We start from the raw sequence: 115,343 nt of genomic DNA, 5'->3' as shown, positions 1-115,343 counted from the left end.
CTGTTCGGCTCCGTGCAGAGCATGGGCAGCACCTACCCCGGCGACATCGTGCCGCTGCTGCTGGTGGCCACCGCCTGGTACCTGATTCTCACCAGCGTCGTGTCCGTCATCCAGTTCTACGTCGAGCGGCACTACTCACGGGGCGCGCTGCGCACCCTGCCGCCGACCCCGTTGCAGAAGCTGCGGACCGGCCTCGGTGATCTGCGGGCCCGGGTCCGGAAGGAGACGGCGATATGAGCGCCGAGGCGACCGAGCAGACCGAGGCGGCCAACGGGGTGCTCGCGGTACGTCCCGCCGCGGTCGAGGTGCACGACGTGCACAAGTGGTACGGATCCCAACGCGTCCTGGAAGGCGTGACGCTGACCGTGCGACCCGGCGAGGTCACGGTTGTCCTGGGGCCGTCCGGCTCCGGCAAATCCACGCTCCTGCGGGTGATCAACCACCTGGAGAAGCCCGAGATCGGCCATGTCAGCCTGAACGGCGAGCTGATCGGCGTACGCAGGCACCGCGGTCGCCTCAAGGAGCTGAGCGAGCGGGCCATCCTGGCGCAGCGCGGCCGGATCGGGTTCGTCTTCCAGAACTTCAATCTCTTCCCGCACCTGACCGTGCTGGACAACGTGGCCGCGGCTCCGGTGGCGACCGGAAAGCTCACCAGGCCCGAGGCGCGGGAACTGGCCCGCGGCCTCCTCGCCCGCGTGGGGCTCGCGGACCGGACCGCCGCCTACCCCCGGCAGCTGTCCGGCGGGCAGCAACAGCGCGTGGCCATCGCCCGCGCCCTCGCCCTGCGGCCCGGGGTCATCCTCTTCGACGAGCCGACGTCCGCGCTCGACCCCGAGCTGGTCGGCGAGGTGCTGGCCGTGATCAAGGACCTGGCCGGCAGCGGAACGACCCTCCTGGTCGTCACGCACGAGATCGGGTTCGCCCGTGAGGTCGCCGACCGGGTCGTCTTCATGGACGCGGGCCAAATCGTCGAACAGGGCCCGCCCGAGCAGCTGCTGGACCACCCGCAGCACGCGCGGACCAGGGACTTCCTGAGCAAGGTGCTCTGATCCCGTCACCTCTGATCCCGTCACCTCTGACCCCATCACCTCTGACCCCATCACTCCTTATCCCGGCACCCACTCCACGGCGCGCCCCCGCCCGTACGCCCTCACCGCACCCGACAAGGACAGCCACCATGCGCACCCTCACCCCCTCCATCGGCCTCCGCAGCAGATTCCTCCGCGGCGTCACCGCCTCCGCGGCCGTCGCCTCTCTCGCCGCCGGGCTCGCCGCGTGCGGCGGTGCGGGTGACGCCGCGACCAGGACCGACAGCGCGCCGGCCGGAACGGTCACCGTCGGCGCACTCTCCAACGGCGCCGCCGAGGAGACCGAGCTCAAGGTGCCCGAGGTGAAGTCGATCAGCGCCGGGCTTCCCAAGTCGGTTGCGGAGAAAGGCACGTTGGTGCTCGGCGTGGGCGCGCTGCCGGCCGGGTTCCCTCCTCTGGCCTACGTGGGTGAGGACCAGAAGACCCTCACCGGCGCGGAACCCGACCTCGGCCGGCTGGTCGCCGCGGTCCTCGGGCTCAAGCCGGAGCTGAAGAACTCGACTTGGGAGAACATGTTCGTCGGCATCGACAGCGGCAAGGTCGACGTGGCCCTGTCGAATGTCACCGACACCGAGGAGCGCAAGAAGAAGTACGAGTTCGCCTCCTACCGTGAGGACAACCTCGCCTTCGAGGCACTGAAGAAGAGCACCTGGAACTTCGACGGTGACTACCGCAGCCTGGCCGGCAGGACCGTCGCCGTCAGCGCCGGAACCAACCAGGAGCGGATCCTGCTGGAGTGGAAGGCGAAGCTGGCGAAGGAGGGCAAGCAGCTCACCGTCAAGTACTACCAGGACAACAACGCCACCGCCCTGGCGCTGTCCAGCGGGAAGATCGACATCTCCTTCGGCCCCAATCCGGGTATCGCGTACCACATCACCCAGACCGCGAAGACCCCCACACCGACGCGTAACGCGGGCCAGTTCTCCGGCGCCGGTGCGACGCTCCAGGGGCTCATCGCCGCTACGGCGAAGAAGGGCAGCGGACTGGCGAAGCCCATCGCCGCCGCGATCAACCACCTGATCAAGAACGGGCAGTACGCCAAGTGGCTCGCCGCCTGGAACCTCTCCAACGAGGCCGTCCCCGCCTCCCTGGTCGATCCGCCCGGACTGCCGCTCGACAACGCCTGACCCGCATACGCATCCACGTCCGCATCCACGCCCGCGCCCGCGCCCGTATCAACATCAACGTCCACCTCCACGCCCGCCCATCTGCCGACGGACCGCGCTGTCATGAGCCGGCGCCGTCCCGGCCACCTCCCGGATACGGAGACTCCGCACCGCCATGTCCACCAGCGTCCATCACGCCCCGCCCCCGGTCCCGACGGAACCGCACATCCTGGACAACGCCGCCTGGGCGGCGCTGACCGGTCCGCACGCCGGCTTCGCCGAGCGTGTGGGCCGGGCCGCCCGCTACCCCACGGACATCTCGCCGTTCAGCGCCCTCGCCGACCCCGCCGACCCCCGGGCCTGGGCCGATCTGGCCACACTGGCCGGACCCGGCACCGCCGCCCCGGTCTCCGGAGCCGTGTCGGTGCCCGACGGCTGGACGATCGAGCGCGGCGGCGACGGCGTTCAGCTCGTCGCCACCGCGCTGTACGCCGAACCAGCCCCCGAAGCGGAACGGCTCGGACCCGCCGACGTACCCGAGATCCTCGACCTGGTCGCTCTCACCCGGCCGGGCCCCTTCCTGCCCCGCACCATCGAACTGGGCAGCTACCTGGGCATCCGGGACCGCGGACGGCTGATCGCCCTGGCCGGCGAACGCCTGCGCCCGCCGGGCTGGACGGAGATCAGCGCCGTCTGCACCCACCCGGACCACCGCGGCCATGGCCTGGCCACCCGGCTGGTCCGCGCGGTCGCGGCGGGCATACGGGAACGCGGGGACACCCCCTTCCTCCACGCGGCCGCGAGCAACACCTCCGCGATCCGGCTCTACGAATCGATCGGCTTCACCGTGCGCCGACGCACACGATTCCTGCTCGTGCGCACGCCGGACGGGCAGCCGGAAGCACGGGGACCCGGAGAACGGGGAGCCGGGCACCCGGAAGTACGGGAACCGCAGGAACAAGTAGCCGCACAGCCGGAAGAAACGGCATAGCCGTGCGGTTGTGCATGAGAACGACCGAGCGGCGCCCCGACGGGGACCGCGAGCACCAGGGCGGCGCGGACCCCGGGGTCCGCCGCGCCGGATGGGTGGAGGTGGAGCACATGCGTATGTCTGCCGTGACCCACCGCCGCGCCACGAGCAGCGCCATGCCCAGCCGCCCGCGCCTGTACTCCCGGCAGCACATCGATCTGTTGCGCGTCGCCGGCGCGCTCTGTTGCTCCTGACCCGTTGCCCTCGCAGCCGCTCCCCGCGTCCGGGGGCCGGCTTCTTCGTACGGTCGATCAGGAAGGCACCCCTCTCGTGTCGTCGTCACCCTCCCCTCTGCATCTCGCCGTGGCTCTGGACGGAGCGGGCTGGCACCCGGCCGCCTGGCGCGAACCCGTCGCCCGCCCCCGTGAACTGCTCACCGCCGCCTACTGGACCGACCTGGTCACCGAGGCCGAACGCGGACTGCTCGACTTCGTGACCATCGAGGACGGGCTCGGCCTCCAGTCCTCGTCCCACACCGAGCCGGATGGGCGCACCGACCAGGTCCGCGGACGACTCGACGCCGTCCTCATCGCCGCTCGGGTCGCCCCGCTGACCCGGCACATAGGTGTGGTGCCGACCGTGGTGGCCACCCACACGGAGCCGTTCCACATATCCAAGGCCATCGCCACCCTCGACTACGTGAGCACCGGTCGCGCGGGCCTGCGCCTTCAGGTCACGGCCCGCCGGCACGAGGCCGCGCACTTCGGCCGCCGTACGTTCCCGCCGCTGCGCATCGAGGACTACGAAAGCCCCGTCGTGCAGGAGCTGGTGACGGGCCTGTTCGACGAGGCCGCCGACTACGCCGAGGTCGTGCGGCGGCTCTGGGACAGCTGGGAGGACGACGCCGAGATCCGGGACGTCGCCACCGGACGCTTCATCGACCGGGCGAAACTGCACTACATCGATTTCGAGGGCACACACTTCCGTGTGAAGGGCCCCTCGATCACCCCCCGGCCGCCCCAGGGCCAGCCGATCGTCAGCGCCCTCGCCCACGCGACCGCTTCGTACCGGCTGGTGGCCCGCTCCGCCGACATCGGCTACGTCACCCCGCACGACACCGACCAGGCCCGCGCGATCGTCGAGGAGGTCCGCGCCGAACAGGCGGCGGCCGGCCGCGCCGACGAGACCCTGCACATCTTCGGCGACCTGGTGGTCTTCCTGGACGACGACCCCGCCGCGGCCCAGGCCCGCAGGGAGCGGCTGGACGACCTCGCCGGCCACCCGTACACCAGCGACGCCCGGATCTTCACCGGAACGCCCAGCGGGCTCGCCGATCTGCTCCAGGAGCTGGCGGCGGCCGGACTGACCGGCTTCCGGCTGCGTCCCGCCGTGGCCGGCCACGACCTCCCGGCGGTCACCCGGCACCTGGTTCCCGAACTCCAGCGCCGCAACGCCTTCCGCCGGGCGTACGAGGCCGACACCCTGCGCGGGCTGCTCGGTCTCGCCCGCCCCGCCAACCGCTACGCCGCCGCCACGACCGTCTGAGCCGGAAGGACCCCCGATCATGAGCAAGCCGCTCAAGCAGATCCATCTCGCGGCCCACTTCCCCGGAGTCAACAACACCACCGTGTGGAGCGACCCCGAGGCCGGCAGCCACATCGAGTTCAGCTCCTTCGCACACTTCGCCCGGACCTCCGAGCGCGCGAAGTTCGACTTCCTGTTCCTGGCCGAGGGGCTGCGCCTGCGGGAACAGGGCGGCCAGATCTACGACTTGGACGTCGTGGGCCGCCCCGACACCTTCACCGTCCTCACCGCGCTCGCCGCCGTCACCGAGCACCTGGGCCTGACCGGCACCATCAACTCGACCTTCAACGAGCCCTACGAGGTGGCCCGCCAGTTCGCCAGCCTGGACCACCTCTCGGGCGGACGCGCCGCCTGGAACGTGGTCACCTCCTGGGACGCCTTCACCGGCGAGAACTTCCGCCGCGGCGGATTCCTCCCACAGGACGAGCGCTACTCCAGGGCCAAGGAGTTCCTGTCCACCACGAACGAACTCTTCGACTCCTGGTACGGGGACGAGATCGTCGCCGACCGGCAGACGGGCACCTTCCTGAGCGACGCGAAGGCCGGGGCCTTTGTGCACACGGGACAGCACTTCGACATCGAGGGGCAGTTCAACGTCCCGCGCTCCCCGCAGGGAAGGCCGGTGATCTTCCAGGCGGGCGACTCCGAAGAGGGCCGTGAGTTCGCCGCGTCGAGCGCGGACGCGATCTTCAGCCGGTACGCCACCCTCAAGGACGGGCAGGCGTTCTACACGGACGTCAAGAGCCGCCTCGGCCGCTACGGCCGCCGGCCCGACCAGCTGCTGATCCTGCCGGCGGCCACCTTCGTCCTCGGCGACACCGACGCCGATGCGGAGGAACGGGCCCGCGAGGTGCGCCGCCGTCAGGTCAGCGGCGCCACCGCGATCAAGCACCTCGAGTTCGTCTGGAACCGGGACCTGTCCGGGTACGACCCGGACGGCCCGCTCCCCGGCATCGACCCCGACCCCGGCGAGCACACCATCGCCCGCGGCCGCGCCCAGGTGCGGATGTACCGTGACCCGCTGGCCACCGCCCGCGAGTGGCGGGAGCGGGCCGCCGCCAACAAGTGGTCCATCCGCGACCTGGTCATCGAGACCGGGAACCGCCAGTCCTTCGTCGGCTCCCCGGCCACCGTCGCCGCCACGATCAACGACTTCGTCCAGGCCGATGCCAGTGACGGCTTCATCCTTGCCCCGCACATCACGCCGGGCGGCCTCGACGACTTCACCGACAGGGTCGTCCCGCTGCTCCAGGAACGGGGCGTGTACCGCACGGAGTACGAGGGCACCACCCTGCGCGACCACCTCGGCCTGGCCCACCCCGACGATGTGCGCGAAGAGCGTGAGGCGTCATGAAGTTCCTCGCCATCACCCTGATCGTGCACGGCCCGGACCCCGTGACGGGTGTGCGGAAGCCGACCGGCGACCGCTTCCGCGAAGTCGTCGACAACGCGCTCCTCGCCGAGGAGCTGGGATTCGACGGCTTCGGCGTGGGGGAGCGGCACGAGCGGCCCTTCATCTCCTCCTCGCCGCCGGTCGTACTCAGCCACATCGCCGCCCTCACCTCCCGGATCCGGCTGTTCACGGCCGTCACCACGCTCAGCCTCCTCGACCCGGTGCGCGCGTACGAGGACTACGCGACCCTCGACCATCTCTCCGGCGGACGGCTCGAACTCATCATCGGCAAGGGGAACGGGGCCGCCCAGCGGGACCTGTTCCAGGTGACACCCGATGACCAGTGGGACCGCAACGCCGAGAGCTACGAGGTGTTCCGGCGGATCTGGCGCGAGGACAAGGTCACCGCCGCGACCCGCTTCCGTCCTGAACTCAAGGACGCGGAGGTGTGGCCCCGTCCCCTCCAGCAGCCGATCCGGGTCTGGCACGGCAGCGCGACCAGCAGGGAGTCCGTCGACCTGGCCGCCCGCTACGGCGACCCGCTCTTCTCCGCCAACGTCACCAACCCCATCGAGCCCTACGCCGAGTTGATCCGGTACTACCGCGAGCGATGGGAGCACCACGGCCACGATCCGGCCGGTATCGCGGTGGGGGCGGGAACGGCCGGCCTCTACGCGGCCCGGACCTCACAGGAGGCGCTCGCCGCCTACCGGCCCGTGTTCGAGGGCAACCTCGCCTTCCAGGAACGGCTGGGCCTGGACCCGGTGTTCACCACGCTTGAGGACTTCGTGGAGCGCAGCTCGGCGCTGATCGGCAGTCCCCAGCAGATCATCGAGAAGGTTCACCGCTACCACGAGCAGTTCGGGCACACCGTCCTCCATCTGCACGCGGACGCGGGCGGGCTGACGGACCGCCGGCACTGGGACTCGCTCGCACTCTTCCAGTCGGACGTCGCGCCCGTGCTGCGCCGGGAGATCCCCGATCCGCCGTTCGCCTGGGGCCCCGTCCTCGCTGAGCCCGTACCCACGCCCGTATCCGTTCCCGCCGACCGCTGAGGAGACCTCCCGTCATGTCCGACATCCCCCTCGGGGTCCTCGACCTGGTCCCGGTCGCCTCCGGCTCCACCGCCTCCGAGGCGTTGCGCAATTCCATATGAACGCCTGGATGCGTCACATCAGCGCGTGCTCCTGGATCTCCGGGGGCAGGTGGGCGGCCTTCGGTCAGGTGCCCTGGTTCCCTCGCAGCTCCTCCACGGCGACCCGGGCCGCGGCCCCGATCACGGCGTCGGCGCGCGGCAGTCTGCTGTCGGCGCGGGCGGCCTGGGTGAAGACCACCGCGGTGTAGGTGCTGCCGTCCGCGAGTTCGACGACGCCGGCTTCGTGGCGCAGTGAGCCGAAGGTGCCGGTCTTGCCGTAGACGGTGACGTCGTCGTAGGGAAAACCTGAGGCGAGCCGGTGCGTCCACGGCTGTCTGCGCATGACGTCGCGCATGAAGGCGCAGCGGTCCTCGGACGCGGCCTCGCCGGTCCAGACGGCCCGCAGGAGCCGTGCCATGTCCGCCGGTGTGCTGGACGCCTTGAAGGCCGGGTCGTACACGCCGGCCGGCACGACGGTGTCGTTGTCCGCCACGCGTGCCAGGGCGGCGTCCAGCGATTGCGCCCCCGTCTCGGCGACCAGCCGGCTGAACGTGCTGACGACGCCGCCGTGGATACGGGTGTCCGGCATGCCCAGGTCACGGCAGACGGCATCGACGACGTCGGGGCCGACCGCTCGGAGGACGGCGGCGGCGGCGGTGTTGTCGGAGACGGTCATCATCAGCGTCACCAGGTCGCGCAGTGACATGGTGACGGGGTCGTGGAGGATGGAGACGCCGGTCGGACCGGGAACCCGGTCGGCGGCCTCCAGGGTCAGCCTGTGGCACGGGTCGACCAGCCCCGCGTCCGCGAGCCGGCAGAAGGCGACCATGAGCGGCACCTTGTAGACGGAACCCAGGGGCAGCTGTTCGTCCGGATCGATGACCACCCGGGCCGACGGGCGGTGCAGTTCCGCCACGTGGAGCCAGCCGCGGACGCCCGCGTCGTCGAACATGTCGCGGATGGTGCGCTGCACACCGGTGCCGCGCCGCTGCTCTCTCACGGTGCCACCTTCCGGGCCAGGGCGTCCTCAAGCAACCGCGCGGTCTCGGCGGTCTCCTCCGCTCCGGGACGCCGCGGGTTCCAGGCCACCCGCAACCGCAGGGGAAGCGGTGGGTCCGTGGCCGTACGGCGCTCGACGCCGGAGGCCATCAGCGAGTGGTCCGCCGTGACGAGTACCGCCTGACCCGCCGCCACCAGGGCGAGGCCGGCGCGCTCGTCGCAGACCACCACGGTCTCCATGCGGCGGCCGCGGCTGGCCAGGGTGTCGATGAACAGGTCATGGGCCGCGGGAGCCTCGGCGCGCGGGCGCACCGCGACGGGCAGACGTGACGGCATCGTGTCACCTGCCCCCTGGAGGCCGGCTGGGGCGAGGACCCAGGTCGGCAGGAGGATCACCCGGCCCGCGGAGAGGCCGTGCAGCACGGAGGGGTGCCGGATCACCGCGATGTCGATCCGCCCGGCCGCAACGTCACCGAGCAAAGTGGCGGTTGACGCCGTCACCATGCCGATCCGGGCCCGCTCACCGGCCCGGACCGGCGCGGCCGCTACCTCGGCCGCTAGGGGCGCCGGCACCTCCGGGGCCAGTCCGAGCCGCAGCCGGCGCCCATCGGCCTGCTCGCGCGCACCGGTCTCGCGGAGCTCCGAGAGCGCGGCCAGGGCGCGGCGTGCGTGCGGCAGCAGCAGAGCCCCCTCCTCGGTGAGGGACACTCCGCGCTCACGGTCGAACAGGCGAACACCGACCAGGGCCTCCAGCCTGCGCAGCCCCTGTGACAGAGGCGGCTGGGTCATGCCCACACGCTGGGCGGCGGCCCCGAAGTGTTCCTCCTCCGCCAGCGCGACGAAGATTTCCAGGTGCCGTTCGGTCAGCACTCCGTACCTCCTGGCGTGCGGTGATATGGCTTGTGAATGAGGTTGATGCCGAGATCGTATTCGACATGGGGCCGGGTGGCGGACTTGACTCCCGACAGGGGCAGGCCGCACCGCTCGGCAGGCCGGACCGGTCGCAGCGCGGTTCCTGCGTAATCCGGCCGGCCGAGCGGACGGCGCCGCACGGGTCCGCCCCGCCGCAACCGTCCAGTCCAGTCCGGTTCCTTGCCGGCCCGCTGCATGCCGGCAGCGCGCCGCATCCGTCATCAGGCGCTTCACCCCCGGCGGTGGAGACGCGTCCCCTCGGAACAGAAAGCACGCATGCCATGCGCTCTCGAACTCCCGTTTCCCGCCGTGCCGTACTGGCCGGACTCGCCGTCCTGCCCCTCACCGGATGCACGACCGGCCCGGACGCCGCCGCACCCGCCTCGTCCGACCCGGCCCCCTCCACCTCCAAGTCCTCCGCGTCGCCCCCAGCCGATCCCCGTACCGAACAGGCATTCCGCGAACTGGAGCGGAAGTTCGACGCCCGGCTCGGGGTCCACGCGCTCGACACGGGCAGCGGCCGGACCGTCACCCACCGGCCCGACGAGCGCTTCGCCTACGCCTCCACCTGCAAGGCACTGCTCGCCGGAGCCGTACTGGACAAGAACACGCTCCGGCAGATGGACCGGCTCGTGCGCTACGGCCGCGACGACCTCGTCAGCGCCTCGCCGATCACCGAGAAGCACCTCGCCACCGGACTGACCCTCCGTGAGCTGTGCGACGCCGCCATCCGCTACAGCGACAACACCGCGGCCAACCTCCTCTTCCACGAACTCGGTTCCCCCAGGGCCTTGCAGGACGCCCTCCGCGCGCTCGGTGACAACGTCACCCGCTGCGACCGCTACGAGACCGCGCTCAGCGATGCCACCCCCGGCGACCTCCGCGACACCAGCACACCCCGCGCCATGGCCACCGGCCTGCGCGCGTACGTCCTCGGCAGCACGCTCCCCGCGGACAAGCGCGCCGTGCTGACCGACTGGCTCAGGCGCAACACCACGGGCGACCACACCATCCGCGCGGGCGCTCCCGACAACTGGCAGGTCGGGGACAAGACCGGCACGGGCGGCTACGGCACACGGAACGACATCGCCGTCATCTGGCCTCCCGGCGCCGCCCCGATCACCCTGGCCGTCCTCTCCCGCCGCGACACCAAGGACGCCGAACGCGACGACGCCCTCATCGCCCGAGCCGCGAAAGTCGCCCTCGGCGCAATCGCGTAGCCGAGCCCGAGGACCGGTGATCCTCCGGCGACCGGCCGAGGCGGTCGTGCGGTGTGTGCCGGCCGGTGTCCGTCACGGCGAGGCCGGCTCGGGCACTAACATCAGCTTCTTTCGCCGACTGCTGGAGCAAGCCACCATGCCACTGCCGCGCCTCGGAGTTGTCATCGTCACGATGGGCACTCGCCCGAGGGAGCTGGACGCCCTGCTCGCCTCGGTGGAGAAGCAGGACGTGCCGGCGGCGAGAGTGGTCCTGGTCGGCAACGCGACGCCCCTCACCGACATCACGGCGGACGTCACCAAGATCCCGCTGGGGGAGAACCTGGGCTGTCCCGGTGGCCGCAACGCCGGGCTGGAGCTGCTGAGCGAGTCGGGCGAGGTGGATGTCGTCATCGAACTGGACGACGACGGCCTGCTCATCGCCGACGACGTGTTCCGCCGGGTTCAGCGCCTGTTCGCGAACGACCCCGGGCTCGGCGTCGTCGGGTTCCGGGTCGCGGACGAGAACGGGCTGACCGAGCGTCGCTGGGTGCCCCGGCTGCGCGCCGGCGATCCGATGCGGCGTGGTCCGGTGACCGCCTTCCTCGGGGGCGGACACGCTTTCTCGATGCCCATGCTCAACGGGATCGGCCTGTGGCCGGCGGAGTTCTTCTTCGGACACGAGGAGTCCGACCTCGCCTGGCGTGCCCTCGACGCGGGCTGGAAGATCCTTTACGAACCCGAACTCGTCCTCCAGCACCCGAGGACGTCGCCGGCCCGGCACGCGGCCCATTACCGGTTCACCGCCCGCAACCGGGTGTGGCTGGCCCGACGCCGTCTCCCGATGCCGCTGATCCCGGTCTATCTCGGCGTGTGGATCTCCCTCGCCATGGTGCGGATGCGCTCGTCGGCCGGTCTGAAGGCCTGGTGGGGCGGTTTCGCCGAGGGGCTGCGGACGCCGTGCGGCCCGCGCGAACCGATGAAGTGGCGCACCGTGTGGCGTATGACCCGGCTGGGACGCCCTCCGATCCTCTGACGGCCACCGCGGCGGCAGTGGGCCGGGGCGAGCGCCCCGCCCACACGGGAGGCCGCGCCGCCTGCGGAAACGGGCAGTGGTTCCCTCTGCGGAGGGGAGACTGCCGACCGCCGCGGGCGCCGTTCGGGCGCGAGCTGGGCCTCATTCGGGCAGCGGTCCGGGCGAGGGCAACCGCTTCATGCGGCCTGACCAGCTGATACGCCCTCGGTGAAACGGGCGCGAACGGGCACAGGCGAAGCTGTGAAGAGCCTGGTCGCCGTGGGTGCCTTGCTTGTACAAACGACTCATGAGCCCGAACGGGGCCTGGTTCGCAGCAAACGCAGGGAAGTGTGTCGTGGACACCGACGAGCGCCGACGAGAGATCCTCAAGATTGCCCGACGCGACGGGTCGGTGGAAGTGACCGCACTGGCCGGGACGCTTCAGGTGGCCAAGGAGACCGTCCGGCGCGATCTGCACATCCTGGAGGAGCACGGTCTCGTACGCCGTACCCACGGCGGCGCCTACCCGGTGGAGAGCGCGGGCTTCGAGACGACGCTGGCCACACGCGCCAGCCGGCTCGTACCCCAGAAGTCCAGGATCGCGGCGGCCGCGGCCGACCTCCTCGGTGACGCGGAGACGGTGTTCATCGACGAGGGCCACACGCCCATGCTCGTCGCCGAGGTACTGCCCAGGGGCCGGCCCCTGACCGTGGTCACCGCGTCCCTCGCCGTGGCGACCGTTCTCGCCGACGCGGAGAAGATCACCGTGCTGCTCCTCGGGGGCAGGCTGCGCGGCTCCACGATGGCCACGGTCGACCACTGGACGACCCGGATGCTCGCCGGATTCGTCATCGACCTGGCGTACGTCGGGGCGAACGGGATCTCCCGCGAATTCGGCCTGACCACGCCCGACCCGGCCGTGAGCGAGGTGAAGGCCCAGGCCATGCGCAGCGCCCGCCGCCGTGTCTTCGCCGGAATCCACACCAAGTTCGGCGCCGTGAGCTTCTGCCGCTTCGCCGAGGTAGGTGACTTCGAGTCCATCGTCACCGATACGGGTCTTCCCTCGGCCGAGGCACAGCGCTACTCGCGGCTCGGCCCGCAGGTCATCCGCGCCTGACGCACTCCGCAGCCGGCCCCACAGTCCGTCCCGCAGCCGGCCCCCACCGCGGCCCCTGCCCCCGCAGCCCCCGTACCCCCGGTCTTCGTCCCCAGTAGTCGGAAGCCCCGCCCGTCAGCCGGGATGGCTGACATGCCCCTTACAGGAAATCCCTCGATGATGAGCGATCAGGAGAACCACATGCTCCACCACCAGGAACGTCGAAGCAGGCTGAGTGTCCGTCTGGGTACGGGCGTCGCCCTTACGGCCCTGCTCGCCGGGTGCAGCGGCGCGGGCGGCGGCGCCTCGTCCAGCGGCAACGACGAGATCAACGTGCTCATGGTGAACAACCCGCAGATGGTCGAGTTGCAGAAGCTCACCGCGGACAACTTCACGAAAGAGACCGGCATCAAGGTCCACTTCACGGTCCTGCCGGAGAACGACGTCCGTGACAAGATCACCCAGGACTTCTCCAACCAGGCGGGTCAGTACGACGTCGCCACCATCAGCAACTTCGAGGTGCCGTTCTACGCGAAGAACGGCTGGCTGCACCCGCTCGACGAGTACACGGCCAAGGACAAGGCCTTCGACCAGAAGGACATCCTGAAGCCGCTGCAGGAATCCCTCACCGCCGAGGACGGCAAGCTCTACGCCGAGCCGTTCTACGGCGAGTCGTCCTTCCTCATGTACCGCAAGGACATCTTCGCCGAGAAGAACCTGAAGATGCCGGCGAAGCCCACCTGGCAGCAGGTCGCCGACCTGGCGGCCAAGGCGGATGGCGCCAAGAGGGGTATGAAGGGCATCTGCCTGCGCGGGCTGCCCGGCTGGGGCGAGGTCATCGCCCCGCTGACCACCGTCGTCAACACCATGGGCGGCACCTGGTTCGACAAGGACTGGAACGCGAAGCTCGACTCCCCGGAGTTCAAGAAGGCCGTCCAGTTCTACGTCGACCTGGTGAAGAAGCACGGCGAGGCGGGTGCGCCCCAGTCCGGATACGCCGAGTGCCTCAACAACATGACGCAGGGCAAGACCGCCATGTGGTACGACGCCACCGCGGGCGCCGGATCGCTGGAGGCCTCCGGCTCCCCGGTCAAGGGCAAGGTCGGATACGTGGCCGCGCCCGTCGAGAAGACCGAAAGCTCCGGCTGGCTCTACACCTGGGCCTGGGGCATGCAGAAGGCCTCCAAGAAGACCGACAGTGCCTGGAAGTTCATCTCCTGGGCCTCCGGCAAGGAGTACGAGAACCTCGTCGGCAAGACGGTCGGCTGGCCCAACGTGCCCGCCGGCAAGCGCGCGTCGACGTACTCCAACCCGGACTACCTGAAGGACGCCGCCGCGTTCGCGAGCGTCACCCAGCAGGCCATCTCCAGCGCGAACCCCCGTGACCCCGGCACCCAGCCGCGGCCGACCGTCGGCATCCAGTTCGTCGACATCCCGGAGTTCACCGACCTCGGCACCAAGGTCTCGCAGGAGATCAGCTCCGCCATCGCCGGCCGCCAGTCGGTGTCCGACGCCCTGAAGGCCTCGCAGGCGCTCGCCGAAAAGGTCGGCAAGGAGCAGAAGTGAGTGCCCCAGTCTCCACACCGGAACTCGTCCCGGCCGGCGCGCCAGGCGTCTCCGCGCCCCGCAGAACCGGAAAGGCGCCCGGCCGGGCCCGCGCCTGGGCCACCCGCGCCCCGCTGCTGCCCGCCCTGATCTTCCTGATAGCCGTGACCCAACTGCCGTTCGTGGCGACGGTGGTGGTCTCGTTCTTCGACTGGAACTCGCTCTCGCCCGACGCACGCAGCTTCAGCGCGTTCGCCAACTACGGGGAGGTGTTCAGCGACCCGAGTCTGCGGGACTCGGTGTTCACCACGGTCCTGCTCACGGCGGGCGTCGTGATCGTGAGCGTGGTGCTCGGGCTCCTTCTCGCCCTGCTGCTCGACCGCAAGTTCATCGGCCGGGGGTTCGTCCGCACGCTGCTGATCACGCCCTTCCTGCTGGTGCCCGTCTCGGCGGCACTGATGTGGAAGCACCTGCTGTTCAACCCCGAGTACGGCCTGCTGAACGGGGGCTGGGCATGGTTCGCCGGACTGTTCGGTGCCGACAGCCCCGGACAGCCCGACTGGATCTCCGACATGCCGCTGGTCGCGGTCGCGACCGCCCTCGTCTGGCAGTGGACCCCGTTCATGATGCTCATCCTGCTCGCCGGGCTGCAGAGCCGGTCCACCGAACAGATGGAGGCCGCGCGGCTGGACGGCGCGAACGCCTGGCAGATGTTCTGCTACCTGACGCTGCCGCATCTGCGCCGCTACCTGGAGCTCGGCGTACTGCTCGGCTCGATCTACATCGTGCAGAACTTCGACGCGGTGTTCACCATCACCGCCGGCGGCCTCGGCACGGCCAACCTCCCCTACACGATCTATCAGACCTTCTACCAAGCTCACGAATACGGACTGGCGTCCGCCGCGGGCGTGGTCGTGGTGATCGGCACCATCGTCGTCGCGACCTTCGCCCTGCGTGTGGTCTCGTCCCTCTTCAGTGAGGAGGCGGGCCGCGCATGAGTACCCTGACCGCTCCGCACACCCCCGAGGCGGGCCGCGGCGACCACGCCCGTGTGGCACGCAGGGGCAGGCGACGCTCCACCGCTCTCGGCCTGATCGCCTGGGTCGTCGGCATCGTCTTCTGCGCACCCGCCCTCTGGATGCTGCTCACCTCCTTCCACTCGGAGGCCGACGCGGCGACCAACCCGCCGTCGCTCGGCGCGTCCCTCACCCTCGACGGATACCGGGTGTTCTTCGGCGCCGACGGAGGGGCGAGCCCCTGGCCGCCGCTGATCAACTCCCTGACGGCATCCGTGTTCTCCACGCTCTTCGTGCTCGTACTGGCGCTCCCCGCCGCGTACGCGCTCTCGATCAAGCGAGTGGAGAAGTGGACGGACGTGATGTTCTTCTTCCTGTCCACGAAGATGCTGCCGGTCGTCGCGGGGCTGCTGCCCGTGTACCTGTTCGCCAAGAACACCGGGATGCTGGACAACATCTGGTTCCTCGTCATCCTCTACACCTCGATGAACCTGCCGATCGCGGTATGGATGATGCAGTCGTTCCTGGCGGACGTGCCGGTCTCCATCATCGAAGCCGCACAGGTCGACGGCGCCCGGCTGCCCACGGTGCTGGTCAGGGTGGTGGCGCCGGTGGCCGCTCCCGGTATCGCGGCCACCTCGCTGATCTGCTTCATCTTCAGCTGGAACGAGCTGCTCTTCGCCCGGGTGCTCACCGGGGTGGCGGCCGAGACCGCACCGGTCTTCCTGACGAGCGTCGTCACCAGCCAGGGGCTCTTCCTCGCCCAGCTGTGTGCCGCGTCCGTCGTCGTGTCCCTGCCGGTGCTCGCCGCCGGCTTCGCCGCTCAGGACAAACTCGTCCAGGGCCTTTCTCTTGGAGCTGTCAAATGAGGGCTGCGATCATCGAGTCCATCGGCAAGGTGTCGGTCGAGACCGTCCCCGACCCCACCCCGGGCCCCCGCGACGTGGTCGTCGCCGTCAAGGCCTGCGGACTCTGTGGCACCGATCTCCACATCCTCCAGGGCGAGTTCGCACCCGCGCTGCCGATCATCCCCGGCCACGAGTTCGCGGGCGAGATCGTGGAGACCGGCTCCGAGGTGACCGAGCTGGCCGTCGGAGACAACGTCGCCGTCGATCCGTCGCTGCACTGCCACGAATGCCACTACTGCCGCAGCGGGCGCGGGAACCTCTGCGACAACTGGAACGCGATCGGGGTCAGCAAGCCCGGCGGGGCCGCCGAGTTCGCCGTCGCCCCGGTGGCGAACTGTGTGAAGCTCCCCGACCATGTCGACGTACGTACCGCGGCGCTGATCGAACCGCTGTCCTGCGCGGTGCGCGGCTACGACGTGCTCAGTTCCACGCTCGGAGCCAAGGTGCTCATCTACGGCTCCGGCACCATGGGGCTGATGATGCTGGAGCTCGCCAAGCGCACCGGAGCCGCCTCCGTGGATGTGCTGGACGTCAACCCCGACCGGCTCACCACCGCGGCCAAGCTCGGCGTCTCGCGCTCCGCCGCCTCGGCCGATGAGCTGGAGACGGTACGGGGCTGGGACGTCGTCGTCGACGCCACCGGCAACGCGGGCGCCATCCAGGACGGGCTCGGCCGGGTCGCCAAGGGAGGCACGTTCCTCCAGTTCGGGGTCGCCGACTACGCGACGACAGCCGTCATCGAGCCGTACCGGATCTACAACCAGGAGATCACGATCACCGGCTCGATGGCGGTGCTGCACAGCTACGAGCGGGCCGCCGCACTGTTCGCCGGGGGAGTGATCGACCCCGCGGTCTTCATCAGCGACCGGCTGCCGCTGGAGCAGTACCCCGCTGCCCTGGAGCGGTTCAAGGCGGGGCAGGGCCGCAAGATCGTGGTCGAGCCGTGACCGGTGGCCCCGATGCCGTACTGGTGATGGGCGAGGCGCTCATCGACCTGGTGCCCGCCACGGACGATCCGCGGACGCACCGGGCCCAGCCGGGCGGGGCTCCCGCCAACGTCGCCGCCGGACTGGCCCGGCTGGGCACGCCCAGCTGGTTCGCGGGGGCGCTCGGCGGCGACGGATTCGCCCGGCTGATCGAGGAGCGGCTGGTCTGCGCCGGTACGGAACTGGGCCTGTGCGCACGCTCGGAGCTGCCCACCGCGCTCGCGGTGGCCGACCCGGGCCCCGACGGCACCGGCTACCACTTCCATCTGCAGGACACCGCCACCTTCCGGCTGCCCGATCGCACGGCCGAGGTGGGCCGCTTCGGCGCGGTGTACGCGGGCGGGCTCGCCGCGGTCGTCCCGCCCGCTGCCGAGGCGGTGGCCGCGACCGCGCGCGCCGGGGCCGGGCGCTCCGTGCTGGTGGTCGACCCCAACGTGCGCGAGGACCGCACGCTCGACAACCGGTCCGCCGTGCTCCGGCTGCGGGAACTGTGCGAACTGGCACAGGTCCTCAAGGTCAGCGACGAGGACATGGCAGCGCTCTGGCCGGGCGCGGCCCCCGAGGAGACCTGCGCACAACTGGCCGCGGGGAACCGTTTGGTGGTGCTCACCCGTGGTCCCGCGGGCAGCACGGCTTTCACCCGGGACGGGGGAGAGGTCTCCGTCCCCGCGGTCCGGGTCGACGTGGTCAACACGATCGGCGCGGGCGACGCGTTCATGGCAGGGGTGCTCAACTGGCTGGGCGACGCCGGAGAGTTCCGCGACGGCGCCGCCGCACGCCTGTCGAGCGAACGGGCGGCCGAGATGCTGACGTTCGCCTCGCAGGTGGCGGCGTCCGTGGTCGCACAGTCGGGGACCGAGCCCTCGCGGCCGCGGCGCGACAGCGCACCGACGTCGGCCGGTGTGAGTCAGCGGTGACACGGCCTCCCGTCAGGGCACGTCCGACAACGTGTCCTGACGGGCGCTGACGATGGTGACCTTGAGGTGCTTCATGATCGGCTGGTCGCTCTGGGTGCTGTAGTCGCTGAGCGCGCACAGCACGTTCATCTCCGGCATGTAGCCGGCGGCGCAGCCACGGGGGATGTCGTGGGGGATGGCGAGGTAGCCGTTGAGAGAGCGCTGACTGCCGTCCTTCGCGGTGCTGGTGATGTCCACCGGCCCCATGTCGGCGATCGCGCGTTCGCGCATGTCGGCGCGGTTCATGAAGACGAGCGTGCGCAGGTTCTTGATGCCGCGGTAGCGGTCGTTGTCGGAGTAGATGGTGGTGTTCCACTGGTCGTGGGACCGCATCGTGCCGAGCGCCAGGGTGCCGGGGGCGGGGACGACATCGGGCAGAACGGCGCTGGAGAACTCGGCGCGTCCGGACGGGGTGAGGAAGACCAGCTCGCGGGCGGGCTGCTTGATCCGGAAGCCGAGGGGCAGCCGCACCCGGCGGTTGAAGTCCTCGAAGCCGTCGAGCACCTTGGCCATGGTGTCCCGGATCCGGTCGTAGTCCTCGATGTACCACTCCCAGGGCGTGGCGCTGTCGGGCAGGGCCGCGCGGGCCATCCCGGCGACGATCGCCGGCTCGGACAGCAGATGCGATGAGGCGGGGCGCTTCATGCCGATCGACAGGTGGACCATGCTCATGGAGTCCTCGACGGATGTGCTCTGGACGCCCTTGCGCTGATGGTCCTTCTCGGTACGGCCGAGACACGGGAGGATGAGGGCTCGGCGGCCGTGGACGATGTGGCTGCGGTTCAGCTTGGTGCTCACCTGGACGGTGAGGTCGCACGACCGCAGCGCCGCGTAGGTGTACGGGGTGTCGGGCGCGGCGAGGGCGAAGTTCCCGCCCATGCCGACGAACACCTTCACCTCGCCGCTGTGCATCGCCGGGATGGTGCGGACGGTGTCCAGGCCGTGCTCACGGGGCGGGTCGATCCCGCAGACCTCGGCGAGGCGGTCGAGGAACTCGTCGGAGGGGCGGTGATCGATGCCGCAGGTCCGATTGCCCTGGACGTTGCTGTGCCCCCGCACGGGGGAGGGGCCCGCCCCCTCACGTCCCAGATTGCCGCGCAGCAGGAGCAGATTGACGATCTCCCGGACGGTGTCGACGCCGTGTTCGTGCTGGGTGAGCCCGAGACACCAGCTGACGATGCTGCGGTCGGCCTCGCCGTACACGCGCGCGGCCTTGAGGACGTCCGCGCGGGTCAGCCCGGACTGGTTCTCGATCTCCTCCCACGACGTGGCCTCGCACAGTGCGCGGTATTCCTCGAAGCCGGTGGTGTGGCGGTCGATGAACTCCCGGTCCAGCGCCTTGGGGTCGGTCGCGGACTGCTCCAGGACCGCCTTGGCCATGCCCCGCAGGAGAGCCATGTCGCCGCCGATGCGGGGCTGCAGGTTCAGTGTGCTGGTCCGGGTCGTCCGGAAGAGAGCCATGTCCACGAAGTCGTGGGGGACGATGGTACGGGTGGCAGCGGCCTCGACCATCGGGTTGACGTGGACGATCCGGGCACCGCGGCGGTAGGCCTCGGCCAGGGCGGTGAGCATCCGGGGCGCGTTGGAGGCGGCGTTGACCCCCAGGATGAACAGCGCGTCGGCGCTCTCCCAGTCCTTGAGGTCGACGGTCCCCTTGCCCGTGCCCAGGGAGGCGTGCAGAGCTCGGCCGCTGGCCTCGTGGCACATGTTGGAGCAGTCCGGCAGGTTGTTCGTACCGAGTTCACGGGCCATCAGCTGGTAGAGGAACGTGGCCTCGTTGCCGAGGCGGCCCGAGGTGTAGAACGCTGCCTGGCCGGGGTCGTCCAGCCCGCGCAGCGCACCGCCGACCACCTCGAACGCGTCCTTCCAGCTGATCGGGACGTAGTGGTCGCTGCCGGGGTCGTAGACCATCGGTTCGGTCAGCCGGCCCTGGTTCTCCAGGTCGTAGTCGCTCCACCCGGACAGCTCGGTCACCGAGTGGGCGGCGAAGAACTCGCGTCCGACCCGCTTACGGGTCATTTCCCAGGTGACGTGCTTGATCCCGTTCTCGCAGATGTCCAGATGCAGCCCCTTGGTGTCGTCGGGCCAGGCGCATCCGGGGCAGTCGAATCCGGAGTTCTCGTGGTTCATCCGCATGATCGCCCGTGGACCCTCCACCGGCGCGCCCTCCCGTACCAGGAAACGGCCCACACTCCTGGCCGCGCCCCAGCCCGCGGCGGGGTGGCGGTACGGGCGGAACTCCGGGTCTCCTGCGGGAGTGGGCCCCAATTCGGGCTCCAGGCCTTTCGGGTCGTCGCTGTCGGCGCTCACTGCTCTCGACCTTCCGGTATGCGGGCAAAGAGGGGCAGAACGTTGCTTCTCGGCAACGTATGTCCACCCGTCAGTGCACGCCACCCCGAATGCCCGTCCCGGCGGGCGGCGCACTTTCGCGCGCCCTATTCTCGCGATAAGTACATGATCGTGTGCTTTCTGTGAGCGCTTCGCCGTGCGGTGCCTGGCGGAAGGTGCTTGCCGTCGGTGCGAGATCCCGTACCTGCGGGACCGAAGGAGAGCCTTGAAGAAGATGGCCGCGTCGACGCCGGCCGCCCTGTGCGCACTGGCCGGGGCGCTCGCCGTGGGCGTGGCCGTCCACCAGCGGGCCGGGCCACCGCCCCGACCGCGGACCGTGGTGCACGTATCGCCGCCGCCCGCGGCCGGCCGGGCGACGGTACCGCCGCCGCCCGGCATGGCCACATCAGTGCCGACCGTGGTTCGCATCCCAGCCGTGGGGCTGAAGGCCGCACGAGTTCCCGAGTGACGTTCCGCATGGGGGCCGGGCCCGGGGTGCGGATCAGTGTCTGTGTGACCTGCCGGGCCCCCAGCCATTGCCGATCCCGGCCACGTGCAACGCCAGGACCGTCAGACCGAGCAGCATCACGTTCGCTGAGGAGAAGACATCGTTGGTCGTGATGTCGGCGGCGTTGATCAGGAAAGAGATGAAGAAGAGGACGGCTGCGACTATTGCGAGCATGGGGGAACTCCTGTTCTCAAGTGGGTGAACCCCGTGTGCCCGCGTTCCTCCCGCTCATACGTCAACGCGGCTGCCCCCGCTACGCCGACCGTGCTCGTAACCCAGCGTGCTGACCGTCCCCGGACGCGGGTGCCCGAACTGCCGCGCGGCCGACGCGTCGAGCCCGAGCCGGCGCACCGCGAGGACGCGTGACAGGTGGCCGTGCGCAACGACGGCCACGTCGCCGTTGTCCGGCAGCGGCCGGACCCGGCCGAGGAAGGCATCGACCCGCACCTTCACGTGCCCGAGATCCTGGAATCTCTCATCCGGAGGAGACCGCCGCCACCGCGCCGACTGCGGCCAGATGGCGGCCGGCCGTCCGGAGGAAGCGGCGGCGGGGAGGACGGCCACGATCGGCAACGGCGTGTACGCCAGGTGCCCGGCCCCGGACGCTCGCGCCGGCGCGGCGAAAGTCGGCCACTTTGTGATCCACACAGGGCGTCGCGGCTACGGCGTACCGAGGCGTCCGGCGCCGTCCGTCGCGGGTTTGATCACGCGGGGCGGCGCGAGGGCGGTGACGGATCACCGCTGGATCCGCCTCTCCGCGCTGCCGCTCCTGCCTCCGGACCGGCTCGCGGTCCGTTCCTGGACGCGGTGTCGATTTTCAGACGAAACGATAAATCTCCCGTTTCGGACGGCGCCGTACTGGCCGATATTGTCCCGGAAGGCCTGGTTCATTGCTTGATGGGGCTGAGCACACCGCTCACGTTCAGGACTTCGTGGCACGCCTGCGCCCGACGCCCGGTGGCCGGTGTGCCCGGCTTCGCACAGGTCACGTTGATGGTCACGGTGTCGTTCTCAGTGATCTTGATAGGGGTGACCCAGTGATAGTCCTGGTTACGGAAGGTCTCCAGCGCGATCGTGGTGATCTTGCGGGCGCCGAACTTGATCGTCAGCACCCCTTCGTCGCCCTGGAAGTTGGCGACGACGATGTCCGTGATTCCGAAGTTCTGGTTCTCGGGCACCGGGTACGTACCGGTCCTGGTCGCCCCGCCGGAGGTCTTCAGGTCGATGGTCCCCGAATTCTGCTGGCCTGTGCCGGCAGAGGTGCCGCCGCCCGTTCCTGCCGTGGCCCCTGGGCTCGCTCCCGGCTGCGCACCCGTGTCCCCGCCGGGCTGGCCGCCCTTGTCGCCGCCGGAAGCGGTGCCCGGCGACTGTCCGTCCTGCGCCCCGCCCGGATTGGGGCGCGCCTGGACCTCCTTGGTGGCGGCCTCCTTCGCCGCGCTGCGCACCGCCGGACGGACCAGGGTGAACCAGGCGAGCAGCAGCGCGAGCAGCGCCGCGAGTACCACGAGCAGCCACTTCGGGAAGACCGGAATCTGGACGAACTCGGCGTTGAGGGGCGGCCGGACGGCGGCGGTCTCGTCCCGCCGCGGCTCCTCCTGGTCACCGGACTCGGTGGTGTCCACGGTGAACGGCCACACCACGGGGGAACCGAACCACACCGGCTTGCCCGTGCGGACCCGCAGCCGGACCTCCGCCGACTCGCCGGGCTCCAGCTTCGGCTTCGCCGGGCTGAAGGCGAACCGCAGCTCCTCGCCCGCCTGGCCGGGCGTGAAGCCCACCTGCGCCGAGGAGTTGCCCAGGTTGCGCACCGCGAGCCGGTAGCGGCCGCGCAGCCATCCTCGCCGACGGCGCGGCGCCAGCTCGGTGTGCAGCTCGTGGAACTCCTCGACGTGCACCGTGGTTTCGGGGACCCGCACCGACTCGGGGTGCTCGACCGGCAGCACCCGCACGCCGAGGGGTATCTCGCCGGGCCGGGTCTCATGCGAACGCGGTGGCTCCAGGCGGATCGTCACCGTCTCGGACGTGCCGGGATAGAGGGAGACCCGCGGGGGCTCCACGGTGGCCCAGGGGGCGCAGTCCCCGACGACCTCCAGGCTGTACGCCTCGACGATGTCGCTGTCGTTGCGGACGGTCAGGCTGGTCGTGGCAGTGCTGCCCGGCGCCACCGTCACCGCCGGGATGTCGAGGCCGGGCGCGCTGGGGCCGGAAGAGGCTGCAGAAGGCGTCACACCGCCACGGTAGGACCGCACCACGGCCGCCACGAGGCGCGCAAGGGCAAGACCCGGGCAGTTGCGGTGCCCGGGAAGTCCAGACCAACTCCACTACATAGATGAGCTGTTGATCCAGACGTCCCTCCTGCGCGCACACCACCCGTGCTCGCACCGGCCGTCGACCCGTTCTCATGTCCTTCCGCCCGCGAACTCATGAAACAGGAACTCCGCCCATGACCTGCTCAGAGCAGTACCGCCCGGCCGTCTCCGCCACCACGCCACGTCTGTCCGTACAGTCACCGGCCGCACACCGGACCTCCCACCCCGACCGCCCGGACCAGGTCACCGTGGCCGTGTACGCCGCCGATCCGGTCCTGCACGTCGGCGTCGTCCAGCAGTTACGCCGACGCCCCGAGGTCAGTCTGCTCGACGACACCGAGGCGGAGCACGCCCAGGCGTCGCTGGTGGTCGTCGACAGCGTCGACGACGACGTGGCGGCCCTGCTGCACCGCCTGCGGCACAACACAGCGACCCGCACCGGCCTCGTGGTCGGCACCCTCGGCGCGGGCGCGCTGCAACGCGTCATCGAGTGCGGTGTCTCGGCGGTACTGCGCCGCGCCGAGGCCGACCAGGACCAGCTTCTCCATCTGGTCCTGGCGATAGCCAACGGCGAGGGCGTGCTCCCCGGCGATCTCCTCGGCAAGCTGCTCACCCACGTGGGCAGCCTCCAGCGTTCGGCGCTCGACCACCGGAGCCTGTCGCTGTCCACGCTGACCACCCGCGAGGCGGACATGCTGCGCCTGGTGTCCGAGGGCCTGGACACCGTGGAGATAGCCCGCAAGACCGCGTACTCCGAACGGACCGTCAAGAACGTCCTGCACGAGATCATCACGCGCCTGCAACTGCGCAACCGGGCCCACGCGGTCGGCTACGCACTGCGCAACGGGCTGATCTGACGTCGTCCGGGCCGTAACGGGTTGATCTGACGTCGTCCGGGCACCCCGGCACTGCCCGAAAGCGCACCGCACGTTTCCCCCGGGTACGGCCCCGCCGCCCTGCCGCGCCGCCGAGCGGCCGTCGCAGGGTGGCGGGGGACAGCCAGATACCGCACCAGACAGCGAGGTGGACCGTGATGCGCACCGCAGGCCCCGGTGGGCGGTTCCGCCCGGGAAGACTCGGGGCGTCGTTGCTGCTCCTGATCCCCCTGCTCGCGGTGACAACGGCTGCCGGCGAGGGCAGCGCCGAGTCCCGGCCGCAGGCGGCCGACGCCGCGGCCACCCGGATCGCCTACGCCGGTACCCGGCACCGCAGCCTCGGCCAGGTGGGCGCCGACACCGACACCTACAGCGCACCGCTCTTCGGCGCGGGCCCGGCCCACTTCGACCTCCAGCCGTCCGTCCTCGGGGACGCGATGGTCTTCGTCAGCCGCCGCGACGAGAAGGCCCCGCAGGTCTACCTGCGGACCGCCGACGGTTCGGTACGCCGTCTCACCAGCGGCCGGTACGCCGGGCACCCCCAGCTGACACCGGACGGCCTGTCCGTCGTGTTCGACTCGGCCGAACCCGGTGGTCCGGACGGCCGGAAGCAGCGCGACCTGTGGATGGTGCGCACCGACGGCACCGGCCTCACGCGGCTCACCGACACACCCTGGGACGAGGACTGCCCGACGGTGTCCCCGGACGGGCAGCGCCTGGCGTACTCCGGCGGCAGCGACCCGGCCGCCGGCATGCAGATCTACGTACGGCCCCTGGGAGGCGGCGCCGCCACCCGCGTCACCGACCCCGGGAACGGCGAGGCCACCGAGCCGGCGTGGAACCCGGTCGACGACCCCGCGCACCGGGACCTGATCGCGTACACCGCCGCCGGGCCGCCGGGACCCCGGCTGCGGGTGACGGACGGGCGCACCGACGAGCCGCTGCTCACGGGCACACCGGCAGAGTGGCGCACCCACGGGGCAGCGTGGCTGCCCGACGGGGGCGACGTGCTGTTCCTGAGCCGCGACCGCACCTGTGACTGTGAGGGCGACTGGAACCATGTGTACCGGGTGGCCCCGAACTCCGGCAACACACCGGAGCTGAAGCTCAGTGAGGACCGGGAGGTCGAGTCGCCCACCTGGATCGGCACGGCCGCCGACGGCGGTGTCGTGGTCGAGCGCACCTCCGCCTCCGGGCCGCACGTGGTGACGCTCCAGGACGCCAGGTCGGACGGGTCCGACCCACGCGATCTCGGGCTGACGATCCTCAACGAGGACCCGGCCGCCGACACCGACGCCGATACGTCCCACGACCCGCTCTTCCGGCCCGCGGACGGGTTCGACCCGTGGACCGAACGGCAGAACTACACGCCCGACGGACGCCGGATCGTACTGACCCGCTTCGAGGGCACCTCCGACAACCGGGTCGAACGGATCTGGCGGGCGGACGCCGACGGCACCAATGAGGCGCCCATGACACTCGACGGACGCGGACCGAAGGACTGGGACACCGATCCGACGTTCTCCCCCGACGGCAAGTACCTGGCCTTCACCCGCATGTCGCCGGCCGGCGTCGGCGACGCGGCGCGACCCAGCAGCATCCTGATCGCGGACGCCGAGACCGGCGAGATCCGCGACCGGATCACCGCGCCGGCCGGGCAGCCCCAGGGCGGCGACGCCCAGCCCACCTGGTCCTCCGACGGCACCACCCTGGCTTTCACCCGCAACCAGACGATCGACGGGGGCGGCGGGAACAAGCACATCTGGACCGCGCCGGTGAACGACCTGGGCGCGCAGCGCGACCTGAGCGCCACGATCTGCCCGGGAAACTGCGAAGTCATCGACGACAGCCCGGCGTTCTCGCCGGACGGGCTCAGCATCGCCTTCAACCGCAAGAACGGCGGCGGCCTGATCGACGAGCACAACGGCATCCTGCTGACGTCCCTGGCCGACGGAGCCTGCCAGGTGCTGCTGCCGGAGGCCGCCCACAACGTCCCCGACGGCTGCCGCCAGGAGCTGCCGGACACCTCCGCCACCGGCCCGTTCCAGCCGCGTGACGCCGCCTGGACGGCCGACGGCACGGGCCTGGTGATCAGTTCCCGCCAAGCCCTCCCGGCCAACAGCCCCGAGAAGCTGTACCTCCTGGACATCGCGACCTGCGCCCTCCGCCCGCTCACCACCGGTCTCCCGGGCCGGCAGAAGGAACCCAGCGTCCAGCAGTCCGTGGACCTCGCGGTGCAGGCGCCCGGCAACGTCCCGGCGGTCGCCGTCGGTCACTCCACGACGGTCCGCGTCGACGTGGTGAACAACGGCCCCGCCGCCTCCCCGGGCACCACGCTGACCGTCGTGCCGCCGCCGGGTGCCCGGATCAGCCGGCTGACCTGGCCCGGAGGCACCTGCGATGCCGCCTCCCTCCAGTGCGATGTCGGTGTGGTGCCGCCCGGCGCGACCGTCCCGGTGACCGTCACCGTCGTCGGGGTCACCCCCGGCGACGCGCCGTTCGACTGGTCGGTGACGGGCGCCGTGGTGGACCCACAGCCCAGCGACAACGCCGGGCGGACCGTGGTGCCGGTGCGCGAGGACACCCCGCCCCCGACGACGACACCGTCGCCGCCGACACCGACCCGCGCACCGCCCACCACCGCGCCTCCCACCACCGCGCCTCCCGCCACCGCCCCGCCCACCGTGCCCCCGGAGCCGGATGAGCCCGAGGCCGGGCCCGGAGTGCGCGTCACGGCGCAGCCGAACCCCGGCTACGTCGGCGGACGCGTCGTGGTGACGTACACCGTGCGCAACGGCCGCGAGGCACTGGCGACCGGGCTGCGGCTGAAGGTCGGTCTGCCCCGGAGCATCCCGAACAGCGGGCCGCCCGCAGGCTGCGACCGCTCCTGGGTGTGCGCGCTGCCGGACCTGGCTCCGGGCGCGAGCACCGTCGTCCGTGTCGTCCTCAGCCCCGACAAGGCGCTGACCGGCAACGTCACCGGCCGGCTCACCACCACCGGCACGGACGCCGACCCGCGCGACAACACCGCCCGGCAGCGGCTGCGCATCCTCCAGCCGCGCATCGTCGCGGTGCCGCCGATCGGCAAGCCCGGCTTCGTCACCTCGGTCCGCGGCAAGGACTTCCCGCCAGGAGCGCCTGTCCGGTTCACCTGGAAGCCGGGAATCACCGCGGCAGCGGCACCGACCGTGCCGCAGCCGGACGGCACATTCATCGGCCAGCTGCTCATTCTCGCCAAGGACGAGACCGGACCGCGCGTCATCACGGCCAGAGGCCCCGGGTTCTCACCGGTGAAGACCGACTTCCTGGTGGTCATCGGCAACTGGCAGCCGCCCGGCGAGATGACCCGCCGATGATCCACGAGGTCGACGAAGGACTGCGCCGCCTGCTCGCCGGGTCCGGCCTGGAGGCATCGGGCGTCGAAGTGGTCTTCGACGCCCCCACCAAGGACTGGGCGGCACGCCGCAACGCCCCGACGGTCTGCGTCTTCCTGTACGACATCCGCGAGGACGTCACCCGGCGCGGCAGCGGCGCCGGGGAGGTGTACGACGCGGACGGGCACGTGGTGGCGCGGCGCACCCCGCCGCGCTGGTTCGAGCTGACGTACCTGGTCACGGCGTGGGCGAGCCGCCCGCAGGACGAGCACCGGCTGCTCTCGCAGGTGCTCGCCTGCCTGGTGGCCACGGACACGCTGCCCGCCCGGCTGCTCACCGGTACGCTCGCCGAACTCGGCCTGACCGTGAGTCTGGACACCGCCGGGGGCAACCTCGACGCACCGGCCGCGTCCGATGTGTGGTCGGCGCTCGGCGGGGAGCTGAAGGCGTCCCTCGGGGTAGTGGTGCGGGCTCCGCTCGCCGGGGTGAGCACGCCCGTCGCGTCGCCGGTCACCGAAGGGCTCGTCGTGCGCTCCGCCGCCCGGAGCGAGGGCGGGGAAGCGGTGCCGGGACGGCGGCTGCGCTATACGGGGACGAGCGAGGCGGGCCCGGACGGCTTCGCCGGCCCGCGCGAGCGGCGGCCCGCCCCCGCCCGGCGAAGCCGAGGGGACCGCCAGCCGTGACCCACACCGCCGAACCCCCCGTCCTCGCCGAGCCCGAGCCCGAGCCCGAGCCCGAGCCCGAGCCCGACGCCGAGCCCGAGCCCGAGCCCGAGCCCGAGCCCGAGCCCGACGCCGAGCCCGAGCCCGAGCCCGACGCCGAGCCCGAGCCCGAGCCCGAGCCCGAGCCCGAGCCCGAGCCCGAGCCCGAGCCCGAGCCCGAGCCCGAGCCCGAGCCCGAGCCCGAATTCGAGCCCGACGCCGAGCGAGAGGTCCAGCCCGGCCCCGCGCCCGCCCCCGAGCCCGAGCCCGATGCCGTCTCCGCCGACGTGGAGCACCTCTGGGCGCGGCTCCGCCTGATCGAGGAGCGGGTGCGGCAGGCGGTGGCGGTCCGCCGCGCCGCCGACCCCGACCCCGACGACCCGTACCGGGGCCAGTACTTCACCCCCGAGGCGATCACCCGGATCCTGGACGATCCGGGCGGCCTCGACGTACCCGCCCACGAGCCCCGGCAGCCGCCTCCCGGTTCCGTTCTCGAAGGCCTCGCCGTGCGGTTCGGCCTGTCCCCGCTGGACCTGGACCTGCTCCTGATCGCGGTGGCGCCCGATCTGGACGCCCGGTTCGAACGGTTCTACGGCTATCTCAACGACGACCTGACGCGCCGTCGCCCCACGGTCGGCCTCGCCCTGGAGCTGTGCGGGCTGGCCGGTGCGGCAGCCGCCCGATTCCGGCTCGCTCCCGGAGCGCCGCTGGTGGACGGAGGCCTGGTGGAGGTCACCGAGCCGGAACGGCCACCGCTCTCCCGCGTCCTGGCGGTCCCCGACCGGGTGTCCGGGCACCTCCTGGGGAACGCGCGGCCCGACGCCCGGCTCGCCGGGGTGCTCGGCGAGGTCTGCGAGGACCCGACCGCCGAGACGGCAGAGGTCCACCGGGCCGCGGCCGCGGCCGGTACGGGCACCGGCCTCGTCCACCTGCGCAGCCGGGGCGGCGACGCCGAGGGCCTGGCCACCGCGGCCCTGCGCGCGGCCGGGCTGCGTCCGCTCGTCCTGGACGCGGCGGCGCTGGCCCGGCGCTCCGGCGAGGTGCCGGAACTCGCCCGGCTGGCCGCCCGCGAAGCCCGCCTGACCGGCGCCGGGGCCGTCCTCGGACCGGTGGAGGCGCTGCCCGCGGAACCCGTCGAACGGGCCCGTACGCTCGGGGCGTTGTGCGCGGCGCTGCGGGGAATCCCGCTGTTCACGCACGGCACCACCGGCTGGGACCCGGCGTGGGCGGCCGACGCCCCCGTCGTGCTGACCGTGGCGTCGCCGTCTCCCGGCCGGCAGGCCGCGCGCTGGCGGCACGCCCTCGACCGGGCCGCCGGTGACGGCTCATTCACCGGCGACGCCGAGGCGCTCGCCAGGGCGGTCGCCGCGCACCGCCTGGACTCCGGGCAGTTGCGCCGCGCCGCCGACGCGGCGGTCCGCACGGCCGGCCTCGCGGGCGGTCCGGTCCGCCCCGACGACCTGCAGAGCGCCGTACGCGCCCAGAACGGCGCGGGCCTCGACCGGCTCGCCCGCCGGGTGGAGCCGGGTGTCGACTGGGACGACCTGGTTCTCCCGCCGCTCACCCGCCGGCGGCTGCGCGAACTCGCGCTGCGCGCCCGCCACCGCGAGCAGGTGCTCGGACAGTGGGGGATGCGCCCCGGCGGCGGACGGGGGCGTGGCGTGATCGCGCTGTTCGCGGGCGAGTCGGGTACCGGCAAGACCATGTCCGCCGAGGTCGTCGCCGCGGACCTGGGCATGGACCTTTACGTGGTGGACCTGTCCACGGTCGTCGACAAGTACATCGGGGAGACCGAGAAGAACCTGGAGCGGATCTTCACCGAGGCGTCGGCGGTCAACGCGGTCCTGCTCTTCGACGAGGCCGACGCGATCTTCGGCAAGCGCTCGGAGGTGAGGGGCGCGCACGACCGGCACGCCAACATCGAGTCGGCGTATCTGCTCCAGCGCATGGAGTCGTTCGACGGGATCGCGGTGCTGACCACCAACCTCCGGGCCAACCTGGACGAGGCGTTCACACGCCGCCTGGACGTGGTGGCGGACTTCCCGATGCCGGAAGCCGGCCAGCGCCTCGCCCTCTGGGACCGGTGCCTCGGTGACCGGCTGCCCAGGGCCGGCGACCTGGACCTCGGCTTCTGCGCGGACCGCTTCGAGCTGGCCGGCGGTTCGATCCGGGCCTGTGCGGTGACCGCGGCGTACCTCGCGGCGGAGTCCGGCAGCCCGCTCACCATGCGGCAGGTGGTGACCGCGGTCGTGCAGGAGTACCGCAAGCTCGGACGGCTGGTCCTGGAGGGCGAGTTCGGCCCGTATATGGCGGAGGCCACCGGAGCCTGAGGGACGGGGGCCGGGGTGCCGGTCGCGCACAGGGATATTGACCAAGGTGTCGCTTCCCTGCAAGCCCTTAACCTGGTTTCGTTGGTAGTCCGGGGGAGGCGGGCCCATTGTGAAGGGCCGTCGTCGGAGGGAGTGGGCGGATGATCTCGGAGTCGCTGTTGGCCTTGGCCTCGGCCGGGGGCGCATCCATGGCGCAGGCGGTCGGCACGGATGGGTGGAACGCGATCCGGGATCGCGCCGCGCGCCTGATGGCTCGGGGGAGCCACGAGAGTGACGAATCGGAGAGGCGACGTCTGGACCGGACCGCGGCAGCACTCACGGACAGCCCCGACGGAGGAACGGCGGGCAGCCGGGCCGCTGCCTGGCAGGCTGGGTTCGTGGTTCTGCTGACCCGGCTGGAAGGTGCTGAGCTACACGCCGCGGTCGCGGAACTCCGTGCGCTGATCGACAGTGGGCCTAACGCGGCGAGCGACGACTCAGCCCCCTTCGCGGGCAGTACCTTCCACGGTCCGACCGCGATCCAGACGGGCGACAACAATCATCAGGACAATCACTTCGGCCACAGCGGATGACCGCACCGCAGCACGATGACCACGGCGGCGGTAGTCCCAAGCGCGGTGAATTCCACGGTCCGGCTGCCGTGCAGGACGGAAACCACGGCGTCCAGAACAACCACTTCCACACTCCGGGCAAGCGCACGGTGGTCTTCCCGTGGGGCGCTGCTGTCACGTCGGTGAGGAATGGGCTCGTCACTCTGATCGTGCTGGGAATCCTCGGCGGTGGAGGATGGTGGACCTACGACCACGTCCAGAAGAGGAACCAGAAGACCAACGCGAAACATGCGGGCTGCGACCAAGCACTGCACGCCTTCTATCAAGGCGGAGCTCCCGTGATGCTGTTGCTCCCCGATGACGTGTCGACAACGAGGTACGTCGAACAACTGGAAGAGGCGGCCCGGACCGTGGGCGATGCCAAGATCGTCAGGTCGATTCGGCACACGGTCCAGGATGTCGAGGCGCTCCGGCAGGCCTATGACCGAGGCGATCAGGACGCCATGTCGGACGCAAGACGGAGAGCAGGCCAGGACCGGGAGGAGTGGTGGTCTCCCTGCTGGGAAGTCGCAGGATGGTGACCTGTGCGTAACCCGGCGGCCGTCCAGGCTCCAAAGCGACTGCACTGGGCCGGGTAGCCCCAGGGTCCCGGCCCACGCGGTGCGTTGCCCGAATGCCCGTGCCTGCTGCCTCTTCGCCGCCCTCCTCACCGGCCCCTCATCGGCGCCCTCCTGCCGCGCCCCCGGCGGACCGCGCGGGCCGGCGGCGCGTCAGAGGGCGGCGGGCGCGGCACGAGGACGGCGGCGTGCGACGCCCGGACGGTCAGTGCGGGGAGTCCGGAAAGGCAGCGGTCCTGCCCCCGGCCAGGTCCGCGAGTCCCTGTCGCTGTGGCGGACCAGCGGCGAAGACTCGGCCTGGACACAGGTGACCCGTAAGGACGCGAAGGAGCGAGTATGCCGACGTACCTCACCCCGGGTGTGTACGTGGAGGAGGTGCAGTCCGGTGCCCGACCGATCGAAGGGGTCGGCACCGCCGTCGCCGCGTTCGTGGGGTTTGCCCGGAACGGACCGTTCCACGCACCGACACTGGTCACCTCCTGGGACCAGTACACCCAGCTGTTCGGCGGTTTCACCGAGGGCACCTATCTGGCCCACGCGGTCTACGGGTACTTCGCCAACGGCGGAGGCGCCGCGTACGTGGTGCGGATCGGCGGCCCCGCCGACGGAGCCCCCGCGGCCGACGGCGCCCAGCGGCCGGAGACCAGGGCGGCGGAGCCGGTGGAGCTCGGCGGCTTCCTGCTCGTGGCCCGGCCGGGCGTCTCCGGGGTGTCGGTGGAGATCGCCGCCGCGGACGGCGAGAACCCGCCGGAGGACCGCTTCAAGGTCCTGGTCCGCCAGGGCGACAAGGTCATGGAGACGTACGAGGCCTCGATCCGGAAGAACGTCAAGGGCTACCTCGTCAACCAGGCGCGCGCCTCCAGCCTGATCGAGGTCACCGAGCAGCGCAACGCCCCCCAGAGCAGGCCCGCCGGCCAGACCGTGGCACTGCCCGACGCCCCGGCCGCGCCCGCCGCGCCCGGCTCCGGCGAGGTGGCGCGCCTCGACGCGTCCGAGTACGTCGGCGACGTCGCGGCCCGTACGGGGTTCGGCGGCCTGGAGGCCATCGACGAGATCACCATGGTCGCGGTGCCGGACCTGATGAGCGCCCACCAGCGCGGCGACATCGACGCGGAGGGCGTGCGCACGGTGCAGCTCGCCGCGATCGCGCACTGCGAGCAGATGGGCGACCGGGTGGCCATCCTGGACAGCCCGCCGGGACTCACCGCCCAGCAGGTGCGCACCTGGCGCAACGACGAAGCCGGTTACGACTCCCGGTACGCCACCCTCTACTACCCGTGGGTGCGGGTCTTCGACCCGGCCGCCGGACGCAACACCACTGTCCCGCCCAGCGGTCACATCGCCGGGGTGTGGGCGCGCAGCGACGCCGAGCGCGGCGTGCACAAGGCGCCCGCCAACGAGGTGATCCGGGGCGCCGTGGACCTGGAGCTCCGGCTCAGCAAGGGCGAGCAGGACCTGCTGAACCCGATCGGCGTGAACTGCGTACGGGCCTTCTCCGGCCGGGGCGTCCGGGTGTGGGGCGCCCGCACCCTCTCCTCCGACCCGGCCTGGCGCTACCTGAACGTGCGCCGGCTGTTCAACTACCTTGAGGAATCAATCCTCCTGGGCACCCAGTGGGTGGTCTTCGAGCCGAACGACGACCGGCTGTGGTCGAGCATCCGGCGCAACGTCACCGCGTTCCTCACCGAGGAGTGGCGCAGGGGCGCGCTGTTCGGCCGCACCGCCGAAGAGGCGTTCTACGTGCGGTGCGACCGCGACAACAACCCGCAGGAGTCCATCGACCAGGGCCGGGTCATCTGTGAGATCGGTGTCTCGCCGGTCAAGCCCGCGGAGTTCGTGGTGTTCCGGCTGGCTCAGTTCTCCGACAGCACCAGCCTCATCGACGAGTGACCCGCGGGTCCACAAAGAAAGGTGACAGACAGTCATGGCAGAGGGCGATGCTCTTTCCACCCACGTCTTCGGCGTGCAGCTCGGCGGCTACCTGGTCGAGTCGATTCAGGAGATCAGCGGGCTGACCGTCGAGGAGGAGGTCGTCGAGATCCGCCAGGTCAGCGCGGAGGGCAAGCAGATCATCCGCAAGCAGCCCGGCGCCCGGCAGGCCGGTGAGGTCACGATCACCCGGGGACTCGACAAGAGCAGCGAGTTCACCACGTGGATCAAGGAGACCCTGAACAAGGGTGCCGTGGACACCGCGCGGCAGAACCTCACCATCGAGATCAAGGACTCCGAGGGCAGTACGGTCCGGCGCATCCAGCTGATGCAGGGCTGGGCCTCGAAGTGGGAGGGCCCGTCCCTCAAGGCGGGCGAGTCCGCCGCGGCCACCGAGACCGTCACGATCGTCTTCGAGGAGATCGTCGTCGAATGAGGCGTCGTACGGTGTCCGCGGGCAGCCTGGAGGAGATCCTCCAGGCGACGGAGCCCGCCCCGGCCCCGGACGGGGCGGCGGCCACCCCTGCCGCCGCCCCGGCGGCCGGCGAGGAGCACAGGCTGCGCACCGAGTTCGAGTTCGAGCTCCCGCGCGGATACGTGGACGAGGCGGGCACGGTGCACCGCCACGGCTCGATGCGGCTGGCGACCGCCCGCGACGAGCTGCGGCCCCAGATCGACCTGCGGGTCAAGGAGAACCCGGCGTACCTGAGCGTGGTGCTGCTGAGCCAGGTGATCACCCGGCTCGGCGCGATCACCGATGTGCACGCCGGGGTGGTGGAGCGGATGTACGCCACCGATGTGGCCTTCCTCCAGGACTTCTACCGGCGCGTCAACAGCGAGGGCCACACACGGGCGGCGGTGACCTGCCCGCACTGCGAGGGCGGCTTCGAGGTCGACCTCTCGGGTGGGCGCCTGGGGGAATCGTGACGTACGCCCTTCCCCGGCTCCGGGAGGAGATCGCGTACATCGCCTACCACTTCCACTGGCAGCGCGAGGAGATCCTCGATCTGACGCACGGCGAACGCCAGCAGTGGGTATCCGAGATCGCCCGTATCAACACCCATGTGAACGAAGGCGGTTGAACGCATGGCATGGCGGGACAGGCTGCGCCGCCGGGCTGCCGGGCCGGACACCGCGGACCGCCCCCGGCGTACGGAGCACGCCGGGACGGGCGGTCCGTACGGCGACGGCCCGGACCGGAGCACGTCCGGCGCCCCGGGTTCCTCCGTGCCCGGTGACTGGGACGGAGGCTGGCGCAGCACCGCACCGCCGGAGCTCACGGTGGCCCGCGCCCCGATCGGCGTCAGCGACGGCCTCGCCTTCCGCGCGGGCCTCGCGGCCTGGCAGAACCCGTCGTTCGACGCCGGCCTCGGCCACGCCCTGCTGCCCACCGCCCCGACCGGCCTGGTACGCGGTGTCACTGCGCCCGCCGCACCGCAGCCCACCCGTACCGGCGGGGGCCCGCTGCTGCTCCGGGCCCTGCGCCCGGAGGGGGCGAACGGCCCGGAAGACGGCACATCGACTACTGGCGCTGCGACTGCTGGTGCTCCGAACGCCGGTGCCCCGAACGCCGGGAGCGCGGACGCTGCGGCGCGGCTGCCGGCCGCCCGGACACCGCAGGTCTCGCGCCGGACGCGTCCGGGAGCGCGGCAGGCCGGGCCGACGCCGTCCGCCGTACAGCCGTCCGCCGTACAGCCGTCCGCTGTGCAGCCGTCCGCCGTACAGCGCTCCGCCGCACAACCCTCCTCCGTACAACCTTCCGCCGCTCAGCGCTCCCGTGGCGACGGGGGCGGCAGGGAAACGGTGGGCACGGGCCCCGGTCCGGAGCCGGCGGTGGCCCGCCCCGGCGACAACAGCACTGTGGGAAAGAGCCGTTCGGGCGACATCTCCCGGACCCGTGGCATCACGTCCGCGGAGTCCCCCGCCACGCTCGTCCCGTCACGTCCCCCTGTCCAACGGGCAGTGGAGCCGGGCACGGGTCCGGTCGTGACCCCCACGGACACCGGAGCCGGCCGCGAGCCTGCCGCTCCGCACATTCCGCTGGTACGCCGGGTGTCGGTGATTCCGGGCGCAGCCGCCGACGGCGCCGTGGCCCGGTCCGCCTCCGGCGGCCGTGTCTCGCGGGCACCGTCCGCCGCGTCCGAGCCGGACTCCGGGCGTGCGTCCCGTCCGTCGGCCGGTTCCGGGGGCCGTACGCAGTCCGGCCCGGCCGTCCAGCGCACGGCTACGGGAACGACGGGGTCGCGGTCCGCCCGGGGAGACGGGCAGCGGGAGACATCCCGCGCTCCCGCGGCCGAGGTGTCCCGCGAGGCCGTGCGGCTCCGCCCGGTGGGCCCTTTGCCGATCGTCGCCCGGCGAACGGCCGGACCCGTGCGCCGGCTTCCCGCCCTGCGGCCCATCACCGTCCCGTCGCCCGGCAACGGCCCCAGCCCCGAAGTGCCGGGCCCCGACACCACCACCACGACGGCCCCGGCCGGGTCAGGGACGCGCCCGGCCGCGCCCGCACAGCGCGCCGTCAGCCCCGCGCCCGCACAGCGCACTGCCGCCCGCGCGCCCCTCGGTGCACCGCTGAGTGAACTGCCTCCCACGTCCTCGCCGTTGGCGGCGGATGCCACGGCCGTGCCCCCCGTGCCCAGTACCGGATCCGCGCCCGGTCCGGCGCTTCCCGTCGTCCAGCGCCGCTCTGAGGGCACAGCCGGTACTCCGGCCCCGTACACCGGCGGCTCGAAGGGCACGGCCCCCGTCGCGCCGGACGCCACCGCCAACCGGGCCGACGCCCCGGACCGGACGCCCGGCCGTCGCTCCACGGCACGCGCGCGCGGCGGCCTGGGCGCGCCGTTGTCCGAGCTGCCGCCCAGCGCCGGCCCGGCGGGTTCCACCGTGTCCGGTGCGCGTGCTCCCCGTACAGCGCCCGGCCCCGACGTCCAGCGTGCTCCCGCACGTCAGGACCGGAGTTCCGGCCCGGCTCCGGCGCTGCCCACGACGGGCCGGGACCGGGCGCGCACCGAGGACGCGCCCCGTGCCTCACCGCTTGCCGCACCCCTCGCGCAGGCAGGGGGCGGAGCGAGCGCGCCGCTGCTGAGTGCGAGTGACGTACAGCCCCGCCTCACCCCCAGCAACGGAGCGAGCGACATCCAACGCCGCCTCGACCGCTCCTCCACCGGCGGCACCGCGTTGCCCGGTCCCACAGACCACGCAGACGGGCCCGCCGGGCCCCTGGTGACGCCGTCCCGGTCCGCCGCGCCCCGCCACCCGGCAGGGGAAGGCACACGGGAAGGCCCCACTGGCACCACAAGCCCCACCGGCACCACAGGCATCGGACGATCAGCAGGAAACACAAGCACTACAGGTTCAACAGGCACCGCAGGCGCCCGGACCACCAGCGCGGGCGGCCCGCACCCCCTCGCCGTGACCCGCGTCGGAACGCACTCCGCTCCGACGGCACCCCGCACCCGCACCCTCTCGCTGCTCGCCGCCCGCCCGCTCCGCCTGAACACCCGCGCCCCGGAAGGCGTGGCAGCGCCCGGCGCCTCCCGCACCGGCGGCCGCCCCGTCGTGGCCGCGCGCTGGCCCGGCACAGCGGCGCCGCACCGGAGCGGTCCCGCACAGCGGTCGTCGGGAGCGTCCTCGGCGGCCCCGGCGGCGCCGCAGGTCCAGCGGGCCGCCGTCGGACACCCCGGCCCCGGACCGGTGGGGCTCGGCGTCGGAGGCGCCGGCACTCAGGGCTCCGTACAGCGCGTCCCGGTTGTCCGGCCTGCGCCGCCCCTCCGGGAAATGACCGGGGAGGCCTCACCGGGAGCGGCCGTACCGGTGCGGCCCCTCCCGGTGACCGCCCCGCAGGCGCAGGCACTCGCGGGCCGCCCCCCGGTCACACCGGCTCCGGCACTTGCGACACGAACCGTCCCCGTGGTCCGGCCACGGACCGTTCCGCCGGGCCCCGCACCGGCGGCCGGCGGGACCGGCCGGGCAGCGCCCCCGGTCCAGCGAGATGTCACCGGTGTCAGTACCGGTGCCGGTGAAGGTGCCGGTGACGTCTCCGTACCCAAGGGCGCACCGGCCAGGGCGGAGCCGGAGCAGGGGTCGGCCGCGACGCCGGCCGCCCCCGGCAGGGGCGCGGCCGGGCACGCCGGGATTCCGCAGGGCTCCGGGGCCGAACTGGACGAGCTGGCGCGCCGCCTGCTCGACCCCATGGCCCGCCTGCTGCGCACCGAACTGCGGCGCGGCCGGGACCGCACGGGCCGCCCCTACGACGGACGCCGCTGAGAGCAGGGAACGGATGACGGACCAATGACAGACAGCATCTTCGCGACCAGCGTGTTCTTCCGGCTCGCGATCGCCGGGAACGACCTCGGCGCCTTCCACACCTGCTCCGGCATGGGCGCCGAGGTGGAGATGGAGAGCTATGCCGAGGGCGGCAACAACGGCTTCACCTGGCAACTGCCCGGACGCGTGACCTGGTCGAACATCACGCTCACCAGGCCGGTCACCGCCGACACGGCGAAGATCGGCCGCTGGCTCGACGAGACGCTGCGCCGGGTGGAGCCCAAGGACGGCGAGATCGTGGCGCTGAAACCGGACCTGACCAGGATCATCAGCTGGCAGGTGTTCGGGATCGTCCCGGTCCGCTGGCAGGGGCCGTCCTTCGACCCCGCACGATCCGAGGCCGCCGTGGAGACCCTGGAGATCGCCCATCAAGGGTTGCGTCCTTCCTGACACGCCCTCTTGAACCCCTGGCAAGCCGGGCGGTAGCCACCTGACCGGCGACACGCCCCTGTATCCACCGTCCACGCTCACGTCCCCCCCCGCCCGCACAACCGCACCGGAAAGGAACCCCAGGCATGTCCCCAGCGGTGCGCTCCAGCCGGGCCAGAGCCCAGCTGACCCTGAAGGAGCCCCCGGCCTCGGTCGGCGCGAAACCCGGCGGGACGGTCGCGCAGCTCGACCTCCAGTTCAACCCCTCCACTCTGGAGCTGCGCAAGACCACCGAGTGGCGGCGCTCCCCGTCCCGGATGGCCGGGCAGTCGGCGCTGCCCGAGTTCGTCGGCAGCGGTCCGCGCACGCTGAGCCTCGAAGTGTTCCTGGACGCCACCGCCACCCACGACAACTCCGTGGAGCAGGCGGTGGAGAAGCTGATGAAGGCGTGCGTACCGACCCCGGCCAGCCTGGGCCGCAAGAAGCCGGCCAGCCCATGGGTCCGGTTCGAGTGGGGCACCGCGCGGACGACCGCGTTCGACGGGGTGCTGTCCAGCCTGTCGGTGAGCTACACGCTGTTCGACGTGGACGGCAAGCCCCTGCGGGCCACCTGCTCGCTGTCCATCGAGGAGGCGAGCGTCGACCCGGCGGGCCAGAACCCGACGTCCGGCGCGCGCACCGCCCGCAGTACCCACACCGTCGTGGCGGGCGACAGTCTCGCCATGCTGGCCTGGCGGGAGTACGGAGACCCGACGGCCTGGCGGGTCATCGCGGAGGCGAACGGAATCGACGACCCGATGGCGCTCGCGCCCGGCACCGAACTGGTGGTGCCGGCGCTGCGGGACACGGGCAGTGAGGAGGAGCGGTGAGCACAACCGAGGCACAGGGCAGCCGGTCGTTCACGGCGGACCCCGTCGTGGAGACGCCCGCCGAGCTCCCACAGGTCTGGGCGGCCCAGCTGGTGAGCTGCGTGGTGGACGAGAACGTGGGCCTGCCCGACGCGGCGGTTCTCACCTTCCGCGACCCCGATCACGAGTTCCTGCAAGCCACCGGCATCACCATCGGCACCCCGCTGCGGGTCTCGGTGGTGACCGCTTCCGGACAGGCGCGCGAGCGGCTGTTCAACGGTGAGGTGACGGCTCTGGAGCTGGACCGGGACGGCACGGGCTCCTTCACGGTGGTGCGCGCGTACTCCAAGGCACACCGGCTCCAGCGGGGCCGGAAGGTGGTGGCGTACCGGAACATGACGGCGGCGGCGATCGTCCGCAAGGTGGCCGCCGGAGCCGGGCTGGCCTGCGGGACAGTGCAGGCCGCACCGGTCACCTATCAGCAGCTCTCGCAGGCGAACGTGTCCGACTGGGACTTCCTGCAGTACCTGGCGGGCGAGAGCGGCGCACAGGTGCGCGTCGACGACAAGGGGCTGCTCCAGTTCACCCGGCCGCAGAAGGCGTCCGGCGCGCCCGCGCCGTCGACCTCGGCGACACGGAACCCGATGGTGCTGGAGTACGGCCGCAACCTTCTCGCGCTGCGGGCCTCGCTGTCGGCCGCGGACAGCGCGGCGTCGGTGGAGGTGCGCGGCTGGGACGTCACCACGAAGAGGCCGCTGGTGGCCCGGAACCCGTCGGTGATCAGTGAGACGGCCGTGCCGGGTCTGAGCCCGGCGGTGAGTGCCGGGTTCGGCCAGGCCAAGGTGACCGTCACGGACACCCCGTACCGCACCCAGGCCGAGACGACGGCGGTCGCGGACGCGACGGCCGCCCAGGTCAGCGCGGGCTTCGGGGAACTGGAGGCGGTGGCCGAGGGCAACCCCCGGCTGCGGGCGGGCAAGCCCGTGGCGCTCGGCAACGTCGGGCAGGCGTTCTCGGGCCGGTACACGGCCACGGCTGTGCAGCATGTTCTGGAGCCGCACAACGGGTACCGGACGACGGTCTGGGTCGGCGCCGGCCCGGACCGCTCCCTGACGGGCCTGGTGACCGGTGGGCCGGACCGCGGCCCCCGTATGCCGGGTCTGGCGATCGGCGTGGTGACGGACGTACGCGAGCCGGACGGGGCCGAGCGCGGTGCCGTGCGGCTGAAGTTTCCCTGGCTGGACGAGAGTTACGTCACCGACTGGGTGCGCACCGTGCAGTGGGGCGGCGTCGGCGGGGGAGGGGTGGTGAGCGCGGAGGTCAACGACGAGGTGCTGGTCGGGTTCGAACAGGGCCTGCTGGACAGCCCGTACGTGATCGGAGGGCTCTACAACGGCGTCGACCAGCCCTCGCCCCATGACGTCCCGCTGATCGACAGGACCAGCGGAAAGGTCAACCGCCGCTCGGTGGTGTCGCGTTCGGGGCACCGGGTGGAGCTTCTGGACGCGAGGGCGCCGGGCCCGTCCGGACTGCGGCTCCTGACCGGTGACGAGCGTCTCGAAGTACGCCTCGACGACCGCCGGAACCGGATCGAACTGACGGTGTACGCGGGGCGTGGCCGCCCCCTCACCTCCGTCGTGCTCGACAAGGACGGCATCACGCTGGACGCGAAGCTGGGCAACGTGAGTGTTCGGGGCAGACAGGTGGACATCGACGCAACGGACGAGGTGCGGATCGGCGGCCGTTCGGTGAAGGTCACCGGCGGTTCGGACGTCACCGTCGACGGCGGTCTGCTGGGCGTCCTCAAGGCCCGGCTCATCCGGATCAACTGAGAGACGGCCCGTGCCCGCCCCCTGCCCACCCGGCCCGCGTCCACGCCGCCCGCGTCCAACCCGCCCCACCGACCGAGTCCGCGACCGGCCCCCGGGCCCAGGACCTTCCGCGAGGAGTGCCGTATGCCAGCCGCAGCCCGTACCGGCGACCCCACCAGCCACGGCGGTGTGATCGCCGCCCCGCCGCCCGGCGCCGCCGCCGCGGTGATGCGCGTGCTGATCGGCGGCCGGCCCGCCGCCGTCGTGGGCAGCCTCCACACCTGCCCGATGCCGCCGCACGCACTGCTGGGACCTGCCAACGTGATCCTGCCCGACCCGGCCGCGCTCGCCACGGGCATCGTGCTGATCGGAGGGCTGCCGGCCGCACGCGCGGGCGACCGCACGGCGTGCTCCGGGAACATCCTGACCGGAGCCCAGAACGTCCGGATCGGGGGCATGTGATGAGCGAGCGGTTCATCGGGCGCGGCTGGGCCTTCCCGCTGCGCGTCGGGCCGACCGGCGGGATCGCCATGGTCGAACGCGCGCAGGAGATCGAGGAGGCGATCCGCCTCGTGCTCGGCACCGCGCCCGGCGAGCGCCCCATGCGCCCCGAGTTCGGCTGCGGCATCCACGACTACGTCTTCGCCCCCGGCAACGGCGCCACCGCCGGACGCATCGCGCAGCAGACGCGCGAGGCCCTTGAGCGGTGGGAGCCGCGCATCGCGGTGGACGACGTGGTGGTCGCCTTCGACGCCGTCGAGGACGGCACCCTCTACATCGACGTGCACTACACCGTGCGTTCCACCAACGACCGGCGCAACCTGGTCTTTCCCTTCTACACGATCCCCTCCGAAGAGGAGACCGAGGAATTGGTCGCGGACTGATGGCTCTGGACTTCCCCAACCTGGACGACCGGCGGTTCCAGCAACTCGTCGACGAGGCGAAGCGGTACGTGCAGCAGCGCGCCCCGGAGTGGACCGACCACAACGTCTCCGACCCGGGCGTCACCCTGATCGAGACGTTCGCCTACCTCGTGGACCAGCTGCTGTACCGGCTGAACCGCGTCCCGGACAAGAACTACACCGCCTTCCTCGACCTGTTGGGCATCTGCCTGTTCCCGCCGGCCGCCGCCGGGGCCGAGGTCGATTTCTGGCTGTCGGCCCCGCAGCCCGAAACGGTGGCGCTCCCCGCGGGCACCGAGGTGACCACCGTGCGCGGCGAGACCGAGGAGGCCGTGGTGTTCACGACCACGGACGAACTCCGCATCATCCCGAGCGAGTTGACCCGTCTCGTGACCGCGCCCCGGACCGGTGAGCAGAGCGACCGGACCAGGACCCTCGCCGAGGGCCTCGACGTGCCCTGCTTCCAGGCGACACCGGAGCCCGGCGACGCGCTGCTGTTCGGTCTGCCGACGCCGGTGCCGCGCTGCGTGGTCGCGGTGCGCGTGGACAGCCGGGTGGAGGGCATCGGTGTGGACCCGCGCCAGCCCCCGCTGGTGTGGGAGGCGTGGGACGGCGGCGGCTGGCGGGAGTGCGAGACCGGCACGGACACCACCGGTGGGCTGAACCGTCCCGGCGAGGTCATCGTGTACGTACCGGCCGGGCACACCGCGTCGGTGATCGGCGGGACCCGCGCCGGCTGGCTGCGCTGCCGCGTCACCGAGCCGGAGCCGGGCCAGCCGTTCTACTCGGAGTCCCCGACGGTGCGCGAGGCGGCGGTGTTCACCGTGGGCGGCACCATGTACGTCGAGCACGCCGAGACGGTGACCGACGTACCCCTCGGCACCTCTGAAGGGGTCGCGGGACAGACGTTCCGGCTCGGCCGCCCGCCGGTCCTTCTCGACGGCGAACCCCCGGTGGTGGAGGTGTCCTCGGCCGAGGGGTGGCGCCGCTGGGAGGTGGTCGAGCACTTCGGCCGCTCCGGACCCGCCGACCGGCACGTCCGTGTGGACGCCACCAGCGGCGAGTTCACCTTCCCCCCGGTGCTGCGCGAGCCGGACGGCACGCTGCGCCAGTGCGGCGCCGTTCCGGCCAAGGGCGCGCAGATACGGGTGGCCCGCTACCGCACCGGCGGAGGCCCGGCGGGCAATGTCGCACGCGCGGTGATCTCCGTGCTGCGCAGTTCCGTGCCGTACGTGGCGCGGGTCACCAACCGGGAGGCGGCGCGCGGCGGGGTCGCCGGTGAGACCGTCGCCAACGCCAAGCTCCGGGCGCCGGATGCGTTGCGGATGCAGGAGCGCGCGGTGACCGCCGAGGACTACGAGATCATCAGCCGCCGGGCGGCGCCCTCGGTGCGCCGGGTCCGCTGTCTGCCCGCGGGGGACGGTGCGGGCGCGGTGCGGGTCCTGGTGGTGCCGGACGCGGTGGCCGACGAGGGCGACCGGCTCCGCTTCGAGCAGCTGATCCCCTCGGACCAGGTGCTCCAGGCGATCACCGCGAGCCTCGACGAGCGACGGCTGATCGGCACCCGCCTCGTGGTGGAGCCGCCGGTCTACCAGGGCGTCACCGTCGTGGCCCGGCTCGCGGCGGCGCCGGGCGACACCGACCGGGTGCGCGACGCCGCACTCGCCGCGCTGTTCCGGCTCCTCAACCCGCTGCACGGCGGTCCGGACGGCACGGGGTGGCCGTTCGGGCGGCCGGTGCAGTACGGCGAGGTGTTCGGCGTGCTGCAACGCGCCACCGGCAACGCGCTCGTGGAGGAGATCCGGCTGTTCGCCGCCGACCCGACGACGGGCCGCCGGGGCGCGCCGTCGGACCGCATCGACGTGGCCGCGGGCGCGCTGGTCTTCTCGTACCAGCACCAGGTGGTCGTCACCGCGATCGAACCGGAGGTACGGGGATGAGCCGCGCCGCCGTACCCGGCCTGCCCAGCAGGTACCCGATCGGGGGCCAACTGCCCGCCCTGTACGCCGACGACGACTTCGCGCAGCGGTTTACCGCCGGTCTCGACACCGTGCTCGCCCCGGTGTTCGCGACCCTCGACAACCTGCCCGCCTACTTCGACCCCCGGGTGACCCCGGCCGACTTCCTGGCCTGGCTGGCCACCTGGGTGGGCGCCGGCGACGACCCGCGGTGGCCCGTGGAACTGCGCCGGGAGGCGGTCGTCCACGCGGTGGAGCTGCACCGCTGGCGCGGCACCGGGCGTGGCCTGGTCGAGGGGTTACGGCTCGGGCTCGGCGTGCATGCCGAGGTGACGGGGGACGGCGGTGCGGTGTGGTCGCGTACCGCGGGCGCCGACCTGCCACCGCGGCCCGCCACCGGGATCCTGGTCCGGGTGTGGCCGGGCCGCGAGGCGGCGGTGGACGCGGACCGGGTCAACGAGATCGTCCGGGCCATGTGCCCGGTGCACACCGTCTGCCGGGTGGAGGTCCTGCCCGGCCCACCCGCCGATGAAGGGAGGTGACGCCGTGCGCGCGTGTCCCACGTGCGGGGCGTCCAACGGTTCAGCGGACGACTTCTGCGGCAACTGCGGCGCGTACTTGGGGTGGTCGGACACCACACCGGACCCGAGCACACCCTCGCCCGCTCCGGCCCCACCCGAACCCACCCGGCGGGACACCACCGCGGCGCCCCCCTCAGCACCCGCCGCGCCCCCCGCGCACTCGTCGCCTCCCGCCCGGTCCGGGCCCGGACGCGCCGATCCCGGGCCCGGACGCGTAGAACCCGGGCCGGCGGAGCGGCCACCGCGGATCCCGGCCTCACCCGCCCCCGAGGCGTCCGTACCGGACCCCGTGCTGCCCGTGCTCCCAGCGAAGCCGGTGGCCCCGCGCCCCGTCGTGCGGTCCGCGGCGGTGCGGGAAGAGGCGGCGGGGGTGCCCTGCCCGGCCTGCGACACGCCCAATCTGCCGGACCGGCGGTTCTGCCGGCGCTGCGCGGCTGCGCTGAACCCCACCGCGAAGCCCGCCCCGCTGCCGTGGTGGCGGACCGTGTGGCCGTTCCGCCGCCGCCGGGCGCGGGCGAGTTCGGGCCGGGTGGTACGGGGCCTGGTGATCCTGGCCGTGCTGCTGGCCCTGTGCGCGGGAGGCTTCCTGCTGCTGCCGGCCGGCCGCGCCCTGATCGAGGACACCCGGGACAAGATGGGCGAGCCCAAGGCTGTGACCCCGGTCGCCATCGCCGCCAGCGCCGAGATCCCCCGGCACCCGGCGAAGAACACCACGGACGGGCTGAACAACCGCTACTGGGGCGCACCCGGGCCGGAGGCCTCGGTGACGTACACCTTCAGCAAGCCGTTCCGGCTGGTCGACCTGCTCATCACCAACGGGGCGTCGAAGTCTCCGGAGGGCTACGCCCGTGAGGCACGCGCACTCCGGATCGACGTGGAGGTGACGACGGAGGACGGCGAGAAGCACACGAAGCAGGTCACCCTCAGCGACAAACCGGGCTCGCAGCCGGTCCCCACCGGGATCAGCGACGTGAAGACGGTACGCCTGGTCCTGAGCTCGCCCACGGGCCTGACCAAGGGCCGTCACCTGGCCCTGGCGGAGGTGGAGTTCTTCCAGCGGAGCTGATTCGGCCGCGACCTCGAAACGATCTCGTGACAGGCCGCTTGATGATCGGGATGATGGGGGGCATGTCACCTGTGACCACTCACCTGACGCCCAAGTCCGGCAAGGAACTCACCCTCGAAGACCTTCGCGAGCTCGTTCAGAAGACGAAGGACCTGAACGGAAAGAGCCTGATCGTCGCCACGGTCAACAACCGTCAGACCAAGATCGGGCAGCTCGACATAGACATCGTCGAGTGAGCGACGAACCTCTCGCCATGTCCGGCTGACGTACGAGCGGGCCCCGGACCTGCCGGTCCGGGGCCTTCGCCACCTGTTCGGTGCCCCCGTGCCCGGGGGCACGTACCGGCCGTGACCGGCCTGTACGCTGCGAGCATGCAGCCGTCCGCCCCCTCCCCCCCGTCAGGTTCCGAGCGGCCGGGCCCGGTCGCGGACCCCGCCCGGCGCGGACTGCTGACGGAGCGCATCGCCCGTCAGCTGGAACACGACATCAGGTCCGGCGAGATCGCCGTCGGGTCGAAGCTTCCCTCGGAGCGCGAGCTCGCCGCTCAGTTCGGCTCCAGCAGGAACGTCGTGCGCGAGGTGCTGCGGCGGCTGGAGGCCCAGCACCTGATCGAAGTCGCCCCGGGGCGGGGTTCCTTCGTCCGCGAGCAGACCTCCGGGCAGGCCAGGGGGTACGACGCGCTGTACCGGGCGGGCCGCCCCACCGTGCGGCAGCTCATCGAGGCGCGGATCCCGCTGGAGGTCGAGACGGTCCGGCTGGCGACCCAGCGGGCGACGGACGAGGACATCGCGGTCCTGCGGTCCGCACGGGACGCCCTGGAGGCGGCGACCGATGTCGTCGTCAAGGCCCAGGCCGACATGGACTTCCACGACGCCATCGCGGTGGCGAGCAAGAACCCGGTCCTGCGGATCATGCTGTCCTCGATCAGCGGGATGATGTTCGAGATGATGCTCCGCTCGAACTCCGATCCATCGATCGGTGAGGCAGGTGTGCCGCACCACCCGGAGATCTTCGAGGCGGTCGAGGCACGGGACGTGGACCTCGCCTGCGCGCGGATGCGGGAGCACCTGCTGCTGGGGCTGCGTACCTACGGGGCGGATCTCGATCTGCAGGTCGACACCATGGCACGCAACCACATCGAGACCCTGCTCGGCCAGGCCGAGGGCCGCCGGGGCGGGAACCGGACGGGCGAATAGCCCGGCAGCGCTTCCCCGCGCCGGACTCTTCCTCACCGAGCCCCCCTGCGGGGATCGTCTTCCTTCAGGGGCTGGTCGACATGCCTCTTCTGCTGTTACGGTCCCGTCTGAACCAACTGGTCCTACCAGTTGGACCAGATGGGTCGGGGCGGTGCGGGCCGGGAGACGACGCGCACCGCCCCGGCACCACGAGACTCCGCACGACACCGCAGAGAGACGAGGACAAGGATGTCCACGAGCAGCCAGCTCCTGAGCCGGCGCGCCTTCGGGAGGCTGGCGGCAGGGGTCGCGGGGGCCGCCGGGGCGGGGGCGCTGAGCGCCTGTTCGGCCGGGGGCGGAAAGCCCTCGGCCAACACCCCGCTGCGGATCATGGCGATCAACCACGTGTGGTCCCAGGCGATCCGGCGCCGCACCAAGGAGTTCGAGGAGCGGATCGGGCGACGGGTCTCGATGACCCTGCTCACCGCCGACCAGCTTTCGAGCAGCTACAACGTCAAGCTGAACGCCTCCGGCACCGACGTGGACGTGATGATGGTCCGCGCGCTCCAGGAACAGCTGGTCTTCGGCCACAACGGCTGGCTCGCCGACCTCAGCGACCGGGTCACGGACGACGCGGAGTTCGACTGGCCGGACTTCCAGCAGGCCCCGCGCGAGGCGTCCGTGACCGCGGGCAGGGTGCTGAGCGTCCCGGTGGTCACCGAACGCCCCGCGCTCTACTACCGCAAGGACCTGGTCGAGGACCTCGGCGGACCGCCGCGCACCCTGGACGCGCTGATGGACGCCGCACAGGAACTCACCAGGCGCAAGCAGGGCTTCTACGGCTACGTCGGCCGCGGCCAGCGCAGCGGCGCCGTGTCCCAGTGGTCGAGCTTCCTCTACTCGCACGGCGGTGACTTCGTCGTGGACGGGAAGTCCGGCATCGGCAGTCCCGAGGCCCTGGCCGCGTACGAGTACTACGGCCGCCTGCTGGCCAAGGCCGGGCCGCCCGGGGCGACCAACATGAGCCTCGAGCAGGCGATGCCGATCTTCGCGCAGGGCAAGGCGGCGTTCTACATCGACGCCGACGCGATCTACAGCAGCTTCCTCGACCCCAAGGTGTCCAGGGTGCGCGAGAGCGTCGGCTTCGCACCGTTCCCGGCCGGGCCGGCCGGTGCGAAGCCGCACAACATCCCCTCCTGGAGCCTCGGCATCAACACCTACTCCCTGCTGCGCGACGACGCCTGGGAGTTCATCAGGTGGGCCGCGGGTCCCGAGATGTCGGCCGCCCTCCAGTCGGACGGCATACCCGGCGCCCGCTCCTCGGTCTGGTCCGACCCCAAGACGCTGGCCTCCTTCCCGCCGGACCTCGCCGAGGCCATGCGGATCAACGCCGAGCGCGGCCGCGGCTACGACCGGCCCCAGGTCCTCCAGGTCGGCCGGGCCCGCGACATCGTCGGCCGCCCACTGGTCGCGGGCATCCTCGGCGAGTCCGTACCGCCCGTCGTGCGCGACGCGGACGCGGAGTTCGCCGAGTTCCTCGTACGCGACAACCGCCACAAGGAGTCCTGATGTCCACCACCGAGGTCTCCACCGCCCGCACCGCTCTCCGCCCGCCGGAAGCGAAGCCGCCCCGCGAACGCCGGCCGCGCACCTTCGAGCAGGCCAACCGGCGGCTGAAGTGGACGATGCTCGCTCCGGCACTGCTCTTCGTGGGCCTGATGATCGTCTTCCCGCTGGCCTTCACGCTCGACCTCAGCCTGACCGACGCCTTCGGCGCGGTGAACGCCGACAAGGCCCACATCGGCCTGCGCAACTTCGCCGACGCGCTGGGCGACACCCGCAGGTTCTGGCCGGCCGCCCGCCGCACCCTGGTCTTCACCGTCGGTGCGGTGGTGCTGGAGACGGTGCTCGGGCTCGCCCTGGCGATGCTGATGCGCAAGCCGTTCCGCGGGATGCGCTGGGTGCGCACCGTCCTGATCGTCCCGCTGCTCGCCACACCCGTCGCGATCGGCATCCTGTGGCTGCTGATCCTCGACCCCACCAACGGCATAGCCAACCACCTGCTCGCCGCCGTCGGCCTGCCCCGGCAGGAGTTCCTCGGCTCGGTCAGCCAGTCGCTGCCGACCCTGATGCTCATCGACGTGTGGCAGTGGACGCCGATGATGACGCTGCTGCTGCTCGCCGGGCTGACGACACTGCCCGAGGAGCCCGAGGAGGCCGCCCTGGTCGACGGGGCGAACAGCTGGCAGCGGTTCCGGCACGTCATCCTGCCCATGCTCGGGCCGACGCTCGCCACCGCGCTGGTGCTGCGCGCCGTCGACGCGCTGAAGACCTTCGACATCCTCTACGCCACCAAGGGCGCCGGCGGCGGTTCGGACTTCGAGGTGGAAACCCTCAACGTCTACGCCTACGGGCTCACCTTCGACTACCAGGAGTACGGGCTGGCCGCCGCCGTCCTGGTCCTGTTCACGCTCTTCATCATCGGCGTCGTGGTGCTGCTGCGCCGTCGTGGCGGAAGGAAGAACGCATGAGTGCCACCGTCTCCCGTGCCGCCCGTCCGCCGGCCGCCCCGCACCCCGCCCCGCGGGCCCGCGGGCGCCGGACCGGGGCCTGGCTGCGCGGCACCGCCATCACGATCGTGACGCTCGTCTTCGCGCTGCCGCTCGTGTGGATGTTCGCCGCGGCCTTCAAAACCAATGTGCAGGTCACCGACCCGTCGGTGGGCCTGTGGTTCAGGCCCACCCTGGACAACTTCCGCAGCATCGTCGAGGCCGGGCAGATCGTGCGCTCGATGGGCAACTCGCTGCTGGTCGGAGTGGTGTCGACGGTCCTCTCCGCCGTCATCGCCGTACCGGCGGCCTGGGCGGTGGGCCGGTTCAACATGCACCGCACCGGCTCCCTGATCCTCGTCGCGCGCATCGTCCCGGCGATCTCGCTGCTCGTCCCCTGGTACTACCTGTTCGCGCGGATGGGCCTCGTCGGCTCCTACACCGTGCTGGTGCTGAGCCACATGTTCGTCTCCGTCCCGCTGATCATGTGGATCATGATCAGCTTCTTCGCGGGGCTGCCGGTCGAACTGGAGGAGGCCGCCCGCACCGACGGACTGAGCGCGTTCGGCGCCTTCTGGCGCATCTCGCTGCCGCTGGCGGCGCCGGGCACCGCGACCGCCTCACTGCTGGCCTTCGTCTTCAGCTGGAACAACTTCATGTTCGCGCTGGTCTTCGCCGACGACCGGACCCAGACCGTGCCGGTCACCCTGTTCAACTTCATCTCCTACGCGAGCACCGACTGGGGCGGACTGATGGCAGCCGCCACCCTCATCACCGTGCCCGTCGTACTGGCCGCCGTCCTCGGACAGAAATACCTGGTCGCCGGGCTGACCTCCGGCGCCACCAAGGGCTGAGAAGCCGCCGCCCGGCGGCAGCCGGAGCACCGCTTCCGCACCGGCCCAGGGCTGACCCCCACACCCCCGCACCCCCGACACCCGGAAAGAGAACACACGCATGAAGATCGTCGACGCGAAGGTCGTCGTCACCAGCCCCGGCCGCAACTTCGTCACCCTGAAACTGACGACCGACGAGGGCCTCACCGGCCTCGGCGACGCCACCCTGAACGGCAGGGAACTCGCCGTGGTCAGCTACCTCACCGACCACGTCGCACCCCTGCTCACCGGCCTCGACCCGCACCGGATCGAGGACACCTGGCAGTCGCTGTACCGGGGCGCGTACTGGCGGCGTGGCCCGGTGACGATGGCCGCCATCGCCGCCGTCGACGTGGCGCTGTGGGACATCAAGGCCAAGGCCGCCGGCCTCCCGCTCTACCAGCTCCTGGGCGGCGCCAGCCGCGAACGCGTCCGCACCTACGGCCACGCCAACGGCCGGGACATCCCCGAACTCCTCGACTCCGTACGGGCCAGGCTCGCCGAGGGCTACCCTGCCGTCCGCATCCAGTCCGGCATCCCCGGTCTCAAGGCCGTCTACGGGGTGTCCGACACCGACGAGGCGGGCGCGCCGGTCCTGCACCAGCAGGCACGCCCCCTGGTGGAGGACTGGGACACCGAGGCCTACCTGCGCCACGTGCCGGGCGTCTTCGACGCGGTACGCGCAGAGTTCGGCGCCGAACTGCCGCTCCTGCACGACGCCCACCACCGGCTCACCCCAATCCAGGCCGCCCGGCTCGGCAAGGACCTGGAGCCCTACCGTCCCTTCTGGCTGGAGGACTGCACACCCGCCGAGAACCAGGAGGCACTGCGCCTGGTGCGCCGCAACACCACCACGCCGCTGGCCGTCGGCGAGGTCTTCAACACGGTGTACGACTACCAGACACTGATCACCGAGCAGCTGATCGACTACGTGCGGTCCGCGGTCACCCACTTCGGCGGTGTCACCCCGCTGCGCAAGCTCTTCGACTTCGCAGCCCAGTACCAGATCAAGAGCGCCGTGCACGGACCGGAGGACATCTCCCCGGTCGGGATGGCCGCCGCCGTCCACCTCGACCTGGCCGTCCACAACTTCGGCATCCAGGAGTACTCGGGCCACACCCCCCTCACCGGGGAAGTGTTCCGGCACTCCTACACCTTCACGGACGGCCACCTGCACCCGGGCGAGGCCCCCGGGATCGGGGTGGAGCTGGACGAGGAGCTGGCGGCGGCCCACCCGTACGCCCCGGCGTACCTGCCGGTCAACCGCCTCCACGACGGGACCGTCCACGACTGGTGAGGGGGCGTGGTCCCGCCGCTCGTCCCTGACCTGCACAATTCGGTGTGTGATCGAAAACGACCCGTACCTGTGGCTGGAAGACGTCGAGGGTGAGGCCGCGCTCGCGTGGGTGGCCGAGCGGAACGCCGAGACGGCGGCCGCGCTGGCCGCCGACGCGGGGTTCGCCTCCCTGAAGGAGCGTCTGCGGGAGGTGCTGGACGCCTCGGACCGCATCCCGTACACCGTCCGCCGCGGAGCGTTCCTCTACAACTTCTGGCGGGACGCCACGCATGCGCGTGGGGTGTGGCGGCGTACGACGCCGGAGCAGTACCGCAAGGACGCCCCCGAGTGGGAGGTCGTCCTCGACGTCGACGCACTCGCCGCCGAGGAGGGCGAGAAGTGGGTGTGGGCCGGCGCGCGGGTGCGCCATCCCGAGTACGACCGGGCGCTGGTGTGCCTGTCGCGCGACGGCGGCGACGCCGTCGTCGTCCGTGAGTTCGACCTCGCCACCCGGGCCTTCGTCGAGGGCGGCTTCCGGGTGGCGGAGGCGAAGACGCAGATCGGGTGGATCGACGCCGACACCGTCTTCGTCGGCACCGACTTCGGGCCGGGCTCGCTGACCGATTCCGGCTATCCGCGGACCGTCCGCAGGTGGCGCCGTGGCACGCCGCAGGAGGAGGCCACCCCGGTGTTCGAGGGCCGGACGCAGGACGTGTCGGCCGGGGCCTGGCACGACAGCACACCTGGCTACGAACGGGACTTCGTCTTCAGGTCGCTGGACTTCCACCACAGCGAGACGCACCTGCTGACCCCCGACGACTCCCTCGTCAGGATCGACGTTCCGGACGACGCCGACGCCTACGCCCATCGCGAGCATCTGATCGTGAGCCTGAAGTCCGCATGGCTCGGGCACCGGGCGGGCTCCCTGCTGGCGTTCGGCTTCGACGCCTTCCTGGCGGGCGACCGCAGCGCGGAGGCGCTGTTCACCCCGGACGAGCGGACGGCCCTGGCCGGGCACTCCTGGACCCGCCACCACCTGATCCTGGAGACGATGCGCGACGTCAGCACCCGCATCGAGGTGCTCACCCCGGCCCCCGGCGGTGGGTGGGCCCGCGAACCGCTCACGGACGTTCCGGCGCTGTCCGCCGTCAGCGTCGTCGACACGGACCCGGACATCTCCGACGAGTACGTCCTGGACGTGTCGGGGTTCCTCCAGCCCTCCACCCTGTACCAGGGGGAGATCGGCGCCGGCTCGGAGATCCTCAAGCAGGCCCCGGCCCGCTTCGACACCGCGGGTCTGACGGCGGAGCAGTTCTTCGCGACCTCCGATGACGGCACGCGGGTGCCGTACTTCGTGATCGGCCCCGACCGTTCCGCCCCCGGTCCAGCCCTGCTCTACGGGTACGGCGGCTTCGAGGTCTCCCTGACCCCCTTCTACGGCGCGTTGACGGGCCGGGCCTGGCTGGAACGCGGCGGCACCTACGTGATCGCGAACATCCGGGGCGGCGGCGAGTACGGACCGGACTGGCACCGGTCCGCCCTCGGCGCGGACCGGCCACGAGCCTTCGAGGACTTCGCGGCCGTCGCCGCTGACCTCGTCGCGCGGGGCATCACCACCCCGGCCATGCTGGGTGCCGCGGGGGGCAGTAACGGCGGGCTGCTCATGGGCGCGATGCTCACCCGGTATCCGCAGCTGTTCGGCGCGATCGTCGCTCAGGTGCCGCTGCTGGACATGCTCCGCTTCCACGAGCTGCTCGCCGGCGCGTCATGGACCGCCGAGTACGGCAACCCGGACAACGAGGCCGACCGTCCCCACCTCCGCGCGCTCTCGCCCTACCACCAGCTCACCGCGGACCGGGTCTACCCGCCGGTGCTCCTGACGACCTCCACCCGTGACGACCGGGTCCACCCCGGCCACGCCCGCAAGGCGGCGGCACGGCTGCGCGAACTCGGCCACCCGGTCCTGCTCCACGAGAACACCGGCGGCGGCCACGCGGGCGCCGGCGACAACGAGCAGGCCGCCCACAACAAGGCTCTGACGCACACCTTCCTGTGGCAGCACCTGTCTCCACCGGTCCGGCCGGCCGCCGGCTGACCGTGCGGGGGCCGAGGGTATTACCGGCAAGAACCCCGGCCCCGCTCGACGCTGTCAGGAAGCCGGGTACTCGTGGGCGGGGGCGCCCTCCCACTCGATGAGGGACGGGGTGTCGAGGGCTCGCTCGGGGTCCGCCATTCCGGCGTCGGCGAGGAACACGATGACGTCGTGGTCGCTGTGGGCGAGGCCGAGCCTTTCTTCGCGGCCGGCGATGTGCACGGTGACGAGTCGGGCGCCGGACGGTGCCGGCCGGTGGATCACGATCGGAGGTGAAGCCATACCTCCAGCGTGGCCCGGACCTCTGGTGCCCGCATCCGGACCGGACGCGGGCACTGGCACTGGCACTGGCACTGGCACCCGGATCACGAAACGCGGTGCCGTCGGTGCGCAGCCCGATGCCGGTGAACAACAGCTTCACTCAGACCCGGAGCCGGCCATGACCCTCTGCGTGTGTCATGGCGCGGAAGGGTGAGGTCGGCATGACCGTTCTCCTCCTGCCTCCTCCTGATACATCGGACAACTAAATGGCGGGCGTAGATCGAAGATCTCATGCGGAACAGCGTGCCCGGGTGCCCGGCATCAGCTGAACGTGCTGCAACTGACCGCATTTTGCCGGATCTCTTGACACTCCAAGGACGTGGGTAGCAGAGTTCCGCCCGATCGCGAATTCATCGATACATCCGATGAAAGCTTGTCGCGGTAGACGTATCACCTGGACGGTTCGCCCCTATCCATGTCAGGGAGTCAGACGTGCACCGCAGCTCAGACGGCAGACCAGGAAGCAGAGCCGCCCGGAAACGGCGGCTCGCGACGGCGGCGGTCCTCATCGCGATGGCCGTGGGCGTGGCGCCCGCGCTCACCGCGGGCACCGCGGTGGCGGCCCACGCCCCCTCGGGCAGGGACATCTACGTATCGGCGTCCGGCAGCGACCGGAACTCCGGGCACTCCACCCGTCAACCCCTGCTCACCCTGGCGGCCGCGCAGGCCGCCGCGCGGAAGGCGTCCAGGGCGGGCCACCCGGTCCATGTGCGGGTCCGCGGCGGCACCTACCACCTCGCCGCCACCATGAAGTTCAGCGCCGCGGACTCGGGCAGCGCGTCCGCCCCGGTGACCTACTCCTCCTACCCCGGAGAGCGAGCCGTGCTCAGCGGCGGCCGCAGGGTGACGGCCACCTGGAAGACCGACCGGCACAACAGCGCGATCCGGGTGGCGGACATCGGCGCGCACCGGAAGATCGACGGGCTGTTCGTCGGCGGCGCCCGGCAGGTGCTCGCCCGCTACCCCGACTTCGACCCGGACGCGGCCGTGCTCAACGGCTCGACCACCATGGCCACCCTCAACACCCGCTCCGCGCAGTGGAAGAACCCGTCCACCGGAGACATCCGCGGCCTGCACTCCTCCCACTGGGGAGGCAACGACTACACGATCACCGGGCGCGACGAGTCCGGCCTCAAGCTGAAGTGGGTCGGCGACAACAACCGGGGCGGCGACGTGGACACCGCGCACGTCGTCGCGGAGGGCGTGCGCGAGGAACTCGACACACCGGGCGAGTGGTTCTACGACAAGGACGCCGGGAAGCTGTACATGATCCCGCCGGCCGGCACCGATCTGTCGAAGTCCACGGTGGACACCGCCGAACTGGACGAACTCGTCCGGGTCGAGGGCGCATCCGCCTCCCGTCCCGTCCATGACCTCACCTTCGACGGATTCACCTACACCGCGACGCACCGGACCCTCTTCGACACTCCGTACGAGCCACTGCAACTCGGCGACTGGGCGGTGGCGCGGGCCGGGGCCGTCCACCTCAAGAACGCCAGGAACATCACCGTCTCCCGCTCCACCTTCGCCCAGGTCGGCGGCAACGGTGTCTTCATCGACGGCTACAACAAGGGCGACGCCGTCACCGGGAACACCTTCACCGGATCCGGTGCGAGCGACGTACAGGTGGTGGGCTCCACCCACGCCGTGCGCAACCCCTCCACCTGGGCGCACATGGTCGATCCGCCCACCGACCTGACCCCCGGCCCCAGGACCGACGACTACCCCCGCGACATCGACGTCAGCCACAACAGCATGGCTGACATGGGCCGGTTCGAGAAGCAGAGCGCCGGTGTCAACATCTCGATGAGCAGCCGGGTCACCGTCGCCCACAACACCATCCACGGCAGCCCGCGGTCCTGCGTCAACGTCAACGACGGCACCTGGGGCGGGCACCGGATCCAGTACAACGACATCTTCGACTGCGTGAAGGAGACTTCGGACCACGGGCCGGTCAACGCCTGGGGCCGGGACAGGTACTGGCCCATCGCCGGGCCCAGCATCAACCCCAGCGCGGAGTCCGACGCCCTGCAGAAGAGCTACTCGCTGCTCGACGTCGTCAGGCCGATCACCATCAGCAACAACCGGATCCGGCACAACAGCGAGTGGGCGGTCGACCTGGACGACGGGTCGAGCAACTACGTTGTGAAGAACAACCTGCTGCTGGGCGCGGGCATCAAGCTGCGCGACGGATTCAAACGGACCGTCACGAACAACATCCTCGTGGGCGGCTCCGTCTACGAGCAGATCTCGCACCGCGACAACGGCGACACCATCGGCAGGAACATCATCCTGGCGGACTCGCCCTACTCGCTCACCGGCAGCGATCCCGCCGCCGCCAAGTACACCGCGGACAGAAACCTGTTCTGGGCCAACGGCGGGCCCGTCGCCCTGCCCGGCGTCTGGAGCGCCGGCGCTCTGGACACCCACTCGGTGACCGCGGACCCGCGGTTCGCCGGGGGATCGCCGTGGGACTCGCCCGGTATGACGGACTACACGCCGGCCGCGGACTCACCCGCCAGGGCCCTGGGATTCGTCAGCTTCCCGATGAACCGGTTCGGCACCGGAAGGAAGGGGGAGGCGACACCCCCCGCGGTCGAATGGCCTGCCGCCCCGGAGCCCGACGCCGTGATCGAGACCCAGCCCGAACCGCTGATGGGCGCCACCGCCCGTCAGGTCTACGACAAGGCCACCCAGTCGGCCGTCGGGCTCGGTGACTTCGACGGGCTCTACCTCCAGGGCGTCCCGTCCACCTCGTACGCCTACGGGCAGGGACTGCGCCCTCTCGACGTGATCCGGTCCGTGAACGGGACCGGTGTGACGGACCGCGGCAGCTTCTGGGCCGTCTACAACAAACTCGCCCCCGGCAGCACCGTCACCCTGGGCGTCTGGCGCGCGCAGGCCGCCACCACCGTCAGCCTCGTCAAGCCCACCGGGCCACAGGAGTACAACAACACCGCGGGCGTGACGTACACCGGGACCGGCTGGGGTTGGCGCGGTGCCGCGGCCGGCGGCCAGAACTCGTTCCAGAACGACATCGACGCCACCACCACCATCGGTGATTCCTTCACCATCACCTTCAACGGCACCGGAGCGGACTTCCTCACCGAGCTGAACGCGGACGAGGGAACGATCGACATCGCCGTCGACGGGGTCCACCGGGAGACGGTCGACGCCACCAGCGACTCCCGCCAGTACCAGCGGACGCTCTACTCGGTCAGCGGCCTCCCGGCCGGGGTGCACACCCTCACCGGAACGATGAGGACCGGGCAGTACATGATCGTGGACGGCTTCACCGTGCGGAGCTGACGCTCCGGCCGTCCTGTCCGCCCGCATATCCCCGCGCCCGCACGGTCCTCGGCCGGAGGATCCCGCCGATGCGCTCCTCGCGCCAGCGCTCCAGCAGCGCGTGGAAGGCGAACGCGCCGTGGGGATAGGCGGTGGGCCCGTTCGGCCGGCCGCGTCCTTCGCGGTTGTAGTAGCCGGGGGTGCACTCGGCGTGGAACCACTCGTGGTCGGGGGCGTCCGCGCCGAGTTCGGCGATCCAGGCGCTCTCGGCCTCGCGGGACGGTTCGATGAGGGCGCCCTCCGCCTCGGCTGCGGCGACGAGGGCGGCGGCGTGGCCTGCCTGCTCGTCGAGGATGTGTGTGTAGTTGACGCTGCTGGCGTTCTGCAGTGAACCCATCTGGATCAGGTTCGGGAAGCCGTTGCTGGTGAGGCCGTGCAGGGTACGCGGGCCCTGCTGTGCCCAGGCGTCCAGCAGTTGGGTTCCGCCCCGCCCGTGGACGGGGAGTCTGCCGGAGTGGATTCCGGAGGTTCCGACGGAGAACCCCGTGGCGAAGATCAGGCAGTCGAGTTCGTACGCGGTGTCCCCGACCACGACCCCGTGTTCGGTGATCCGCTCGATGCCGTGGGTGTCCGCGGTGTCGACCAGGGTGACGTTGCCGCGGTTGAACGCCGGATAGTACTTGTCGGAGAAGGTGGGGCGCTTACAGGCGTACCGGTACCAGGGCTTGAGCCGCTCCGCCGTGTCGGGGTCGGTGACGGTTCGCTCGACACGGCCACGGAGCTCGTTCATCTTGGCCGCGTCGGCGGCCTCGTAGGCGGCTTCGAAGGCCTGCCGGTCGCCCTGGCGTCGGAAGCTCGGCAGGAGTTTCTCCAGGAGGCCCGCCGAGTGGGTCCAGCTGTCCGCCACCAGATCCTGCTCGGCCGCCTCGCCGGAGACGATCCGGAGATAGTTGTCCCGGCGTTCGCGTGCCCAGCCGTCGCGGTCGGCGCCGACGTCCCGGGCCGTGGTGCGGCGGTTGGCGCGCACGTCCACGGTGGAGGGGGTGCGCTGGAAGACGTAGACGTGCCCGGCGTCCTCGGCCAGCATCGGGATCACCTGGACGCCGGTGGCCCCGGTGCCGACGATGCCCACCCGCTTCCGGGCCAGGCCGGTCATCCCGCCGTCCGGGGTGCCGCCCGTGTAGGCGTAGTCCCACCGCGAGGTGTGGAACGTGTGGCCCGCGAAGTCCTCGATGCCGGGTATCCCGGGGAGCTTCGGCTCGGAGAGGGTGCCGGTGGCGGTGACGACGTACGTGGCCCGGAACGCGTCGCCGCGGTCGGTGGCCACGATCCACGTCTCGCAGGCCTCGTCCCACGTCAGAGAAGTCACCGCGGTGGAGAACAGGGCGTCCGGGCGGAGGCCGGACCTCTCGGCCATGCGCACCGCGTGGCGGCGGATCTCCTCGCCGGGGGAGTACTTCCATTCCGGTACGTACCCGGTCTCGTCGAGCATCGGCAGGTACACGTGCGACTCGATGTCGCAGTGGATGCCCGGGTACCGGTTCCAGTACCAGGTGCCCCCGAAGTCACCGCCCTTCTCGACGATCCGCACACGCTCGGCACCCCGCTGCCGCAGCCGCGCCCCGGCGAGGATGCCGCCGAATCCACCGCCGACCACGGCGACGTCGACGGTGTCGTGCAGCGGTTCACGTCCGGCCGGCTCCTCCGCGTACGGATCGGCGGCGTAGTAGCCGAACTCGGCGTCGGTGGACCGGTACTGGCGGGCACCGTCCGGCCGTACCCGCCGCTCGCGTTCAAGGCGGTACCGCCGCCTCAGTGCGGCGAGTTCGTCGGGAGCCGGCGCGTGAGGGGTTGTCATGTGGGGGCCTCTCGATCCTGCCTGTCGGGCCGCCCAGGTGTGAGCGGCCGTCCGTTACGGTAACAACTACCGGACAGTGCTGTCCGGTTGGAGTGCGGGGGGTGCGATGACTTTCGGCCAGGGCGCGTCAGCGCTCCGGACGGGTCCACGCGCGTCCCGCGCCCGGCGGACGGCACCCGCGCACAACGGACAGGAAGAGCGATTTCCCATGCGACGACGACCCCCGATCCGGCCCCTTGCCGTGCTCGCGACGATCGGCATGCTGGCCCTGACCGGATGCGGTACGGACACCGGCGATCCCGGCGACTCCGCTGACCGGACGCCCTCCACCGGTACGGGCCGGACGATCCACGCCCACCAGGTCATGCGGCTGACGCGGGTGCATGAGGAGACCGGGATGACCCTGCTGGAAGGACCCACCTTCAACGAGGACGGCGACCTGTTCGTCGTCGATGTCACCGCACCCGCCGGCGAGCCCAAGGTGCTGCGCGTCAACGTCCGGAAGAAGACGTCACGGTCGGTCCACACCGACGGCCGGGGGGCCTACACCTCGGCACAGTTCAGTCCGTACGACGGACGGCTCTACCTGACCGACTACGCCCACGGGGAGATCGTGAGCCTGGCTCCGGACGGCAGCGATCCGCGGACCTTCTTCTCCGGCAAGGTCGAGGGAGCGCAGATGAATCCCGACGACATCGCGTTCGACCAGGCGGGCAACCTGTACGTCAGCGACTCACGCGGACTGTCCGAGGGGAAGGCGCTCGGGCGGGTGGTGCGGATCGACCGGGACGGGGTGACGGCCACCGTCCTGGCCGGGGACCTGGCCTCGACCAACGGGATCTCCTTCGACGCCGACTACCGCGGGCTGTGGTTCAGCGAGCTCACACAGAACCGGATCTCCTACCTGCGCCTCGACGGCGAGGGAGGGGTGGCTTCCCGGCACACCGCGATCCGTGTCGACGCCGGGGTCGCCCAGACCGACTCGATCGCCGTGGACGCACACGGCAACCTCTACCAGGCTCTCCACGGCCGGCCCGCGATGGTCGTGTACGACAAGTACGGTGAGCGGCTGGCGACCGTCGAGATACCCGCCCGCGCCGCGGCCGCGGGACTCGAGTCGGCGACGAACGTGGCGATCACGCCTGGTGGCACCACGGCGTACATGACCGTCAGCGGGCCCGCCGGCGGGTACCTGTACGCCTTCGACGCCCTGGCCGAAGGCATCCGGCAGTCCAACGGCGGCTGACTCCCGCCCGCACTCACCCGTCGAAGGGCCGGACCGGTCCCACCTGGACGCCGAGCAGCCGCCAGGCAGCCAACGCTCGGCGCCCCCGCTCCTCGGGCGTGGGGCCGGTGATGGCGCCGGAGACCATGGCGACCGTGAGCATGAGGTCGTCCGCGGCACCCAGCCGGTGGCCGTCCGGGAGGTGTCCCCGCAGAACCCGCTCCACGCGCTCGGACAGGGCAAGGGCATGCGCCCCGATGCGGGAGCGGTCGCCCGCGCGGTCGGCGTGCAGGAGACCGATGAAGGCCGCGGACTCCGTGAGGTGCCACGTCAGCACACCGAGAACGTCGGCCAGGGTCGCGTTCTCGGCCGCGGACGCCTGCTCGACCTGCCGCACGTTCTCTTCGAGGACCGCAGCCGCCAGGGCGGTGCGGTCAGGGAAATGCCGGTACAGAACGCCCTGCCCCACCCCGGCCCGGCGTGCGATCGCGGAGAGCGCGGCGTCCAGTCCGTGCTCCGCGTAGATCTCGCGGGCAGCGGTGATCAGAGCGGCCCGGTTGCGTGCGGCGGCCTTCGGCCCGTCGTTCGCGGGCCGCCGCTCGTCCGGCCCGGAGTGCTGCGTCACTCCGGAAGCGTACCGGTCGGACAGGCACCCCGTGCCCGCTGCCGGCCGGGCCGGGCCGACAGCGGGGGCCGCCCGGCCGGCATGGGTGGTGTGCCGGTCAGGACAGGCCGGCGCGGAGGGCGTTGACGCGCCCGGCGCCCGCGTCGAAGGCTGCCCCGTCGAGCGTGCCGGCCGCCAGCGCCTCGCTCAGCGCGGTCACCGCCTCCGTCCCCTGGCCGGCGTCGCGGGCCGAGCACAGGATCAGGTCCATGCCGGCCGAGGCGGCCAGCACGCTGCGCTTCGCCGTGCTGCCGTAGGCCTGAAGAGCCCCGGCCTCCAGGGCGTCGGTGACCGTCACGCCCGTGAACCCGAGCCGGTTCCGCAGCTCTCCCACCACGGTCGCGGACAGGCCGGCGGGCCGGTCGGCGTCCAGCGCCGGGTAGACGGCCCAGGACAGCATGACGAGCTTGGTCCCGGCGGAGATCGCCGCCCGGTACGGCACCTCGTCGACGCCGCGCAGCGTGGACGCCGACGTGGTGAGGGTGACGGGACCCAGGTCGGTGTTCTGGCCGGCGGAGGCGGCCCCGAGACCGGGGAAGTGCTTGGCGGTGGCCGCCACCCCGGCGTCCTGCTGCGCGGTGATGAAGGCCGAGCCGCAGGTGCTCACCGCCTCCTGGTCCTTGCTGTACGAGCGCTCGTACTGGTCGGTGAAGTCGCCGGCCGTGCGGTACACGTCGAGCACCGGCGCCAGGTTGACGTTCATGCCGATGCCCGCGAGGTTCATGCCCGCACCGCTGCCGGTGAACTCCGCCTGTCCCTCCGGGTCCGTGGAGGCACCGACATCCTTCGCGGACAGCACGGGCTCGCCGGGCAGACGGCGCACCATGCCGCCCTCCTGATCGGTCATCAGGAGCAGCGGGGCCTTCACGGGGGCGGAGGCGTTCGCCTCGTTCATCTCCTGGATGACTCCGTCGATCTGGCTCAGGTTCTTTATGTTCTCCCCGAAGAAGATCACCCCGGCGGTACGGCCCTCCCTGATCGCGTCCATCAGCCCGGCCGGAGGCGTGAGCCCGGAGTAGGAGTGGATGACGCGCTGCCCGGCCCGCTGCGCCGGGGTCAGGGCGGCCAAGGGGGAGCGCGCCCTGCCGGGAACGCGCACGGCCGCGTCCGTGCGGCCCGCCAGCCCCAGCCCGCCGGCCAGGGCCGCCGTTCCGGCGAGCAGAGCGCCGCGCCTGCTGAGGGGCCGTGGTGTCGAGCTCATGGCTTTCTCCTTCGCGAACTGTTGTGGTACCCGGCCGGGCCGTCGGCCGGAACTCCGGGCCGGAGCAGACCGGTTGGCCTGCTCCGACCCGCGGTGCCGATCGTGCCGGGGTCAATGAGCCCCGGGACCCGCTGTCACGGGGTGTTGTTGGCCAGGGCCAGCAGACGGGAGCGGTCGCCGCTGAAGCGGTCGCGGTCGACGTTGCCGGAGATCCCGCTCACCGAGCCGGTGGACGTGTACTGCCAGACGGTCCAGAACGGGAAGCCCTGCGGGATGCTGGGGCTGCCCGCGGAGGTCCAGTGGGCCACCCACAGCGGGCTCTTGGCGGACATGCCGGTCCAGCCGCCGGTGCAGGAGTTCCACCAGCTCGCGCTGGTGTAGATCACGACGTCGCGGCCGGTGCGGGCCTTGTACGTGTTGTAGAAGTCGAGGATCCAGGACTGCATCGCCGCGGCCGTCTTGCCGTAGCAAGTGCCCTCGATGTCCAGCACGCCGGGGAGCGTCAGGTTGTCGCGGGACCAGGCGCCACCGTTGCTCGCGAAGAAGTCGGCCTGCGCCGCGCCACCGGACACGTCGGGCCGCGCGTAGTGGTACGCACCCCGGATCACGCCGGCGTTGTAGGCGCCCACGTAGTTGGCGCTGAACGTGGAGTCCTTGTACGTGGTGCCCTCGGTCGCCTTCATCCAGGCGAACTCGATGCCCGCGCCGCGCACCGAGCTCCAGTTGATGCTGCCCTGGTAGCCGGAGACGTCCATGCCCACGGGGTTCGCCAGGAGGTTCGCGTCCGGCGTCGGGTCGAGGTTCAGCTGCCGGCTGTCCGGCTTGAAGTCCTTGCTGTCCTGGACGTAGCCCACGCCCATGTAGCCCTTGCCCAGTGGCACGGCGCTGTCGGACGGCAGCGGCGCCGAGGAGGCGGTGCCCGACATCAGGCTGAGGGTCAGTGCGGCGCTCACGCCGAGGACACCGGCCACGGTGAGTCTTTGCTGTACGGACTTGCGGGAAAGGCTCCGGGGGAACATGGATTCCTCCTGCTTTGTGGGGGGTGGGGTTCTGTGGTGCCGAAGGGGTGGTGCGGTGGAGCCTGGCGCGCCGGTGCGGGAACGGCGCGGCAGAGAGAAAGGCCAGCGTGCGTCCGGTCAGGAGGAGACGGCCGCACGCTTCCCCGGGAGGGATCTACGCGCGTCCACATGACGCGAACACGACACAGTGAGCCACAGGAACGTGCATGCGGTAAATAGTTTTCCGATTCGTTAGTGGTCTAGACCTCCCTGCACTCCGGTGAGCTGCGGAAACGGATCGGCCCCGGCGGAACTTTCTCCAAGTGGCGTGAGTGGAGCAGAAATTGACGGTCCGACTGCCGGTGAGTCGGGTCCGTTCTTATTCGCCGCCGTGGGTGTCGCGTGGCCGCGAGACCGTGTCCTCGGCGCTCCGGGAGCCGTTGACCGCCTGGGCGCGTACTGCGGGACGAGGCGGCGGAGAGTGTGGGTGCCGCGAGGGTGTAGGTGGCGACGGGTACCGCCTTCGGTCGGCCGGCTGGCTGGGTGGATGGGGCGCGAGCGGGAGCGCGTGCCCGGCGCACGGGAGCGCGGTGTGATCTGGGTATGACGGAGAGTCTGCGGGCGTACGCCAGCGGCTATCCGGATTTGATCGGGTCGTACGCAGCGATACTCGCACAATAGGGGCATGTGATGGCTGAATGTTTCTGTTGGGGCCGGGTCGCCATATGTCTCGGGCGGGTCGCGGCCCTTGCCGGTCCATTGAGTACGCGTGAGCAATGGGCTGAATTTGCGTCTTCGGCCGACGAGGGTCCTCTATTGTGATTGACGCGAGCGGGTGAAGCCGGGGGGTTCCGGCTCGGCTATCGGCGTAAGTCGGTATCCCGAGGCGTAACGTATCTCCGCCCGCATGGTCGAGATCGCACCGTGAGGGGACGGGCGGTCCGGCGGGTGGCTGCATGAATTGATCGGTGCAGCGTGCCCGGAAAAGGCTGATGAACATGCCGTGGAAAGTGCGAGAACAGGTGGGGGACGGTCGTGGCTAATCCTTTCGATGACGAGTCGGGGCGGTTCGTGACGCTGGTGAATGGCGAGGGGCAGTACTCGCTGTGGCCGGCGCACATTGATATCCCGGGCGGCTGGCGCGTCGGTGGCCCGGAAGGGTCGCGTCAGGAGTGTCTGGACGCGATCGAGGCCGCGTGGACCGACATGCGGCCCGCCAGCCTCGTGCGGCTGATGGAGGCCGACGCCGGATAGGGGGACGTCCGGGCCGTCGGAGGCGTCGTAGGTCCCCACCGGGGCGGGCAGGTTCTGGCACTCCCGCCTGATCGAATTCGCTCTCAACCGAGCAGAATCGATCAGGCGGGAGTGGTAATCATTCATGCCTCGCCTGTAAGTGCTCATGTTGCCGTCGTGTGGTTTTCATGAATCATCGGTGGACCGCCTCGTGGCTCGTCCTTGAATACGTGAAGGCAGCGGAGTGCCTCGCCGGTTGTCCTACCCGGTAGCGCCCCGTCAGTGCCTGCTGTCACAGGCGTGGCGATTTTCCTCTTGGCTTTCTCCGGCCGCCGTCGGCTCTGGATGCCGCATCGGCGCTGCCGGTTTTCGTCGCGCCTTCTTCGTCCCCACGAAAACTCTCCCCAAAGGTGTGGTTCCGCATGCACGAAAACGATTCCGTCCCCGTAGTCCCGGTTCCCGGTGAGGACTTCGGGATGACCACGGCTCAACAGGGCGTCTGGTACGGGCAACTGGTCGATCCGGAGAGCCCGAAATACAACATCGGGGAATGCTTCGAGATTCGCGGCGGCCTCGACGAGGCCCTGTTCGCCGCGGCGTTCGACCGGGCCGTCGCGCTGTGCGACAGCCTCAACGTCGAGTTCGTCACCACGGACGACACGGTCCGCCAGCATGTGGTCCGTCGCCCCCCGTCCGAGACCGGCCGGCTCCGCCTGGTCGACCTGTCCGACGCCGACGATCCCGCCGGCGTGGCCGAACGCTACCTGGCCGAGGACATGGCAGCCGTCGACAGGCTCGACGCCCCGCACCACCACTTCGCGCTGCTCCGTCTCGGCCACCGACTGCACTACTGGTACGTCCGCTTCCACCACATAGCCGTCGACGGTCTCGGCGGCGCCGTCTTCGCCCGCACCGTCGCGGACCTCTACGGACGCGCCGTGCTGGGCGAGGACCTCGCGGCAGTCGAGCTGCCCGCCGCCCCCCTGCGCGAACTCGTCGCCGACGAGGAGGCCTACCGCGGCTCGGACCGCTACGAGGCCGACCGTGCCTACTGGACCGGCCGGTTCGCCGACCTGGTCGCGGACCGCGCCACGGACACGCCCGGTGCCCAGGGCGAAGCGGACGAGCACGGCGGCAGGGCGCTCATCCGCCGGCGCACCGACGCCCCGGCACCGGCCGTCCCCGACAGGCCGGGCGTCGGCCTGCACACCGGAGAGTCACTGCCCGTCGCCGTCCTCGACAGCCTTCGGGCGCTCGCCGCCGCCCACCGCACCGGCTGGAGCGCCGTCCTCGTGAGCGCGGTCGCCGCCTACGTCGGCCGGGTCACGGGAGCACGGGACGTCACCGTGGGCCTCGCCTCCAACGGCCGGCACGGCGGACTTCGGCACATCGTCGGCATGACCGCCAACATCCTGCCGCTGCGCCTGACCGTCACCGCCGACATGACGGTCGGAGCCCTCGTACGCGCCGCCGCCGCCGAGATGCGCGGCGCCCTGCGCCACCGCCGGTTCTCCCGCGAACAACTCGCGCGTGAACTGAACATGGCCGACGACGCGGCCCGCCTCACCGGTGTCGTCGTCAACTTCATGGGCTACGACTACGACCTCGACTTCGCGGGCAGCCCCGGCGCCTCCCGTGTGCTGTCCATCGGGCCCGTCGACGACGTGTCCCTCTTCGTCTCCGAACGGGCCGAGGGCAAAGGACCGTTGATCGGCTTCGACGCGAACCCGGAGCTCTACCGTCCCGAGGACGCGCGACTGCACCAGCAGGCCGTTGTCTCCTTCCTGTCCGCCCTGGCCGACGCGGACCCCGAAACGCCCCTGCGCGATCTGCCGTTCGTCGACGCGAACACCGCCGCCGACCTGTACGCACAGGGGCGCGGCAGCGCCCTGCCGGCCGAAGCCGTTGCATCGAGCCTGCCGGAGGCGTTCGAAGCGCAGGCACGCCGTACACCGCAGGCCCCGGCGGTGGTGGACGGAGCCGTCACGCTCACCTACCGGGAGCTCGCGCGGGCGGCGGAGAACCTCGCGGGCGCCCTGGCCGGCTGGGGAGTCGGCGCCGAGGACGGCGTCGGCGTCCTCGTCGGCCGCTCTACGGCCGTGCTGCCCGCCACACTCGGCGCGGTCGGCGCAGGGGCGGCGTACGTACCGATGGACCCCGCCTGGCCGGCCGAACGGCTCGACCGCGTCGTGGCAGCGGCCCGCGTCCGCGCCCTGGTGGTCGACGAGGCGGCCGCCGGACAGCCATGGGTACGGGAGTCGGCCGCCGGCCTGCCACTGATCGTCCTCGACACTCACGGCGACGTGTTGCGCGGCGCCCCTCCGCGGCCGGGCCCCCTGCCGCGGGAGATCCGCGGCGACCGGCTCGCGTACGTGATGTTCACCTCCGGCTCGACCGGTCTGCCCAAGGGTGTCGGCGTCACCCACGCCGACGTCCTCGCGCTGGCCGCCGACCGCGCCTGGACGGACGGCGTGTCCGACGCCGTGCTGATGCACTCGGCCTACGTGTTCGACGCCTCCACCTTCGAGATCTGGGCGCCGCTCCTGAACGGCGGCCGGGTGGTCGTCGCACCCGGCGGCGTACTGGAGGCGCGGGTCCTCCACGACCTGGTGGACCGGCACGGCGTCACCGCGCTGTTCCTGACGACCGCCCTGTTCAACGTGATGGCCGAGGCGGACCCTGCCGCGTTCGCCGGGCTCCGCCTGGTCGCCACGGGCGGCGAGGCGGCGACCCCGGACCTCATGCGGCGGGTGGCCGCCGCGACACCCGGCACACTCGTCCTGCACGTCTACGGGCCCACGGAGACCACGACCTTCGCCGCGCGCCATCCCGTCGCCCCCGACGCCGGGGGCGTACCGCCCATCGGCCGGCCCCTCGACGGAACGAGCCTGTACGTCCTCGACGACGCCCTCGGCATGGTGCCGCCCGGCGTCGTGGGGGAGCTGTACGTGAGCGGCCACGGCGTCGCCCGCGGCTACCAGGGCAGTGCCGCGCTCACCGCCACCCGATTCGTCGCCGACCCGTACGACGCGTCCGGCCGCCGGATGTACCGCACCGGCGACCTCGTGCGCTGGACCGCGCACGGCGACATCGAGTACGTCGGGCGAGCGGACGGCCAGATCAAACTCCGCGGATTCCGCATCGAACCGGCCGAGACGGAGAACGTCCTGCTGACCGACCCGGACGTGCGCGGCGCCTGCGTCGTGGTCCGTGAGGACACCCCCGGCGACCGCCGGCTCGTCGCCTATGTCGTGCCGGCCCCCGGTGCCCGGCTGGACGACTCCGCCCTGACCCGCCGTGTCGGGCGCGCACTGCCCGCGTACATGGTGCCCTCAACGTTCGTGCCACTGGACGCGCTGCCACTGAACCCCAACGGCAAGGTCGACCGCCGCGCTCTGCCCGCCCCCCGCGCCGTCACCACCAGGGGCCGCGCACCCCGGACCGCCTACGAGGAGGTGCTGGCCGGCCTGTTCGCCGATGTCCTCGGTGTGACCGGGGTCGGCATCGACGACAACTTCTTCTCCCTGGGCGGCCACTCACTGCTCGCCACCCGACTCACCGGCCGGGTGCGGACCGCCCTGGGCGCCGAACTCGGCCTGGGCACCCTCTTCGACCATCCCACGGTCGCCTCCCTGGCCGCCGCCCTGGACACCACCGGGGCGCTCCGGCCCGTCCTCTGCCCGCAGCCGCGCCCCGAAGCGGTACCGCTGTCCTTCGCGCAGCAGCGCCTCTGGTTCCTCAACCGGGTGGAGGGGCCGGGCGACGCCTACAACGTTCCGCTCGTCCTCGAACTCGACGGTCCGCTGGACACGGACGCCCTGCGCGGCGCCCTCGCCGACGTGGTCGCCCGGCACGAGAGCCTGCGCACGGTCTTCGCCGAACACGACGGCGTCGCCCGTCAGGAGGTCCTCGACGCGGACGCCGCGCAATCGCTCGTCCCCCTCCTCGTGGAGCGGCCCCCGGCCGGGGAGAACGCCGACGCCTGGGCCGGGAACACCGTGCGCCACCTGACCACCACGCCCTTCGACCTCACGGGCGACACCGCAGTCCGCGCCCGCCTCCTCCGTCTGGACCCCGGCCGCCACATCCTGGTTCTCGTCCTTCACCATGTCGTCGCGGACGGCTGGTCCCTCGCCCCGCTGAGCCGCGACCTCGGCGTCGCCTACCGCGCCAGGACCGAGGGCACGGGCACGCCCGGCTGGACACCCCTGCGCGTGCAGTACGCCGACTACGCCCTGTGGCAGCGCCGGCTGCTCGGCGACGACAGCGACCCGGACAGCCTGGCCGCTCACCAGCTCGCCTTCTGGAAGGAGGCGCTGCACGGCGCCCCCGACCTGCTGGACCTGCCCGTCGACCGGCCCCGCCCGGCCGTGCCCAGCCACCGGGGCGGCGCCGTCCCCTTCGAGCTGCCCGCCCCCGCGCACGCCGCCGTGATCCGGCTCGCCCGTGCCGCCGGCTGCACACCCTTCATGGTGCTCCAGGCGGCCCTCGCGGTGACGTTGCAGGCCCACGGCGCCGGTTCCGACATCCCGCTGGGCACCGCGGTGGCCGGACGCACCGACGAAGCCCTCGACGATCTGGTCGGGTTCTTCGTCAACACCGTCCTCCTGCGCGCGGACCTGTCCGGCGACCCGACGTTCCGCGAACTGCTCGACAGGGTCAAGGCGTTCGACATCGCGGCCCTCAGCCACGGCGACATCCCCTTCGAGCGGATCGTGGAGGCCCTCAACCCCGAGCGGTCCGGCGACCACCACCCCCTCTTCCAGACCATGCTGGTCCTTCAGAACCAGGAGAGGGCGGACCTCGATCTGCCGGGCGTCACCGTCCGCGACCGGTCCCGGCACCGAGGGGGCAGCAAGTTCGACCTGACGTTCTCGCTCACCGAAGCCACCGAAGTCACGCAAGTCACGGAAGCCGGCGGGGAACAGAGATCCACCGAAGAAAGCAGATCCGCCGGACCCGCCGACCCGCCACAGCGCGCCGCCGCGGACACCCCGCCCGGTGCCGGAGGCATCGGCGGATACCTGGAGTACGCGACCGACCTCTTCGACGCCGCCACCGCCCGCGCCCTGTGCACCCGTTTCGCCCGCGTCCTGACCCTGGCCGTGAGCGACCCCGGCCGGGCCATCAGCCACCTGGACCCCCTCGCCTCGGGGGAGCGCGACCGTCTGCTGGCCCAGGGACGCGGCGCGGGGCGGCCCGTGGCCTCCCGTACCGTTCCCGAAGCGGTCCGGGACCGGGCCGCGCGCACCCCCCACGCGGTCGCCGTGCGCGACGCGCACACGAGCCTCACCTACGCCGAACTCGATGCCAGGACCGACAGCCTCGCCCAGGTCCTCAGGGAGCGTGGCGCGGACCGTGAGAGCAGGGTGGCCATCGCCGCGCCGGCGTCCGTGGACACCGTCGTCGCCATGCTGGCCGTCCTGCGGGCCGGCGCCGCCTACCTGCCGATCGATCCGCACTACCCGGCCGCCCGCATCCGCCACATGCTGGACGACGCCCGACCCGTCCTGCTGCTCACCACCACGGACGTCCACGCGGACCTGCCCGGCTGCGACGTCCCGTGGCTGGCCCTGGACGATGCGGCCGGCCGGGCCACGGGCCGCGCCGGAAGCCTTCTGGGCGGCCCCTATCCGGCGGACCCCGCCTACGTCATCCATACCTCCGGATCCACCGGCCGCCCCAAGGGCGTGGTCGTGTCGCACGCCGCCCTGGCCAATCACATGGCCTGGATGGCGCGGCACCTGGCGATCACTCCGGACGACCGGGTCCTCGCCCGTACCTCCTTCAGTTTCGACGCCTCCGTGTGGGAGCTCTGGCTCCCGCTGATGAACGGCGCCGAAGTCTGTCTGCTGCCGGACGGCGCCAATACCGAACCCCGCGCCCTGGTCTCCTGGATGAGGCGATTCGGCGTCACCGTCGCCCAGTTCGTACCCTCCCACCTGGCCCTCGTTCTCGCCGAGGCGGCGCACGCGGCGCCGCTGCCCGGCCTGCGCACCGTCCTGTGCGGCGGCGAACCGCTGCCCCGCGCGCTCGCCGACGAGGTCGCCGGAGTGTGGGGGGCCGAGGTGCACAACCTCTACGGGCCCACCGAGGCGACCATCGACGCGACCGCCCACCGGGTCGACGTACCGGAGCACGGCCGGCGCGCGAATACCGCGACGCCGTACGAGACCGTGCCGATCGGCCGCCCCGTCGACACCATGCGCGCCTACGTTCTCGACGGCCGGCTGCTGCGGCCCGTACCGCCCGGCGTCACCGGTGAGCTGTACCTGTCGGGCCCCAATCTCGCCCGCGGCTACCTGGACCGCCCCGGCCTGACCGCCGCCCGGTTCGTCGCCGACCCGTTCGACGGCGCGGGCGGACGCATGTACCGGACGGGCGACCTCGTGCGGTGGAACCGTCACGGTCTGCTCGACTACGTGGCCCGCGCCGACGACCAGGTCAAACTCCGCGGCTTCCGCATCGAGTTGGGGGAGGTCGAGGCCGCGCTGCTGGCACGCCCCGGCGTCACGGCCGCCTGCGCCGTGATCCGTGAGGACACCCCCGGCGACCGCCGCCTCGTCTGCTACGCCGTCACCGGCGACCCCGCCCTGCGCCCCGTCGCCCTGCGCGACGCCCTCGCCGGGAGCCTGCCGCACTACATGGTGCCCGGTGCCGTCGTCGTGCTGGACGAACTTCCGCTCCTGCCCAACGGCAAGGTGGACCGGCGCGCCCTGCCCGAGCCCGCGCCGGGCTCCCGCACCGGCGACGGCGCGGGCCGGCACACCCTCCAGGAGGGCGTGCTCGCCGGCATCTTCGCCGACGTTCTGCAACGGCCCCAGGTGGCTGCGCACGACAGCTTCTTCGACCTCGGAGGGCACTCGCTCCTCGCCATGCGCGTCGTCAGCCGCGTCCGCGTCGTCCTGGGTGCCGAGATCGCCGTACGCACCCTCTTCGACCACCCGACGGTCGCGGGCCTGGCCCGCGTCCTGGACCTGCGGGACCGGCCCCGCCCGCCGGTGGTGCCCGCGGCACGGCGGCCCGACCCGCTGCCGCTCTCCTCCGCGCAGCAGCGCCTGTGGTTCCTCAACCGGCTTGAGGGCCCCAGCTCCGCCTACAACATCCCGCTCGTGCTCGAACTCGGCGGCGCCCTGGACACGGACGCCCTGCGGGCCGCCCTGCGCGACGTGGTGGAGCGGCACGAGGCGCTGCGTACCCTGTTCCCCGAACGGGACGGCGTGCCGCATCAGCTGGTACTTCCCGCCGCCGACGTCACGCCCCGGCTGCCGGTCGTGAGCACGGCCCCCGCGGATCTGGAGGCGCTTGTGCCGGCCGCCGTGCGCGAGCCGTTCGACGTCAGCACGGACCCGCCCCTGCGCGCCCTGCTCCTGCGCTCCGCACCCGGCCATCACGTCCTGGTCCTCGTCCTGCACCACATCGCGGCTGACGGCTGGTCCCTCGCCCCGCTCGCCCGACACCTCGGCGAGGCCTACACGGCCCGTCTCACCGGCCGGGAGACCGGGCCGGTGGCCGGCACCCCGCTCCAGTACGCCGACTACACCCTCTGGCAGCACGCCGCGCTCGGCGACGGCGTCGCACCGCAGAGCGTCCTTCGCCGGCAGCTCGACCACTGGCACACCGCCCTCGCCGGTCTGCCCGCGCTGATCGACCTGCCGCTGGACCGGCCGCGCCCGGTCACCACCGACCCGGCGGGAGCCGTCCACACCTTCGACGTGCCGCCCGCTCTGCACGCCCGGCTCATGCGGCTGTCGAGGGAGTCGGGCAGCAGCCTGTTCATGGTGCTCCAGGCGGCGGTGGCCACCCTGCTGCACCGGCACGGCGCGGGTGACGACATCCCGCTCGGCTCGCCCGTCGCCGGCCGCACGGACGAGGCACTGGAAGACCTGGTCGGGTTCTTCGCCAACACGCTGGTCCTGCGCACGGACCTGTCCGGCAATCCGACCTTCCGCGAACTCATTCTGCGCGTGCGGGAGTTCGACCTCGCCGCCTACGCGCACCAGGACGTGCCCTTCGAGCGTCTCGTCGAGAGCGTCAACCCGGTCAGGGCGCGCGACCACCATCCGCTGTTCCAGACCATGCTGGTCCTGCAGAACCAGGAGACCGCCCGCCCCGACCTGCCGGGCCTCACCGTGGAGAGCCGGCTCCTGCACAACGGCCTGAGCAAGTTCGACCTCACCTTCGCCTTCGGTGAGGAGCCGGGCGAGGGCGGCCTCACCGCGGGGATCGAGTACGCCACCGCGCTCTTCGACCGGTCCACCGTCGAAGCGCTCGCGGACCGCCTGGTCCGGCTCCTGGAGCAGGTGGCCGACGACCCCGCCCGGCCGCTGGCGGGCTACGACCTGATGACGCCGGACGAGCACACCCGCGTCTCCCACTGGGGCACAGGCGGCAAGCTGCCCGCACCCGCCGAGGACGCCACCCTGCCCGCGCTCTTCGCGGCCCAGGCACGCCGCACACCGGACGCCGTCGCCGTCACCGGTGACGACACCGCCCTCACCTACGCCGGACTCGACCGGATCTCCGACGACCTCGCCCGAGCCCTGGCGGGCCTGGGCATCGGCCCCGAGTCCGGGGTCGGCGTGCTGCTCACCCGGTCGCCGGCGGTCGTGACGGTGTCCCTGGGCGCGGTCCGCGCAGCCGGTACGTACGTCCCGCTGGACGCCCGCTGGCCGGGGGAGCGGCTCGGACAGGTGGCCGCGGTGGCGGCCGTGCGGGTCCTCGTCATCGACGAGGACGCCCTCGCCTCGCCCTGGGTGGCCGAGACGGCCCGCCGGATTCCGGTCGTGGTCGTGGACCGGCTCGGCCGGATCCTCCGCGGCGCGCCCGAGCGGCCGGGGCGCCCCGCCGCCGTGCCGGGCCCCGGGGCCCTCGCCTACGTGATGTTCACCTCCGGCTCGACCGGACTGCCCAAGGGAGTCGGCGTCACGCACGCCGACGTGGCGGCGCTGACGGCCGACGCCGCCTGGCAGGGCGGCGCCGCCGACGCGGTCCTGATGCACTCCGCGTACGTCTTCGACGCCTCGACGTTCGAGATCTGGGCCCCGCTCCTGCACGGCGGCAGGGTCGTCGTCGCACCGGACGGCGTACTCGAGGCGCGTGTCCTCGGTGACGCCGTCCACGAACACGGGGTGACCGCCGTCTTCCTGACGACGGCCCTGTTCAACGTCATCGCCGACACCGATCCGGGCGCTCTCGCCGGCCTCCGCCTCGTCTGCGCCGGAGGTGAACTGGCCTCACCGGACGCGATGCAGCGAGTCGCCGGCACCCTGCCCGGCGTGCGCGTCCTCCATGTGTACGGCCCCACCGAGACGACGACCTTCGCCACCCGCTACGACGTCACGGCCGGCCTGCCGTCCGGTCCGCCGCCCATCGGCCGCCCCCTGGACGGCATGCGGCTGTACGTCCTCGACGGCTCGCTGGGCCCGGTCCCACCGGGCGTCACGGGTGAGCTGTACCTCGCCGGGCGTGGCGTGGCGCGCGGGTACACCGGCCTTCCCGGCCTGACCGCCGCCCGGTTCGTGGCCGACCCGTTCGACACATCGGGCGGTCGCATGTACCGCACCGGCGACCTCGTCCGGTGGACCCGCGACGGACAGATCGCCTATGCCGGCCGCGCCGACGGCCAGGTGAAGCTGCGCGGCCACCGCATCGAACTCGGAGAGATCGAGGGCGTGCTGGCCTGCTGCGAGGGAGTCGCCGACTCCTTCGCCGTGGTCCGCGAGGACACCCCCGGCGACCGGCGGCTCATCGCGTACGTGGTGCCCGCCAACGGGGCGCACCCCGAGCCCGCCGACCTCGCCCGCGCCGTCGGCCGCTCCCTGCCCGCCTACATGGTGCCCTCGGCGTTCGTCCTGATCGGGGCGCTGCCGCTGACCCTCAACGGGAAGGTGGACCGGGCCGCTCTGCCCGAGCCCGCACACCACGCACCCCTTCCCGGGCGCGCCGCCCGCACCGTGCGCGAGGAGATCCTCTGCGGGCTGTTCGCCGACGTGCTCGGCCTCGACGGGGCGGGTCCCGACGACAACTTCTTCACGCTGGGCGGCCACTCCCTGCTCGCCACCCGGCTCGCCGCCCGCATCCGTACCGCGCTCGCCGTGGAGGTCCAGGTCAAGGCCGTCTTCGAGCACCCCACGCCCGCCGCACTCGCGGCCACGCTGGACGGTGCGGAGCAAGCCAGGAGCCCCCTGGAGCGTGCCCCGGTCCGGCCCGATCCGCTGCCCCTGTCCTTCGCCCAGCAGCGACTGTGGTTCCTCAACCGGTTCGAGGGGCCCAGCGCCACGTACAACGTGCCGCTGGTACTCCGCCTGGACGGCCCGCTCGACGCGGACGCCCTGCGCAGCGCCCTCGTGGACGTCGTCGAACGCCACGAGAGCCTGCGCACCGTCTTTCCCGAGACCGACGGCGTGGCACGCCAGGCCGTACTCGACGCCAGTGGCGCCGACCTCGACCTGAGCCCCCGCGACACCGGCCCCGCCCGACTCGACGCGGTCCTGAGGGCCGAGGTGGCGCACCCCTTCGACGTGAGCGCCGAACTGCCCGTACGGGCCCGGCTGCTGCGACTTGGAGCCGAGTCCCATGTCCTCGTCCTGATCGTCCACCACATCGCGGGCGACGGCTGGTCCCTCGCCCCGCTCGCCCGCGACCTCGGCGACGCCTACCGGGCACGTACCGAGGGTGAGGAGCCGGCCTGGACGGAACTCGGTGTCCAGTACGCCGACTACACGCTGTGGCAGCGCGCGCTGCTCGGCGCCGAGGACGACCCGTCCAGCCAGGGCGCCCGCCAGCTGGGCTTCTGGCGCGACGCGCTCGCCGGCGCCCCCGACCTGCTCGACCTGCCGTGCGACCGGCCGCGCCCCGCCGTCACGGCGTACCGCGGAGACGCGTTCGCCTTCCCCGTCGACGCCGAGACCCACCGGGCACTCGCGGAACTCGCCCGGTCGCGCGGAAGCAGCCTCTTCATGGTGCTCCAGGCGGCACTGTCGGTCCTCCTGTCCCGGCACGGCGCCGGTGAGGACATCCCGCTCGGCACCGCCGTCGCCGGACGCACCGACGAAGCACTCGACGATCTGGTGGGCTTCTTCGTCAACACGCTCGTCCTGCGCACCGACCTGACGGGGAACCCCACGTTCGCCGAAGTGATCGACCGGGTACGGGAGTTCGACCTCGCCGCCTACGCCCACCAGGATGTCCCGTTCGAGCGGCTGGTGGATGCCCTCAGCCCGGTCCGGGCCCAGAACCACCACCCGCTGTTCCAGACCATGCTCGTCCTCCAGAACCAGGCGGACACCACCGTCGACCTGCCCGGTCTCACGGTGACCGGGCAGCCCGTGCACACCGGCATCAGCAAGTTCGACCTGACCTTCACCTTCACCGAGACACGCGACGGAGAGGGGCGTCCCACGGGCCTGGACGGCGTCCTGGAGTTCTCCACCGAACTCTTCGACCACACCACCGCCCATGCCCTGGCCGCCCGCCTGACCCGGCTGCTCGCCGTACTCGCCGCCGACCCCGGCCGGCGCGTCCATGCCGTCGGCCTCCTGGAGGCGGCCGAGCTGGCGGATCTGGAGCGGGCCGCACACGGCCCCGTCCGGACCGTGGCGGCGCGCACGGCGCCCTCGGCGTTCCGCGGACAGGCCGCCAGAACCCCCGACGCGATCGCCGTGCGGGACGGGGCGCACCGGCTCACCTTCCGCGAACTGGACACGCTCTCCGACGACTTGGCACACCACCTGCACGGCCGGGGTATCGGCCGCGGCGACCTCGTCGCTCTCGCCCTGGAGGGCACCGCCGACCAGGTCGTCGCGATGCTGGCCGTGGCCAAGGCCGGGGCCGCCTACCTGCCGCTCGACCTGGAGTACCCCGAGGCGCGGATCACCTACATGCTCGACGACGCCCGCCCGGCGCTGCTCCTCACCCACACCACCGCCCGCGCCGCGCGGTACGTCCCCTCCGTGCCCTGCCTCGCGCTCGACGACCGGGCGGCCTGGTCCACGGGGCGCCCGGCGCCGCTCCCCGCCGCGCCGGACCCGCTCGACGCCGCGTACGTCATCTACACCTCGGGCTCCACCGGCCGCCCCAAGGGCGTGGTCGTCACCCATGCGTCCCTGACCAACCACATGGCCTGGATGGCCCGCCACCTCGGCCTCACCGACGACGACCGGATCCTCGCGCGCACCTCGCCGAGCTTCGACGCCTCGGTCTGGGAGACCTGGCTGCCGCTCCTGCACGGCGGCTCGACCTGCCCCGTGCCGCCCGCCGTCAACCACGATCCCTCCGGCCTGCTCGCCCGGATGCGCGACACCGGGGCGACCGTCGCCCAGTTCGTGCCCTCGCACCTCGCGCTCGTCCTCACCGAGACCGGTCCCGAAGAGGCCCCCGCGAGCCTGCGGGCCGTCCTGTGCGGAGGCGAACCCCTGCCCTGGTCCCTGGCCGAACGCGCCGGACAGGCCTGGCAGGTCGAGGTGCACAACCTGTACGGGCCCACCGAGACCACCATCGACGCCACTGCCCACCACCACCGGACCGGGGAGCAGGAGGGGGGCGTGCCGCTCGGCCGCCCCGTCGACAACACCCGCGCCTACGTCCTGGATGCCGGGCTCCGGCCGGTGCCGCCGGGCGTCACCGGCGAACTCCACATCGCCGGCGAGGGTCTCGCGCGCGGCTACCTTGGGCGGCCCGGACTGACCGCCGCGCGGTTCGTCGCCGATCCGTACGGACCCGCCGGCAGCCGCATGTACCGCACGGGCGACCTCGTCAAACGGGGCACCGACGGCCTGCTCACCTACGTCTCCCGCGCCGACGACCAGGTCAAGCTGCACGGCTTCCGCATCGAACTCGGTGAGATCGAGGCCGCGCTCACCGCGCTCGACGGCATCGCCGCCGCCTGCGTCCTCGTCCGCGAGGACCGGCCGGGCGAACGGCGGCTGGTCGCCTACACCGTCCCCGACAGGCGCGGCGGCGCCGCACACCCCCGCGACGCGGAACTGCGCACCCGGCTGGCGTCGGCCCTGCCGCCGTACATGGTGCCCGCCGTCTTCGCCTCCCTCGACGCGCTGCCGCTCCTGCCGAACGGCAAGACCGACCGCAAGGCCCTGCCCGCCCCGGCGCGCCCCGACGCCGTCCGGCCGGGCGGGCGGCCCCGCACCGCTCGGGAACGCGTTCTGTGCGACGTGTTCGCCTCCGTCCTGCGTACCCCGGCCGTCCGCGCGGACGACGACTTCTTCGCGCTCGGCGGCGACAGCATCCTCTCGATCCAGCTCGTCAGCCGGGTACGCGAGGCCGGCCTGCGGGTCCAGCCCCGCGACGTCTTCCTCCACCGCACACCCGAGGCCATCGCGGCCGTCGCCACAGCCCTCGACGAGCACACCACCGCGCCGGCCGACCAGGGCACCGGCGAGATGCCGCCGACGCCCATCGCCGCCTGGCTCCTCGCGCGACCCGGCGCCACGGACGGGTACAACCAGTCCGGGGTCCTGAGCACGCCCGCCGGGGCCGACGAGGACACCCTCGTCGCCGCCCTCCAGCTCCTCGTCGACCACCACGACATGCTCCGCCTGCGGGTCACCCGCCCGGCCGGCGGCGAACCGGTGCTCGAAGCCCTGCCACCCGGCACGGTGGACGCCCGCCGCCGCTTCACCCGCGTCGACATCGCGGGCCTCGACGCGGCAGCCGCGCGCGCCGCCCTCACCGAGGCGGGCGAACAGGTACGCAGGCGGCTGCGTCCCGCCCAGGGGGACGTCGTCGAAGCGGTCTGGTGCGACGCCGGAGCGCACGAGCGCGGGCGCCTGCTGCTCGTCGTGCACCACCTGGCCGTCGACGCGGTCTCCTGGCGCATCCTCGCCGCCGATCTGGCCCGCGCATGGCAGACGGTCACCGAAACCGCCGCCGGGCAGCGCCCCGCCACGGCCACGGCGCTCCCCGCCGTCACCACGTCCTACAGAGGCTGGGCGCACCTGCTCGCCGCCCAGGCGCGCAGCGCCGCGCGGGAAGCCGAACTGCCCCTGTGGCAGGACGTGCTGAGCACCCCGGACCCGCAGCTGGGATACCGGCCGCTCGATCCCCACCTGGACACCGCCGACGGGACACGCACCCTGGTCACCCACCTTCCCGCCACCTGGACGCAGGCCCTGCTCACCACCGCCCCCGGCGCCTTCCACGCCGGCGTGGACGACATCCTGCTCACGGGCCTCGCCCTCGCCGTCTGCGCCTGGCGGGCGGAACGGGCCCCCGGCCCCGGCGGGTCCCGGCCGGCCGGCGCCGGCGTCCTGCTCGACCTGGAGAGCCACGGCCGCGAGCAGATCGCCGACCACATCGACGTGTCCCGGACGGTCGGCTGGTTCACCAGCCTCTACCCGGTCCGGATCGACCCCGGGCCCGTCGACGCCCGAGGCCCCGGCGGTTTCGACGCCGCACTGGTCGAACGCGCCGTCAAACGGGTCAAGGAACAGCTGCGGACCGTCCCCGACCACGGCGTCGGGCACGGAATGCTGCGTCACCTCAACCCGGCGACGCGCCCCCGGCTGGCCACCACGACCGGACCCCAGATCGGCTTCAACTACCTCGGGCGGTACGTCGCCCCGCACGAGGCGGCGGACGGGGGCCCAGGCGCCGACTGGGCCGTACTGCTCGACGGCGGCGGGCCGCGCGGCCAGGACCCCGACATGCCCGTGCACCACGTCATCGACATCAACGCGCACACCGAGGACCTGCCGGACGGCCCGCGCCTGGTGGCCCGCTGGACCTGGCCCAGCGACCTTCTCAAGGAGGAGGACGTGGGCGCCCTGTCCGACGCGTTCACACAGGCGCTGCGCGCCATCGCCGACCATGCCGAACGACCCGACGCGGGCGGCTACACGCCGTCCGACCTTCCCCTGGTGTCGCTCAACCAGGCCCAGATCGACCGACTGCAGAACAAGTGGGGTGGACGCAAGTGACCGGTTTCCAGCTGGAGGACGTACTACCGCTGACGCCGCTTCAGGCAGGCATGCACTTCCACGCCCTGTACGACTCCCGTGCCGTGGACGTCTACACCGCCCAGTTCGTCTTCGACCTCGAAGGCCCCGTCGGCGTCCCCGCACTGCGCGCCGCCATCGGCGGCCTGCTGCGCCGGCACGCCAACCTGCGGGCCGGCTTCCTCCACGAGGACCTGGACGAGCCCGTACAGGCCATCGCCGCCGAGGTACCCGTACCACTGGAGGAACTGGACCTGACAGGTGCGGACGGCACGGGCACGACGGAGGAACGGCTCACCGCGTTCCTCGGCGCCGACCGCACCCGCCGCTTCGACCTGACCACCCCGCCGCTGATGCGGTTCACCCTGGTGCGCACCGGGCCGCAGCGCCACCGCCTCGTGATGACGAGCCATCACATCCTGTTCGACGGCTGGTCGATGCCCCTCATCGTGCGGGAACTGTTCGAGCTGTACGCCACCTGGGGCGACGACAGCGCCCTGCCGCGCGTCACCCCCTACCGGACCTACCTCGGCTGGCTCGCGCAACAGGACCGCACCGCCGCGCTGGACGCCTGGGCCACCGCCCTGGCCGGGATCGAGGCGCCCACCCTGCTCGCCGGGCCCAGTGGCGCGGGCGCGCCGGGCGCCGCCGAACTGCCCGAGACCCTGGTCCTCGACCTGGACGAGGCCACGACGCTCCGGCTGCGCGAGACGGCCCGCGCCCACCGCCTCACCCTGAACACGCTCGTCCAGGGCGCCTGGGGCCTGGTGCTCGGGCACCTCACCGGGCGCCCGGACGTCGTGTTCGGCGCCACCGTGTCCGGCCGCCCGCCGGAGATTCCCGGCATCGAGTCCATGGTCGGCCTCTTCATCAACACCGTGCCGGTACGGCTTTGCCCGGAGCCCGGCGAGACCCTGGCCGGGCTCCTCACACGGCTCCAGGAGGAACAGGGCCGCCTCCTGGGCAGCCAGCACGTCGGCCTGAGCGAGATCCGGGGCGTCACCGGCCTGGACGAACTCTTCGACACCCTCACCGTGTTCGAGAACTATCCGATGGACGACGAGTCCCTGCGCACCGCGCGGCAGGGGCTGGCGGACCTGGCCGTCACCGGCTTCAGCGGCACGGACGCGGCCCACTACCCGCTCACCCTCACCATCGCCCCCGGCGACCGCCTGCGGATCACGTTCGGCTACCGGGCCGCCGTCCTGGACCGCGACGGCGTGGCCCGGACGGCCGCCCGCATGCGGCGCCTGCTGACATCGATGGGGCAGGGGCTCGACCGCCGCGCCGACGCCCTGCCCGTCCTGCTGGACGGTGAGCGCGAGACCCTGCTCTCCCAGGGGACCGGCGCCGAACTGCCCGGCGGCGCCCTGGACATGAGCATCCCGGACGCCGTGGCCGGGTACGCCGCCCGGTACCCGGACGCGGTGGCCGTGTCCGGTGCGGGCGGGCAGCTGACCTACCGAGGGCTCCGCGACCTCTCGGACGAGCTGGCCGGCGCCCTGGCCGGGCTCGGGGCCGGCGCCGAGGACGGCGTCGGCATCCTCGTGGGCCGCTCGACCGCCATGGTCACCGCCTCCCTGGCCGCCCTGCGCGCGGGCGCCGCCTACGTGCCCCTCGACCCGCGCTGGCCGGCCGAACGGCTCGGCCGTGTCGCCGAGGTGGCCGCCCTGCGTGCCCTGATCGTCGACGAGACCGCCCGCGATCACCCCTGGGTAAGCCAACTCGGCCCGGAAACAAGCGTGCTGACCGTCGACACCGAAGGCCGTGTCCGGCAGGGCGGCCCGGCCGCCCCGGGCGCTCTCCCCACGGTCACGGGCGGAGCCCGGCTCGCGTACGTCATGTTCACCTCCGGCTCCACCGGCCTGCCCAAGGGCGTCGGCGTCACCCACGCCGACGTGACCGCCCTCGCGGCGCACCGGGCCTGGGCCGACGGCACGGCCGACGCCGTCCTGCTGCACTCGGCGTACGTCTTCGACGCCTCGACCTTCGAGATCTGGGCCCCGCTCCTCAACGGCGGCCGCGTCGTCGTCGCTCCCGAGGGCACGCTCCAGCCCGCCGTGCTCAGGGACCTCGTCACCCGGCACGGCCTGACCGCGGCGTTCCTGACGACGGCCCTGTTCAACGTCCTCGCGCAAACGGACAGCGACGCCCTCGGCCTGCTCCGTCTGGTCGCCACCGGAGGCGAGGCCGCCGCGCCGGGCGTCCTGCAACGCCTCGCCGCCGCCCACCCCGGCACCGCCGTCCTCCACGTCTACGGGCCCACCGAGACCACCACCTTCGCCACCGCCCACCACGTCAGCCCCGACGACGCTCCCACCGGTGCGGCCCCCGTCGGACGGCCACTCGACGGCATGCGCGCCTACGTCCTGGACGCGGCGATGCGACCCGTACCACCCGGCGCCGAGGGCGAGTTGTACGTCGCGGGCGCCGGCGTCGCGCGGGGCTACCTGGGGCGGCCCGGCCTCACCGCCACCCGGTTCGTCGCCGACCCGTTCGACGGCACCGGCGCGCGCGTGTACCGCACCGGCGACCTCGTGCGCCGGGACGTCGACGGCGCCCTGCACTACGTGGCCCGGACCGACCAGCAGATCAAACTGCGCGGCCACCGCATCGAACCCGCCGAGATCGAGACGGTGCTCCGCGCCGACCCGTCCGTGCACGCCGCCTGCGTCCTGGTCCGCGAGGACCTGCCCGGCGACCGCACCCTCACCGCCTACGTCGTCCCCGCCCCCGGGCGCGCCCCGGACCCCGCTCAGCTCGCCGCACACGTAGGACACCACCTGCCCGCCTACATGGTGCCGTCCGTCATCCAGCCGGTCGGCGCGCTGCCGCTGACCCCCAACGGCAAGCTCGACCGGGCGGCCCTGCCCGAGCCCGCCGGCCCGTCGGCCACGCACGTCCGGCCGCCGCGCAGCGCCCTGGAGGAGATCCTCGCCGGACTGTTCGCCGACGTGCTCGGCGTGGCACGCGTCGGCATCGACGACAGCTTCTTCGCCCTGGGCGGCCACTCCCTGCTCGCCACCCGTCTCGTGGGCCGTGTCCGCACCGCCCTGGACACCGAGACCGAGATCCGCACCCTCTTCGAGAACCCCACCGTCGCCGCACTCGCCGCCGCCCTGGAGGTGGCGGACCGGCCCGCCCGCCCCGCCCTGGTCCCGCAGGAACGCCCCGACACCCTCCCACTGTCCTACGCCCAGCAGCGCCTGTGGTTCCTCCACCGGCTCGAAGGCCCCTCCCCGACGTACAACATCCCCTTCGCCGTACGCATCGACGGACCACTCGACACGGAGGCCCTGCGCCGGGCCCTGCACGACGTCGCCGGCCGGCACGCCGCCCTGCGCACCGTATTTCCCGAGAGCGACGGCGGACCGCACCAGCACATCACCGCACCGGACGACGTCCGCCTGCCGTTCACCCTGGAGACCGTCGAGGAGGACAAACTCCACCACCGGATCAGAGCCGCCACGGCCGAGCCGATCGACATCGAGAACAGTCCTCCGCTCCGGGCCACCCTGCTGCGCATCACCGACGACGCCCACGTCCTGGTGCTCGTCATCCACCACATCGCCGCTGACGGCTCGTCCCTCGCGCCCCTCGCCCACGACCTGGGCACCGCCTACCGGGCCCGTGCCGGCGCCGCGGAACCCGCGCTGACCGCACTGCCCGTCGACTACGCCGACCACACGCTCTGGCAGCGCCGCCTGCTCGGCGACGAGCACGACCCGGACAGCGTCCTGTCACATCAACTCGCCTACTGGAAACAGGCGTTGGACGGTCTTCCGGAGATGGTCGAGCTGCCCCGGGACCGGTCGCGCCCGGCCGTGCCCCGGCACACCGGTGCCACCTACGACTTCGCCGTCGGCCCTGCCACCTCCCGACGGGTCGCGGAGCTCGCCCGTGCCGGCGGATGCAGCGTCTTCATGGTGCTCCAGGCCGCCCTGTCGACCGTCCTGTCCCGGCACGGCGCCGGCGACGACATACCGCTGGGCACGGCCGTCGCCGGACGGACCGACGAGGCCGCCTCGGACCTCGTCGGTCTCTTCGTGAACACCCTCGTCCTGCGCACGGACCTGTCCGGCGACCCGACTTTCCTCGAACTGCTGCACCGGGTCAAGGAGTTCGACCTCTCCGCGTACGCACATCAGGACGTCCCCTTCGAGCGACTGGTGGAACTGCTCAACCCCGCGCGCTCGCAGAGCCACCATCCGCTCTTCCAGACCATGCTCGTCCTTCAGAACCACACCCCCGCCGCCCCGATCGACCTGCCGGGCCTGACCGTGAGCGGCGTCCCGGTCGACGCCGGGGTCAGCAAGTTCGACCTGTCGTTCACCTTCACCGAGACGTACGACGACAGCGGCGCTCTCAACGGCATGCGGGCCGCCGTCGACTACGCGACGGAACTCTTCGACGCGGCAACGGTCCGCGACCTCGCCGACCGGCTCGTCCTGCTGCTCGACGCCGTCAGCGCGGACCCCGACCGCCCCCTGCACACCTACGACGTGCTCACCGCCACCGAGCACACCCGACTCGCCGCCTGGGGGACCGGGCCCGTCGAGAACCTGCCCGAGTCGACGGTTCCCGCGCTCTTCGCACAGTGGGTCCGCCGGACCCCCGACGCCCCGGCGGTCCGCGACGCCGGCACCACCCTCACCTACGGCGAACTCGACGCCCGTGCCGACGCCCTCGCCCGCCACCTCGCCGCCCACGGCATCGGCCCCGAGGACCGGGTGGCCGTCGCCCTGCCCCGCACCCACCACCTTGTCGTCGCTCTGCTCGCCGTCCTCAGGACCGGGGCGGCCTACGTGCCGCTCGACCCCGACTACCCGGCCCGGCGCCTGTCCCACATGCTCGACGACGCCGCTCCGCGCCTGCTCCTCACCACTCCCGCCGTCCACCGCGCCCTCCCGGACACCGCCGTGCCGTACCTGTACGCTGATCAGCTCGGGGACTGTGCCCGGACGCCCACCGAGGCCCGCACGGGCAACGCTCCGCACCCGGCACACCCGGCGTACGTCATCTACACGTCCGGGTCCACCGGCCGCCCCAAGGGCGTCGTGGTCACCCACCGGGGCGTCGGCGCCATGGCCCGGACGCAGAGCGAGCGGCTGCGCGTCGCCCCCGGCAGCCGCGTGCTGCACATGGCGTCCGTCAGCTTCGACGCCGCGTTCTGGGAACTGTGCATGGGGCTGCTCTCCGGAGCCTGCCTGGAGATAGACACACGCGAAGCCCTGCTGCCCGGCCCCACCCTCGCCGCCCTGGTCCGCGAACGGGGCATCACCCACCTCACCCTGCCGCCCGCCGCACTCGCGGTGATGCCGCCCGGCTCGCTGCCCCCCGGCACCACGATGGTCCTCGCCGGGGAGGCGTGCCCGCCCGCCCTCGTGCACGCCTGGGCGCGGGACCGGTTCCTCGTCAACGCCTACGGCCCGACGGAGACCACCGTCTGCGCCACCATGAGCGGCTGCCAGCACGCGGACGGCCCGGCGGCACCCGAGCGCACGGTGCCCATCGGCGCCCCGGTCAACGGCACCCGGGTCCACGTCCTCGACGACCGGCTGGCACCCGTACCGCCCGGCGTGGCCGGCGAGCTGTACGTGTCCGGTGCGGGAGTCGCCCGCGGGTACCACGGCCGGGCCGCGCTCACCGCGTCCCGGTTCCTGGCCGACCCCTTCGACCGCGACGGGGGCCGCATGTACCGCACCGGCGATCTGGTGCGCTGGACGGCGGCCGGAGAACTCGTCTACGTCTGCCGGGTCGACGACCAGGTCAAACTGCGCGGCTTCCGCATCGAACTCGGCGAGATCGAGGCGGTGCTCGCCTCCCTGCCCGGCGTCGCCGCGGCCTGCGCCGCCGTCCGCGAGGACCGGCCCGGCGACCGCCGCCTCGTCGTGTACACCGTGCCGACGGACGGTGTGCCAGGCCCCGACGAAGCCGAGGTGCGCGCGCACCTCGCCGCGAGCCTGCCCGCCCACATGGTCCCCGCAGCCCACGTCAGCCTCGGGGCCCTGCCCGTCACGCCCAACGGCAAGACCGACCGGCGCGCCCTGCCCGCACCCCACCGCGCCGGGCCGGCCGGCGGCCGGGCGCCGCGCACCGCGCGTGAGCGCGTCCTGTGCGAGGTGTTCGCGGAGACGCTCGGCGTGCCCGCAGTGGGCGTCACGGACGACTTCTTCACCCTGGGCGGCCACTCGCTGCTCGCCGTGACCCTGGCCAGGCGGATCGGGGAACGATGCGGCCGGCGCCCCTCCCTGCGCGCCCTGTTCGCGGCGCCCACCGTCGAGGGCGTCGACCGTCTGCTGGGGAGCGCGGCGGGGGAGGAGGACCGGGAGAGCACCGCGACACCTGACCTCGCCTCCGAGGTCGGGCTGGCCGCGGACATCTCGGGCACGGGCCGGGACGCCGCCGCGGCCCACGTGCCCGCCCCGGCACGCAGGCACCCGCGTCCGTCCGCCCGGCCGCTTCTGACCGGCGCTTCCGGCTTCCTCGGCGCCTTCCTCCTGCGCGACCTCATCGAGACCACCGACGGCCCCGTCGACTGCCTCGTACGAGCGGCGGACGACCACCGCGCGGCGCAGCGCCTCCGGGCCAACCTGGAACGCTACGGCCTGTGGCGTCCCCGGTACGCGGAACTGATCCGCCCCGTGCCGGGCGACCTCGCCGCCCCCGGCCTCGGTCTGTCGACCGCGGACCGGACCGCTCTGGTCCGCCGCCTCGGCCCGGTCCTGCACAACGGCGCGCGCGTCAACTTCGCCGCCGCGTACGGTGATCTGCGCGCCCCCAACGTGGCCGGCACCGAGGAACTGCTGCGCCTGCTCGCGGACTCCGCCTCACCCGGGATGCACTACATCTCGACCACCGGTGTGTACGCCCCGGCGTCCGGCCCCCGCTCCGTCACCATCACGGAGTCGACCCCGACGGGCCCGGCACCCGACCTGCCCGACGGGTACGCGCAGAGCAAGTGGGTCGCCGAGGGACTCGTCGGCCTGGCCCGCGAACGGGGCCTGCCGGTGACCGTCCACCGGCCCGGCCGGATCAGCGGCGACACCGCCACCGGCGCCTGCCAGGACCGCGATCTGCTGTGGCAGCTCATCAAGGGCTGCCTCCAGGCGGGAGCGGTGCCGGACCTGCCGTACGGGTCGACCGACTGGGTGCCGGTCGACTACGTCAGCGCCGCGGTCGTGGCCCTCGCCGCATCAGACCGGACCGGGGCGGAGACGTATCACCTCACCAACCCGGACGCGCCCGGACTGGACCGGGTCTTCGAAGCGGCCGCCGGCCTCGGGCACGAGCTGCGAACCGTTCCCGCGGCGCACTGGCAGGCCCGGATAGCAGCGCAACCCGACAACGCGGCGCAACTGTTCCTCGGCGACGAGGGCCGGACCCGGCACGAGGCGACGGACCTCCGCCGCTTCGACTCCCACCGCACGGCCGGCGCCGCGGCGGCCGCGGGCATCCACCAGCCGCCCCTGACCGACGAGATCCTGATCCGCTACCTGACGTACTTCCACGGAACAGGGTTCCTGCCCGCCCCGGGGGTACCGGCCAGGTCGTAGCGGCCGGTGGGCTGACCGACAGCACGGCGTTGCCGCCGCGTTGCGCTGCCGGCCGTCAGTCCTTCGTCGTGTCGCCGCAGCCCCAACAGGCGGGGTCGTGCCGCTCGTTGTGTAGATCGAGTACCCGGCGCCCGGCGCGACAGCGGCGGCCGGCGCGCAGGGGATCAGGTTCAGCCGATATCTCTTTGCATGCTCGCGGCACAACCATCCCTGCCGTTCGAGGGTCACATCAAGTGGGAGTAATCCGCTCTCAGGGACACAAGGGGGATATATGCGAAGCATGCGTAATGTCGCGACTGTCGGGGCTCTGACCACACTGGTGCTGGGTGCCACGGCCGCGTTCGGCACGATCGCCTCCGCCGCACCCAATGTCACACCGCAGGGCGTCTGCGGTGGTTCCTACAAGACCGTGAACTCGGTGCCCGTCGGCTCGCTGGGCACCGTCTACCTGACGTACAACTCCGCGAACGGCAAGAACTGCGTCGCGACCATCCGTGCCAACCCGGGTGCGGCCAAGGAAATGTCCACGTACGTCTACGTCCCCGACACCGACGACTGGGCCGGGGACTCCGGGAAGTACACGTCGTACGCGGGGCCCGGCTACGTCTACGGCAAGGGCCACTGCGTGAGTTGGGGCGGCAACATCGACAACGTGTACGTGTCGGTGGAGAACTCCAACTGCGCGAAGTTCAAGGAACACCGGGTCACCGAGGTCCGCTGATCCGGCGCACCACCCGGCGTGAGGCGACGTCCGTGAGGGTTGCCGTATCCCGCGGACGTCGCCTTCGGCGCGAGACCGTGCTCGGCCCGATTCCGGCGGGCAGGGATCACCGGCCCCTCTACGCAGGCCCCGCCGTCCCGTTGTTGACGGCGATGCCCACGTGGTCGGCCACGGCGGTGAGGGCTGTTCCCAGCGGGAGCGCGACACGGGTGACTGCGTGCCGGTCTCCTCGGGTCGGGTCCCGGTTGACGATCAGCACCGGTTTCCCGGCCTGGGCCGCCTGGCGGACGAACCGGAGCCCGGACATCACCGTCAGCGAAGAGCCCAGGACCAGCAGCGAGGAAGCCTCGCGGACCAGTTCGCGGCAGTCCTCGACCCGCTGAGGCGGCACCGCTTCGCCGAAGAACACCACGTCCGGCTTGAGGACGCCGTCGCAGAGGGTGCAGGACACCGTGCGGAAGTCCCCGACCTGCTCGTCGGTGAGGTCTGCGTCACCATCCGGGTTGATCGCGGCGGCCACTGGCCCGAAGCCCGGGTTGGCCTCCTCCAGCCGCCGCGCGAGTTCATGGCGCAAGGTGAAGGTGCCGCAGGAGAGGCAGACGACCCGGTCAAGGCTTCCGTGGAGCTCCACGACGTCCTCGCTGCCGGCGGCCTGGTGCAGGCCGTCGACGTTCTGGGTGATCACCCCCGAGAGCAGGCCCTGCCGCTCGAACGCGGCCACGGCTCGGTGCCCGGCGTTGGGGCGGGCGCGGCCGAAGGTGCGCCAGCCCAGGTGGCTGCGCGCCCAGTACCGGCGCCGGGCCTGGGCGCTTGCGGTGAAGTCCTGGTACGTCATCGGGGTGTGTCGGCTCAGGCTCCCGCCCTCGCCCCGGTAGTCGGGGATGCCCGACTCGGTGGAGATACCCGCTCCGCTGAGCACCAGCACACCGCCGGTGCTCAGGGCATCGGCGATCGGCTCCAGATCCGTGGTGGCGGGCGGCAGGTCCTCGGTGGGGGCCCAGCTCAGAGTGGGGCGCATGCGCATGCCTCAAGAGTACGGAAGGGGCTGCCGTCACCCGCTCGCGGCACCGATGACGCGCCTCCAGCAGGTTCAGTCCGTCTCCCACGGCCGCAGGGGGCCTCTCTGTCACCCCTTCAACATCAGACGTAAGATGTCTGATGTCCAAGGTTTGGTCATCGAGTGAGGAGTCGTGGATGAGCCCCGCCCCAGTGCCCGGAGACAGCAGGTCGCGAGATCCCGGACGGCAGGTGAGCGACCACCGCGTGGCTGTCATCGGTGCGGGCGCCATCGCCCGCGATCATGTCACCGCGATCGCGGCCGTTCCGGGATTGCGGCTGACCCACGTCGTCGACCGGCATCCCGAACGCGCCGCCGCGCTGGCCGCGCTCGCCGAGGGCGCCACGTGGTCCACCGATCCGGCGACCGCGTGGTCCGACGGCATTGACGTCACCGCCGTGTGCACCTCTCCCGAGTCGCACACCGAACTGTCCGTGTCCGCCCTAGAAGCGGGCAGAGCGGTCCTGCTGGAGAAGCCCGCCGCCCTGAAGGTGGCCGACGCCGACCGGATCCTCGCGGCCGCGAAGACCGCCGGCCGGCCCTTGCTGGTCGCCCAGACGGCTCGCTTCCAGCCCGTCCACCTCGAGATCGCCCGAGCGGTCGCCGAAGGCGCGATCGGCACGCCCCGGCTGGCGCACCTCACCTGGTACACCGGGCACGTCTGGCCCGGCGGCTGGCGGGGCTGGCAACTGGACGCGTCCCGCTCCGGAGGACATGTCGCCCATAACGGGGTGCACGCCCTCGACCTGCTGACCTGGCTCATGGACGACGAACCGGTCCGGGTGTTCGCCCGCCCGTGCCGTACGTGGGCATCCGGGATGCCGACCCCCGACAGTTTCCAGATCCTCGTACGCTTCGCCGGCGGCGCTCTCGCCACCATCGAACTGTGCTACGCCCTCGTCGAACGGGGCACGTTCGTCCGCCGGCTCATGCTCTCCGGCACGGCCGGCACCTTGCACCACAGCAGCGAGGACGAGCCGCGAGCGCACTCCGCCTCGCCCGTCGCACCCGCGTCGATCGACGGTGCGATGACCGAGCAGACCAGGCACCTGCGCGATGTGCTCGACGGCGTCGCAGCCCCGTTGACCGCACCTCACCAAGTACGTGGAGCCCTCGCCGCCGCGCTGGCAGCGCAGCTCAGCGCGGACGAAGGCCGCCCCGTCGACGTAAAGGAGGTCTGCTGAAATGAGAATCCTCATCGCATCCGGGGTCCGGCACGCCCGTGACTACGTACCGCTGCTGAGATCCCTGCCCGGCATCGAGGTCATCGGTTGTGCGGACACCGCCGACAGCCCCTTCGCCGAGGACAGCGCCGCCCTCGCGGCCGCGACGGACATCCCGCTGCTCGACCTGGACCAGGGCCTCGCCTCCTGCGACATCGCCCTCGTGTGCAGCGAACCCACCCGCCATGTCGACCTCGCGGTGAGAGCGCTCGAAGCGGACCGACACGTACTCGTCGACAAGCCTGCCGCGACCGACACACGAGGCGCACAGCGCCTGTGGGACGCCGCCGACCGCTCGCGCGGGCTGCTCAGCGCCGTGCACCGCCTCTACTCCCCACAGATCGCCCGTGCCCGGCGCATCGTGGACTCCGGTGCGATCGGTCTGCCCCTGGCCGTCGACGCGGAGTGGCTCGCGGCGGGCGGGCTCGACGGAGCGACCGTTGAGCGCCCCGAACTGGTCTGTGACCCTGCCCTGTCCGGCGGCGGTGAACTGATGAACTTCGGGTGGTATCCGGCCCTGGCGATCAGGTATCTGACCGGCCTGGAGGTGGAGGAGGTCGTCGCCTTCAGCAGTGCCGCGCCCCGAACGCCGCTCTTCGACGGCCCGCACGGCACCTACGGGGTCGAGGACGCGGCGGTCCTCTCGCTCCGGCTTCGCAACGGAGTGGTGGCGACAGCCACCGTGGCCCGCACACCCGCCGGCGTCGGCCCGGCCCCCGTCTCGTCCAGCCTGCGCGTCCTCGGCTCGCACGGCCACGTACTCGCCGACGAGGACGCTCCCTCGGTCGCCGTGCGCGGAACGGACGGCGTCAGCGTCTCCCGCCAGGTCGGCGGGCACGCCGGGACGACGGCGCTGCGGCTGCTGTTCACCGAGTTCTGCGACGACATCCGCTACGGGCGCACGCCGCTGGTGACCGCGGCCGATATTCACGCGGCCGTCGCGGTGGTCGAGGCCGCACTCTCCTCAGCACGCGAGGACGGTGCACCTGTCGCCCCCGTCGTCCGTGCGACTGCCGCGGGCGTGGCCTGACGGGCGTACGTGCATGCGCGTACGCATGCGTGCAGGCACGCACGAGCATCGCGAACTCCGCCCCGCTCAGGGGCGGAGTTCGCCTTGCGTCCGCCGGGCGCGTCCAGCCCCCTGCCGACGCGACACGACTCAAACCGGTTCGGGCAGCGGTTCCGGTTCCGGTTGCCGCGCCGGGGCGGTCTTCGGTTCCCACCGTTCGGTGGTCCGTACGTAGCCGTGGATCACCGAGGCCATCGCCAGAACGAGAAGCGGACCGAACACCCACGGATGGTTGGCCATCTGCATCGGCAGATAGCGGTATGACACCAAGAGCGCAGCGAAGACCGCCGCACCGTAGGCGACGAGCTGGATTCCCGACCGGTCCCAGCCGCGGTCGAGCGAGCGCAGAGCCGCCTCGATCGTGAGCGTGAACACCACGCCGGCAATGATGTCCGCGCCGTAGTGATAGCCGAAGCCCAATGTCGCGGCGAGTGTGGCGACCAGCCAGAAAGCGCCTGCGAATCGGAGAAAGCGAGGGCCCTTGCGGGAATGGATGAAGATGGCGGTCGCCCATGCCGTGTGCAGGCTGGGCATGCAGTTGCGCGGTGTGATCCCGTCGAATGACATGTGGTGCGGGGCAGTGACCGGTGGCGTCGTGTTCGGCCACAGGTTGGACACCGCCCAGTGTCCGCCGTCGGCGCCGTAGGCGAAGATCGGCCCGACCACCGGGAAGAGCACGTAGATGCCCGGCCCCAGGAGGCCGATGACCAGGAAGGTGCGTACCAGGTGATGGCCCGGGAAGCGGCGGTCGGCCGCCACGTTGCGCAGCTGGTACAGCGCGACGAAGACCGCGGCCACCGCGAGCTGTGTGTAGACGGCGTCGAGGAAGTGGGCCCCGATCGGGCCGGTCGCCGTGACCATCCGGCCCACCAGCCACGACGGGTTGCCCAACGCGTGATCGGCGGTTGCCACGTACTGGTCGAGCACTTCCGGACGGGTCTTCGACGTGATGAGCAGCCAGGTGTCACCGGTCTTGCGGCCGGCGACCAGCAGCAGACCCAGTCCGACGCCCTTCAGCAGCAGGACACGTTCCGGGCCCGTGCGGCGCGTGACGGCGATGACCCCGTAGCCCAGAATCACCCACAACGCGCCATTGCCGAAGGGATGGCCTTCGGTCACCCTGGCGTCGACCGCCCATCGCACCAGCAGAATGGTGACATCGATTCCGATCGCGACACCGACCGCGATGAACCGTTGCCGCCAGGTGAGCACCACCATCATCAACGCCATACTGGCGTACAGCAGGAAGCCCGACTGGGGGGCGACTATTACTTCTTGCACCTGGGTGGTGATCGGCCCCGGCAGGCCGTAGCGACGTGCGGCGATCTCCAGAGCGATGAGGAATCCGAGGGTCACCACTCCCGCCGTGGCCCACAGTATCGTCCTCGATTGACGCCACGCGGCGAACGTGATTCTGCTGGTTATTCGCGAAAACACCCGCGATGCTATAGGTATCAATTGTTTGGCCGATTTGCTAGACGTTGGTTGAGTAAGTCACTCTTCATGCCGGAAAGACCGGTTTTCCGGTGAATGACGGGCGATGAGGGCGCCCGTCGTGAGTTCGAACATGCTAGCGGAGGTACGCGGGTGCGTTCGCTGGTCACGGGTGGTGCGTAGTCGGCTCGACCCTGGCGCCATGGCCCGGAACGGGGGCGTGGGGGAGGGGGCCGGGAACCGTCACGCTCGGGCGGGTCACCAACTGCCCGGCCAAGGCATGGTCTCCGGCCACGGCGACCACCCCGTCGAGTGGCCGTCGTACGGGCGGGTACGTGTACGCCGGCGCCGGTTCGGGCGCGCTATGGCTGATCTGCTGTGTTCTCCGGGGTGCCGTGGCCGTCGAGGAAACGGTGCAGCACGGCAGCCTCCGCACGCAGGCGCGCGACCCGGTCAGCGTGAGCGGGGGCCTTCAACCGCGCTGCGGCGTCCAGTCGTTCCGTTGCCTCGGCTCGCACGATCTCCGTCGCATCGCGCTCGCTCAGCTCACGCCGCGCCACTTCGGTGGAGCCGGCGCCGATCGGTGACTCTTCGAGGGACAGCCCCCGCGTCCCGGCTTCTTCCAGGGGCACCGCCTCCGCGTTGTCCAGCGCGGAGAGCGTTGCGCGCAGAGCGCTCACCGTGACCTTGTCGCGGGCGCGCATCGCATCCGGGAGGGCTTGGCGCATTCGAATATGTAGAGACATGCCAGGACCATATGACCGTGCTCCTGGCCCCCACAACCGGGATATCCCCACGGGGCCAGGCTTCCCCCGAACTCCGAAATGCTCAGCTTCGGCAACTCGTGCGCACACTCACGACCTGGCACCACACCCGAGTGATCCGGTCGAACCGGTCCGCGCCCACGGTGGCCACAGGTGAGTCGGGTGAGGTGCCGGCCGGCCCCTCAGTGGTCTTCCCAGTCCCATGAATCGAAGAATGCCGCTGTGCCCGTACGACGAGCCTCCATCACGGCCTCCAGCCGGGCGAAGTCACGCCGTGGCATGAGCGGCCGCCACTCAGGAAGGGACAGGACGCGTGCGTCATCGTGCTCGGCCGGGTCCAGGACGAGGGACCTGATCTGGTCGGAAGTCAGCCGGCCGCCCTCGAAGACGAAGCCGATCGTGGCATAGGGCCACTCCTTTCCCGGCTGGCCGAAGATGGACGCGAGGAGCTTGGCGGGACCCTCGAAGACGATCCCGGTCTCTTCGCGGCACTCCCTCAGGGCCGTCTCCCACGGCCGCTCGCCCGGATCCATTGTTCCGCCGACCAACTGCCACGGGTGGGTCCGGGAGTACACCGCCCTCAGTTGCAGCGGGTTGTCGTGCTCGTCGGTGAAGAGCAGGCACGCGAACGCGGTCGCTTTCAGCACCGTCTCGGCGTACTGCTCGGGGGGCATCCACACCGGGCTCACGCTCCGGCGGCCACGTCCCGCCTGCGGCTGGTCGTCATTCGTAAGAATGCGGAATTCTTCATGAACATGGTTCGCGGTCAAGGGTTCTGATCCTTCTGAACGATTACGGGGTTCCGAGGTGGCAGCGGGGCCCGGTGGTGGGAGCGGCGTCGTGGTCGGCCGGGTCCGACGGGGCGCGGCGGCGTACATGGAACAGCCGGTAGGAGACGGGGGTGTCACGGGCGGGAGGCAGACGCAGCCCGCTCAGCTCGCCGTACCGCTCGCAGGCGCGCCGGTATTGACCCGGTGACGCGTCCACGGCATCCACCGCCGCCCCGTGCTCGCGTACGAGAGGGGCCGCGTGTTGCGCGATACCGGAGCCGATGTCCGGCACACGTTTCCCGGAAAGGTCTCCCAGCACCTAGACGCCCAGGGACGGCGCCCTCGACGCCCCAGTCGATGCGCTCCACATCGGGGACGGGAGTCCGCCGATCGATGTGGTGGGCTCCGTACCTCTCCCATGCTGTGGTGTTCGCCTGTTCCGGTTCCATCCTCGGCTCCGTGGGGTTGTCAGGTGAGTTCTCGGCCGCGGAGATCGTCGGCTCGACCATCCGGACTCGGCGTAGGTACTTCCTCACTTGCTGCCTCCTCGGGCGGGGCCGTCCGGTTGGGGGCCAGGTTCGACGGGCCTGCGGTGAGCGTGCGAGAGACCGGCACGGGTGCGGGAGCGACGGGCACGCCATCGGCGCTCAGAGCAGACCGTTGCGCTTGCCGGGCTGCGCGTTGTGCGAGCTCTCTCCCGTCCAGGGCCGCGGGACGAATGCGGCTCCGAGCCGCACCCTCCATTGCCCACCCGACGCTACAGACGGACCGAGGACCGAGTCGGCGTTTCCGGGTACGTCCTCCGATGGGGGGATTGGTGCGCCGATTCCGGCGAGGAACCTCCGCTGCGGTGGTGGTGACCCCGTTCCGGCCGGTGCAGCAAGGCGGCGCCCGCCGGAACGGACGCCGCGAAGAACTGGCTCACCACCAGGAGGGGAAGGGCCGGACGAGATTGCGGAGAGGAGATGGACCGGACCCGGAAGATGGCTAAGGCGCTCAGGCGCCGCGCTGAACCGGGCCGACGAGGGTGCCGGTTGCCACCTTGAACTTGCCTTCGGCGAAGGACGTGCCCGGGATCTCCCCGTCCGGGGCGCGGAGTGTGAAGGACGCCTCGTCCGCGGAGATGCCCCGGCCGTTGTCGGGAACCTGGATGTCGAAGTGCACCGGGTGCCCCGGGCCGAAGGTCACCGCGGTCCGCTGGTTGCCGTAACGGCCGGCGGTGATCCTGTTCTCCGAGCCGTGGTTCGAGAACCGCACACTGGTGGGCGAACCCGCCAGCCGGCACGGGTCGTACCCGCGCGGCGCGGTCAGGGTGACGCGGTAGTGGCGATGTCCCGCACTGTTGGGCGCCTTGGTGATCTTCGCGATGTGGTTGGCCGGACGGCATGCGGAGGGTGCGGCGCCGACGGGCTTCACGGCCGCGGCCTGCGCCATTTCCCCACCCGCAGCGCCCAACAGTGCGGTGGCGGCGATGGCGACGGCGATCTTCCGGGTGGTACGCATCATGAACCTTCTCTGCTGTGCTTAATGGCCCTACGGGTGATTCTCCGTCAGGAACATGGCCCAAGAGGACTCGTGACCCTCGTTCTCACCCGCACGGGGGTTTTTTCCAGGGCTGTCACGGTCGGCGCCACCAGTACGTGTAACGCCCACGGGTTGTTGTGGTTCGACCGTGCGCCCGGGGGACGGGTCCGCGAGACGCGTCCGGCTGCGGCCCTCGGCCCCGGGGGATAGTTCGTCAGGGCGGTCTTCTCGCCGCCCGTCGTCGCCGCTACTGTCGTCCTCTGCCTGACCCGCTGTTCAGGCCCGATTCATCGATCTCAGCACTCAACGTTTCTGCCGGCGCTGGAGCCGACGCCGACGCGGCCTTCGATTCCGCCCCGTCTGCGTCACCATGGACGACTCCTGGCGGCGGGGGGCGGCCCCTCGACTGGCGCCGCTCGCCCGGACCGTCCCACCGCGCAGCGGAAGGTTCACCGTGACACCGCGGTCCTGACCCAGGCCTTCACCTGGACGAACTCCGCGAGCGCGGCGGGCATCGCTGTCTCCGCCGCCGCGGTAGGCCGACTCGTAGACGGTCCGGGCGGCACACGAGCCGGCTTCGCCGTCCCGCTCCTCGCTCTGACCGCAACGGCGGCCCTGACCTGGTCCAGCCGTCAGGCTCTCACCACGGCCACCACGCAGCTGCCGGCGGAGGCCGATTCGGCAGCCGCCGCCCCCTGACAGGTTGTCACGGGCACCCGGTCCCATTCCGTTCAACTCCGGTGGTGCGAACGAGACACGCGGTCTCCTGAGCGTTGACATGTCTCCGGCCGAGCCCTCAGGCTCGCTGTGATGACAACGTTGTCCGCAGAGAAGAGGCGAGTCGTGCGGGTGTTCAGGAGACGTGGGCGAGGTGCGGGGGCCGGTGCTGTCGTAGCGGTGCTCGTAGCGGGGTCGCTCGTTGCGGGGTCCGCCTCGGCCGCCTCGGCAGGCGGGGCCGGCGCGGTCTCGCCTGCCGCGGTGGACAAGGCAGGTGCGGCGTCGGAGGTGGGTGGGTACTGGGCCACGTCCTACGAGCCCGGGACGCCCCGGCCCGCCGGATTCCCGGCTCAGGGGCCGGCGCGGAACGTGCGCGGGGAGACCACCCGGATCACCACCACCGTGCGCGACGTGCGCTCAGGCCACCCCAACGACACGAGTGCGCAGGAAGGCGTCGGCAGCCTCGCCGATCAGGACCCGGGCACCAAGTGGTACGCGCGTGACAGTGGCCGGCCCACCGGGGAAGAACCCGTGTACGCGCTCTACACCCTGCGTACCCCGGCGGCCGTCACCGGCTACTCGCTCACCTCCGCGAATGACGCACCGCCGCGCGACCCGGCCGCGTGGACCGTGCTCGGGAGCGACAGCGACTCCGCCGGAAGGGACGCGGACGACTCCTCCTGGAAGGTTCTGGACCAGCAGAAGGGGCAGCGCTTCGGCGCCCGTGGACAGAGCAACTTCTACCCGATCGGCACCCCGCACGCGTACCGCCACTACCAGCTCCGCATCACCGACAACTGCGCCGACCGGTGCGAGGGTTCGGCAGGTGACGGCGAGAAGCTCCAGCTCGCCGACTGGACCCTGCGCAGCTCCGCGGGCTCCCCGGCCTCGGCACTCGGCGTCCGGGCCGAGAACGCCGACTCCGTCGGCGCGGCGGACGGTTCGGCCGCGCTGCGGTACGCGGGCCGCGTTCTCGCCTCCGGACCGGCCTCCTCCACGGTCGTCCTGCACTCCGGTCTCGATGTCCCCCTCGCGCACAAGTCGAGGCTGAGCTACGCGATCCGCCCGGACGACGACGCCTCCGCCCACGTCGCGCTCGACGTCGTCTACACAGACCCGGACGGCCGGCACCCCCGCACCCACGAGGTGAGGACGGGTGGCACCCCCGCCCCGGGGGAGTGGAACACCGTTTCGGTCGACCTCGGTGCCCTCGCCGGGAAGCGCGTCAGCGAGATCCGGCTGCGCTATGAGGACGCGCACGCCAGATCCGGTGCCGAGCCCACGGGCTGGATCGACGATCTCAGCATCGGCAAGGCCGTCGTCGACACCTCGACCACCTGGAGCTACCTCGACGCCCCCGGCGTCGACCCGGCGCGCGGCGACGAGGACCGCACGGCGTGGACCCGGACCGGCTTCGACGCGGGGGCCGTTCCCTGGAAGACGGCCGCCGGTCCCTTCGGCGCGAAGAACGACGGCACCGACCTCGGGGCGGACTTCCCCGTCCGCACAAAGCTGAGGCTCCGCAAGGACGCGGGAGACAGCGTCGAGGCGTACTTCTTCCGGACGTCTTTCTCGATGGACCGAACCTCCCTCGACGCCATCACCGGGCTCCTCGGAACGGTTGTCTACGACGACACCGTGACCGTCTATCTCAACGGCCGTCGCATCGCCGGCCACGGCGACGGAAAGATCGAGAAGAACCTCCAGTACGAGATCCCGGACGGCACCTCAGGCGAGGGCGACCCGGTCACCGCCCGCTTCAGCGTGCCGGCCTCGGCCCTGCGCGTGGGTGCCAACACCCTGGCCGTCGAGGTCCACCAGTGCAACAGCACCAGCTCCGACGTCTACCTCGGGCTCGGCTCGCTCACACAGACCGCCGGCTCCCTGCCCTTCACCGATGAGCAGCTCGGTGCCTCCTACGCCTCCGACACCCAGCCCTCCGCGCCCGGTGGCGGTGACTACTTCACCTGGCTGCTGCGCTCGTTCGACACCGCACGGAACACACCGTCGATCATGGGGGCCAACGAGGAACTGCCGAAGGGTACGACGTACGAGGAGCTGGCCGCACTCAACGACCGGACGGTCGTCGACATCAACAACGCCCCCTCCGGGCCCACCGATCCCCAGGTGCACAAGGCACTTGTGGACGGTGCGAACAGCCCGTACCGGACCATGGCGGACGGACTGGGCACAACCCTCGGCCGACTCTACGACCAGGCACTGAAGAACGGCGAACTCCCCAAAACCCAGGCGCTGTTGTCCGGCCGCGTCGAACACACCCCGGACTCCCCGGCCGACTGGTACCAGACCGCCAAGAACAACTACCAGTACAAGCGCCCCTTCGTGCGCATGGGATTCACCAACGAGGAAGGGCTGATCGAGCCGTGGGACAGCCCCGGCGGCTACGGCGGTCTCGCGGGAGACGGCTCCTTCCCGAGCGGGCACACCAGCCACGGCTACGCGCAGGGCATCGTCCTCGCCACCCTGCTGCCCGAACTGGCCCCGCAGATCCTGGCGCGCGCCTCCGAGTACGGCAACAACCGCATCCTGCTGGCCTTCCACTATCCGACCGACATCATGGGCGGCCGGATCGTCGGCGAGAAGACCGCCCAGCTGCGGTGGTCCGACCCAGGGTTCCGCAACCTCCTGGAGCAGGCCAAGGCGGAGCTGGAAGCCGTCCTCGTACAGAAGTGCCGTGAGGCCGGTGCGGGCGCTTCGCTCACTCGGTGCGCCGGCGGCGCGAAGCCGTACCTGCCCACGGCCGAGGCGCTCAAGGTGTACAAGGAGCGGATGACCTACGGCTTCCCGCACATCGGCGCGGACGACCGGCCGCCGGCCGTTCCGGCCGGGGCGGAGGACCTGCTGCGCACGGCGCACCCGAAGCTCACCGGCGCCCAGCGGCGCACCGTCCTCGCCGCCACCCAGATCCCCTCCGGTTCGGTGCTGGACGAGCCGGGTGACGGGGGGAGTTGGCAGCGGATCGACCTCGCGGGCGCGATGACCGCGAAGGTCACCGCGCACCGCGACGGGACACTCACCGTCGATGGGGTGCGGGTGAACGCCGAGGGCGCCCGGATCGGAGAGTAGCCACCGTCCCGTGGGGCCCGGCCGCAGCTCGGCCGGGCCCCACGTGCGTACACATGGCAGGCAGCTGGCGCACCTCCCGGGGGCCGGCGGAGCGGGAGCGCAGGAGGTGGGGGAGCGCGGGAGGTGGGGGAGTGCGGGACGCCGAGCAGTCGTCGTTGTGAAACCCGCTGGACCCGGATACCTCGTTGAAGGGACTCTTGGGCAATGGAGTTTCTCTGCTACCACCGCGACCGGCCCGGCTCCCTCCCGCTGCGGGACGAGCTGCTGGAAGAGCACTGGTCGTACATGGACCGGTACGCGAAGGAGATGATCGCCCGGGGTCCGACGCTCACCGACGACGGTGACACGCCCACCGGAAGCGTCCACATCGTCGACCTGCCCGATCCGGCCGCTGCCCGCGCCTTCGCCTTCGACGAGCCGAACTACCAGGCCGGCGTCTACCGGGACGTACTCCTGCGACGGTGGCGCAACCTGCTGGGGCGGACCATGTGGGACTTCCCCGGCGGACCGGTCGATGGCGACCGTTACCTGGTGCTCGGCCTCGGCGCGGGGCAGGCGGTCGACCTCGCGGTGCCATCCGACCGGGACGACCTGATCGCCTACGGGCCCCTCCTGTCCGACGACGGCGCCACCTGGCTGGGGACCGCGGTGCTGGCCCGGTCAACGGACCCCGAGACGGCACGCGCCATTCTGACCCCGGAGCGGTACGCCGCCGTCGAGGTGCACAACTGGCAGTTCGGCGGGCGCCCGTCGTAGCTGACGAGGTCCGGCCGACGCCCTCGGCCATGACGGGCGCCCGGCTTCCCTCGCGTCCGACCCGAACCCACGGACGCACCGGCCCGACGTACAGCGGACTGTCGAGGTACTACGGCTCGTAGCGCCGACGGGCGAGATGGACGATGACGTCGGCGGAAATCTCGACCGTTTCAGGCAGAACCCGTGCGATCTCGCTGAGTACCCGCTCCTGCGCCGGGGGCGGCAGTACGAGATAGGCCGAGATGGTCGAGAGATGGCCGACGTAGTCACGAGCACTCATCGTCAAGCGCCGTTCGATCACGGACTGCTGAACTCCGGTGAACCACTCGGACCGTTGGAGTTCCGTGCCCGGCCACTGCATGTCCTCCTCCGGAGGCGTCCCGTCCGGGGACGGAACATCGTCGCTCTCCAGGAACGGTGCCCGTGCCGCGCGCACAGCCTCCCGCACAGCCGGGTCGGCCAGCTGGACCGGGCCGCCGAACGAGGCGAACACGCCACCCGGCTCCAGCAGTGCGGCCATGCGTGACCACCGGCCCGCCGGCTTCGTCCAGTGCAGCGCGGCGGCTGCGTAGACCAGCCCGTACCTCTCGCCCGGCCGCAAGTCCTCGAACGAGGCCCGTTCCGTCCCGACGCTCGTCGGCACGTGCTTACGCAGCTCGGCGAGCATGCCCGCGTCCGGCTCGGTCGCGGTGACCGTGACGCCCCGTCGAGCCAACAGGCGGGTTGCCTTGCCTGTCCCGGCACCAATCTCCAGGGCGGTCCGCACCGGCTGACCCGCGTACGCCATCACCACGTCGAAAAGCTCGACGGGATACCCCGGCCGGAACCGTTCGTATGCTTCCGCCATCACTCCGAAGCTCAGCGCGCGACCAGACATGCCGAGCATCCTGACACGGGCCGCGACGTCGTTCAGCCACTGGCGACCGCTCTCCCGGCCCGTCCGGCACGCGAGAGCCCGCACCACCTGGACGGGCGGTGCGGGCTCTCGCGTATGACGTGCTCGGTGCGGCGGCGTACGATCCGCGCCGCGCGGGTCAGTCCTTCTCGGCTACGGCCGCAGCACCAGTACCAGCACCGGTCGCGCTGGTTGCCGGGGCATGATCCGCCTCGTCGCGGGGTGCCGGGACAGCGGAGGACTGAGCGCCTTCCGTGGCGAGGCGCTCCATGCCGCTGGTCGTCTTCAGGGGCTTTTCCTTGAGGAAGAGGACCGCCAGAAGACCGAGGAAGGCGAAGGGAGTGGCGATCAGGAAGAGGTCGCCGGTGGCGACTCCGTAGGCGTGCTCGACGATGTTCTTCATCGGCTCGGGAAGCTTGGTCATGTCGGGCACCGCGCCGCCGTGCCCGCCGGCGGGCACCGGGAGGCCGTTCTCCGCGAGCCCCTTGCTCATCTCGCTGGCGACCCTGTTGGCGAGCACCGCGCCGAGCACGCTGGTTCCGATGGTGCCGCCGAGGCTGCGGAAGAAGGACAGTACGGATGTGGCCGCGCCCAGTTCGTGCGCGGGTACGTCGTTCTGGGCGGCGAGTACCAGGTTCTGCATCAGCATGCCGACGCCGATGCCCATGAACGCCATGTAGAGGCTGAGCAGCCCGAAGTGCGTGTCGGCGTCGATGGTCGACAGCATGCCGAGCCCGGCCGTCATGATCACGGCGCCCGCGACGAGGTACCGCTTCCACTTGCCGGTCGCGGAGATGATCTGCCCGGCGACGGTCGAGGACACCAGCAGACCGCCGATCAGCGGAAGGCTCATGAAGCCCGCGACGGTCGGGGACTTGCCCAGGGAGATCTGGAAGTACTGCGAGAGGAAGACGGTTCCGGCGAACATCGCGATGCCGACGAAGAAGCTGCCCAGGGTGGTGAGTGTGACAGTGCGGTTGCGGAAGATGTCCAGCGGGATGATCGGCTCGGCTGCCCGCGACTCGACGAACACCGCCGCGGTCAGCAGCACCACACCGGTGAGTACCAGTGCGGCGGTCTGCCAGGAGGCCCAGTCGAAGTTGTTGCCGGCGAGCGAGGTCCAGATCAGCAGCGCGCAGACGCCCGAGACGATCAGGAAGGCGCCCAGCCAGTCGATCCTGACCTTACGGCGTACGGTCGGCAGCTTCAGGGTGCGCTGGAGCAGCATGATCCCGGCCAGCGCGAACGGCACACCGACGAAGAAGCACCAGCGCCAGCCGAGCCATGAGGTGTCCACGAGGACACCTCCGATCAGCGGCCCGGCGACCGTGCCGACGGCGAAGACGGCGCCGAAGATGCCCGCGTACTTTCCGAGCCTGCGCGGCGGGATGATGGCGGCCATGACGATCTGGGCGAGCGCGGTGAGTCCACCGGCGCCGACGCCCTGGACGACCCGGCTGACGATCAGCGTGTTGACGTCCTGTGAGAAGCCGGCCACCAGGGAGCCGACGACGAACAGGCTGAGCGAGAGCTGGAGCAGCAGCTTCTGGTTGAAGAGGTCCGCGAGCTTGCCCCAGAGCGGCACGGTGGCCGTCATCGCGAGGAGTTCGGACGTCACGACCCAGGTGTACGCGGACTGGCTCGCGCCGAGGTCGGCGATGATGCGCGGCAGGGCGTTGGCGACGATGGTACCCGCGAGGATGGCGACGAACATGCCTGCCATCAGGCCGGACATCGCTTGGAGTATCTGCCGGTTGGACATGGAGGACGGAGCCTGATCGGGCGCCTCTATTGCGGTCACGGTGTCCTTTTTCGGTGCTGGGGCAGAACAAAGATTGATGGTGAGGAGGGGCGGGGGAGCGGCGAACCGGCGGAACGATGAATCGGAGAGCCGAAGAACCGGCAGAACGACGAACCGGCAGAACGATGAGCCGGCGGGCCGGCGGGCCGCGAACCGCGGGACTATCCAGTTGGTCGTGGCAGGCCTTGGGCCAGTTGGGCGAAGACCTCCTGGAACGTGTCCGCGAGTACCACCTCTCCGGGGTGGTCGCACCAGTGCTCGACGGCGACCCGCACAGCGGTCTGGGCGATCGCGGCCAGAAGTTGAGGGAAGAGGCTGTCGGCGCCGTGCCCTGTGCCGGTATCCGGATGTGCCGCACGGCCCTCGCACCCGCCCCGGCCCGTCCGCGTGGCGTCCCCGCCGGTGCTCATGGCATCCGGGCCGTCGTCCAGGACAGGGGGCCCTGCACGCGTGCCCACTGAGACCGAGCCCGCTCCCGTGGCGGCGGTCCCGGTCTTGAGCCAGTCGGCGATGGCGGCGGCCAGCGCTCGTTGGTCCGCGACCTGGGCCTGGAGGCCGCGTTGGATGAGGTGGGGGGAACGCTGGAGGACCCGGGCCTGCAGCGCCCAGAACTCCTGGCGCTGCTCGAATCCGTCGAGTTCGTCGGCGAGGGCCGCGCGGACCACGTCGAGTGGCGGACGGTCGGCCGGGGCACGGCGTACGGACTCCCTGATCCGCTCGCCCACCCCCTCGTCGATCAGCACGAACGCGTCGTCGTGGCTGGGGAAGTAGTTGAAGAACGTCCGCGGCGAGACTCCGGCGGCCTCGCTGATGGCCTCGACCGTGACGTTCTCCACGCCGTGTTCGGCGGCCAGACGTACGGCTGCTTCCGTGAGGGCGTTGCGGGTCGCCTGCTTCTTGCGTTCCCGAAGCCCCGGTGAGGATGGTCTCTTGCGTTCCGGTGGCCCCGATGCGGATGGCTTCTGGGTGGGCACATCTTGCATAGTAGGCAAAAATGCATAACCTGCAAAATTGCCGTCTGCTTGTCTGCCCGTCAGTAGCTTCGCCGGTCGTCGGCCTGCTCGAACGACCACAGAAGGGCGATTTAGGGAGGAGTACGGCAGGTGCTCAGGCATGGCGGGTGGGTGATCGCGGCGGGGCGGCCAGGCGTAATCGGATCAACTGACCAGTCTGCTCGAAGTTGTTCGCAAGCTCGCCTTTCCGCCAATCCCGCCCCGGCCGTTCAGCCCGGTATCCGCGAATGGCGCGGCGGGCGCGCGTTGGACATCAGCATTCCAAGGGCCAGCATGTCGTGCCCGGCAGAGGGCGTGTCGGCGAAGTAGACACCGATGTCGGGGTACTCCCACATCTCGATCCAGAACCGGCTGCCGAACTCGCCGCCCAGTGACTGCGGCCGGGTCCGTCCGACGCCCCGGATACCCGAGATCTCGATGTGGTCGTCGGCCCAGGAGGCCGGATCGGGCACGGGGAAGCAGGACCGGGCCGGAGTGCCGCTATTGTGCGCGTTCATCAGCGCGAGGTACGAGCTCGGCAGACGGTATCCGCCGAGCTCCTCCTCCAACGAAGCGATCAGCTCACGCGAGGGCGGGACCACCCCCTCCACGTACTCCTCCAACGCGTGCGCCGAGTCGTCCCAGAACCCGGCGGCATCGAAGCCCGCGAAGTGCTTCACGACGGCGTCACGTATCCCGAGCCGCCTTGCGGGGCCGAGGCGTCGTGCGCCGCCGTCGCCGGCCACCATCGTGACCGGCACTCAGACAACGCAGCGGACAGCCGGCCCCACGGCGTCGACTGGCCCGTCCTCACTCGTCCCCGTCCTCGCCCTCGTCACTTACTCCGGACAGGTCGTACCCCTCGGCCTCGTCCCACGGTATGTCGACATCGTCAATGTGCACCGACCACTCGGCATCCGGCAGCGCCCTGCGCAACTCCGAAACGGAATGCAGGACATGAGTGAGCACCGGCATCAGCCGGTCGAAGTCGGACGGCATCTTGGTCGACCCGCCGACGCGTTCCTCCGATCCGGCGTCGGGCGGTTCGTACAGGTACAGGCCTTCTTCGTCGGCGTACGGGAACGACGACGAGTGCGCGGCGACGACGCGTTCGATCGCGGACGATTCGACCTCGGTCAAAGGCGCCGCGCGGTGTGCGCTGTAGTACAGAGAGACGCTCATGGTGTGACCGTACGGCGGGGGTCTGACAATGCCCGAGTGTCTGACAGTGCCCTCCGGAAGCTGAACCGGGCCGGCGCCGACCCACGATCACGTCTCACGGAAGGCAATGGGGCCGGCCACGCCCGCGCGCTCGCGCGAACCAATGCCCTGTGGCAAGAGGTCCCCAGAGCCAGGTACTCAGGGATCATGAAGCATGCGCCCGGATGGCTGGCACCTCACCGAAGACCTCGATGACTTCCTCACCCGAGCCGGAGACTTCCTCCGCTCGCGCCCCGCCCTGCACAACACCCCGCTGACAGTGATCGAGAGACTGCGAACACACGGGGCCGCCGGACACGGCGCCGAAGCCACCGTCTTCGGCACACTGGAGGCAGCGGGCGAGGTCCGCGCCATCTTCTACCGGCCTCCGTCCCACCGCCTGACCCTCACCCGCCTCTCCCTTGAGCAGGCCGGCACCCTCGCCGCTCACCTGGTCCGCCTCGGGCACCTCCTCACCGGTGTCCTCGCGGACCAGGACACCGCTACCGCGTTCGCCGGAGCATGGCAGCGGCACACCGGTGCAGCGCCGGCGCCCAGCTGGCGGGCGCGTCTCCACCGTCTCGGCACGCTCACCCCACCGGAGCCGCGCCCAGCGGGCCGGGGCCGCGTCGTGGGCGAGCAGGACCGCGAACAACTCATCCGCTTGTGCGGTGAGTTCGGCGCCGACGTCGGGGAAGTCCCCGCCGCGGACGCCCGTACCTGGGCCGGCTCGCGCTTCGCCGACCGGCACTTCACGTTCTGGGAGACCCCGGACGGCACCCCCGCCTCCATGGCGGCCGTGACCTCGATGATCGCCGGCATGGTCCGGGTGGACCCGGTCTACACCCCGGCCGGCTTCCGGGGCCGGGGCTACGCGGGCGCCCTGACAGCCGAGGTGAGCAGGGCCGCGCTGGCCGCAGGCGCGACGGACGTCGTGCTCTTCGCGGACCCGGCCAACCCGACCAGCAACGCCCTCTACCAGCGCATCGGATACTTCCCGGTCACCGACTTCGCCGCGTACGACTTCTCCTGCCACGCACCCGGAGCCGGTTGAGAACGCCCAGGACCGCGATCCGGGAGGTGGCGTCCGATTCCGGCGCGGCCACGAACCGGTTCGGCCGGCGTGAGCGAGCCACAGGAGGATCGAGTCGCGGAAGGCCGAGTCGCGGAAGGCCGGGTGGCGGAAGGCCGAGTCGCGGAAGGCGCCCGCGACGTCGGCCCTGCTGCCGCCGGCTCAGGCCGCGTAGACCTTCAACCCGGAGATCTGGGCGGCCGGCCACCCGGTGTTGGCCGTGAAGGTCAGCCGTACGTACCGGAGGGTGGAGTCCGCCGGCAGGGTGAGGGTGGCGGTGTTGCCGCTCGCCGGGTCGAACCTGTGGTCCGACGCGGCGAGCACCTGGCCCGAGCCGCCGTCGGTGCCCCCTTGTACCGAGACCGTCTGGGTGCGGGCGCCCCAGGCGCTGGACGGTGGCAGCGTGAGTACGATCCGCCGGACGGCGGTCGCGGAGCCCAGATCTACCTGGATCCACTGCGGGAAGGCGCTGTTCGCCGACTCCCAGTAGCTGTCCGGGTCATCGTCCACGGCGTTGCCGGAGCCGTAGCCCTGGGTGTGGCCGCTCTCCGTGGTCGGCCGGTGCAGGGCCAGGTCAGTGGCGCCCCCGGCCGTGCCGGTCGTGGCGGTGACCTGGTTCGACGGCTGCGAGACGCCGCCGGCCGCGTCGAGCGCGACCACGTGGAAGGTGTACCCGGTGGACGGCGCGAGACCGGTGACGGTGAACGACGTGCCGGTGACGGTGCCCACTTGGGTGCCGGCCGAGCCATCCACTCGCAGCACCCGGTAGCCGGTGACGCCGATGTTGTCCGTCGCCGCATTCCAGGTCAGCGTCACCGAGTTGCTCGTGCGGTCGGTGACGTGCAGGTTCGTCGGCGACGTGGGCGCGGTCGTGTCGGATCCGCCCGAGGTCGTCGGCGGGGTGGGTCGGACCGAGGTGAGGGCGATCTCGCCCTTGAGCATCCGGCCGCCGTCGCCGGTCAGTCTCAGGTAGTAGTCGGACGAGCAGGCCGTGCCGTCCTCGTCCAGTGCCAGGAAGCCCGACCCGGTGGGTACCGAGGCCTGGGTCTCGACCGTCTTGGCTATCTGGTTGCCCTCGTTGTACTCGTCGAACATCGATATGTAGATGCCCTGCACCCCGGCCCGGCACATGTTGTAGAACTGCCGCCACATGAAGTCGCCGTGCGCTCGCTGGCGGCCGGAAACGTCGCCGGGCAGCACGCACGGCTGGTAGTCGATGTTGTGCGCGGCGCAGTCCGCCTCGTCGCCGACCGTGTAGGTGGAATAGGCGTTGTCGGAGTCGCCCGCGTTGCCGATCGCGCCGATCATCCACGGGGAGATCATATGGAAGGCGTGATAGACGTCCGTGTACCCGGTACGCGTTCCCGCGCCGCCCGTGCGCCATTCGCGTGGCACCCCGCCGATGACATAACAGCCCTGCGCCTTGAACCAGTTGATGACATCCAGGCAGGCTTCGGCGGAGAACGGATGGTTGGCGTCGTTGAAGCCGAAACCCCAGATGCACACCACGGGCTGTCCGTTCTGGGTGGCGTACTGCGGTGAGGCCGTGTGCGCCTTCATCTTGTTCGTCCAGTCGGCCTTGATCTCCGACTGCATGCCGGTCCAGCCGCTGACGTCGTACATCACGTAGAACTTCACGCTGGACGACTCGGCGGCGGACCGGACCTTGACGGCCATCGCGTCGCGGGTCGGGCCCTCGCCGCCGGTCGGGTTGAAGCGTTGCAGCGCGGCGGTGTCGATGCCGTACTGACGCATCCACAGGAAGTGGGTGTCGACGGTCTGCTGGTCGTGGGAGGAGAACAGCGTCGCGGGCTGCCCGTTGCCAAGGTTGTCGTAGGCCGTGGTGTAGCTGTGCGTGTACTCCCGCATGTCGGGCCAGCACTTGATGCCGGTGTTCGACGGGGACGGCGGCCGGCTCCAGTCCTGGGTCCAGTGCCACCAGCCGTTGATCGGGGCCCCGTCACCGGTACAGGCGAACCAGCCCTGATAGCCGACGGTGACCTTTCCCACCACATCGCCCGGCGGACTGCCGGCGGCCACCGCGGCCCCGGCAAGGGCGGTCTGCGTGCCCCCTGCCGCGCCCACCGCAGTGACCGCGATCACCGCTTGCATAAATGTCCGGCGTGTGACACCCATCTGGACGCTCCTTCGAGTCAGTCAACTCCGGCTTCCACAGGGCTGGTTGGGTTGGTGGCGGGCCGGAAATCCGTTGCGGGGATCGTAACGACGGGGTTACATCTGAGCAATAGTGCGTGCTCATCACGAAATTATTTGCTGATACAACGCAAGAAACCTCCTGTCTGTCGTCCTGTGGTCGTTGTGCAGGTCGGCGGCTGGGCGCAGGGCAGCGGTGTGGCGGAACGGCAATCGGCTTCGGTGTCCCGTGGACCATGAGCTTCTTCCACCGCGGCCGTCTCTCGGATGGTGATCGTGGATGCGGCAGGTGATCGAGGAGGTGGTCGACGCACTCGCCGAGTGCGTCGACCGCTGCACCCTGATCTCGCCCTCCGGGCTACCGCCACGCGCTCTGCTCATGGAGGGCGCCGCACTGTCCAAGGCTGCTTCCATGGGTGCGGCGGCGCCGGCGCCCGCACATAGGCTGGCCGTCTCATCCGGCGCACCGCGACGAGGATCAGCCCATGCGCAGCAGCACCAGAATCCGCCTGATAGAGCCCACCGACGCCGCCCCGATCGCCGCGCATCGCGTGCGGGACTTCGAGGCATTCCGGCCGTGGGAACCGGCCCAGCCGGCCGACTTCTTCACCCCGGAGGGCCAGGCGGAGCGGATCGACGGCCTGCTGGTCGGATACCGGGCCGGCACGGTCTGGCCGGGCGTGGTCCTCGCCGACGACCAGGTCATCGGGCAGGTCACCGTCGGAGGCATCCTGCCGCAGCCGCACCTGCGGCGCGGCTCCGTCGGATACTGGATCACCGGTCTCGCCCAGAATCAAGGGCACGCCGGGCACGCCGGGCACGCCGTCGGGCTGGCACTGCGGGTGATGACGGACGAACTCGGGTTGCACCGCGCCGAGGCGTCCACCAATCTGGAGAATCTGCCGTCGCAGCGGGTGCTGCGCCGCAACGGGTTCACCCCGTACGGCGTTGCCCACTCCTCGATCCTTCTCGACGGGAGCTGGCGGGACGGGCTGCTGTGGGAGCGGGTCCTCGGCGACTGAGCTTGTTGCGCCCGCAGGGCGACTCGGAGCCCGTCGGCCGGCGGGCCGGGCGGATGAAGGCAGCACATGCACTGGTCCACGAGCTGCTTGCCCAGGCCACTCACGCCGAGCGATCGCCCGGCACCGGGCAGGGGCCTCCTTGCGCGGGGCTCCGTCCCGGGCGCCGCCCGAGTCGCCGACGGCGTGACAGGTGCAGTTCGAAGGGCTGGCCGGTGGCTACGGCCAGGTCCCAGCCGTGCACGACCATCTCAGTCAGCGCGATCCTGCCCCACAGCTCGTTGGACAGCTCCACGCCGGCCGCGTCGGTGCTGTCTCCCCAGCCAGGGGCCGTGAAGGTCACCGGGTGGAAACGTCGGTCCGCCCGGTGACCTTTGACCACTCTCACGTCGCCGACCGCCGACCGCCGACCGCCGACCGCCGACCGCCGACCGCCGACCGCCGACCGCCGACCGCCGACCGCGCGAGCGCGAGGTCCGGAGGCGGATCCATGCGGCCGGCGTGCGCCGAGACGCTCCCCTCGGCCGCCCGGAAGCGCCGCAGGTCAGGCAACAAGTCGCACGTGCGTGCTACTCAATGCCATGCCCGTGAGCAGTCGTGTCCGACGAGGTACAACCGCCGTGGACCGCTGCACCCGAGTGGTGCAGGGTGTCGGCGGAAGCGGTCCGGTCGATCGGCGCGGACAATGCGTAGCGCGGCGCGTCGATCCACAGGGCCCTTGGACTGGTGGAAGCGAGCAGTGGCCACGGCGGCCGGCGGCGAGGACGAGGAGACGCCCGCGCATTCTTCGGGGAGCGCCTCGGGAACACTGACGTCCCGGGCGGGGACCGCGTCTTCACGGACAGGCCACGGAGGCGGCCGTCAAGAACCCGACACACGCGTTCTGCGCCGCTGTGCCCAGATGGCGGCTGCCGCGCCGATCGCGGCGATTCCCGCCCCGATCGCCAACGGCAGGCTGATGGACGGCACCTCGTCCTCGCCGGCGGCCGCGTCAGCGGGTTTCGCCGCGACGGATGGCGGGCCGGCGGTTTCCTCGGTGGCAGGCTTCGGGACGCCGGCAGCGTTTTCGGGTGACGGGCCGGCTTCGGGGTTGATGACGAGGACCGGTGTGGGGAACTCCGGTTCCTTGCTGCCGGTCTGCTTCTGGTTCCAGGCGGCGATCGTGCCGTTGGAGTAGGTCTGCTCCGTGTCGAAGCTGAGGGAGTACTGATCAGGGATGGGTCCGACCCTCACCTTGAAGATCTGGCTGTCGGCGGGCTCGACCCCGTGTCCGGGTTTTGCCGTCCAGATCAGCCGGGTGCCCTGGCCCTCGGTCTCGGCGACGTTCTTTACGGCCCATCCGTCGAGTGCCGGCACAGCGGTGACCGCAAGGCCTGACGGGATGGCGACGGCGATACGCACCGTCCTGGCGTCGGCCAGCTCGCTGGGGACTCGGAACTGGAGTGTCGCAGGCTTTCCGGGGATGACGTCGCCGATGACGCGGACATGCGCTGCGGCAGACCCGGCGGAGAACAGGACCGCTCCCGCCGCACTGAGGGCGATGGTGGTCAAAGGGGAGACGTGCCGTCGGTTGCGGCGGGGCATGGGAATGTCCTCTCAGCTGGATATCGGGGTCAGCAGCAGTCGCAGAACAGGAGGTCGGCGGTCTTCACCGCGTGGCCGTGCATGCTGCCCTGGGCGGCGAACGCCGCCTTCTGCACCGGGGTCGCCTGGCCCTTGACCTGGATGGAGATGCTCTCGCCGTCGAAGGCGTCGAAGGCGAGTGCCCCGGGCGTGTTGCCGTTCGCGTCGGTGGGGAAGGAGCGCACGGGGGTCTTCTTGCCGTCGGCGGCCACGGAGTACGCCTGGTAGACGGTGTTCGGCTTGAGCGCACGTGCCTGCAGTTCGATCATGTCGAGCCCGCTCACCGGGCGGATGGTGGCCTCCAGGGTGCGGCCCCTGACCGGGTCGAGGGTGTCACCGGCGCTGCCGTCGGGCAGGGTGGTGCGAATGTTGTGGGCCTGCTGGCCGAGCCCTTGGCGGCCGAGGTTGGGGGTGCTGCCCGCGGTGGTGGCACGCGGGGCGTAGACCAGGGCCTGTGGCTCCTGTCCTGTCTTGATGGTGTCGATCACCTTGTTGGAGGCGGTGTCGATGACGTCCACCGCATCGGATTTCTGCAAGCCGATGTACATGCGGGAGCCGTCGCCGCTGGCCCAGGCGCCGTGCGGTGCGTGCCCATGGTTCTTGATCTTGGTGACCAGGGTGGGGGCACCGCTCGTGCGCCGGTAGACCCAGGTTTCGTCCAGTCCCCCCATGGTCAGGTAGACGTACTTTCCGGACGGGGTGTCGGCGAACTGCGGGTGGTTGGTGTCGGGCCCGGTGTTCAGGACGGTGACGACCTTGTTGTGGACCAGGTCCACCACGGAGATCTTGCCGTCGCTCTTGTGGGAGACCCACAGCCGCGTGCCGTCGGGCGAGATCGCCTGGTCGGATGAGAACGTGGCGCCGAGCCCGGTGATGCGGTGCTTGACCCTGTGGGAGCGCACGTCGACCGCGGTGACCTCGGCCTTGCTGATGTGGTTGACGTACGCTGTCCGGCCGTCGGGGCTCATGACCACCTTCGACGGGCCCTCGCCGACGCGGAGGTTGGCGATGACACCGCCGTGCACGGCGTCGACGACCGAAATGGTGTCCCGGCCCCGGTTCGCGACCCAGAACTGCTTGCCGTCGGCGGTGAAACTGCCCTCGTGGGCGGCGCGGCCGACATCGGTGGTGCTGACGACCTTGTTGGTCCTCGTATCGATGAGGTCGACGGTGTTGCTCGTAACGCTCACCACGGCCAGTCGCCGGTGATCCGGCGAGATCGCAAGACCGTGCACTCCGGAGTCCCCGAGGTACTGCGGGCTGAAGGTACTGCCCACCCGCTGGTCGCCCAGCGCGATCGTGCCCAGCGTCCTGTTCGTGGAAGGATCGATGACCGACACCGTGTTGGACGTCTGATCGGCTGTGTAGAGGCGATCCCGGCCAGAGATCGGAATCGGGTGCTGCCGTGCGACCCCGGCGGCCTTGACTGTGGCGGCCCGGTCGGCGGATACGGGACTGGCCTGCGCCATCGACATTGCGGCGACCCCTCCGGCTCCCGCCCCCAGCGTGGCGACCAGCATCCAGGCAGCACGATGTGCAGAAAGCATTCTCTACTCCATTGTCTTGATGTTTTGGGCACGGCGGATCGCCTGATCGCCCATGAAATTCAGCGGCAGGAAGTGTTGGTTTCGGCCGTCAGGCCGATGGGAATCGCGTTGACACGGGAACGCGGGTCACGACGCGCCCTTCCTCGTCCTCCACGATCAGGGCGGTGATGGTGTCCCGGCGCATGGCGGTCACCATGCGGATGGCGACCGGTTCGCCGTTCGAGGACCGCACACTGCCACCGGGAAGACGTGTACCGGCCGCGTTGACCGTCATCACCCGGTAGGTCACTCCATCCCGGAGCCCGGACAGGGCCACGGGGACCTCGGTGCCCCACGGATGATTGATCATCTGGCCCTGGCGGACCAGCGCCACGGATGTGGCAGGTGTCTGATCCTGTTCTGCCGTGAGCGGGATGATCACCGCCGCCGCCGTCATGAAGGCTGCGGCGGCACCCAGGGCGATGCGGCGCCCGCGCCTGGGCCCGGCGGACTTCTCCCGGCCGATGTCCAGGCGGATCCGGTCACCGAGCCCCCTCGGCGGCCGCGCGGGCAGTTCCGGCGGTCGTGGGTGGGCCCAGCCCGCGAGCGGGTTCGCCCGCCGGAGCGTTCGGACCACGTCATCGGTCTCGGAGGCCTCGCGGGCGCAGTCCGGGCACTGCCCGAGATGCCGGGACAGTTCCTCCGGAAGCGGCGTACCGAGCAGCAGGTGCTCGGTGAGGAGCGGTCGGAAGGGGAAGCATTCGTCGTTCATGGTGCCAGCCACCCGTTCTCCTCCAGGATGAGCCTCAGCGACCGCACACCGTAGTGCAGGCGACTGCGCATGGTGGACGCCGGAACGCCCGACTCCTCACCCAGTTCGGCGCAGGTACGACCGCCGAAGTACACCTCCACCACTGCCTCCCGGTGCTGCGGACTCAACCGCTCCAATGCCTCACCCAGCTGAATCCGGTCAAGCAGCTGATCCACGGCGTCGAACGCCGGGGCGGACTCGGACACCGCGTCCCATGACGAAGAACCGGGTCCTTCCCGGACCTTGCGCCGCCGCATGGCGTCCACCACGCTGTTCCGGGCGATGGCGAACAACCATGTGCGCAAGCTGCCCTGATCCGGTTCGAAGCCACGGGGTGACCGCCAGGCACGGACGAATGTCTCCTGCACCACGTCCTCGGCGAGTTGCCGGTCATCCAGCGCTTTGAAGGCAAACCCGAAGAGCTCGCCGCCGTAGAGGTCGTAGGCAGCCTGCACCTCACGCTCGGTCCGCATTCCGGCGGGCTCCGGGACTTTCGCCTCGGATCGCCCACGAAACCACCGCAGAGGACTGCCGCTCATCGTCACGGCTACCCGCATCCAATTCGGCGCCACTCTGCCATGGTGCTTTCCATTCCCGGAGACGACGTGTTCATCAGGGGATACGCAGACCCTGCCACGTGCGTTGAACGACCGGGAAAGATTTGTCGCCGCCGCGCAGCCCGTGGGCCTTGGGTCAAGCTCTCCGTCCGCCCGTCAACATCGACCGGGCCAGGGCAAGCCTGCCCCGCGAGGAGCTCCGGTGCCCTCTCGCTGTGGCCTGCCGCCTGCGCTGACGATCATCGCCGGCACGGCGGTCGGCTACCGGCTGGTCCGGGACAGGCCGGCAGCCGGGCCGGCCGGGATGCTCGGTTGGGGGTACGGACCACGGGGCGGCACCCGGCGGGGTGCCGCCCTGCGGCCGGAAGTGACGGTCAGCGCACGGTGAACGTCCACACGCCCGAGCCGACCCGGTAGGCGGCGGACCGGTCCGTGCCCCGGATGCGCTCGGCTCCCTGCGGCGCCTCGACCCGGTCGTGCCGCGCGGTCACCGGAACGTGGACCACCGCATGGCTGTTGGCCGGAATCGTGACCGTCAGCCGCAGCGAACCCCCGGACCGCTGCCACGCGCTGGCGACGCGCCCGCGCACGGTCTCCAGCGCGGCGGAGACGCGGTCGAGGGAGGCGGGCGCCGTGGGCGCGACGGTGATCTCGCCGTAGCCGGCCGTCGCGGGCCTGATGCCGGCGAGAACGGTGTAGAGCGAGGTGTTGACCCCGGCGAACATCGCGTGGTCGTGCGTTTCCATGGCGGAGTCGTAGAGCCACTGCTCCCAGCTGGCCGTGGCGCCGTGGGCGAGCTGGAAGCCGAAGCCCGGGTAGTCGCGCTGCTGGAGCATGTTCATCGCGAGGTCGGTGCGGCCGATGCGGTCCAGGGCGTCCATCAGGTGGCGGGTGCCGAAGATACCGGTGTCCAGATGGCTGTCGTCCTTCTCCGTGATGGTCCGCACCAGCTGGTCACCGACGGCCTTCTCGCGCGCATCGGGCACCATTCCGAAGGCGAGCGGCAGGATGCTGGTCACCTGCCGTCCGCTGCCGTAGGTATCGCCGGCCTCGTTGAGGAAGCGCGCGTTGAACGACTCCTTGATGTGAGCGGCCAGCTCCTCGAAGTGGCGGGCTTCCTCGGAGTGCCCCAGCGCGTCGGCGGCCTGCGCGGTCACCTCGGCCTGCCGGTACGACAAGGCGGTGTTGACCAGGGACACCTCGCTGGTGCAGTCGCCCGCGCCGGGACTGCCCATCCCGCCGTTCGACTCGGGCCCGTGGTCAGGCGGACACCAGTCACCGAAGCCCTTGTCCTCGGGCCAGATGAGCCCGGGTGCCTCCGCGGCGTTGCGGTCGACGAAGCGCTTCATGTCCGGGTACGCCGTCTCCAGCGCGTCCCGGTCGCCGTACTGCTCGTACACCGTCCAGGCCAGGACCACCTGGCCGCCGGCCATGTCCGGGTACTGCGCCTTGACGTCGTCGGAGGGCAGGGCCGTGCCCGGCGGCATGTCCTGTAGGTACTTCGCGTAGAAGCTCCCCATCCCGAACTCACGCACGGCCGCGTCCCCGTAGGCCTGGACGTCCATGGCCGGTGGGGTGCGCTCGTCGCGGACCGGGGTGTCCGTGGGTGTGCTCATGGAGTTGTTGATGATGCTCCAGCGGTTGTTGCGCCAGATGCTGTTGAGCATGTCGCTGGACGAACTGAAGCTGCCGGTCGACGGCACGTCGGCGTGCACGACACGCGCCTGCACGGCACCCTTCGCCGGACGCCCGGGGGAGCCGGTGACCTCCAGATACCGGAAGCCGTGGTAGGTGAAGCGCGGCTCGTACGTCTCCGGCTCTCCCGTGCCGGCGAGCGTGAAGGTGTCCGTGGCGGCGGCGTCCCGGTTGGTCGCGGTGTCGAGCAGACCGTCGGCCCCGAGTTCCTCCGCGGTCCGCATCGAGATACGGGTGCCCGCGGCGCCCTCGGCCCGCAGTCGGGCCCAGCCGGCGATGTTCTGCCCGAAATCGTAGACATAGGTGCCCGGCCGGGGCTGGGTCACCTT

At 71.5% G+C, this 115,343-nt stretch carries 84 protein-coding genes (2 of these 84 running past the window's edge); 55 read left to right on the top strand and 29 right to left on the bottom strand.

The genetic code is table 11. The features are described from left to right. The 8 genes from ACZ6S6_RS10235 to ACZ6S6_RS10200 form a co-directional block, all read left to right on the top strand. Window positions 1-237: the 3' end of an amino acid ABC transporter permease gene (locus tag ACZ6S6_RS10235; RefSeq protein WP_362963718.1), read on the top strand. 768 nt of this gene lie to the left of the window's left edge; 237 of the gene's 1,005 nt are visible here — the last part of the coding sequence; the start codon falls outside the window, past its left edge; the stop codon is at window positions 235-237. Next, on the top strand, window positions 234-1,049 hold the full coding sequence (locus ACZ6S6_RS10230; protein WP_469704739.1) for an amino acid ABC transporter ATP-binding protein: 816 nt from the start codon (window positions 234-236) through the stop codon (window positions 1,047-1,049). The genes ACZ6S6_RS10235 and ACZ6S6_RS10230 overlap by 4 nt, the downstream gene beginning before the upstream one ends. 128 nt (window positions 1,050-1,177) lie before the next feature. After that, a complete protein-coding gene (locus ACZ6S6_RS10225; RefSeq protein WP_469704737.1) occupies window positions 1,178-2,215 on the top strand; it encodes an ABC transporter substrate-binding protein in 1,038 nt (345 codons plus the stop codon). A gap of 154 nt (window positions 2,216-2,369) precedes the next feature. Continuing rightward, the gene (locus tag ACZ6S6_RS10220) at window positions 2,370-3,185 is read left to right on the top strand and encodes a GNAT family N-acetyltransferase (protein WP_469704734.1); all 816 of its coding nucleotides are present in this window, start codon (window positions 2,370-2,372) and stop codon (window positions 3,183-3,185) included. Window positions 3,186-3,199: 14 nt separating this feature from the next. Further along, the gene (locus ACZ6S6_RS10215) at window positions 3,200-3,418 is read left to right on the top strand and encodes a putative leader peptide (protein WP_469704732.1); all 219 of its coding nucleotides are present in this window, start codon (window positions 3,200-3,202) and stop codon (window positions 3,416-3,418) included. A 76-nt stretch (window positions 3,419-3,494) separates the two neighbouring features. Next, window positions 3,495-4,709: an LLM class flavin-dependent oxidoreductase gene (locus ACZ6S6_RS10210; RefSeq protein WP_469704730.1), complete on the top strand. Its 1,215-nt coding sequence runs from the start codon at window positions 3,495-3,497 to the stop codon at window positions 4,707-4,709. A gap of 19 nt (window positions 4,710-4,728) precedes the next feature. Further along, on the top strand, window positions 4,729-6,102 hold the full coding sequence (locus ACZ6S6_RS10205; RefSeq protein WP_469704728.1) for an NtaA/DmoA family FMN-dependent monooxygenase: 1,374 nt from the start codon (window positions 4,729-4,731) through the stop codon (window positions 6,100-6,102). Further along, on the top strand, window positions 6,099-7,196 hold the full coding sequence (locus tag ACZ6S6_RS10200; protein ID WP_469704726.1) for an LLM class flavin-dependent oxidoreductase: 1,098 nt from the start codon (window positions 6,099-6,101) through the stop codon (window positions 7,194-7,196). The genes ACZ6S6_RS10205 and ACZ6S6_RS10200 overlap by 4 nt, the downstream gene beginning before the upstream one ends. A 165-nt stretch (window positions 7,197-7,361) precedes the next feature. Here the strand turns inward: ACZ6S6_RS10200 and ACZ6S6_RS10195 are convergent, their stop codons facing one another. Both ACZ6S6_RS10195 and ACZ6S6_RS10190 read right to left on the bottom strand, forming a co-directional pair. Next, a complete protein-coding gene (locus ACZ6S6_RS10195; protein ID WP_469704724.1) occupies window positions 7,362-8,276 on the bottom strand; it encodes a serine hydrolase in 915 nt (304 codons plus the stop codon). Further along, window positions 8,273-9,145 carry a LysR family transcriptional regulator gene (locus tag ACZ6S6_RS10190; protein ID WP_362966369.1) on the bottom strand — a complete coding sequence of 291 codons (873 nt, stop codon included), beginning with the start codon at window positions 9,143-9,145 and terminating at the stop codon, window positions 8,273-8,275. The genes ACZ6S6_RS10195 and ACZ6S6_RS10190 overlap by 4 nt, the downstream gene beginning before the upstream one ends. A gap of 323 nt (window positions 9,146-9,468) precedes the next feature. Here ACZ6S6_RS10190 and bla point away from each other — a divergent pair, with 323 nt between their 5' ends. The 8 genes from bla (at window position 9,469) to ACZ6S6_RS10150 (ending at window position 17,866) form a co-directional block, all read left to right on the top strand. After that, a complete protein-coding gene (bla, locus tag ACZ6S6_RS10185) occupies window positions 9,469-10,407 on the top strand; it encodes a class A beta-lactamase (RefSeq protein ID WP_362966371.1) in 939 nt (312 codons plus the stop codon). Window positions 10,408-10,543: 136 nt separating this feature from the next. Beyond that, window positions 10,544-11,419 carry a glycosyltransferase family 2 protein gene (locus tag ACZ6S6_RS10180; protein WP_469704721.1) on the top strand — a complete coding sequence of 292 codons (876 nt, stop codon included), beginning with the start codon at window positions 10,544-10,546 and terminating at the stop codon, window positions 11,417-11,419. Window positions 11,420-11,753: 334 nt separating this feature from the next. Continuing rightward, window positions 11,754-12,515 carry a DeoR/GlpR family DNA-binding transcription regulator gene (locus tag ACZ6S6_RS10175; protein ID WP_362966375.1) on the top strand — a complete coding sequence of 254 codons (762 nt, stop codon included), beginning with the start codon at window positions 11,754-11,756 and terminating at the stop codon, window positions 12,513-12,515. Window positions 12,516-12,695: 180 nt separating this feature from the next. Next, window positions 12,696-14,060 carry an ABC transporter substrate-binding protein gene (locus tag ACZ6S6_RS10170; RefSeq protein ID WP_362966406.1) on the top strand — a complete coding sequence of 455 codons (1,365 nt, stop codon included), beginning with the start codon at window positions 12,696-12,698 and terminating at the stop codon, window positions 14,058-14,060. After that, window positions 14,057-15,037 carry a carbohydrate ABC transporter permease gene (locus ACZ6S6_RS10165; protein ID WP_469704718.1) on the top strand — a complete coding sequence of 327 codons (981 nt, stop codon included), beginning with the start codon at window positions 14,057-14,059 and terminating at the stop codon, window positions 15,035-15,037. The genes ACZ6S6_RS10170 and ACZ6S6_RS10165 overlap by 4 nt, the downstream gene beginning before the upstream one ends. After that, window positions 15,034-15,924 (top strand): carbohydrate ABC transporter permease, encoded by an 891-nt coding sequence (locus tag ACZ6S6_RS10160; protein ID WP_362966377.1) that lies wholly within the window; start codon window positions 15,034-15,036, stop codon window positions 15,922-15,924. Before ACZ6S6_RS10165 ends, ACZ6S6_RS10160 begins: the two co-directional genes overlap by 4 nt. Beyond that, window positions 15,921-16,910 carry a zinc-dependent alcohol dehydrogenase family protein gene (locus tag ACZ6S6_RS10155; RefSeq protein ID WP_362966379.1) on the top strand — a complete coding sequence of 330 codons (990 nt, stop codon included), beginning with the start codon at window positions 15,921-15,923 and terminating at the stop codon, window positions 16,908-16,910. Before ACZ6S6_RS10160 ends, ACZ6S6_RS10155 begins: the two co-directional genes overlap by 4 nt. Then, window positions 16,907-17,866, top strand: coding sequence for a PfkB family carbohydrate kinase (locus tag ACZ6S6_RS10150; protein ID WP_469704715.1), 960 nt, complete (start codon window positions 16,907-16,909; stop codon window positions 17,864-17,866). The genes ACZ6S6_RS10155 and ACZ6S6_RS10150 overlap by 4 nt, the downstream gene beginning before the upstream one ends. A gap of 12 nt (window positions 17,867-17,878) precedes the next feature. Here ACZ6S6_RS10150 and ACZ6S6_RS10145 read toward each other — a convergent pair whose 3' ends face one another. Continuing rightward, window positions 17,879-20,215: an FdhF/YdeP family oxidoreductase gene (locus ACZ6S6_RS10145; RefSeq protein ID WP_469704713.1), complete on the bottom strand. Its 2,337-nt coding sequence runs from the start codon at window positions 20,213-20,215 to the stop codon at window positions 17,879-17,881. Window positions 20,216-20,459: 244 nt separating this feature from the next. Between ACZ6S6_RS10145 and ACZ6S6_RS10140 the strand changes: the two genes are divergently transcribed. Beyond that, a complete protein-coding gene (locus tag ACZ6S6_RS10140) occupies window positions 20,460-20,702 on the top strand; it encodes a hypothetical protein (protein ID WP_362966385.1) in 243 nt (80 codons plus the stop codon). A 33-nt stretch (window positions 20,703-20,735) separates the two neighbouring features. On the opposite strand, the gene ACZ6S6_RS10135 is transcribed toward ACZ6S6_RS10140, so the two are convergent. From ACZ6S6_RS10135 to ACZ6S6_RS10125, 3 genes are all read right to left on the bottom strand, one after another. Further along, on the bottom strand, window positions 20,736-20,915 hold the full coding sequence (locus ACZ6S6_RS10135; RefSeq protein WP_362966387.1) for a hypothetical protein: 180 nt from the start codon (window positions 20,913-20,915) through the stop codon (window positions 20,736-20,738). A gap of 54 nt (window positions 20,916-20,969) precedes the next feature. Then, window positions 20,970-21,305: a histidine phosphatase family protein gene (locus ACZ6S6_RS10130; RefSeq protein ID WP_469704711.1), complete on the bottom strand. Its 336-nt coding sequence runs from the start codon at window positions 21,303-21,305 to the stop codon at window positions 20,970-20,972. A 323-nt stretch (window positions 21,306-21,628) separates the two neighbouring features. Beyond that, window positions 21,629-22,969 carry a COG1470 family protein gene (locus ACZ6S6_RS10125; protein ID WP_469704709.1) on the bottom strand — a complete coding sequence of 447 codons (1,341 nt, stop codon included), beginning with the start codon at window positions 22,967-22,969 and terminating at the stop codon, window positions 21,629-21,631. A gap of 215 nt (window positions 22,970-23,184) precedes the next feature. Between ACZ6S6_RS10125 and ACZ6S6_RS10120 the strand changes: the two genes are divergently transcribed. The 26 genes from ACZ6S6_RS10120 to ACZ6S6_RS09995 all read left to right on the top strand — a co-directional run bounded on the left by ACZ6S6_RS10120 (window position 23,185) and on the right by ACZ6S6_RS09995 (window position 53,252). Beyond that, window positions 23,185-23,907 (top strand): helix-turn-helix transcriptional regulator, encoded by a 723-nt coding sequence (locus ACZ6S6_RS10120; protein ID WP_362966394.1) that lies wholly within the window; start codon window positions 23,185-23,187, stop codon window positions 23,905-23,907. Window positions 23,908-24,083: 176 nt separating this feature from the next. Further along, window positions 24,084-27,281, top strand: a complete 3,198-nt coding sequence (locus ACZ6S6_RS10115; protein ID WP_469704706.1) for a hypothetical protein — start codon at window positions 24,084-24,086, stop codon at window positions 27,279-27,281. Continuing rightward, a complete protein-coding gene (locus ACZ6S6_RS10110) occupies window positions 27,278-27,982 on the top strand; it encodes a Pvc16 family protein (RefSeq protein ID WP_362966398.1) in 705 nt (234 codons plus the stop codon). Before ACZ6S6_RS10115 ends, ACZ6S6_RS10110 begins: the two co-directional genes overlap by 4 nt. 305 nt (window positions 27,983-28,287) lie before the next feature. Then, a complete protein-coding gene (locus tag ACZ6S6_RS10105; protein WP_469705001.1) occupies window positions 28,288-30,330 on the top strand; it encodes an ATP-binding protein in 2,043 nt (680 codons plus the stop codon). 140 nt (window positions 30,331-30,470) lie between these two features. Beyond that, complete coding sequence (locus tag ACZ6S6_RS10100) at window positions 30,471-30,902, top strand: hypothetical protein (protein ID WP_469704704.1); 432 nt, start codon at window positions 30,471-30,473, stop codon at window positions 30,900-30,902. Continuing rightward, on the top strand, window positions 30,899-31,462 hold the full coding sequence (locus ACZ6S6_RS10095; RefSeq protein ID WP_469704702.1) for a hypothetical protein: 564 nt from the start codon (window positions 30,899-30,901) through the stop codon (window positions 31,460-31,462). The genes ACZ6S6_RS10100 and ACZ6S6_RS10095 overlap by 4 nt, the downstream gene beginning before the upstream one ends. A 372-nt stretch (window positions 31,463-31,834) precedes the next feature. After that, window positions 31,835-33,388 carry a phage tail sheath family protein gene (locus ACZ6S6_RS10090; RefSeq protein ID WP_469704700.1) on the top strand — a complete coding sequence of 518 codons (1,554 nt, stop codon included), beginning with the start codon at window positions 31,835-31,837 and terminating at the stop codon, window positions 33,386-33,388. Between the two features lie 34 nt (window positions 33,389-33,422). After that, on the top strand, window positions 33,423-33,863 hold the full coding sequence (locus ACZ6S6_RS10085; RefSeq protein WP_362955288.1) for a phage tail protein: 441 nt from the start codon (window positions 33,423-33,425) through the stop codon (window positions 33,861-33,863). Then, entirely contained in the window at window positions 33,860-34,354 is a 495-nt protein-coding gene (locus tag ACZ6S6_RS10080; RefSeq protein WP_469704697.1) for a hypothetical protein, read from the top strand. Before ACZ6S6_RS10085 ends, ACZ6S6_RS10080 begins: the two co-directional genes overlap by 4 nt. Further along, window positions 34,351-34,509, top strand: a complete 159-nt coding sequence (locus tag ACZ6S6_RS10075) for a DUF6760 family protein (protein WP_164494501.1) — start codon at window positions 34,351-34,353, stop codon at window positions 34,507-34,509. The genes ACZ6S6_RS10080 and ACZ6S6_RS10075 overlap by 4 nt, the downstream gene beginning before the upstream one ends. 4 nt (window positions 34,510-34,513) lie before the next feature. Continuing rightward, window positions 34,514-37,690 (top strand): hypothetical protein, encoded by a 3,177-nt coding sequence (locus ACZ6S6_RS10070; protein ID WP_469704695.1) that lies wholly within the window; start codon window positions 34,514-34,516, stop codon window positions 37,688-37,690. Window positions 37,691-37,714: 24 nt separating this feature from the next. Beyond that, window positions 37,715-38,140: a phage tail protein gene (locus ACZ6S6_RS10065; protein WP_123465434.1), complete on the top strand. Its 426-nt coding sequence runs from the start codon at window positions 37,715-37,717 to the stop codon at window positions 38,138-38,140. 125 nt (window positions 38,141-38,265) lie between these two features. Then, the gene (locus ACZ6S6_RS10060) at window positions 38,266-38,988 is read left to right on the top strand and encodes a CIS tube protein (protein WP_362955297.1); all 723 of its coding nucleotides are present in this window, start codon (window positions 38,266-38,268) and stop codon (window positions 38,986-38,988) included. Continuing rightward, window positions 38,985-40,799: a VgrG-related protein gene (locus ACZ6S6_RS10055; protein ID WP_362955300.1), complete on the top strand. Its 1,815-nt coding sequence runs from the start codon at window positions 38,985-38,987 to the stop codon at window positions 40,797-40,799. The genes ACZ6S6_RS10060 and ACZ6S6_RS10055 overlap by 4 nt, the downstream gene beginning before the upstream one ends. Before the next feature lie 123 nt (window positions 40,800-40,922). Continuing rightward, window positions 40,923-41,240, top strand: a complete 318-nt coding sequence (locus tag ACZ6S6_RS10050) for a PAAR domain-containing protein (protein WP_362955303.1) — start codon at window positions 40,923-40,925, stop codon at window positions 41,238-41,240. Then, window positions 41,240-41,662, top strand: a complete 423-nt coding sequence (locus ACZ6S6_RS10045) for a GPW/gp25 family protein (protein WP_362955306.1) — start codon at window positions 41,240-41,242, stop codon at window positions 41,660-41,662. Before ACZ6S6_RS10050 ends, ACZ6S6_RS10045 begins: the two co-directional genes overlap by 1 nt. Next, window positions 41,662-43,620, top strand: a complete 1,959-nt coding sequence (locus tag ACZ6S6_RS10040) for a putative baseplate assembly protein (protein WP_469704693.1) — start codon at window positions 41,662-41,664, stop codon at window positions 43,618-43,620. Before ACZ6S6_RS10045 ends, ACZ6S6_RS10040 begins: the two co-directional genes overlap by 1 nt. Next, window positions 43,617-44,180 carry a phage tail protein gene (locus tag ACZ6S6_RS10035; RefSeq protein ID WP_362955312.1) on the top strand — a complete coding sequence of 188 codons (564 nt, stop codon included), beginning with the start codon at window positions 43,617-43,619 and terminating at the stop codon, window positions 44,178-44,180. Before ACZ6S6_RS10040 ends, ACZ6S6_RS10035 begins: the two co-directional genes overlap by 4 nt. Window positions 44,181-44,517: 337 nt before the next feature. Next, complete coding sequence (locus ACZ6S6_RS10030; RefSeq protein ID WP_469704692.1) at window positions 44,518-45,285, top strand: NADase-type glycan-binding domain-containing protein; 768 nt, start codon at window positions 44,518-44,520, stop codon at window positions 45,283-45,285. 62 nt (window positions 45,286-45,347) lie between these two features. Further along, a complete protein-coding gene (locus ACZ6S6_RS10025; RefSeq protein WP_362955318.1) occupies window positions 45,348-45,521 on the top strand; it encodes a hypothetical protein in 174 nt (57 codons plus the stop codon). Between the two features lie 135 nt (window positions 45,522-45,656). After that, entirely contained in the window at window positions 45,657-46,481 is an 825-nt protein-coding gene (locus ACZ6S6_RS10020) for a FadR/GntR family transcriptional regulator (protein ID WP_469704691.1), read from the top strand. A gap of 228 nt (window positions 46,482-46,709) precedes the next feature. Further along, window positions 46,710-48,029: an ABC transporter substrate-binding protein gene (locus ACZ6S6_RS10015; RefSeq protein WP_362955323.1), complete on the top strand. Its 1,320-nt coding sequence runs from the start codon at window positions 46,710-46,712 to the stop codon at window positions 48,027-48,029. After that, window positions 48,029-48,991, top strand: coding sequence for a carbohydrate ABC transporter permease (locus ACZ6S6_RS10010; protein WP_362955326.1), 963 nt, complete (start codon window positions 48,029-48,031; stop codon window positions 48,989-48,991). Before ACZ6S6_RS10015 ends, ACZ6S6_RS10010 begins: the two co-directional genes overlap by 1 nt. Next, window positions 48,988-49,863: a carbohydrate ABC transporter permease gene (locus ACZ6S6_RS10005; protein ID WP_469704690.1), complete on the top strand. Its 876-nt coding sequence runs from the start codon at window positions 48,988-48,990 to the stop codon at window positions 49,861-49,863. Before ACZ6S6_RS10010 ends, ACZ6S6_RS10005 begins: the two co-directional genes overlap by 4 nt. 100 nt (window positions 49,864-49,963) lie before the next feature. Further along, complete coding sequence (manD, locus tag ACZ6S6_RS10000; RefSeq protein ID WP_362955332.1) at window positions 49,964-51,178, top strand: D-mannonate dehydratase ManD; 1,215 nt, start codon at window positions 49,964-49,966, stop codon at window positions 51,176-51,178. A gap of 49 nt (window positions 51,179-51,227) precedes the next feature. Next, on the top strand, window positions 51,228-53,252 hold the full coding sequence (locus ACZ6S6_RS09995) for a prolyl oligopeptidase family serine peptidase (protein WP_469704999.1): 2,025 nt from the start codon (window positions 51,228-51,230) through the stop codon (window positions 53,250-53,252). Between the two features lie 54 nt (window positions 53,253-53,306). On the opposite strand, the gene ACZ6S6_RS09990 is transcribed toward ACZ6S6_RS09995, so the two are convergent. Then, window positions 53,307-53,531 (bottom strand): hypothetical protein, encoded by a 225-nt coding sequence (locus ACZ6S6_RS09990; protein ID WP_362955335.1) that lies wholly within the window; start codon window positions 53,529-53,531, stop codon window positions 53,307-53,309. Between the two features lie 471 nt (window positions 53,532-54,002). On the opposite strand from ACZ6S6_RS09990, the gene ACZ6S6_RS09985 reads away from it, so the two are divergent. Further along, window positions 54,003-56,879 (top strand): right-handed parallel beta-helix repeat-containing protein, encoded by a 2,877-nt coding sequence (locus ACZ6S6_RS09985; RefSeq protein WP_469704688.1) that lies wholly within the window; start codon window positions 54,003-54,005, stop codon window positions 56,877-56,879. On the opposite strand, the gene ACZ6S6_RS09980 is transcribed toward ACZ6S6_RS09985, so the two are convergent. Then, window positions 56,863-58,716, bottom strand: coding sequence for a flavin-containing monooxygenase (locus ACZ6S6_RS09980; protein ID WP_469704687.1), 1,854 nt, complete (start codon window positions 58,714-58,716; stop codon window positions 56,863-56,865). The two genes, ACZ6S6_RS09985 and ACZ6S6_RS09980, sit on opposite strands and share 17 nt — an antisense overlap. A 208-nt stretch (window positions 58,717-58,924) precedes the next feature. Between ACZ6S6_RS09980 and ACZ6S6_RS09975 the strand changes: the two genes are divergently transcribed. Further along, the gene (locus ACZ6S6_RS09975; RefSeq protein ID WP_469704685.1) at window positions 58,925-59,962 is read left to right on the top strand and encodes an SMP-30/gluconolactonase/LRE family protein; all 1,038 of its coding nucleotides are present in this window, start codon (window positions 58,925-58,927) and stop codon (window positions 59,960-59,962) included. Between the two features lie 13 nt (window positions 59,963-59,975). Here the strand turns inward: ACZ6S6_RS09975 and ACZ6S6_RS09970 are convergent, their stop codons facing one another. The 3 genes from ACZ6S6_RS09970 to ACZ6S6_RS09960 form a co-directional block, all read right to left on the bottom strand. After that, a complete protein-coding gene (locus ACZ6S6_RS09970; protein ID WP_469704683.1) occupies window positions 59,976-60,566 on the bottom strand; it encodes a TetR/AcrR family transcriptional regulator in 591 nt (196 codons plus the stop codon). A 97-nt stretch (window positions 60,567-60,663) separates the two neighbouring features. Continuing rightward, complete coding sequence (locus ACZ6S6_RS09965) at window positions 60,664-61,806, bottom strand: glycoside hydrolase family 3 N-terminal domain-containing protein (RefSeq protein WP_469704682.1); 1,143 nt, start codon at window positions 61,804-61,806, stop codon at window positions 60,664-60,666. Window positions 61,807-61,940: 134 nt separating this feature from the next. Next, window positions 61,941-62,825, bottom strand: coding sequence for a GH25 family lysozyme (locus ACZ6S6_RS09960; protein WP_469704680.1), 885 nt, complete (start codon window positions 62,823-62,825; stop codon window positions 61,941-61,943). Window positions 62,826-63,839: 1,014 nt separating this feature from the next. Here ACZ6S6_RS09960 and ACZ6S6_RS09955 point away from each other — a divergent pair. The 4 genes from ACZ6S6_RS09955 (at window position 63,840) to ACZ6S6_RS09940 (ending at window position 87,268) form a co-directional block, all read left to right on the top strand. Further along, a complete protein-coding gene (locus tag ACZ6S6_RS09955; protein ID WP_362955353.1) occupies window positions 63,840-64,058 on the top strand; it encodes an MbtH family protein in 219 nt (72 codons plus the stop codon). Between the two features lie 401 nt (window positions 64,059-64,459). Continuing rightward, window positions 64,460-78,973, top strand: a complete 14,514-nt coding sequence (locus ACZ6S6_RS09950) for an amino acid adenylation domain-containing protein (protein WP_469704678.1) — start codon at window positions 64,460-64,462, stop codon at window positions 78,971-78,973. Continuing rightward, entirely contained in the window at window positions 78,970-86,547 is a 7,578-nt protein-coding gene (locus tag ACZ6S6_RS09945; RefSeq protein WP_469704677.1) for an amino acid adenylation domain-containing protein, read from the top strand. Before ACZ6S6_RS09950 ends, ACZ6S6_RS09945 begins: the two co-directional genes overlap by 4 nt. 271 nt (window positions 86,548-86,818) lie before the next feature. Beyond that, window positions 86,819-87,268, top strand: coding sequence for a spore-associated protein (locus tag ACZ6S6_RS09940; protein ID WP_362955362.1), 450 nt, complete (start codon window positions 86,819-86,821; stop codon window positions 87,266-87,268). Between the two features lie 118 nt (window positions 87,269-87,386). Here ACZ6S6_RS09940 and ACZ6S6_RS09935 read toward each other — a convergent pair whose 3' ends face one another. After that, the gene (locus ACZ6S6_RS09935; protein ID WP_469704676.1) at window positions 87,387-88,292 is read right to left on the bottom strand and encodes an NAD-dependent protein deacetylase; all 906 of its coding nucleotides are present in this window, start codon (window positions 88,290-88,292) and stop codon (window positions 87,387-87,389) included. Window positions 88,293-88,462: 170 nt separating this feature from the next. Here ACZ6S6_RS09935 and ACZ6S6_RS09930 point away from each other — a divergent pair, with 170 nt between their 5' ends. Then, a complete protein-coding gene (locus ACZ6S6_RS09930) occupies window positions 88,463-89,509 on the top strand; it encodes a Gfo/Idh/MocA family protein (RefSeq protein ID WP_362955367.1) in 1,047 nt (348 codons plus the stop codon). A 1-nt stretch (window position 89,510) separates the two neighbouring features. Further along, window positions 89,511-90,578, top strand: coding sequence for a Gfo/Idh/MocA family protein (locus ACZ6S6_RS09925; protein WP_469704674.1), 1,068 nt, complete (start codon window positions 89,511-89,513; stop codon window positions 90,576-90,578). A 129-nt stretch (window positions 90,579-90,707) separates the two neighbouring features. On the opposite strand, the gene ACZ6S6_RS09920 is transcribed toward ACZ6S6_RS09925, so the two are convergent. From ACZ6S6_RS09920 to ACZ6S6_RS09900, 5 genes are all read right to left on the bottom strand, one after another. Then, the gene (locus ACZ6S6_RS09920; protein WP_362955373.1) at window positions 90,708-91,976 is read right to left on the bottom strand and encodes a phosphatase PAP2 family protein; all 1,269 of its coding nucleotides are present in this window, start codon (window positions 91,974-91,976) and stop codon (window positions 90,708-90,710) included. 437 nt (window positions 91,977-92,413) lie between these two features. Next, window positions 92,414-92,755 carry a GatB/YqeY domain-containing protein gene (locus tag ACZ6S6_RS09915; RefSeq protein ID WP_362955630.1) on the bottom strand — a complete coding sequence of 114 codons (342 nt, stop codon included), beginning with the start codon at window positions 92,753-92,755 and terminating at the stop codon, window positions 92,414-92,416. Between the two features lie 242 nt (window positions 92,756-92,997). Next, a complete protein-coding gene (locus ACZ6S6_RS09910; protein WP_362955375.1) occupies window positions 92,998-93,489 on the bottom strand; it encodes an NUDIX hydrolase in 492 nt (163 codons plus the stop codon). Between the two features lie 118 nt (window positions 93,490-93,607). Then, window positions 93,608-93,877 carry a class I SAM-dependent methyltransferase gene (locus ACZ6S6_RS09905; RefSeq protein WP_362955377.1) on the bottom strand — a complete coding sequence of 90 codons (270 nt, stop codon included), beginning with the start codon at window positions 93,875-93,877 and terminating at the stop codon, window positions 93,608-93,610. A 704-nt stretch (window positions 93,878-94,581) separates the two neighbouring features. Beyond that, window positions 94,582-95,091, bottom strand: a complete 510-nt coding sequence (locus ACZ6S6_RS09900; protein ID WP_469704672.1) for a DUF4232 domain-containing protein — start codon at window positions 95,089-95,091, stop codon at window positions 94,582-94,584. 915 nt (window positions 95,092-96,006) lie between these two features. On the opposite strand from ACZ6S6_RS09900, the gene ACZ6S6_RS09895 reads away from it, so the two are divergent. Next, the gene (locus ACZ6S6_RS09895; protein ID WP_469704670.1) at window positions 96,007-98,913 is read left to right on the top strand and encodes an acid phosphatase; all 2,907 of its coding nucleotides are present in this window, start codon (window positions 96,007-96,009) and stop codon (window positions 98,911-98,913) included. Between the two features lie 204 nt (window positions 98,914-99,117). Beyond that, window positions 99,118-99,669 (top strand): YciI family protein, encoded by a 552-nt coding sequence (locus ACZ6S6_RS09890; protein WP_469704669.1) that lies wholly within the window; start codon window positions 99,118-99,120, stop codon window positions 99,667-99,669. Window positions 99,670-99,778: 109 nt separating this feature from the next. On the opposite strand, the gene ACZ6S6_RS09885 is transcribed toward ACZ6S6_RS09890, so the two are convergent. The 5 genes from ACZ6S6_RS09885 to ACZ6S6_RS09865 all read right to left on the bottom strand — a co-directional run bounded on the left by ACZ6S6_RS09885 (window position 99,779) and on the right by ACZ6S6_RS09865 (window position 104,539). Next, window positions 99,779-100,546 carry a class I SAM-dependent methyltransferase gene (locus ACZ6S6_RS09885; protein WP_469704668.1) on the bottom strand — a complete coding sequence of 256 codons (768 nt, stop codon included), beginning with the start codon at window positions 100,544-100,546 and terminating at the stop codon, window positions 99,779-99,781. Between the two features lie 157 nt (window positions 100,547-100,703). After that, a complete protein-coding gene (locus ACZ6S6_RS09880; RefSeq protein WP_469704995.1) occupies window positions 100,704-102,326 on the bottom strand; it encodes an MDR family MFS transporter in 1,623 nt (540 codons plus the stop codon). A 200-nt stretch (window positions 102,327-102,526) separates the two neighbouring features. Then, window positions 102,527-103,339 carry a TetR/AcrR family transcriptional regulator gene (locus ACZ6S6_RS09875; RefSeq protein WP_469704667.1) on the bottom strand — a complete coding sequence of 271 codons (813 nt, stop codon included), beginning with the start codon at window positions 103,337-103,339 and terminating at the stop codon, window positions 102,527-102,529. A 248-nt stretch (window positions 103,340-103,587) separates the two neighbouring features. Beyond that, a complete protein-coding gene (locus ACZ6S6_RS09870; protein ID WP_469704665.1) occupies window positions 103,588-104,118 on the bottom strand; it encodes an SMI1/KNR4 family protein in 531 nt (176 codons plus the stop codon). 49 nt (window positions 104,119-104,167) lie between these two features. Beyond that, complete coding sequence (locus tag ACZ6S6_RS09865) at window positions 104,168-104,539, bottom strand: hypothetical protein (protein WP_469704663.1); 372 nt, start codon at window positions 104,537-104,539, stop codon at window positions 104,168-104,170. A gap of 193 nt (window positions 104,540-104,732) precedes the next feature. On the opposite strand from ACZ6S6_RS09865, the gene ACZ6S6_RS09860 reads away from it, so the two are divergent. After that, window positions 104,733-105,611 (top strand): GNAT family N-acetyltransferase, encoded by an 879-nt coding sequence (locus ACZ6S6_RS09860; protein ID WP_469704661.1) that lies wholly within the window; start codon window positions 104,733-104,735, stop codon window positions 105,609-105,611. Window positions 105,612-105,791: 180 nt separating this feature from the next. Here ACZ6S6_RS09860 and ACZ6S6_RS09855 read toward each other — a convergent pair whose 3' ends face one another. Beyond that, window positions 105,792-107,765 (bottom strand): galactose-binding domain-containing protein, encoded by a 1,974-nt coding sequence (locus ACZ6S6_RS09855; protein ID WP_469704660.1) that lies wholly within the window; start codon window positions 107,763-107,765, stop codon window positions 105,792-105,794. A 503-nt stretch (window positions 107,766-108,268) separates the two neighbouring features. Here ACZ6S6_RS09855 and ACZ6S6_RS09850 point away from each other — a divergent pair. Continuing rightward, window positions 108,269-108,805, top strand: coding sequence for a GNAT family N-acetyltransferase (locus ACZ6S6_RS09850; RefSeq protein ID WP_469704659.1), 537 nt, complete (start codon window positions 108,269-108,271; stop codon window positions 108,803-108,805). 100 nt (window positions 108,806-108,905) lie between these two features. Here the strand turns inward: ACZ6S6_RS09850 and ACZ6S6_RS09845 are convergent, their stop codons facing one another. From ACZ6S6_RS09845 to ACZ6S6_RS09820, 6 genes are all read right to left on the bottom strand, one after another. Next, complete coding sequence (locus tag ACZ6S6_RS09845) at window positions 108,906-109,145, bottom strand: hypothetical protein (protein WP_469704658.1); 240 nt, start codon at window positions 109,143-109,145, stop codon at window positions 108,906-108,908. Between the two features lie 518 nt (window positions 109,146-109,663). Beyond that, window positions 109,664-110,386 carry a DUF1775 domain-containing protein gene (locus ACZ6S6_RS09840; RefSeq protein WP_469704657.1) on the bottom strand — a complete coding sequence of 241 codons (723 nt, stop codon included), beginning with the start codon at window positions 110,384-110,386 and terminating at the stop codon, window positions 109,664-109,666. A gap of 29 nt (window positions 110,387-110,415) precedes the next feature. After that, complete coding sequence (locus ACZ6S6_RS09835) at window positions 110,416-111,972, bottom strand: YncE family protein (RefSeq protein WP_469704656.1); 1,557 nt, start codon at window positions 111,970-111,972, stop codon at window positions 110,416-110,418. Window positions 111,973-112,060: 88 nt separating this feature from the next. Further along, complete coding sequence (locus tag ACZ6S6_RS09830) at window positions 112,061-112,735, bottom strand: hypothetical protein (RefSeq protein ID WP_469704655.1); 675 nt, start codon at window positions 112,733-112,735, stop codon at window positions 112,061-112,063. Beyond that, the gene (locus tag ACZ6S6_RS09825; protein ID WP_362955418.1) at window positions 112,720-113,235 is read right to left on the bottom strand and encodes a sigma-70 family RNA polymerase sigma factor; all 516 of its coding nucleotides are present in this window, start codon (window positions 113,233-113,235) and stop codon (window positions 112,720-112,722) included. Before ACZ6S6_RS09825 ends, ACZ6S6_RS09830 begins: the two co-directional genes overlap by 16 nt. 458 nt (window positions 113,236-113,693) lie before the next feature. After that, window positions 113,694-115,343: the 3' portion of a family 78 glycoside hydrolase catalytic domain gene (locus tag ACZ6S6_RS09820; RefSeq protein WP_469704653.1), read on the bottom strand. The gene runs 1,068 nt beyond the window's last position; 1,650 of the gene's 2,718 nt are visible here — the last part of the coding sequence; its start codon lies beyond the right edge, outside the window; it ends in the stop codon at window positions 113,694-113,696.

Source organism: Streptomyces sp. NPDC048671 (assembly GCF_055587045.1).
Note: the sequence above shows the minus strand (reverse complement) of the source record. Positions and strands in the feature narration are given on the sequence as shown.

What these genes read in the sequence shown, in the direction of transcription:
- ACZ6S6_RS10230 (WP_469704739.1), top strand. Translation starts at nt 234, where the DNA reads ATGAGCGCCGAGGCGACCGAGCAGACCGAGGCGGCCAACGGGGTGCTC.
- ACZ6S6_RS10225 (WP_469704737.1), top strand. Translation starts at nt 1,178, where the DNA reads ATGCGCACCCTCACCCCCTCCATCGGCCTCCGCAGCAGATTCCTCCGC.
- ACZ6S6_RS10220 (WP_469704734.1), top strand. Translation starts at nt 2,370, where the DNA reads ATGTCCACCAGCGTCCATCACGCCCCGCCCCCGGTCCCGACGGAACCG.
- ACZ6S6_RS10215 (WP_469704732.1), top strand. Translation starts at nt 3,200, where the DNA reads ATGAGAACGACCGAGCGGCGCCCCGACGGGGACCGCGAGCACCAGGGC.
- ACZ6S6_RS10205 (WP_469704728.1), top strand. Translation starts at nt 4,729, where the DNA reads ATGAGCAAGCCGCTCAAGCAGATCCATCTCGCGGCCCACTTCCCCGGA.
- ACZ6S6_RS10200 (WP_469704726.1), top strand. Translation starts at nt 6,099, where the DNA reads ATGAAGTTCCTCGCCATCACCCTGATCGTGCACGGCCCGGACCCCGTG.
- bla (WP_362966371.1), top strand. Translation starts at nt 9,469, where the DNA reads ATGCGCTCTCGAACTCCCGTTTCCCGCCGTGCCGTACTGGCCGGACTC.
- ACZ6S6_RS10180 (WP_469704721.1), top strand. Translation starts at nt 10,544, where the DNA reads ATGCCACTGCCGCGCCTCGGAGTTGTCATCGTCACGATGGGCACTCGC.
- ACZ6S6_RS10170 (WP_362966406.1), top strand. Translation starts at nt 12,696, where the DNA reads ATGCTCCACCACCAGGAACGTCGAAGCAGGCTGAGTGTCCGTCTGGGT.
- ACZ6S6_RS10160 (WP_362966377.1), top strand. Translation starts at nt 15,034, where the DNA reads ATGAGTACCCTGACCGCTCCGCACACCCCCGAGGCGGGCCGCGGCGAC.
- ACZ6S6_RS10155 (WP_362966379.1), top strand. Translation starts at nt 15,921, where the DNA reads ATGAGGGCTGCGATCATCGAGTCCATCGGCAAGGTGTCGGTCGAGACC.
- ACZ6S6_RS10135 (WP_362966387.1), bottom strand. Translation starts at nt 20,915, where the DNA reads ATGCTCGCAATAGTCGCAGCCGTCCTCTTCTTCATCTCTTTCCTGATC.
- ACZ6S6_RS10120 (WP_362966394.1), top strand. Translation starts at nt 23,185, where the DNA reads ATGACCTGCTCAGAGCAGTACCGCCCGGCCGTCTCCGCCACCACGCCA.
- ACZ6S6_RS10115 (WP_469704706.1), top strand. Translation starts at nt 24,084, where the DNA reads ATGCGCACCGCAGGCCCCGGTGGGCGGTTCCGCCCGGGAAGACTCGGG.
- ACZ6S6_RS10110 (WP_362966398.1), top strand. Translation starts at nt 27,278, where the DNA reads ATGATCCACGAGGTCGACGAAGGACTGCGCCGCCTGCTCGCCGGGTCC.
- ACZ6S6_RS10100 (WP_469704704.1), top strand. Translation starts at nt 30,471, where the DNA reads ATGATCTCGGAGTCGCTGTTGGCCTTGGCCTCGGCCGGGGGCGCATCC.
- ACZ6S6_RS10095 (WP_469704702.1), top strand. Translation starts at nt 30,899, where the DNA reads ATGACCGCACCGCAGCACGATGACCACGGCGGCGGTAGTCCCAAGCGC.
- ACZ6S6_RS10090 (WP_469704700.1), top strand. Translation starts at nt 31,835, where the DNA reads ATGCCGACGTACCTCACCCCGGGTGTGTACGTGGAGGAGGTGCAGTCC.
- ACZ6S6_RS10085 (WP_362955288.1), top strand. Translation starts at nt 33,423, where the DNA reads ATGGCAGAGGGCGATGCTCTTTCCACCCACGTCTTCGGCGTGCAGCTC.
- ACZ6S6_RS10080 (WP_469704697.1), top strand. Translation starts at nt 33,860, where the DNA reads ATGAGGCGTCGTACGGTGTCCGCGGGCAGCCTGGAGGAGATCCTCCAG.
- ACZ6S6_RS10070 (WP_469704695.1), top strand. Translation starts at nt 34,514, where the DNA reads ATGGCATGGCGGGACAGGCTGCGCCGCCGGGCTGCCGGGCCGGACACC.
- ACZ6S6_RS10065 (WP_123465434.1), top strand. Translation starts at nt 37,715, where the DNA reads ATGACAGACAGCATCTTCGCGACCAGCGTGTTCTTCCGGCTCGCGATC.
- ACZ6S6_RS10060 (WP_362955297.1), top strand. Translation starts at nt 38,266, where the DNA reads ATGTCCCCAGCGGTGCGCTCCAGCCGGGCCAGAGCCCAGCTGACCCTG.
- ACZ6S6_RS10050 (WP_362955303.1), top strand. Translation starts at nt 40,923, where the DNA reads ATGCCAGCCGCAGCCCGTACCGGCGACCCCACCAGCCACGGCGGTGTG.
- ACZ6S6_RS10045 (WP_362955306.1), top strand. Translation starts at nt 41,240, where the DNA reads ATGAGCGAGCGGTTCATCGGGCGCGGCTGGGCCTTCCCGCTGCGCGTC.
- ACZ6S6_RS10040 (WP_469704693.1), top strand. Translation starts at nt 41,662, where the DNA reads ATGGCTCTGGACTTCCCCAACCTGGACGACCGGCGGTTCCAGCAACTC.
- ACZ6S6_RS10035 (WP_362955312.1), top strand. Translation starts at nt 43,617, where the DNA reads ATGAGCCGCGCCGCCGTACCCGGCCTGCCCAGCAGGTACCCGATCGGG.
- ACZ6S6_RS10025 (WP_362955318.1), top strand. Translation starts at nt 45,348, where the DNA reads ATGTCACCTGTGACCACTCACCTGACGCCCAAGTCCGGCAAGGAACTC.
- ACZ6S6_RS10020 (WP_469704691.1), top strand. Translation starts at nt 45,657, where the DNA reads ATGCAGCCGTCCGCCCCCTCCCCCCCGTCAGGTTCCGAGCGGCCGGGC.
- ACZ6S6_RS10015 (WP_362955323.1), top strand. Translation starts at nt 46,710, where the DNA reads ATGTCCACGAGCAGCCAGCTCCTGAGCCGGCGCGCCTTCGGGAGGCTG.
- ACZ6S6_RS10010 (WP_362955326.1), top strand. Translation starts at nt 48,029, where the DNA reads ATGTCCACCACCGAGGTCTCCACCGCCCGCACCGCTCTCCGCCCGCCG.
- ACZ6S6_RS10005 (WP_469704690.1), top strand. Translation starts at nt 48,988, where the DNA reads ATGAGTGCCACCGTCTCCCGTGCCGCCCGTCCGCCGGCCGCCCCGCAC.
- manD (WP_362955332.1), top strand. Translation starts at nt 49,964, where the DNA reads ATGAAGATCGTCGACGCGAAGGTCGTCGTCACCAGCCCCGGCCGCAAC.
- ACZ6S6_RS09990 (WP_362955335.1), bottom strand. Translation starts at nt 53,531, where the DNA reads ATGGCTTCACCTCCGATCGTGATCCACCGGCCGGCACCGTCCGGCGCC.
- ACZ6S6_RS09980 (WP_469704687.1), bottom strand. Translation starts at nt 58,716, where the DNA reads ATGACAACCCCTCACGCGCCGGCTCCCGACGAACTCGCCGCACTGAGG.
- ACZ6S6_RS09975 (WP_469704685.1), top strand. Translation starts at nt 58,925, where the DNA reads ATGCGACGACGACCCCCGATCCGGCCCCTTGCCGTGCTCGCGACGATC.
- ACZ6S6_RS09965 (WP_469704682.1), bottom strand. Translation starts at nt 61,806, where the DNA reads ATGAGCTCGACACCACGGCCCCTCAGCAGGCGCGGCGCTCTGCTCGCC.
- ACZ6S6_RS09960 (WP_469704680.1), bottom strand. Translation starts at nt 62,825, where the DNA reads ATGTTCCCCCGGAGCCTTTCCCGCAAGTCCGTACAGCAAAGACTCACC.
- ACZ6S6_RS09950 (WP_469704678.1), top strand. Translation starts at nt 64,460, where the DNA reads ATGCACGAAAACGATTCCGTCCCCGTAGTCCCGGTTCCCGGTGAGGAC.
- ACZ6S6_RS09940 (WP_362955362.1), top strand. Translation starts at nt 86,819, where the DNA reads ATGCGAAGCATGCGTAATGTCGCGACTGTCGGGGCTCTGACCACACTG.
- ACZ6S6_RS09935 (WP_469704676.1), bottom strand. Translation starts at nt 88,292, where the DNA reads ATGCGCATGCGCCCCACTCTGAGCTGGGCCCCCACCGAGGACCTGCCG.
- ACZ6S6_RS09930 (WP_362955367.1), top strand. Translation starts at nt 88,463, where the DNA reads ATGAGCCCCGCCCCAGTGCCCGGAGACAGCAGGTCGCGAGATCCCGGA.
- ACZ6S6_RS09925 (WP_469704674.1), top strand. Translation starts at nt 89,511, where the DNA reads ATGAGAATCCTCATCGCATCCGGGGTCCGGCACGCCCGTGACTACGTA.
- ACZ6S6_RS09915 (WP_362955630.1), bottom strand. Translation starts at nt 92,755, where the DNA reads ATGCGCGCCCGCGACAAGGTCACGGTGAGCGCTCTGCGCGCAACGCTC.
- ACZ6S6_RS09910 (WP_362955375.1), bottom strand. Translation starts at nt 93,489, where the DNA reads ATGCCCCCCGAGCAGTACGCCGAGACGGTGCTGAAAGCGACCGCGTTC.
- ACZ6S6_RS09900 (WP_469704672.1), bottom strand. Translation starts at nt 95,091, where the DNA reads ATGATGCGTACCACCCGGAAGATCGCCGTCGCCATCGCCGCCACCGCA.
- ACZ6S6_RS09890 (WP_469704669.1), top strand. Translation starts at nt 99,118, where the DNA reads ATGGAGTTTCTCTGCTACCACCGCGACCGGCCCGGCTCCCTCCCGCTG.
- ACZ6S6_RS09885 (WP_469704668.1), bottom strand. Translation starts at nt 100,546, where the DNA reads ATGTCTGGTCGCGCGCTGAGCTTCGGAGTGATGGCGGAAGCATACGAA.
- ACZ6S6_RS09880 (WP_469704995.1), bottom strand. Translation starts at nt 102,326, where the DNA reads ATGTCCAACCGGCAGATACTCCAAGCGATGTCCGGCCTGATGGCAGGC.
- ACZ6S6_RS09865 (WP_469704663.1), bottom strand. Translation starts at nt 104,539, where the DNA reads ATGAGCGTCTCTCTGTACTACAGCGCACACCGCGCGGCGCCTTTGACC.
- ACZ6S6_RS09860 (WP_469704661.1), top strand. Translation starts at nt 104,733, where the DNA reads ATGCGCCCGGATGGCTGGCACCTCACCGAAGACCTCGATGACTTCCTC.
- ACZ6S6_RS09855 (WP_469704660.1), bottom strand. Translation starts at nt 107,765, where the DNA reads ATGGGTGTCACACGCCGGACATTTATGCAAGCGGTGATCGCGGTCACT.
- ACZ6S6_RS09850 (WP_469704659.1), top strand. Translation starts at nt 108,269, where the DNA reads ATGCGCAGCAGCACCAGAATCCGCCTGATAGAGCCCACCGACGCCGCC.
- ACZ6S6_RS09840 (WP_469704657.1), bottom strand. Translation starts at nt 110,386, where the DNA reads ATGCCCCGCCGCAACCGACGGCACGTCTCCCCTTTGACCACCATCGCC.
- ACZ6S6_RS09835 (WP_469704656.1), bottom strand. Translation starts at nt 111,972, where the DNA reads ATGCTTTCTGCACATCGTGCTGCCTGGATGCTGGTCGCCACGCTGGGG.
- ACZ6S6_RS09825 (WP_362955418.1), bottom strand. Translation starts at nt 113,235, where the DNA reads ATGCGGACCGAGCGTGAGGTGCAGGCTGCCTACGACCTCTACGGCGGC.